Source organism: Aliivibrio sp. S2TY2 (assembly GCF_028765525.1).
In the GTDB taxonomy this organism is placed as follows: domain Bacteria; phylum Pseudomonadota; class Gammaproteobacteria; order Enterobacterales; family Vibrionaceae; genus Aliivibrio; species Aliivibrio finisterrensis_A.
The window spans coordinates 1-115343 of the sequence record NZ_JARACS010000001.1 but is presented as its reverse complement, the minus strand read 5'-3'; the positions used below and the strand labels follow the sequence as shown (position 1 = coordinate 115343).

The window sequence follows — 115343 nt, the reverse complement described above, 5'->3', positions numbered from 1 at the left end:
CGTAAAGTCATCAATCGGTGCAGCAAGTTTGGTATTTAGGCCATCATAGACCTCAAAGCTTGGCATGTATTGAGTGGCATTTTCACACTTACGAAGGTTTTCGCCTACGGTGTTCCAATCACTGCCTAAGGCTGTTACGCCAGACATGCCTGTAACAACTACACGACGACTCATACTAAACCACCATTAATAGAAATAACTTGGCGAGTCACATAACCCGCAACATCTGACATTAGGTAACTAACAAGCCCTGCAACTTCTTCTGGATCACCCATACGGCGCAATGGTACTTGTGGTAATGCATGTTCTTTTACATGTTCATCAACCATGCCGGTATCAATCAAACCGGGTGCGACACAGTTAACGGTAATTTTTCGTTTTGCTAACTCTAACGCAAGAGATTTAGTGGCACCAATCACGCCTGCTTTTGCGGCACTGTAGTTAGTTTGACCACGGTTACCAACAATGCCTGACACTGATGCAAGCGTAACAATGCGACCGCCTTTACGCTTTTGAACCATTGGCATAACACATGGGTGTAATACGTTATAAAAACTATCAAGATTGGTATGGATAACCCCATCCCACTCTTCTTCTGTCATTGCTGGGAATGCCGTATCACGAGTGATTCCTGCGTTACTCACTACGCCATAATAAGCGCCATGAGTTTCAATATCGTTTTCAAGCGTTGCTTTACATTGTGCGCGGTCACTAATATCAAATTGAATTAAGCGCCCTGAGCCACCGTTTTCTTCAATCGTTGCTAGTGTTTGCTCTGCGCCAGCTTTATCACTCATATAATGCACAACAACAAAGAAACCATCTTTGGCTAACTGCTCTGAAATTGCGCGACCAATACCTTTACTGGCTCCGGTCACTAATACTTGTCTTGTCATGATTCCCTCTACTGCTTGTCTTGCTTAGGAGCGAAAAGCTCTTCTAATTTTTCTTCTGTTGGTACAAATACATTAAGCTGGCTCGAAGCCACTTGCTGACCATTTGATTCAATATAACAACTGAATACTGCCATGCCATTATTCTCAAGTACTTGCTCTGCAAAAATGTCGAGTGTGTCGCCTTGTTGAAATTCACTGCACTCCGCCTGATATTTACGGCTACCAAGCAAAAAGCCTATAGGTGACTTATTGCCCTTTTTCCATGCGTGATAGCCTGACCAACCAGCAACACTTTGTGCCATGAACTCAATACCAACCCATGCAGGAAGTGTTTTGGTTTCATGATTAAAGAAAATATTCTTATCACTGATAGTCACTCGACAATGAATAGACAACTCCTGAACATCAATCAACTCATCAACTAAAGCTAATGGCATATCATGAGGCAAAAGGTCGATTAAATCTGGAATACGGCTCATGAATGATACCCAAAAATTAAACTAATATTGTTGCCACCAAAAGCAAAAGAGTTGCTGATGATCGCTTTCTTTTCTAACGTGTCGTTTTGAACCAAGTTAATCTCAGCTAGCTCAGCATCTTTTTCACCGTCATTAATTTGCGTTGGTAACGGTAAATTAAATTTTAATATATGCCAGCAAATTGAGGCCTCAATGATACCTGCCGCACCAAGCGTGTGCCCGGTTAATGGCTTAGTTGAACTGATTGGTGTTTGCGAACCAAAGACGGCATAGGCGGCTTTTGATTCCATTGCATCGTTCAACGGTGTCGCGGTACCGTGGGCATTAATATAACCAATATCAGATGCAGCCAAACCTGCATCTTTTAATGCCTTTTCCATCGCTTCGATTGCACCTTTTCCTTCTGGATGAGGTGCTGATATATGATGTGCATCAGAGCTATCCCCAGCGCCTAATAAAGCAATGGGATCATCGGAGTCTTTTTGCTCTGCACTCAATAACATGTAAGCACTTGCTTCACCGATATTAATTCCTTTGCGATTAGGGCTAAATGGCAAACAGTGCTCATTTGATAGGGCTTCAAGGCTATTAAAGCCGTTCAGTGTTAATTTACACAAAGTATCTGTGCCGCCAACAATAACCACATCAACAAAGCCTGATTTTAATAATCGTTTTGCTGACAAAAACACACGACCGCTAGAAGAACACGCCGTTGAAATTGCATACGTTGGGCCTGTAAGTTCTAAATACTCTGCGATAAATTCCGCAGGATTACCTAACTCTTGCTTGTGGTAATGATAGCCATCAGAAAACTCGCCCGTGTTTAGCTTAGCACTTAGCGCCACTTCACCATCGGAGATCCCAGAAGTACTTGTCCCCACCACCACAGCAATACGATCAGCACCGTACTTTTCTTTTGCTTGCTGAATTTGATCTTCAATTTGCTGTAATGCTGAGAGCACTAATTGATTATTCCGAGTATCAAATGCGGCTAAACGTGATGGAACGGTAGGCAGCTCACCTTCCGCTTTTCCAACAACGGTCGATTTTCCATCATTTAGCCAACCATCTTCAACTCTCATTGATGGCGCTTTAGTTCCTTGAAGAGTCTGATGGATATCAGCTATCTCTTTGCCTAATGCAGAATGCGAACCACAGGCATGAATATAGACAGGAAAGTCACTCATTTTATTTATCCATTATTTTTTTGAGTTTGTGTTTCTTGTGAATGTGAATGTGAAAAAGTTTTAATGGTGATCACATAGCCCAAGTTCGGACTGTTTAAAATAATATCTCCACTAAATTTGTTGCTGATAGAGTCATAAGTCGCATCAAGTACAACGTTACCTACATCATCACGTAATACTCGATGATTGCCATTTTCAGTTAATGTCCAATCAATACTATTAAGTGGTGACTGCCACGCTTCTAATGGCCACAAGGTAATCATCACATTAAACAATACTTGCTCTGGAGGTGGCAGTGTATCCGCAAGCCCTGCCATCACATAGGTATCTAAGGTTAAACCATCATAATCTAAACTCAATAGACGAGAGCCCCATGAAGCAAAACCGGCAAGAGCCAAATCATTCTCCGTTAGCTGCAATTGAACTGGAAGCTGTTGCTTGCTTCCTTGGAACTCAACCGAAATCAACTGACTCAAGGATAAGTCACTGCCATACTCATCAGGTTGAGGTAAGGTAACAAAAGTGCCTTGAGCGACCTCAACTTGATTAGGCTGTTTAATTGGTTTTGATGCACAACCCATTAATGTAAGTGACAGAATAAAGGCACTAAAATAGCGGAGTACAAACGGTGAATTCTTCATTATTTATCTCCTTTATTGTGAGTATAAGGCTGTGTAAGTTGACTTAATGGCGCTAGCAACCACGCGACAATGATACCCGTTAATACAGTAATACCAAAACTGTGAATGGCTTGGGTTTCACTTAATGCCAATAACCCAAAAGAAAGAATCGTAGTTAATGCCGATAATGAAATCGCTAATAAGGTACTTTCTCTATGGGAATTATCTACTTGTTTGTTCTGCTCGGCAAAAAACAGGGTGTAATCAATCCCTATTCCTAAAATCAACATCAAGGCCAGTAGATTAAACAAATTTAATGGCACCCCTGTTAATACAGTTACGGCAAGGCCTGCGCAACCAGCAATAAATGGCGGCAGTACAATTAAGAAGGCTTGTTTGACTTTATAACGAGGTAACAGCAATAAAAATATCGCCGCATACGCCATTAATAACAACTCGGTAATTCGCTGTCGGTATTGAGCAAATAAAGTGGAAATTTCTTCGGCTTTATTGAGATAGGTCGCGTCGTTATTTTTAGCAAACTCACTCAATGTGGCACTGTCTACTTCTTGATTAAAGGTGATCACCGAAGCGAACACATCGTCAATATGACCAAGCCACAAAAAGCCTACGGTTTCTGAGATGGGTGATGCTAAAAACCCTTCAATCGTTAGCGCTTGATACGGCTGTAATGCTGATAGTGCTTGCTTTTGCTGTATCACTTTTTGATAAGCATCTGCTTGCTGTTCATATAGATCACTAACGAGCTGATAATTCTCTTGTTGTGTTTTTTGTGATGGCACATAACGGCTGATGGATTGGAAACCACCAAAGTCACCACTCTGCTCAAGCTTATCTGATACTCGCTCTAATTTTTGTAATAACGCTTCTTCTGTCTTTGCTCTAACCAACAATAATTGTTGAGATCCACCAACACCGGTAATGGCTTTTATCTCTCTTTCTTGCTGCTGTAATGCTTGAGGCAGAGCTTGAAGTTGGCGAATATCATCATCGTATTTCGCCTGTGTTACCCCAAATACTGACGCGATTAAAAGGCTGAATGGCAGTACTAAGCGGAGCAACGGTTGTTGCCATACCAATAGCCATTGGCTTAGCGCTCGTTGAGCTGGAATAACATGGTACTTGCTCGGCTTACTGGCTAATACAGGATACCAACAGACAACGGTAAAATAAGCGGCAGTTAAACCAATCGCAGAAAAGAGCGATAATTGCTGTAAGCCAGGGAACGGCGCAATCAACATTCCAAGGTAGCCAATTAAACTGGTAATTAAACCAAGCGTGATTGCTGGGAAAAGTTGTTTTATACCTTCGACAGAATTCCACTTTGCCCCTGCATTTAAGCGATCAGTTAAAAAATGAAACGCATAATCTATCGAGACACCAATTAAGCTGGCACCAAAGACTAAACTGAATAGATGAATAGATCCAAATAAGCTAATGGTTAGTACATAGGCGCAGAATAAGCCTGTGGTTATGGATAATAATGCTAACGCTAATGGCAACGTACTGCGATAGACCACCAGAACCAGTACAAAAATACCAATTAATGAGCCTAAGCCTATGGTACTGATCTCCCCTTTTGCACTCTCTGTGCCATGAGCGGCATAAAAGATAACGCCAGTATGTTGAATATCAACGTCAAACTGGGTTTCTGTCTTCCGCTCTACTGCCAGTAAATCAGGCAATTGCTGCTGTAAAGAGAGCTGATAGGATGATCCGGCAAGATCGGCGGTGATCACGATGTATTTCTGTTGATCCACCGCGGCTGTTAAGTAGCCATTCTCGATTTGGATATTACCTGAGCTTTGAACCAAGCCTGATAAATAATCTCGAAACAGTAAAAAGGGGTCGCTTTCTAACTCAGCGCCTGTAACACCAGAAAAAGGGTTATATAACGCATGCAACACGTGTTGGACTTGCTGCTCTGGTTTATCCGTTAATTGCTGTTTCTGTTTCTCGCTTAGCAATTGCGCTCGTGCGGGAAAGTAGTATTGACCCCACGCCTGTTGCTGATTTTCGCTCACCGTTGCCGTCACTGAATCAAACATCGGCAATTCAGTTAAGGCTTGGCTAAAATTATCAACCGCTGTAATCAGTGTTTTATCTTGGCCCTGCGTTTGATGTACGACAAACACCACTTTATCACTCATGGTGCTAGCAATATTATCAAAGGCTTGTTGAGCGACCGGATCTTGTTGATTATCTGGCAGTAGCGCTAGAATATTAGTTTCAATCGGTAATGCGCCTTTGGTGCTGGCTTGATAGCCAAACACACCCAAGATTATCAATAATACCAATGACCAAATTAACGCCAGCAAACGCGGTTTCATTATCATTAATTAAATACCGTTAAAAGGTAAATGCAGCTAACTCTTTTTCTGTTAAAGAGCTTGGTTGAGTGGATTGCTGAGTAAACACCATTTCAGTGACATCACCACGAACTTCACTTAATACAACTCGGTTCAGGTATTGCCCACCTTCAATCTTAATTGACTTAAATATACTATCAATTGGCGAAGTTGTTGGTATAAGCAATAGCGTCCAAACGTCTTTCTCTCCTGAAAGCTGTAATGTGAAATTCTCTTCTATCGCGTCAGTATCGCCTTTAAACAGAGACAAAAATAGACGCGTAAAATAGAACGCCATCGGGTTCTCAGAATCATTCATTACTTGTACTTCACCATTGATTGATTGGCGAAGTTTATTTTGAGTTAATGTTAGATTAATTGGGAATGGCTTGGTTTGCTGCCACAGCAGTCCCTTTTCATGGTCCAGCAAAAATGTGCCTGATGTTGATAAAGGCTGACTAAACATCTGCATGGTACGAACCTGCTTAAACTCACCGCGAACCAATGTCGATTGCGCGAGTTGTTGCTGCAGATCATCAATATCAAAAGCAAAGCTATTCAGGCTAAACAATAAAAAGAACGAAGCAATCCATAATGTAAAACGCTGTTTATGATTAACCATGTTGATAAGCCTCTACTTTATCCGTAAATATACGAGGTGAGACAAAACACATCTCTTCGGTTTCAATTGAAACCGCAACTTGCATGGTGTGTGCTTTTGTCATTCTAACGCCTGAATCGGCATCATAAATAACGTAATCTACACGCATACGATTTTCCCATTCGGTTAATGTGGCCACCACGCGAATGGTGTGATCGTAAGGAATGGATTTTACATATTTCACACGAGTGTCAATGATGGGCCAAACATAGCCTGACGCCATCATATCTCGGTAGCTATATCCTATCTTCTCAAGCATTTCATGACGTGCTTTTTCAAAGAAACGAAAATAATTACCGTGATACACCACGCCCATAGGATCTGCATCCTGAAAGGCGGTGGTGATCAACACTTCTGCACTTAATACGTGAGTATTCCCTTCAGCACCTTCAGCATTAACTACAGAGTTTGACATTAGTATAGCGTCCAATGTTGTTGTTGAATTTTATCAATGAAGTTGCGTAAGTCTTGCTCTAACGGACGATCTTCATCTACAAAGGTAAACTCTGACAACACAGCATCACGCATAGTTTTTAGCTCAACACTTAGCTCATCATCACTTAACTCGCCTTGTCTCTCGCGTAATACTAACGCTTGAGTCGCCGCTAATAGAGAAGCTGACGTAACTTGCTCTGTCAATTGAAGTACACGTAAACAATCACGTGAAGCAATAGTACCCATGCTCACTTTATCTTGGTTATGGCACTCTGTTGAACGTGAGAATACGCTTGCTGGCATCGTGCCTTTAAGCGCTTCTGCTGTCCATGCTGAGATACCAATTTGTACCGCTTTAAAGCCATGATTAATTGGTTTACGAGCGCCCGTTGCGCCAGTCAGGTTGAATGGTAAACCGTTATTAAACTTATAATCCATTAACTGTGCCATTTGGCGATCTAACAAATCAGCGATGTTAGCAACCGCTGTTTTTAGCATATCCATCGCCATGGCAATGTGACCACCGTAGAAGTGACCGCCATGAAGAACACGCTCATTATCACCATCAATAATTGGGTTATCGTTAGCGCTGTTCAGTTCGTTCTCAATCATTTGACGTAAGAACGGTAGGCTATCTTGCAGAACACCAATAACGTGTGGCGCACAACGTAGAGAGTAACGGTCTTGTAGGCGATCACTGTTTCTTGGTGGCGTTTCATTGTGTAAATCAGAACGTAACCATGATGCTATTTGTTGCTGGCCTGGATGCGGTTTTACAGCAAATAAGGCTTCATCAAAATGGAAGTCATTGCCCTGCATGCCAACAGATACCATTGCGGTGATCTTCGTTGCCATTTGCGCTAAGTATTCTGCACGTTTATACGCTAAACACGCCAATGCCGTCATTACTGATGTACCGTTCATTAACGCTAAACCTTCTTTTGGTTTTAGCTTAATCGGTGTGATGTTTAGCTCTTTAAACACATCGGCAGTTGCACGAATTTCACCTTTATAGATAACTTCACGCTCACCAATTAATGCTGCAGCAAGGTAAGAAAGTGGGGTTAAATCACCACTTGCGCCCACTGAGCCTTCTTGAGGAATGCGCGGTGAAATTCCGTGGTTAATTAAGGTGACAATTTGGTTTAACAAATCGTGAGTGACGCCTGAAACGCCTTGAGATAAAGAACACAAACGCGTGGCTAATACCGCACGAGATTGTTGCTCATCTAAGTTTTCACCTAAACCACAGCCGTGAAAACGTGTTAAATGTAATGGCAACTCATCCACTAGATCCATAGGGATCGCAACCGTACAAGAATCACCATACCCCGTTGTTACACCATAGATAACGCCTTCTTCTTTTAGAAGTCGCTCAAGGAACTCCACACCACGATCAATTTTAGCAGTGAATTCGTCGGCGTTATTTAATTGTGCGTTTGCACCATTTGCAATCTCAACAACGTCTTCAATCGTCAGACGCCCCTTACCAAATGTAATTGAATTAGTTGTCATCTTTCTTTCCAGTTAACTGCCAAAAATTAAAAAAGTTATACCACTGTGATGGTGCCTTTAATGTGAAATGCTCCAAACGCTGGGCATAATTTTGTACGACTTCTTGCAAAGCCTCTTCTCGCTGTCCACGAGGTAAAATAATTTGTTCTGAGAACGGTTCAAAATACACATCAAAACGTGGTTCTTTTTGTGTATCGTCACGTAGCCCAAACATTAAATAAACCGGTTGTTTTAAAATAGACGCCAGCATAAATGGCCCCTGCGGGAACGGAGCTGGTTTACCTAAGAAATCCGCCCAGATAACGCGATCTTCTTTAGTGACTGAGGTTCTGTCTCCCACAATCACAATCCACTCACCAGCATCAATTTTCTGCTGCAATAAAATGGCAGTATCTGGCCCCATTTTACTAACCTGAATTAAATTGATATCTGATTGAGGATTCACGGTTCTCATCACGGTATTAAAACGCTCAGCATGATCGGTAAATACTAACGCATTAATTTTTAATTCTTTATGACGACGGCTTAATGCTCGGCATAACTCTAGATTACCCAAATGTGAGCCGAGCATAACAATGCCTTTTTCACGTTTAAATAACGCTTCATAATGCTCAATACCATGCACAGTTAAATTTCTTTCAGAAAAATCACCACGCCATGCAGCTAGCTTATCGAGCATAGTTTCACCAAATGACACTAGGTGGCGATAAGGGCTGAGTTTTTCAGGCAGTGTGATGCCTTTAATTCGAGCGTACGCATTTACTTGTTGAATAAAATCATCAGACGCTTGTTTTACTGAACCGCCACGTAAGTAGTAATACGCCATCACAGGTTTTAGCAATACCGAAAATACGCCACGACCAAACGTTGAGTAAATCCAAAGCAAAAATTGAATGCCTAAAATCGTACCGCGCTCGGCGTGTGAAGACCAATGATCGTCTTGAACTGGCTGGCGACGAAGCAACGATGGAATGCGAGGTAACATACCAAAAACAAGTTTTGTATGCATCCAGCTGATTTTTACGTTATCCCATAGTGCATCAAAATGAGAGATGCCATCTTCTGGGTAAATAACACGCGTATTAATAAAACGGATATCCGTCTCATTCCAATACATACGAACCATTATTTCGGTATCGAAATCCATTCGACGGCCAATAACCACTCGCTCTAACACACCGATAGTTGGGCCTATTGGGTAAGAGCGAAAGCCACACATGCTGTCTTTAATGGCAAATGATAGTGTCTCTATCCAAACCCAAACATGCGTAACATAGCGGCCGTATAAACGTGATTTAGGCACACTCTCGTCATAGATTGGCTGACCTGAAATCAAAGCGGTTGGGTGAGTTTGTGACTCTTTAATCAGTTTAGGTAAAGCCTCTAAATCATGCTGACCGTCAGCATCAATTTGAATCGCATGGCTAAAGCTTCGCTGATATGCGGCTTCAATCCCTGCAATGACGGCGCCACCTTTGCCTTGGTTTTCAGCTAACGTAATTAACGTTATTTGATCATTATTGGCAGTGACATCCGCTAATATCTGTTTTGTTTCTCTATTACTGCCATCATCAACAATCAGCATTGGATAACCAAAGCTCATTAGTGATTCCACCACTGCAGGGACTGTTTTGCCATGGTTATAGCAAGGAATAAGGAAACAAGGACGGAATGTTGTCATATTATTGTCCTAATAAAATTAGGCCAGAAGAGTGTTTACTCATACTCTCACCTTGTTTAGAACTAAAAGCAAAATAGAGCTTCTCTTTGTCTTTTACCCAACGAAGTTCTAATTCAACTTCGGTATTTGGCAAAATCGGTTCTTGAAATTTTAAAACTTCCATGCCTTGAAAAACAGAAGTTGCTTGTAGGTACATCTGACCATAATAAATTGCCCAATCGACCTGAGTAACTCCAGGTAATAATGGATGACCAGGAAAGTGCCCTGTAAAATCCAAAATATCGTCATCGACATGCATTGTAATAACAACGCTTGGTTGATTTTGATCTTCTGTGTCTATTTTCGTAGATATAATGGTCGGTTTACGTTTTGTCATGAGTACTTCTTTTAATCATTAACATCATTAAATAGTTGCTGTAAGTCGTGCATTTGACGCTTACCTTGACTATTTAATGGGATCTCTTCTACCGCTCTAAAGCGACGTGGAATGCCTACTGGCTCTAGCCACTCTCTTAATTCAGAGCGTAATTTTAACCAAAACTTACCTTTAGAGCCTTGTTGTATTAATTTATTCCCAGTGTCTGAAAGAACAATAACAGCCCCTAATACGGTGCGTTTGGCTTCTTCCATTGGGATCACGGCCGCTTCATCAATCCATTCTAATTGCATTAAACGCTTTTCAACTTCAGTAAGTGATAATCGTTTTTCTTCAATTTTGATGACTCTATCCACTCGCCCTTTTAGCATGAATTGCCCATTATCCAACAAATCACAGTAATCACTGGTCGGATACCACTGTGACTCATCAATGAAAGGTGATAATAGTTCTAGGCAATGCTCAATATTCAAACGAGCTTTATGAGAAGGAAAGAATGTCCAGAGGGATGTTGGTTCTATTTGTTGACGATAACCGACCCCACCCGTTTCTGTGCTGCCGTACACTTCAAATGGACGCAAAGAGAGTTTCGCTTCGCTCTGATCTGCTCCCTCAATAGCTAAAGGACCACCTGAAGAAAAAACCATTTGGTAGTGATTGTAACCTTCATGATCAGCAAGACGTTTTAATAGCGCAGGACTGCAAATGAGTGTTTTTTTATGCTCAGGTTGATGAGATAAAATTTGCTCTGGATAAATGAAATTTGTTCGACTGAACGCACGACCTGCGCACAATGGCCATAATACCCGAAATAACAAACCATAAATATGTTGATGAGAAACGGTGCTGTAAATCTCAGTCGCGTCTAGTTTATCACCCCATAATTGTTCCAATTGCTCAATTTCATTACTCAGTAACTGCAATGTTTTTTCGATTGGTTTTGGAGTATCTGTCGAGCCAGAAGTAAACAAAGTTAGACGAATATTGCCGAGTTCTAACGGAGATAATACACTCATGACATTATCGGAAATAGTTTGATAATGACGATGATGTTCGCATGGCATGACTTGAATAATGTCATCATGCAACAGCGCATCAAAATGTTCAGATAATTCAGTTAATGCCGCTGGTTGGTGATTACCGGGTAAAATAATGTGTTTGCCTGCATGAGCCAAAGCAAGAAAAGAGACAGCAAACTGATAACTGTCGTCAAAGCACAATGCCCATTTTACTTCTGACTGATGAGATAAATAGCCACACACTCGTTGCACATCATGTTGAAACTGCTGATAACTCACGTATGTGTGCTGCTCATCGAAACACACATGATGGGTTAGATTTTCTTGGTTGGTAAGATCGGAAAGTGCTGTGTAGCTCATGCTTCTTTTCTCTTTATCCATTGACGCACTAGCCATTCAGTGACAAATAAAGTCCCTATCAATAAATAGCTAACAAAACCGTTATACAACATCCATACTTTCATCTCTAAAAAACAAGTAGAGAGTGAAATCGAACCGTTAATTACAAAAAAAACACACCACACTTTAGTTACGGTTCTCGTGTAGGCCACGCCACTTGGTGGAAGATCAGGTTCTTGAAGGCGAGCAAAACGTTCAATCATACTTTGAGGCTGAAATAACGTCCAAAAAAAGACGGTAAACATAACGACATTAACGATCACAGGGTAAAACGTAAACCATCCTTCCGATCGAAATAACCAGCCTAATCCAGCAAGAATGATTCCAGCTCCACCACTTATCATGGCAATGTATTTTAGCTCTTTTATTGGAACTTGTTTTCCACCAACCATTCGCACCAGAAACAACACCGCTAGCACGCCTGCTACTGTCGTAATTCCACCAAAGTGAAGACCGTAGTAAACCGCTAGCGGATAAGCAAGCAGTGCAATGGCTGACAGTACCGTCAGCCAACGCATTATTTTAGAAGCGCTGCTACAGAGTTAACCACGTCATCAACGGTGCGAACTTCTTTAAACTCTTCTGGCTTGATTTTTTTGCCTGTTACTTTTTGTAAATGGACAACTAAATCAACGGCATCAATACTGTCTAAATCTAGATCTGTGTATAGCTGAGCTTCAGGCGTGATATCCGCTTCATCGATTTCAAATAATTCAACCAATGCCGCAGTCACTTGCTCTAATACTTGCTCTCTATTTACCTCTGTCATGACTTACTCTCTTACGCTTTATTTGCAGTAATGTATGCAGCTAAGTTTGCTACTGACGCAAAATGTTCACGAGTTTGAGTATCGTCAGCATCCAATACTAAGCTGTATTTTTTCTTAATCGCTAAACCTAATTCTAGAGCATCAATTGAATCTAATCCTAAACCATCACCGAACAATGGTGCATCAGTTTCAATATCATCCACTGAGATATCTTCTAAATTCAGTGCTTCAATAATTAATAATTTAATTTCGTTGTGTAATGCTTCCATCAATGACCTACTTATTTTCTTTTGATGTATTAAATTTATTTTTGAGGATACAAAGCTGTATCTAAAAATCGATTTACGTTTCGAGCCGCTGAAGAAGGTGAATCAGCGCCATCGATAAAAGGGGCTATAGCAACCTTTTCTTTCACTTCAACATGAAAAAAAGGACGAACATCAGGTACTTGATACCACTTTGCTTCTTTGGTTAAAAAACTTGGCGTCACTGTCACATGAACAATGCGTAAATCACTTTCACTACGCACAGCTATTTGGGCAGCCCCACGCTGAAGCTTAGAGGTGATACCTGGTGTTGTTCGAGTGCCTTCTGGAAAAACCAATAATACATTTCCAGAATTTAATTTCTCTGAGCACTCTTCTAAAAAAGCCTCAGGTTCTCTGTTTGGAATATAACCAGCGGCTCTGACAATCCCGCGGATAAAGGGATTATGCCATAATGCTGCTTTAACAATACAATCACACTGCTTCAATTGTGAAGCAATTAAAACATAATCGATCAAACTGGGATGATTTGCGACAATCAGACAATTTTTATCACCCTGTAAGAGTTCAGCACCATCGAATTGATATTTAATCGCACGGCTATAATGCATTGTTTTACAAAAGAGAAGAAAACTTCTTTGTATGATAGCTTGCACTCTGATTTCACGTTGTTTGATATTTTTCGCCGTAAACGTTAATAACGGAAAAACAATAAACGTTAAGCAAAGTGCACCAATTCCGAATAAGGAAAAACAGAATCCAGTGGCTACGATTCGCCAACATTTATCAATACGTAAAATCAAAGTCATTTGTTATTTATGCGTCCATGTCCATTGTGTTGAAGAACTCTCTATCATCCATTGAGAGTGTGATCCTACTAACTTAGAAATACATTGCAAGCCATGAGGCATTACATCTGGCTTAATTGAAGGTTTCTTGTTCCATTGAAGAGTAAAATCATCGCCACCGCTCAATATAAGACCAAAAGCGTAACCCTGATATTCCTGTTGTTCGAATTCTTGATAATGTGAAGGAAGTGGCTCATCAAAGTCAATCACTAAAACACGGTGATTCGAGTTATCACTCAAATACGCAGCGGCTTCTATTAATGCTGAATTAAATGTATTTTCGCCTGCTGCAATCGAAGTTACTGGGATGGCCTTTTTGGCTGTAATAGTGAACAAACCAGCAGCCGTATTATGAACTGATTGAGAAAACGCCATTGGAGAGGCATCTTCACCTTTTAAAATGTCTTCTAGTAAAGCGCAGGTTCTTGTTAATTCTCCGTGACGGCTAGCAAAGATTAAATAATCAACCTCTTGTTCTTGAACTAAAGTAAGTGCAGTTTGAACCGCCAACTTACTTAATGAGCTCATTCTTCTTCGAGCCATCGCGGGGATTTTATCGACAGGGGCTTTCTCTCCCTCAGGCCAGATGAAATTAGTTTCCTGCCATTCCTGCCACGCTGTTTTTGTGTCTATTCCAGCAGAAATTGCGTGCCAATCAATAATATTAAAATTTGCGTATGCCATGATGTCCATCTAGTCGTAAAAATATTACAATTTATTACCCTACTCGTATAGGATATATGAATTCAGTGACTTGGCGCAAATACAAAAATGACGAGTCATACGGTAAATTAATATAAAAATATACAAAAGGGATTGACGATGCCATTTTACAAACCATTTATACTCTCCGCTGGGGCTCTTATTTTATCAGGCTGTGCAAGTGTTATGCCTCTTACTGATAAGGTAACAGGTGAAGACTTATTTCAAACCAATAAACCCGTTTATACCTTGGTAAATTTACATCCTGATGAAAAAAGAATGAAACTATATTCTGTTAACTATCAGCAAGATGGTTTGATCCCTGTTTGTACAAAAGTTAATATCGTTAACGTTCAAAATAAACGATTAACGTTTGCAATTGATGGTACAGATAAACAGTATGCTTTTGATAAACACCGCTCTTCACCCGACTTTGCTAAATATCTCAGCAACTATTTTGGTACTGAATGTAATAGCTCAAAAATTAAAAAACTCAGCACAGTAGATCAACAAGGCATTAAAAAAGGAATTGTCACAAAAGGCATGACCAAGGAGGGGGTTAAATATGCGATTGGCTTCCCACCTGAGCATAAAACTCCTGACTTAAATGGCAATGAATGGCTATATTGGAAAAATAGGTTCAACACTTTTAAAGTTGAATTTAAGAACAATAAAGTCTCCAATATTATCGACTAATCTATTGAACTTTAATAAATATCAGTGGTTTCTTGCTTTTGAACAAAGTTTCACTCAGTACCACTGATATGATCATTTTCATCTTCTAATACTATGGCTAATTTCGTGACTCAATATAAAAATGACCCTTTTAATGCACTAGAAGCAAAAACAGAAGCACAGAAACTCTCTTTTGCCCCTATCGTTTTTCATACCGCTCGTACCCTCAGAGATCTTGGTATTCTTGCCGCGCTAGATAAAGCAAACGATCAAGGCTTAAACGCTGTGCAATTATCTCAAGAGACTGGCGTTTCAGAATATGGCGTTAAAGTTCTTCTAGATATGGCGCTGAGTGCACATATCGTTACATGGAATGAGCCTAATTATGTCCTTGCCAACTTAGGTCACTTTTTATTACACGACGGTATGACCAATGCGAACTTAGATTTTACTGCTGATGTATGTTACGCCGCAATGATGCACCTTACTGAAGCCATTCAAGAAGGTACTCCTGCAGGCCTAAAAGAGCTTGGTGACTGGCCAACAATTTATGAAGGCTTATCTCGATTACCAGAGAAAGCAAAAGAGAGCTGGTTCAAATTTGATCATTTCTATTCAGACCGTTCATTCCCTATTTTATTAGAAAAAGTATTAAGTCAAAAACCAAAACGTCTTTTTGATATTGGTGGTAACACGGGTAAGTGGGCACTGCAGTGCTGTAATTACGACAATGATGTTGAAGTCACGATTATCGACCTTCCGCAACAAATCGAAATGGCATTAAAAAATGCAGAACAACGAGGCTTTGCTGATCGCATAAATGGTCACCCAACGAATATGCTCGATAAGAGCCTACCATTACCCCAAGGTGCTGATGTGTGGTGGATGAGCCAATTCTTAGACTGCTTCTCTCCTATGGAGATTTTAAGCATTTTAAAACGCGTTCGTGCTGCAATGTCTACAGACGCCAAAGTGTATATTCTTGAGCTATTTTGGGATGCTCAAAAATACGATGCGGCATCATATAGCTTAAATGCAACCTCACTATACTTTACGTGTTTAGCAAATGGTAACAGTCGTTTTTATCGTTGCAGTGATTTCTTAGAAATTATTGAAGAGGCTGGATTCGCTGTTGCTGAGCAAACAGATAACATTGGTTTAGGCCATACGTTACTCGAACTTCGTGCTAAATAATTACATTTCTTAACCTGATATATCTATAATTATTAGAAATGTTTTGTCGTCGCTTTAGCTTATCTTATTAACTAAAGTGACGATTTTGTATCTTCATTAGGAGCGCTTGTGCTATCACCACAATCAACCCAAGTTGCCATCATTGGTGCTGGGCCATCAGGGTCTATTGCTGCTGCGTTATTAAAACAACACAATATTGATTGCATTGTTTTAGAAAAATCAACATTCCCTCGTTTTTCTATTGGTGAAAGTCTTTTACCTGCTTGCATGGAATCAATCAAAAAAGCAGGTATGCTTGAAGCCGTGGAAAAAGCAAATTTCCAGTATAAAGATGGGGCCGCTTTCCATTTTGATGGTACGTTTACTTCATTTGATTTTACCGAAAAATTCTCTCCTGGCGCAGGAACAACTTATCAAGTTCAACGTGGAAACTTTGATAAAGTATTGGCAGACAGCGCCCAAGAGCAAGGTGTCGAGATCCGTTACCAACACGAAATTACTGATGTTAACGTATCTCAAGCTAAAGCCCTGCTTTCTGTTTTAGATGCCGATGGTAATCCTTATCAAGTTGAAGCTGATTTTGTCTTAGATGCGAGTGGGTTTGGTCGTGTGCTTCCAAAAATTTTAGAATTAGAAGAGCCTTCTTGCCTTCCACCACGAAAAGCGATTTTTACTCATATCACTGACAATATTACTGACATTAACTATGACCGAAATAAGATCCTTATCTCGGTTCATCCAACCAACACTCAAGTGTGGTATTGGTTAATTCCATTCAGCAATGGTACTTGCTCTTTTGGTGTTGTCGGCGAACCTGAGTTTTTTGAACACTATTCTCAAGACAATATAGAAGCATTAAAGCAGCTTGCAACAGAAGACCGCAATCTGCAACAGTTGCTTGCTCATGCCAAATACTCAAATCCAAGTGGCGAGATCATGGGCTATTCTGCCAATGTGACGACACTTTGTGAGCGCAACTTTGCTCTTTTAGGTAATGCTGGTGAGTTTCTTGACCCTGTGTTTTCTTCTGGCGTCACTATTGCGATGAAATCGGCTGAGTTAGCTGCCGAGTTATTGATTAAACAATTCAATCAAGAAGAGGTTAATTGGCACATTGATTACTCAGATAAGCTAATGAAGGGCGTAAACACCTTCCGTTGTTATGTGGAAGGTTGGTACGAAGGGACATTCCAAGACGTTATCTTCCATGAAGATTCAAACCCTAAAATCAAACAAATGATCAGTGCTATTTTGGCTGGTTATGCGTGGGATGAAGAGAATCCTTTTGTTGCTGAACCTGAACGCCGTTTAAAAGTGATCGCTGAGTTATGTAAGCCATGAATTAAATAATTCAATACTCACTCCACCATCAAAAAAGGCATCCAAATTCTAGATTGGGTGCCTTTTATGTTTTTTAGGTATCAAGCCTATTTATGCCTGTTCACTCTCGATAACCGCTTTGAGGCTATGTGGATGAAGCTTTATACACACTCCTTGATATTTAAAAGCAACGGTATAATTTGCAATTCGCTCAGCATCCCCTGATGGGCAGCTCTGTTTTACTTTTACGCCTAAAGACGCCAAGTTATCCCATTTCTCTTCTAGCTGTGGAAATGTCTTAAATACATATTCCAAAAACGCCTCTTGAGAATTAACATTGCATGGAATAACCCATTCCACATGCTCCCAACCTTGTTGCGGGTAACTTTTTTCGCCCGGATATGGCAACTCTAAACATTCAATAGACCAACCACTAACCTCTAAAGGTTGATTAAAGCCTAGAGCAATAATTGGGCGACCATTGATCTCGTTATTTGACCATTCTTCAGCTTGATGTAACCACGCTTGATGAGCTGCTTCTGCAACCTCGCGATCATTAATTCGTAACGCAATATGATCCGCTTGATATTGAGTTAAATCGATCTCTAATACATCCAATAATTCTTGAATCCTCTCCATGAAAGAAGGCAAGGAATTAATCAATTGCTGAGGCTCTAATTGTTGTTGTTTTAATAATAGTGATGACATGAAGGCAACCTAACGGTAAAAAAGAGAAACTGAATTGTATCAACCTCTTTACTTGATGTTTAGAACCTTTCGAAAAATAGCCCCTAAGTTGCAATAAAAAATAACAGAAACTATTAAATATCCCGTGTTTTATTGCTATTATTACCCACTATTTTGCTTTCCATGCAACAGCATTCCTGTTTAACAGCGATATGAAGGATAACCTCTTTGAATATTCAATCACTTATTAACGACAAAGTTTCTCAAGCCTTAGAAGCAGCCGGCGCGCCAGCAGGCAGCCCTGCAGCAGTTCGTCAATCTGCAAAAGCACAATTTGGTGACTACCAAGCTAACGGCGTAATGGGCGTAGCTAAGCGACTAGGTACAAACCCACGAGAATTTGCTCAGAAAGTACTGGATGTTTTGGATCTTGATGGCATCGCTAGCAAAACTGAAATTGCAGGCCCTGGCTTTATCAATATTTTCTTATCAGAAGAATTTCTAGCACAACAAGCAGAAGCGGCATTGGCTGATGAACGCCTAGGTGTTGCTAAAGAAGAACAACAAAACATCGTTGCAGATTACTCTGCACCAAACGTTGCAAAAGAAATGCACGTGGGTCACTTACGTTCAACTATCATCGGTGATGCTGTTGTTCGTACTCTTGAGTTTTTAGGTCACAATGTTACTCGTGCTAACCACATCGGTGACTGGGGTACTCAATTTGGTATGCTTATCGCAAACCTTGAGCGCATCCAAAAAGAGAAAGGCGAAGTTTCTATGGAACTGTCTGATCTTGAAGGTTTCTACCGTGAATCTAAAAAACTATACGACGAAGATGAAGAGTTTGCAGTAACTGCACGTGGTTACGTTGTTAAACTTCAAGGTGGTGACGAGTTCTGTGCAGAAATGTGGAAGAAGCTTGTTGACGTAACTATGGTTCAAAACCAACGCAACTATGATCGCCTAAACGTGTCACTGACTCGTGATAACGTAATGGGTGAAAGTATGTATAACAGCATGCTTGCTCCAATCGTTGCTGATCTTCAAAAGCAAGGTTTAGCTGTTGAGAGTGATGGTGCTCAAGTCGTTTACCTTGATGAATACAAGAACAAAGATGGCGAGCCTATGGGCGTTATCGTTCAAAAACGTGACGGCGGCTTCCTGTACACAACTACTGACATCGCTTGTGCTAAATACCGTTTCGAAGAGCTGAATGCAGATCGTGTTCTTTACTTCATCGATTCACGTCAACACCAACACCTGATGCAAGCGTGGACTATCGTTCGTAAAGCGGGTTATGTTCCTGAGAGCGTGTCTCTAGAGCACCACGCGTTTGGTATGATGCTAGGTAAAGATGGTCGTCCATTTAAAACTCGTGCAGGCGGTACGGTTCGTCTGGCTGATCTTCTTGATGAAGCAGAAGAGCGTGCAACAAAACTAATCGAAGAGAAAAACAAAGATCTATCAGCTGAAGAAAAAGCTAAAATTGCTACAACCGTTGCAATGGCTGCAGTTAAGTACTCTGATCTTTCTAAGCACCGTACTACGGACTACATCTTCGATTGGGACAACATGCTTGCATTTGAGGGCAACACAGCGCCTTACATGCAATATGCATACACTCGTGTTGCTTCTATCTTCAGCAAAGCTGGCTTGTCTATGGATGAGTTAACGGGTGAAGTTAAGATCACTGACGAGAAAGAAAAAGCATTAGTTGCTAAGTTAATGCAATTTGAAGAAGCGGTTCAAGCAGTAGCAAGTGAAGGCCAACCTCACTTAATGTGTGCTTACCTATTTGAACTTGCTGGTCAATTCTCTAGTTTCTACGAAGCGTGCCCTATTCTTAACAACGAAGATGAAGCTGTTAAACAAAGCCGCCTGAAACTAGCTGCATTAACAGCTAAAACGATCAAACAAGGCCTAGACTTATTGGGTATTGAAACGCTAGAGCGTATGTAATATCAATAATATAGCCGAATAAAAAATGCCGCTAACGTGAGTTAGCGGCATTTTTTTATTAATATAAACAGCAAGAGTACGTAAACTCTTGCTGGGTCTTATCGTTAAATCTTAAATTGAGATACTTGCTCATTCAATGAATCAGCATGCATTTTTAGCTCTTGAGCTTGGCCTAGGCTGCTCTGAGCCGATAACATGATATCTTCACTGGTCTCTTTTATCGTCATCGTATTATCATTCATTTCAAGAATCACTTGGCTTTGCTCTTCTGCAGCTGTCGCAATTTGAGTAGCCATATCTGAAATTAATGCAATAGCTTGGTTACTTTCATTCAAACTGTCAGCGAGATGATCAATATCACTCACTGTTCCTTCCACCGTTTGTTTATTTGACTCCATTGCCTCAACTACTTTACTTGTCGATTTTTGCAATGTTTCAATCATTGAATAAATCTCTTGCGTTGAATCTTGTGTTCGTTTCGATAATACACGAACCTCATCAGCAACAACGGCAAAACCTCGACCTTGCTCACCAGCACGAGCCGCTTCAATCGCCGCATTCAATGCCAATAGATTCGTTTGTTCTGCAATAGCTTGAATCGTTACCAAAATCCCAGAAATAGAATTTACATGGCTATTTAGCTCACTAATAACGTCTGTCGTATTTGATACTTCAAGCGCCAATTGTTGAACAGAGTGACGGGTCGAACTAGCTAACGTTAATCCATCTTCAGAATTTTTCGTTGATTGCTGAGCGGCAGTTGCCGTTTGAGCAGCATTCATCGCGATATCACTCGCTGCTCCGGACATTTGATTCATCGCTGTTGCTACAGAAATCAGATTTTCTTGCTGACTTTCTAAACTCTTCATTGTTAATTGGCTGTTTTCCACACCATGTGATGCGTCTTTTTCTAAATCCACACTTTGTTGATTGATATGACGGATCAGAGCGTGTTGACTATCTGTAAATACATTAAAGCTGTTTGCCAATTCACCAATTTCATCATGAGATTCGATTTTTAAGCGCTGTGTTAAATCACCATTACCATTAGCAATAGCACCTAATGCATGCGTAATTCGTAATAATGGAGCAAACATCAAATTCATCACATAAACCATGATAAGAATACTAAGTAATAAAACAATACCTGCACTCAATAACTGACTGGTTAATTGTGCTTTTAATGGCGCGTCTAATGTTTCTTTATCAATCGCAAGTAATAACGTCCAATTAAGATCTGGGATCGTCATTGCCCAGACCAGTTTTTCTTTGTTTTGTGAATCGAAGATCACTTGAGTAAGTTGTTTATTTTTAGATGCTTGCTCTACCTGCTGGATATTTAGTTGAGCACTCACTTGTGATATTGACTGTTGAACTAACTCTTTATCTTTGTAAGCAATGATCTTACCGTCTTTATCAATAAGTAATGCTTCCCCCTTATCAGGCAAAGCCATTTCTGATACTTGCTTAATGAGAGTAGCAATTGATAAATCCGAAGCCACTACTGCATCATCAGTAGCTTTTGCTATTGTCACTACTGTATCTTTTAAGATTGGCTCTAGATAAGGCGAAGTGACTAAAGTTGAGCTTTGCTTTTGAGCATCCATATACCAATCGGCATCACGTAGATCTAAACCTGTTACGTCAAGAGTTGGATCTGACGTAAGTAAGCGGCCATCATAATAAGTATAATAACTGATTAAAAATCCACCTGAACTTTGTGCCAAATACAGCAAATCTTCGCTATCATTTTTGTGATTAGCTAAACCATTTACAATGCTTATTCTAAAGTTCATCCACTCGTCAATTTTTGTTGAGTGTAAATCAGAAAGGCGATTTAGTTGCTGTAATGCTGTTTCATACACATGTTTTTTTTGCTCAGAGTAACTCTGCCAAGAAAGAAGGAAAACAACAGAAACTAGCGACAAAAGGGTAATAAAAAGAATTTTTTTCTTTAATGAATAATTTTTCATATATACAACTATAAATATGTTTTGTTAAAAAAAACAAAATACACTTTATGCTTATTGTGAAAACACCATCGATGAAATCAAACTTATCCTTAATAAACTTCATTATTGAGTATCATTTAAGCGTTAAAAATGACTGACAACTTGTCAATCATCACGGACAAGAAAGCCGAACGTCTAAGGCTACTCTTAAACGTTCGGCTCTCATTTTTATCTTTTAAAGGGATTGCGGCGAGCAATTTATACTAATATTACATTAAAACCAACGTTCAAATTCACTTCGATCTAACTGTTTAAACGCTTTATTTAAAATATTAGCTAATTCTTTATAACGTGGCTGGCTCTTCATTGGCTCTAATGCAGCCCCTGATTCTATAATCTTTTGATATAACTCTCGGTACCAACTCGCGAGCGCTGGTGGTAATTTTGTATTCGCTCGATTACCTAACCACCAAAAGCCTTGTAATGGCATACTCAATGCAAATAACGCAATGATAATCGCTTGTGCCAACCCAGCTGTATTATTGAAAGCCATCTGGGTTAGTACGCTAATTACAGCAACTGCTGGCATTACCTTTACGGCAAACTTAGTTGCTTTAATTACACGATGTTCTGGGAACATTGGAGCTAACTCTTTTCGCTCAGGCCAAGTGTCCATGTAGGTTTGGCCGTCTCGAAATCGGAATAGAAAACCGTTTTCACTCATATTGCCCCCTTATATTCTAAACAAAAGTTTAATTATTCAAAAATATACAGAATAAACTTGATTAGAATTAATATTATCTTAAAATATTTTTGTTATCTTAGCGCACAATCGTTATCCTATGCGCTGATTTATTTTTTTGCTGTAGTTCTACTATAAGCTAAAATAGGATAAATCGGCAAGGACTGCTGTAATGCTCTTTCTAAGGATAGCCAACTTTTTTATGCAAATGCGGTAATAATCTTCTGAATTAACTGTATTTGTCATTGTTATGTCATTCACGACATAACTTTAATTACTGATGAATAAATAGGTATTTATACATGTCTAAGCTGGTTTTAGTTTTAAACTGCGGTAGTTCTTCTCTTAAATTTGCGGTTGTTGACGCAGAATCTGGTGCAGAGCACTTAACTGGTCTTGCTGAGTGTCTTGGTCTTCCTGAAGCTCGTATGAAGTGGAAACTTGATGGCAAGCACGAAGCTCAACTAGGTGCAGGCGCTGCACACGTAGAAGCTCTATCATTTATGGTAGAAACTATCCTTGCATCTAAGCCAGAGCTTAAAGCTAACCTTGGCGCTATCGGTCACCGTATCGTACACGGTGGTGAGCAATTCACTAAGTCAGCACTAATCACTGACGAAGTACTTAAAGGTATTCAAGACGCTGCAACTTTTGCACCTCTTCATAACCCTGCTCACATCATCGGTATCGAAGCAGCTAAAGCTAACTTCCCAGGCCTTCAAAACGTTGCTGTATTTGATACTGCTTTCCACCAAACTATGCCTGAAGAGTCTTTCCTATACGCTCTTCCATACAACCTATACACAGACCACGGCATCCGTCGTTACGGCATGCACGGTACTTCTCACCTGTTCATCACTCGTGAAGTTGCTGGTCTATTAAACAAGCCAGTTGAAGAAGTTAACATCATCAACTGTCACCTAGGTAACGGCGCATCTGTATGTGCAATCAAGAACGGTCAATCTGTAGATACTTCTATGGGTCTTACTCCTCTTGAAGGTCTAGTAATGGGTACTCGTTGTGGTGATATCGATCCTGCGATCGTTTTCCACCTACATGACGCACTAGGTTACTCTGTTGAGCAAATCAACAACATGCTAACTAAAGAGTCTGGCCTACAAGGTCTAACTCAAGTGACTTCTGACTGTCGTTTCGTTGAAGACAACTACGGCGAGAAAGAAGAAGCAACTCGTGCGATGGATGTATTCTGTCACCGTCTAGCTAAATATGTTGCGGGTTACACAGCAACTCTAGAAGGTCGTCTAGACGCAATCACTTTCACAGGCGGCATCGGTGAAAACTCTGCTCCAATCCGTGAAATGGTTCTTAACCGTCTAGGCATCTTCGGTATCGAAGTTGATGGCGAAGCTAACCTTAAAGCGCGTTTCGGTGGTGAAGGTACTATCACTACAGCAAACAGCCGCATCCCTGCAATGGTTATCTCTACTAACGAAGAGCTAGTAATCGCAGAAGACACAGCTAAATTAACTGGTCTATAATATATCTCCTAAAAGGCTAGCCATTAGGTTAGCCTTTTTTCTTTCTATGGCTTTATTTTTTCAATAAGGTCTCTTGCCCCAATAGTGTAGAGGAATCTTCCATGTCTCGTACTATTATGCTTGTTCCAATCAGTGCTGGTGTTGGTCTAACTAGCGCAAGTTTGGGTGTTTTACGTTCTATGGAACGTAAAGGCGTAAGCGTTTCTTTTTACAAACCTATCTCTCAGCCTCGTCACGGTGGTGATCAACCTGATCTAACTACTTCAATCGTGACTAGCAGCAGCGATATTAAAGCAGCAGAACCAACTACCGTTTCTCGCGCAGAAGAACTACTACGTAACGAACAATCAGATGTTCTTCTAGAAGAGATCGTTGCTCGTTATAAGTCTATCAGTGAAGATACTGATGTGACACTTATCGAAGGTCTTGTTCCTACTCGTAAGCACCCATTTGCTAACCAATTGAATGGTGAAATCGCAAAAACTCTGGGCGCTGAGATTGTGTTTGTAGCTACTCCTGGTACAGATAATCCTTCTCAACTTAAAGAGCGTATCGAAGTAGCATGTTCTAACTTCGGCGGCACTAAGAACAAACAAATCGCTGGCGTTATCATCAACAAGCTAAATGCACCTGTTGATGAAGCGGGCCGTACTCGCCCTGACCTATCTGAAATCTTTGATGATGCAGATGCTACGACTAAAACTAACCTTGAAGTAATGCAAATCTTCAATTCTAGTCCTATTCGTGTTCTTGGTTGTGTGCCTTGGAAAATCGATCTAATCGCTACGCGTGCTATCGATATGGCTAAACACCTTAATGCTGAAATCATCAACGAAGGTGACATCGCGACTCGTCGTATTAAGAGCATCACTTTCTGTGCACGTTCTCTACCGCACATGATTGAGCACTTCAAACCAGGTTCTCTACTAGTAACTTCTGCTGACCGTCCTGACGTTATCGTTGCTGCATGTCTTGCTGCAATGAACGGCGTAGAAATCGGTGCGATCTTACTGACTGGCGGTTACGAGATCCCTCAATCAATTGCTGAACTTTGTAAGCCTGCTCTAGAGTCTGGTCTTCCAATCTTCACAGCGCAAGGTAACACTTGGCAGACTTCTCTAAATCTACAAAGCTTCAGTCTTGAAGTTCCTGCAGATGATAAAGAGCGTATTGAGTTTGTTAACGAGCATGTTGCTAGCCACATTGATGGCCCTTGGATTGACTCTCTATCTGAAGGTACTGAAGGCATTCGTCGTCTAAGCCCACCAGCATTCCGTTACCAGTTAACTGAATTTGCTCGTAAAGCAGCTAAACGTATCGTTCTTCCTGAAGGTGATGAGCCTCGTACAGTTAAAGCTGCGGCTATCTGTGCTGAACGTGGTATCGCGACTTGTGTTCTTTTAGGTAATCCTGAAGAAATCCGTCGTGTTGCTGCGCAACAAGGTGTTGAACTTGGTGCTGGCGTTGAGATCATCGATTCTGAAGCTGTACGTGAAAACTACGTTGCTCGTTTAGTTGAGTTACGTGGCGCGAAAGGCATGACTGAAGTTGTGGCTCGTGAGAAACTGCAAGATTCAGTATTCCTTGGTACTATGATGCTTGAAGCGGGTGAAGTTGACGGTCTTGTGTCTGGTGCGGTTCATACCACAGCAAACACTATCGTTCCTCCGTTCCAAATCATCAAAACAGCACCAGATGCTTCTATCGTATCTTCAATCTTCTTCATGCTTCTGCCTGATCAAGTTCTTGTATACGGTGACTGTGCGATCAACCCTGATCCAACAGCTGAGCAACTTGCTGAAATCGCTATCCAATCTGCTGACTCTGCAGCGGCATTTGGTATCGACCCTCGCGTTGCAATGATCTCTTACTCTACTGGTGAATCTGGTAAAGGCGCAGACGTTGATAAAGTACGTGAAGCAACAAAACTTGCTCAAGCAAAACGTCCTGATCTAATGATCGATGGTCCTCTACAGTACGATGCTGCAATCATGGAAAACGTAGCTGCTTCTAAAGCACCTAACTCTCCTGTTGCGGGTAAAGCGACTGTATTTGTATTCCCAGACCTAAACACTGGTAACACAACATACAAAGCCGTTCAACGTTCTGCTGACCTAGTATCTATCGGTCCAATGCTTCAAGGTATGCGCAAGCCAGTAAATGACTTGTCTCGTGGCGCTCTAGTAGACGATATCGTTTACACTGTAGCTCTAACGGCTATCCAAGCTTCTCAAGCAGAGCAAGCTGAAGAAAAAGTAATTAACTAATTTTATGCTCTAGCAATAGAGTTTAGTTAACGAAAATAGAAAGACACGCGATGCAAATTGCGTGTCTTTTTTTGTGCTTAAAACAGGGACTAGGTTTTAAAAACAAAAAAACGAGAGCCAATTGGCTCTCGTTTTTATTTGTTACGCTAATAAAGCTAGGCGACTATCGTATGTAAGTAGTCATTAACTCGTTTTGATACACTGGGCGATACCAGACACGCTCTGCCTCTTGGCAACACTGAGTCTTGTCACACCCAATAAGCTCACGAGTTAACTTCCCTTTCTTCACCCAGAGCTCAAGCATTGCATCGACACCATCTTCACTCATACTGAACTTCTTAGCTAAAGTAATGCGTTCAACTCGACCTTGTTCATCAATGTACTGTTTAAGCTCTGTTAAAATCATACTAAGGCTGCCTCTTGTTGCTCTACTTCTTTACTCTTGTGTTTCAAGGCAAGATAAGTCACTGCCATTGCGATTAGCGAAATTGCAATCCACATGCTGCTTGTCATTGGTGCATTAGAGAAATTCGCAATTTGGTAATACAGCGTTGATGATACGTACGCTAATAACATCGTCCAGCCAGCAATGAAGTAAGAGTACTGACGACCAAACTCTCGCATATATGCACCCATTGCAGCCACACATGGAGTGTAAAGCAGAATAAAGATTAAGTAAGCCATCGCACTTGCGCTTGTCACAAAGTGAGATTGTAGATTACCAAAGATTGAATCAGCAACACCTTGGTCTTCTGCAACAGCACTAGAGTCTGTTAAGTCACCCACTTCAACACCTAATGGATCTGAATAGCTTAAACCTGATAGGTTGTCAGGAATAGACATCACCGCCTCTTCAAGACTTGCCATTAAATCAAACTCAGCACCTTCATCAGCTGGATCTGAATATAAGCTGTTTAATGTACCGACTACGGCTTCTTTTGCAAAAATACCGGTAATAATACCCACGGTTGCTGGCCAGTTATCTTCTTGAATACCAATTGGCGCTAATACTGGAGTTACGATTTGAGCGGCTTTTGATAATACAGAATTTTCACTGTCTTCGTTACCAAATGAACCGTCCATACCCAATGAGTTAAAGAAGCTTAAAATAGTTACAACAACAACAATCGTTTTACCTGCACCAAGAACAAAGCGCTTCAGTTTCTGCCATGTTTTAATCATGATGTTACGTATTGTTGGAAATTCATAATCTGGAATTTCCATGATGAACGTATCACTACGGCCTGGATAGATTGTGTGCTTCAATAGTAAGCCTGTGAAAACAGCCGCTAAAATACCTAAGAAATACAAACCAAATACTACGTTCTGACCATTTTCTGGGAAGAAAGCTGCAGCAAACAAAGCATAAACAGGAAGACGTGCGCCACATGACATAAATGGAGCCATTGATGCCGCCAGTTTACGTTCACGCTCTTGCTCTAACGTACGAGTCGCCATAATAGCAGGAACGTTACAACCAAAACCTAGAACCAAAGGAACAAACGCTTTACCTGGTAAACCAATCTTCTGCATTACTTTATCAAGTACAAAAGCAGCGCGAGCCATATAACCCGAGCTTTCAAGTAGAGATAGGAATAAGTATAAACAACCGATCACAGGAATAAATGTCGCGACGGTTTGAATACCACCACCAACACCATCAGCGATAAGTGTAACTAACCAAACAGGCAAATGGCCATCTAATAAATAATGGCTACCATCAACGAGTAATGCACCAACACCAATATCAAAGAAATCAATAAATGCACTACCAATGTTAATAGAGAACATAAACATCAGGTACATGACCAAGAAAAAGAAAGGAATACCGATCCATTTATTTAAAATCACACGGTCAATTTTCTCACTAACACTGTGGCTTAAACCGCCTTCTTGACGACGTAATTGCTGACATAATTGATGTAAAAATGTGTATCGACAATCCGCAATATGAAAATCAGCTTCGACTTTCGTCGTTAATACATTAACGATATTAGCCACTGCATTTCTTTTTTCTGCTTCTAATGCATTCAATACTAACGCGTCATTTTCTAGTGCACGAATAGCCAGTGAACGACTTGATGCGTAATCGCTTGTAAATAATGATGAAGCTTCTTCTATTGCCGCCTCAACTTGCTCGCCGTATGTCAACTCAAGCGGAGCCATTTTGATGCCTTGGGCAATAGATTTATGAAGTTTTTCTTTAAACTTATGAACTTGGCCATTATTGTTTGCAGAAAGTGCAAGTACTGGGCAGCCTAGTTTTTTCTCTAAACCTTTAATATCAAGAACTTGTCGTTGACGCTTTAATACATCCATTTTATTCAGTACAACGATCATTGGGCGACCCAATTCACGCAACTGTAATGTCATGTATAAACTACGTTCTAAACAAGAGGCATCCACCACATTAATAATCACGTCAGCATCATGTGTTAAAACCGCTCTTGAGGCGATGGTTTCATCAAGGCTATTTACATCATTACCACTGTCTAGTGCGTAGATACCAGGTAAATCCGTTAATAAAAACTCATCACCAGAACACGTATATTTACCGGTTTTCTTTTCGACAGTTACACCAGCCCAGTTACCAACTTGTTGCTTAGCACCAGTTAGGCCATTAAATAAGGTTGTTTTACCACTGTTTGGGTTACCTACAGTTAGTATTTGATACTGCATCTTATAATTCCTTAACTGTGATCTGTTCTGCTAAATTTTTACGAATAGCGAGAGAAGTACCTCTTACGCTAATTTGTAATGGGTCACCCATTGGAGCTTTACGCAAAATAGAGATTTCCGTATGCGGTAGCATTCCCATTACCATTAACTTCTTTCTTGTATCTGTTGGTAATAAAGACATATCTGTTACTACGGCTTTTTTTCCGCTATCTAATTGCGTTAGTTTCATCTCAAGCTCCACGATAGTGAGAATCATTATTATTTCGTTTCATTCTATAACTTACGCTTACATTTTTCTTGCGCTAAATCAATTTTTGTCAGTAAATTGACAAAAATCCTATAAATTTAAACTTTTATGCGGAAAATATCTTTTGTGATACCGCTTCCAAGGCAACGTCAATTACGTCAAAAACCTCAAGTAAAAAACAACGTCAAAATAATGCAAGGATAGCAACAAAAACGCCACCAAATAAAAATCATTAAAATTCAATAACTTACAATTAATTTAAATTGATGGCGGATTTGTACCTGTAGATTGTCGTTATTTTGATATGTAAAAAAAGAAAGCCAACGTATAGTTTCTACATCGAGAGGGAAACTTCTCAAACTTTTATTCTAATAGAGGTAATGAGATTTATCTTATTACCTCGGCAGCAAGCGAAGGCACCATTGGTGCCCGCGACGTAGTCCCCCCGGCTACGTCGCGATCTTTTTTTTCTCTTCTTTAAATTCATAACCTATAAATTATCAGCACCTTACTTTCAATTCATATTTTTAAGCTATAAGTCGAAAAATCTAATCTATAGCATTAATAGGCTATCTAATATGAGTTTACATCACTCCTCATTCTCACTAACGAATTGTGTAGGGGATAAACCATAATGTCGCTTAAATCGCTTACTAAAATACGAAGGGTCATTAAAACCAGAATCAAATGCTGCATCCGCAACTTTATTCCCTGCAATTAATAACTCACAGGCTTTTTCTAACTTAATTTCAATCAGATATTCCATAAACGAGCGCTGAGTGAGCTGCTTAAATTTACGTTGAAAGTTTCGCTCTGAGATAAATAATGCTTTTGCAACTAACCTGGTTCCAAATGCAGGGTTAGAGTAATTCTCTTCCACAACTGTATAGACACTAATTAACCATTCTTGGTTAACACTCTTTAACTCATTACTCTTTGTATCGACACTTTCATTAAGTTTTTTATCAGCTAATATATCTAGCGCTATTGGCCACGATAATAATATTTCATTATCTTTGTCGGTGTTTTTTACAATTTCAAAATGACCGCCATTCTGTACAGTAAGTTGTTTAACCGATACTAAACCTACTGCTTGATTAAACATTTCAATTGCTTGAGTTAAATCAACCCTCTTTAATTCATCAAGTTCATGTTCTGGGATACATTGTCCGACACTAATAAAGTAAATCGTTACTCGTACATCATCAGATTCAATACGAATATTAACCTTCTCCCCACATTCGCTTCTCTTTAATAAGCTTAAAAGTACATTATTAAAAATGGCATCGATCAATAGCGGCTGAACGTATATTGAACAAGATTTTGAATTATCCTCTAGCTCAAGATCGACATCTTTAGTTTGGAACTCCTCTTTCCATCCTTTAGATACTGCTCTTAGTAATAAAGACAGCACTTGATTAGTTCGCATATTTTTCTGCCGTAAATCTAGCGGTTCTATATGAGAAAGCTGCTTTAATAGGGTTAAGCTGTATTCACACTGATTAGCTAAAGCAAGATTTATTAATGAGCCCTTTTTCTGGAGATCTGCTTGAATGTCTTTAATTGGTAGCTGAGCTTGCTCTGAAATTTCAGAAATAACATGCTGCCTTACAGTAAGTAACTTCTGTAGTTGGCGGTTACTAGAAACCAGAACTTTGCCTTGATTACTCAACTGCTGAGTTTTAATTTCTACGCTTTTCTTCAATCTCTCATTACTCTTCTTTATCTCTTTAGAACGCCAAGAATAAATACCAATAACAGTGAATACTAATAAAGAAAACACTAATACGATAAACCAAGGAGCAAAAAACCAAGGGACTTCAACATAGAATTGAAACTCAGTAACATTACTGCTTCTCTGCCCATTATTACGAGGCTTGATACGTAATGTATATTTACCTGAGTTTAATGAATCAAAAATAAGTGAATTACCATCGAAATCTTGCCACTCCTCATCAGTCCCTCCGACTAATTGATAAGAAAGCGACGTATTTTGAAATTCAGGAAGTATCCCAAAAAGAAATGAAATATTAGAGCCATAAGGAAGAGGTGATGTTAGCTCTTTATCAGCCCCGTAGCTGACCGTTCTATGATCAACGTTAATCTTCCCAAGTACTACCTTTGGTTTCGCAATCTGATACTCAAGTAAAGCTAGTTCGTTCGTAAATATTACGCCATCTTTACTAGCAAACATCATGCTTCCATCTGTAGATATAGAGCATAAATCGGGAAGCAATTCATTATCAATTAACCCTATCTGACTCCCGAAATGTTTAATTATTCGCCCTTGATGCGTGTATAAAGTCAGCCCTTTACTTGAGGACAACCAAACCCCATTACTTGTTGGCATTACGCAATGTGGCGTCGTATATTCGGCCGAAAGTGTCACATCTTCTCGTAGTCCTTTTTTATCTCTTATTTGCAAGCCATAGTTACTGACAATCCAAGTGTTATCATACTCAGTATCCGACATATCAATAATACTACCGGCTCTTATATAGGCGTAATCAAAGATAAGTGCCCCATTATCATAATGATAAAGCCCTACATTTGTACCCACAGATATTACACCGCTTTTATTCTCATAAAGGTGAGTTATATGAGTTAAGTATTTTTGTTCAACAACCCAAGAAAAACCCAAGTTAATTAACTGCTTGGTTTTTGTATTAAACTTATATAAACCGTTTTCACTAGAAAACCATAGCATGCCTGTGGAATCTTTAAGTATGTGACTAATGTTCCGATGGTTAACACTTTTAAGTGAGGAAGGCCTTGTTATCGCTTTGGTTTTACGATCTACCTGATAAACACCAGATTTTGTCGCAACCCAAATATTCATGTCATCTGAAGAAATGGCATTGATAGGCTTAGACATAATTTGAGCAATAGGTAATTGAGGACTTTGATTATTTAATAAATATAGACCCGAGAATGAGCCAATCCAAGCCTCATTATTGTCACTCTGCAATATAGATGTGATCTCATTAATATCTAATTGGCCATTTGCTTCTTTATATCGAACTCGCGGGAACAACTGTGTACTCTCAGAGTAATAGCTCACACCATTATCTGTGGCTATCCAAAGCCCATTATTTTTATCTGCAACAAGCGCATATATTTTATTTCCCTCTAATGAATAATCATCACGGACTACCGCTTTAAAGTACTTTAAATGCTCATTGTTAATATTCCACTTATACAAGCCTTGCTCAGTTCCAAACCACCAATTATTAGTTGTTTCAGCAAAAGACAATAGTGATAACTCTGTAGGTACTTTTTTAATGACCTCTAATGACTCGCCTTTTAATTCTGTTATCCAAACGCTGTTATGAGCACCTAAAATTATCTGTTTTTTCTCTTGAGAATAAAATATAGCATCAATATATTGCCCTAAAAGCAACGGAGTAAAGCTCTCTGTAAGCAGGCTAAACTCAAATATTCCTGCAGAAGTAGAAACTAACCATCTTTTATCAATTTGAATGGCTCCTGTAATTTCTATTGCATCAAAAATTACACTGCTGTTTGAATTGTTAATCTCTGATGTATAAACTTTCTGAGTCTCTGGTTCATAGATAAAGAAACGATCTGCGTCGCTCCCCCAAAAGGCTCCATCTTCTTGGTTTAAGGTTCGAAAATTAAAGTCTTGAGATAAAACAGCTTCGCTTGTAAAACCACTATTTTCAGACCATGACTGTATTTTATTCTCTTTAATGAACCAAAATTTTTGCTCAAAAAATGAAATGCGCCGAGGTAATGTCTTGTCTGATTTTTCCCCTAACGTAAACATATTTTGTCCATCAAATAGATGAAGCTGACCATATACATCGTACATCCATAATGCTCCATCATCACGAAGGAACAGTTGCTGAGCTGTAATATACTGACCATCACTATGAATTGGCATTGGGTAAAAAATAGTATTATCTGAACGAGATAAAGAGTAAGTAGAGAAAGAAAGGAAAATACTTAAAATAAGTATTCTGAATAAAAGCATCTACTCGCCTTGAGGTATAAAGAAAAAGTATCAACATGATAGGAAAACTCTTTCTATATAGCAATGAATACTAAGATGATTCATTAATTCGTAGAGTCTATTCTACAGAGTAAGCTCCCAACAAAAAAAAGCCCTTTCTATTCTTTTAAATAGAAAGGGCTATACAGATTAATATGGTTACTTAAACTTGATCTCGCAAAGCATCAATCGTCAATCTAGCCTGTTGCTTAAATTTCGCTCTCTCAGACTCTTTTACTGGTGATGCTTGAGGCAGCGGGACTTTCATGGAGTTCACTGCACGACCATTTTTAATCAGTTCATAATGCAAATGTGGTCCAGTCGAGCGACCAGTATTACCACTCAATGCAATTTTGTCACCCATGGATACTTTTTGCCCTTTCTTCACTAATATTTTACTTAGGTGAAGATAACGCGTCATGTATTCGCGCCCATGTTTAATAACAACATAATTACCAGCCAATGGATGATGTAGCGCTCTTACCACAACACCGTCTCCGCTGGCATACACTGATGTACCTACAGGAGCGGCAAAGTCAGTACCATTATGTGGAGAAATTCGCCCTGTCACTGGGTGTTTACGATACGGATTAAATGATGAACTAATTCTAAAACGCTGATGTGTGGGATAGCGTTCTAAAGCACGGTTTAAGCTGCGTCCTTGCACATCATAATAATTCCCATCGGTGTGTTTAATCAGTGTAATTTCTCGAGAACCATTTTGATACAAGACAGCTTCTACATCACCAGAGGACACGGCTTTACCATCAATAAACTCTTTATTAATTTCAACCGCAAATTTATCCCCTTTTCGAGCTTCTTTACCAAAATCAAACTTCCATTGTAGCTGTTTTGCTAATGTTTGAATTTGCCCTGGAGTAAGCCCTGCTGAACGCGCAGAGTTATAAAAGTTACTGGTTACTCGACCAGAAAGAAAAACAGGTTTGATCTCTCCTTTCTCTTCCTTTTGAGTAAAGCTGTATTTACCATCGGTCCAAGAGTACACATCGGTGTCTTTAATATTTCGATGGATCTGTAACTCTATAAGTTTACCATTTTCATCTTGCTGCCACTCTAAATCAACACCAACACGCATGTTTGCTGCCGATTTATTTACAGCAAGTAATGCATACATATCAGATATAGGCAATGCATATTGATTAAAGATCTCTCCTAGAGTTTCCCCAGACGCAACAGTGTGTGAATGAACAATATCTTGAGCATCTATTTGCTGATCTAATTCATCTTTTGGAGCATTGAAATCAGGATCATCAGGCTCAAAAATAGTCCCTACGGGCTCACTGTTTTGATCGGCTAATGTCTGTAAATTTTCACTAGATAACTTAACCTGACCTCTAATGGGTTCTGAAGAGGTGCTGTGTCGATTATGTGTAGGCTCCCAGATCAAAATGGCACACGTAAACAATGATAACGACAATAACGCGAATTTATGCCTTTTGGATAGCGTGCCTAATCTTGCTGTAACTGCTTCTTTATATTTTATTGACTTAAACAACGTGATAACTCATTACTGATAGTTGATAGAAATATAAAATATGCTCCTACTTCATCTGATTGCTGTATGGCTAGAGGATCAAGTTCTCCCTTATTAACTTCTGTTCCTCTGGTAATAGTTGTCACTATTGCTGGCTCAAACTGAGGTTCAGAAAACACACATACTGCTTGTTGATTTAAAAGCGATTTTTTAATTTTAATCAAAGATTTTGCACCCGGTTTTCTATCCGGACTCACCGTAAAGTGCCCCAAGTTATTCATTCCAAAATAACGTTCAAAATAACCATATGCATCATGAAAAACAAAGTAACCTTTGTCTTGCACTGGTTTTAATTGATTTGAAATAGTCTTCACAGCCTGTGTTAACTTATTTTCAAAGGCTGTAAGGTTAGACTCATATTGCTCTTTATTCAATGGATCAATTTTGATCAGTTGTTGAGTTATCTCTTTTGCTACACCTAACGATTCCTTTGGACCTAACCAAAAATGTGGATCGGTACTATGATGATGTCCATCTTCATGAGAGTGTCCCTCTTCCCCATGCTCATCAAAATGATAAAAATCAACTGAAGGAAATTCACTGATCGTGATGACATTTTTTTTATCTGCAATGATTTTGCTTAAAAAAGGTTCTAAGTCATTTCCATACCAAATAACAACATCAGCTTGCTTTACCTTTCTAATATCCGATGGACGCAAAGCATAATCGTGTGGAGATGCCCCACTTGGTACAAGATAAGAAGTGTCAGAAATGCCGTTTGTTAATTCCTGAACAATGAGATTAATTGGCTTTACTGACGATAATACTGTCATGGCTTGTGCTGTTCCGCTCAAAAAGGTAAACATACACAGCAAGGTTAATTGAATATTTCTTCTCATTTGCTTCTCTTAAAAAATGTGATAGCGATTGGATTTCTAAAATGTTACATTATAACACTTACTAATTGCAAACGACTCTTATTTAAAAATGACTTCTTTACTCAATTTACAAGATGTTTGTGTGGTCTTCGATGGGCGCCATGTGATCGATAACGTTTCTTTAACTATCGAGCCAAACAAGATCATCACTCTTATAGGCCCTAATGGTGCAGGAAAGTCTACGTTAGTAAAAACCATTCTTGGCTTGCAGAAACCAACCAGTGGAACAATAAATCGAAATAAAAAACTTCGTATTGGTTACGTTCCTCAAAAACTGCATTTAAATGATTCCTTACCTTTAACGGTTAATGGTTTCTTAAAATTAGCAGGAAAATACAGCCAACAAGAGCATCTTGATGCCTTAAAATTAGTCGAGGCTGAACATCTACTCAATTCAAACATGCATAAGCTGTCAGGTGGTGAATCTCAACGGGTATTATTAGCAAGAGCATTATTACAACGCCCTGATCTTCTTGTTCTTGATGAACCAGCTCAAGGTGTTGATGTTCAAGGGCAAATTAGCCTGTACGCTTTAATTGAATCTATTCGTCACCGCTTTAATTGTGCTGTATTTATGGTGTCACACGATTTGCATCTGGTTATGGCAAAAACAGATGAAGTTATTTGTCTTCAGCATCACATCTGCTGCTCTGGTGCTCCAGAATCCATCTCTAAGCACCCCAAATACATTGCATTATTTGGTCAACAACGAGATCAACAATTGGCGTTTTATCATCATAACCACCACCATGATCATAATCTATCCGGTGAACCTGCTGATGGCTCGTGCTGCAGTAAGAATAAAAAGGCCTCTTCATGATTGAATTTTTACTTCCTGCACTGTTAGCAGGCTTAGGTATTGCATTACTTGCTGGCCCTTTAGGCTCTTTCGTTGTATGGCGAAAAATGGCTTATTTTGGTGATACGTTAGCTCACGCCTCTCTACTTGGTTTATCTCTTGGTTTTTTATTTGATATTAATTTAAACCTAGCTTTAGTCGTTTGTTGTGTTGCTATTGCTTTGTTATTGGTTACCTTACAAAAACAACGTTTAGTGGCAACCGATACATTACTTGGAATATTGGCTCATAGCTCGCTTTCATTAGGACTAGTCGCTGTTAGTTTTTTAGATAATGTTCGAGTCGACTTAATGTCTTATTTGTTCGGGGATCTGCTAGCGGTCACTTACGATGATTTAATCTATATTTATACTGGTGTGTTTATAGTTCTTGGCTTAATACTTTTAGTATGGCGTCCATTACTTTCATCAACAATCAGCGAAGAATTAGCTCAGGTCGAAGGCGTTAATGTGGAATTAATGCGTTTAGTTTTAATGTTAATGGTTGGTTTAGTGATTGCGATTTCGATGAAGTTTGTCGGCGCGTTAATTATTACGTCTTTACTTATCATTCCAGCTGCAACTGCTCGCCGATTTTCACGCTCTCCAGAGCAAATGGTAGTACTTGCTTCTATTTTTGGTTGTATCGCAGTAATGGCAGGTTTAGCATTATCTTGGCATTATGATACCCCTGCAGGTCCTTCTATTGTCGTTTCTGGGGCCGCTATATTTATGCTAAGTCAATTAAAGAAAGCGCATAGCTAACATCATAAAAAAAGCAATACGATATGGTTCGTATTGCTTTTTTTTAATTTTCTTAGAGTTTAAATCTACTCACTATTGTCGTTAAATTATCAGCCATTTCACCTAAGCGCTCCGACTCTTTTTCTGTCGCATCAACATCTGATGCGTTTCCTTTTGCAACAATATTAATGTCTGAAATTAATTGGTTTACACTCGATGTTGCCGTTAGTTGCTCTTCTGCCGATGCTGAAATTTGGCTGTTCATTGTTTGAATAATCGCAACAGACTCAAAAATAGAACTGACTGTGTGTTGGGTATCCACCGTTTTCTCTGCAATTTGATGTGCATCATCTGAGTTACTTTGCATCAAGGTTACTGATTTTACCGCTTCATCTTGCAATTCTGCAATCATCGTCGATATTTGCGAAGTACTGTCTTGAGTTCGGCTCGCAAGCAATCTCACTTCATCTGCAACAACGGCAAAACCTCTTCCACTTTCCCCAGCTCTTGCTGCTTCAATCGCCGCGTTTAAGGCTAGCAAATTAGTTTGATCTGCAATACTACGGATCACATCTAATATACTACCTATGTTCTCGGTTTTAACTTGTAGATTCGCAATTACTAGTGAAACATCTTGAATATTAACCGCTAATGTTTGCATATCACTATTCATATCCCCAATAGTATTAATGCAATGGCTTGAAGTCTGATTAACTTCTAATGCTGAATCAGAAGCCTGAATCGCACTTTTAGTTACTTCATCAACACTAACTACAATTTGGTCTGTCGCTACAGCCGCTTGCCCTAATTGATCCATTTGAGCTTTCATACTGATGTTCATTGTATGAGCAGACGAAGATAAATGATGAGATGATTCACTTAACTCAAGGGTTAGCTTATTTATATCTGTCACAAGTTCTTTGATGTTTTGCGCCATTTCAAGAATGCGCCCATAAATCCCAATATGACGATCACTTGTTGCATTGATGTGTGTTAAATCACCACGAGAAATACGATCAATAACATTTAAAATAACCTCAGGATCATTACCCAATGTTTTATTATATTTTCGTACTGCAAAAAACATAACAAAACCAATAAATAAATTAACAATGAAGCCTATGACTAAGCCCTCAAGAAGAAAAGCCTTGAAAGTATCATTTACTTTTTTCTCTTGAACACCACTGCCTAAATACCAATTCCAATGCTTGGTTTTAACTGCTATAGATTTTACTTCTGTAGTTATACTCTCTCGCGTTGTAAACCAAGAGTAGGTAATAACCTGCCCTGCGACAGTAAGGTTGCTAAGAATATGACTTTTTGCCTCATGACTGACAATGCTTTCAAACGACTGACCGATAATTTGAGGATCTAAAGGCGCAGCTAAAAAGACTAGGTTTTCATCCGTCATCCAAATATATTCATTATCTGAGTACGCATAACTTTGCATTAATTCACTGGCTAGTCTCTTTGCTTTACTTTCATCCAACTCACCTGATATCACTTTTTGCTCTAAAGTTGCTATTGTATTTTTAGCGTTTGTGAGTAAGTTTTCTAACCTTGTTACGTTATTTGTTTCTAACGTATACCTAACGTTGTATGCGCCCATAATAATAGACCCAAACATTGCAGCAGAAAAAATAAGATAAATAATGACATACTTAGTTGTAGTATTAAGGTGCATATGTGTTCTCAAATTTAAATAACTAATAATAATTTATATCAATAGTGAACTTGATATTAAATGCTATTCATTCTTTGAGTTTTGTTATACGACTCTGAATAGGTAACTTGATTATTTAACAAATCATATACTTATTTAGATAGGTACGGGGTGTATCCTGAGAAAGAAAAGCGCCGAATCTTATCAGAGGATTGATTATTGTTTATACTTGTTTTACTTACTATATTTGTAAGCAAATGTTTCAGCAAGTAACAGACACAAAAAAACCATTCATATTTCTATAAATGGCTTTTGAGTTATTCATGTATTGGTTTAACTTATTACCAACCAGTCACTTCGCGCAGTGCTTTACCGATATCAGCAAGACTTTTTACTGTTTTAACACCCGCTTCTTCTAGCGCTGCAAACTTATCTTCAGCTGTACCTTTACCTCCAGAAATAATTGCACCGGCATGACCCATACGCTTACCAGGAGGAGCAGTGACACCCGCAATGTAAGATACAACTGGTTTTGTAACATTGTGCTTAATAAACTCAGCTGCTTCTTCTTCCGCTGTTCCACCGATCTCACCAATCATTACAATTGCTTCAGTTTCTGGATCTTCTTGGAACAGTTTTAAGATATCAATGAAGTTTGAACCAGGGATTGGGTCACCACCGATACCAACACACGTTGATTGGCCAAAGCCTTCATCTGTTGTTTGCTTAACTGCTTCATAAGTCAGCGTGCCTGAACGAGATACAATACCAACTTTACCTTTCTTATGAATGTGTCCAGGCATTATACCAATCTTACATTCGTCAGGAGTGATAACACCCGGACAGTTAGGACCAATCATTACTACACCTTCAGCATCTAGACGAACTTTAACGTCAAGAAGATCAAGGGTTGGAATGCCTTCTGTAATCGTTACGATAAGCTTAATGCCCGCATCGATTGCTTCAAGAATTGCGTCTTTACAGAAAGGAGCCGGTACATAAATAACAGAAGCCGTTGCGCCAGTTGCTTCTACAGCATCACGAACGGTGTTAAATACAGGAAGACCAAGGTGAACTTGACCGCCTTTACCTGGTGATACACCACCAACCATTTTTGTTCCGTACTCAAGTGCTTGCTCTGAATGGAACGTACCTTGACCACCAGTGAATCCTTGGCAGATAACTTTTGTATCTTTATTAATTAGTACAGACATTATTTGCCCTCCGCAGCAGCAACAACTTTTTCAGCGGCTTCAGTTAATGACGTCGCTGCAATGATATTAAGGCCACTTTCAGCCAGTTTTTGTGAACCTAGTGGTGCATTGTTACCTTCAAGGCGAACAACAACAGGAACTTCTACACCCACTTCTTCAACAGCACCAATGATGCCATCTGCAATTAGGTCACAACGTACAATACCACCAAAGATATTTACTAGAACCGCTTTAACATTGCTGTCTGATAGAATAATTTTGAACGCTTCTGTTACACGTTCTTTTGTTGCACCGCCGCCAACATCAAGGAAGTTAGCAGGTTGACCACCGTGTAGGTTCACGATGTCCATTGTGCCCATAGCAAGACCAGCACCGTTAACCATACAGCCAATGCTGCCATCTAGAGCAACGTAGTTTAGCTCCCACTGTGCAGCATGTGCTTCGCGTTCATCTTCTTGAGATGGATCGTGCATTTCACGCAGCTTTGGTTGACGGTACATAGCATTTGAATCAATGTTAATTTTACCATCTAGGCACAAAAGGTTGCCTTCTGCTGTCACAACAAGAGGGTTAATTTCCAGTAGCGCTAAGTCGTACTCAGCGAACATATTGCCTAGACCTAAAAAGATCTTAACAAATTGCTTAATTTGATCGCCTTCAAGACCAAGCTTAAATGCTAATTCACGACCTTGGAAAGCTTGAGGTCCTACTAATGGGTCAATCGCTGCTTGGTGAATTAACTCTGGCGTTTCTTCAGCAATCTTCTCGATATCCACACCACCTTCAGTAGATGCCATGAAAACGATACGACGCGTAGCACGGTCAACAACCGCACCTAAATATAATTCGTTTGCAATGTTTGATGCTTCTTCAACCAAAACTTTCGTTACTGGTTGTCCGTTAGCATCCGTTTGGAAAGTTACTAGATTTTTACCTAGCCACTTTTGAGCAAACTCTTTTACGCCCTCTTTGGTATCGTGCAGTTCAACACCGCCCGCTTTACCACGGCCACCAGCGTGTACTTGACACTTAACTACTTTTTTAGCAGTACTAATACGGCCTGCGGCTTCAAAAGCCTCTTGAGGTGTATCGCAAGCATAACCCTCAGGTACAGGAAGGCCATATTCTGCAAAGAGTTGCTTTGCTTGATATTCATGTAAGTTCATTATGTTCTATCCATTTTATGTTATTCCCTTTGCTGGGAATTTTTAATGTCCTAAGACGCTCTAAGGCATCTTTCTATTTTTTATCCAATAATGAAGTTGAATAAGAGGCTGCCGTGAGCATGGCAGCCTTTGTTTATAACTAAATGTTATGACTAAACATCCAGTAATAAACGAGCAGGGTCTTCCAGTAATTCTTTAATTGTTACCAAGAAACCTACTGATTCACGACCATCAATTAAACGGTGATCGTAAGACAATGCTAAGTACATCATTGGTAGAATTTCTACCTTTCCATCAACAGCCATTGGGCGGTCTTGGATTTTATGCATACCTAAAATTGCAGCTTGTGGTGGGTTAATAATTGGAGTAGACATTAATGAACCGAACACACCACCATTAGTGATAGTAAAGTTACCACCCATTAAATCTTCAACCGCTAATTTTCCATCACGGCCTTTGATTGCAAGCTCTTTAATGCCTTTTTCAATATCAGCAAAACCAAGTGCATCACAGTCTTTTAGTACTGGAGTTACTAGGCCACGTGGTGTCGAAACCGCCATGCTAATATCAAAGTAGTTATGATAAACAATATCATCACCATCAATTGACGCATTTACTTCTGGGTAACGCTTAAGCGCTTCAGTTACGGCTTTCACATAGAAAGACATGAAGCCTAAACGTGTACCATGACGCTTTTCAAATTGCTCTTGATATTGCTTACGAAGTTCCATGATTGGTTTCATGTTTACTTCATTAAATGTTGTTAGCATTGCTGTGTTGTTCTTCGCTTCAAGTAGACGTTTTGCTACTGTCTTACGAAGACGTGTCATAGGTACGCGTTTTTGGCTACGGTGTGCTAATGCTTCTGCAGGCGCTTCCGCTGCTTTTTCGGTTTTTGGTATTGCTTTCAATGCAGCAATATGAGCATCAACGTCTTCACGTGTAATGCGACCACCAACACCCGTACCCTTCACATCAGATGGCGCAATATCATGCTCACCAAGTAGACGGCGAACCGCTGGACTTAGCGCATCATTACTTTCTTCTGATAAAGAAGCCGTATGGCGCTTGTCTGGTGATGATTCAGTATCCGTTGCTACGTCCTTTGTTGGCTCCCCAACCACAGCGCCTGGCTTAAGGCGTGCAATTAATTGCTTAGAAAGAACCGTAGCACCATCATCTTCTAAAATCGCTTCTAACACACCAGCTTCAGGTGCTGGTACTTCAAGAACCACTTTATCTGTTTCAATGTCTACAAGTATTTCGTCACGCTCAACTGCATCACCAGGTTGTTTATGCCATGTTGCTACAGTAGCGTCTGCTACAGATTCAGGTAAATCTGGAACCAGAATTTCGATTGTCATATCCGTTTTCCTATACTTTCTAGTTCTTATCTAGGGTCAGAGCGTCTTCAACTAACGCTTTTTGTTGTTTCACGTGCACCGACATATAGCCTACTGCCGGAGAGGCAGACGCTGGACGTCCTGCATAATGTAAAATGGCACTATCAGGTAACGCCGAGCGGAAGTTATGTTGACTTGAGTACCAAGCGCCTTGGTTTTGCGGCTCTTCTTGACACCAAACATAATCTTCTACATTGGTATATTGTGCAATTGCAGCTTCTACGTCTTCTTTAGGGAATGGGTAAAGCTGTTCAATACGTACAATAGCGACATCCGTTTGTTCATTTAGGCGACGTTGCTCTAACAAGTCAAAATACACCTTACCTGAACAGAATACGACGCGTTTCACTTGCGCAGGGTCCAAAGCATCAACCTCTGGAATTGCTGACTGGAAGTTACCCTCTGCAAGCTCTTCAAGTGATGATGTACATAAAGGATGGCGCAATAGTGATTTTGGCGACATTACAATCAGTGGACGACGCATTGGACGAACAACTTGACGTCGTAACATGTGGTATACCTGAGCTGGTGTTGATGGAACCACCACTTGCATATTTTGCTCAGCACACATTTGTAAGAAACGCTCAAGTCGAGCTGATGAGTGCTCAGGCCCTTGACCTTCGTAACCATGAGGTAACAACATAGTAAGGCCACACATTCTGCCCCACTTTTGCTCTCCTGATGAGATAAATTGGTCAATAACCACTTGTGCACAGTTAGCAAAGTCACCAAACTGGGCTTCCCAAATAGTTAAGCCACCGGGTTCAGCGGTTGCATAACCATATTCAAAAGCAAGTACTGCGGCTTCTGAAAGTACTGAATCATGTACTTCAAATGGGCCTTGCTTATCATGAATATTAGCTAACGGTACGTAAGTACTCGCATCTGATTGATTATGAAGAACAGCATGACGATGGAAGAATGTACCACGACCAGAATCTTGACCAGTAATACGAATGCGTTTACCTTCATCGACCAGAGTTGCATAAGCTAATGTTTCAGCCATGCCCCAATCTATAGATTTCTCACCAGAAACCATCGAAATACGGTCATTACACATTTTATTGACACGGCTGTGTAATTTGTGACTTTCTGGGTATTGGCAAACACGTTGACCAAGCTCAACTAGACGCGTTTTATCGAATTCACTCGCCCATTCCATATTCCAGTCATGACCGATGAAAGGTGTCCAATCCACATTATGTAGCTGCATTGGTCGCCACTCTTTCACTACCACTTCACCATGATCAAGCGCATCGCGATACTCATTGATCAATTGTGTGGTCGTTTCTAACTCAAGTTCTTGGCGTGCAACCAACATATCTGCGTAAATCTTACGAGGTGTTGGATGCTTTTTGATTTTTTGGTACATCAAAGGCTGTGTAGCATTTGGCTCATCAGCTTCATTGTGACCGTGACGGCGATAACACACTAAATCAATTACCACATCACGTTTAAACTCATTACGATAATCAAGAGCGATACGAGTTACGAAAGCAACCGCTTCTGGATCATCAGCATTCACGTGAAATATTGGTGCCTGAACCATTTTTGCAATGTCAGTACAATATTGAGTCGAGCGTGTATCTTTTGGATTTGATGTTGTGAAACCCACTTGGTTATTGATAACAATTCGAACCGTACCACCCACTTGGAATGCACGAGCCTGAGACATGTTAAATGTTTCAGCTACCACACCTTGACCTGCAATCGCAGAATCACCGTGAATAGTAATTGGGATCACTTTATCACCCGCCGTATCATTTAGGCGGTCTTGACGAGCACGGACAGAACCAATAACAACAGGGTTAACAATCTCTAGGTGAGATGGGTTAAATGCTAATGCTAAATGAACATTACCACCTGCTGTTGCAAAGTCTGAAGAGAAACCTTGGTGATACTTAACATCACCCGTACCCCATGAGTCGCCATGCTTACCAGCAAATTCATCGAAAAGATCTTGAGGCTTCTTCCCAAGAACGTTGATAAGCATATTTAATCGACCACGGTGAGCCATACCGATAACGACTTCACGTCCACCATTTTCACCAGCGCGACGAATAATTTCTTTCACCATAGGAACCATGGCATCGCCACCTTCCAATGAGAATCGCTTCGCTCCTGGGAATTTAGCGCCTAGGTATCGTTCTAGCCCTTCGGCAGCGGTTAACTCTTCAAGAAAAGTCAGCTTTTCTTGAGCAGTAAAAGTTGGTTTGCCTGCAACAGACTCTAAGCGTTGCTGAATCCAACGTTTCTCTTCCGTATTCGTGATATGCATATATTCAGCACCGACAGAGCCACAATAAGTGCCACGTAGTGCTTCATATAAATCAGAAAGTTTCATGGTCTCTTGCCCTGAAGCAAAAGAACCTACATTAAATGTTTCTGAAAAATCATCAGTAGTTAAATTATGAAAAGAAGGCTCTAATTCTGCAACATATTCATGCTGCTGTAATGCTAATGGGTCTAAATTGGCATTTTGATGACCACGGAAACGGTACGCATTAATTAATTGCAATACTCTTACTTGCTTAGCATCTACATCTGGATCATTAACTTGAGCACTAACTTGCTTTGTTTCTTTCGCAAGACGACGGAAATATTCTCGTACAGGGGAATGGGCTTGTTCTGATGCGCCAGTACTTTCAACTGGAAGCGTATCAAAAACGTCTCTCCATTCATCGCTAACGATTTCCGGGTCACTGAGATAGAGTTCGTAGAGATCTTCTACGTACGTTGCATTAGCGCCAGCTAAATGTGAAGACTCAAACCATGCCTTCATCACGCTATTCTGCATTATTTTCCCTTAATCCAGTAGTTTCACGTCTATCCCGGTCTTTTGTGCCGGGCTTATAAGCCTCAACTTACGCTTGAATAAACCAATGCGTAATGTTGAGGAGATAATAGTTATACCGCTTTTTTCAATAGCATGGTCTTAATATGACCAATTGCTTTTGTTGGGTTTAACCCTTTAGGACATACACTTACACAATTCATTATGCCATGGCAACGAAAAACACTGAAAGCATCGTCTAAATTAGACAAACGTTCATTTGTCGCAGTATCACGGCTATCAATTAACCAACGATAAGCCGCAAGAAGCCCTGCTGGTCCGATGAACTTGTCAGGATTCCACCAAAATGATGGACATGATGTAGTACAACATGCGCACATGATACATTCATATAAACCATCTAAATGTTCACGTTCTTCTGGAGATTGTAGGTTTTCTCTTGAAGGTGGCGTTGCACCATCACTGATTAAGAATGGTTTTACTTTTTCGTAATTCTCGTAGAACTGCGCCATATCGACGATCAAATCACGAACTACAGGTAAACCAGGTAATGGACGAATAACAATATCACCCTTACCTGTTAATTCAGATAATGGAGTAATACACGCTAATCCATTCTTACCATTCATATTCAAACCATCAGAACCACATACGCCTTCGCGGCATGAACGACGGAATGATAACGTAGGATCTTGTTCTTTTAATAAGATAAGTGCATCAAGCACCATCATATCAGAGCCTTCATCCACTTCTAATGTGTACGCCTTCATATGAGGCGCATTATCTACATCAGGGTTGTAACGGTAGATTGAAAAACTTAATTTCATCTTTCTGCCCTCTTTTAGTACGTACGTGCTTTAGGTGGGAATGCTTCACGATGGATTGGCTCCATGTTTACACCACGTTTGCTCATTGATTCTGTCTCAGGGTTATACACTGAGTGACATAGCCAATTCGCATCATCACGTTCAGGGAAGTCAAATCGAGCATGCGCACCGCGGCTCTCTGTACGATAGTTTGCTGCTACCGCTGTCGCGAATGCCGTTTCCATTAAGTTTTCAAGTTCTAAACACTCAATACGCTGCGTATTAAACTCTGTTGATTTATCGGCAAGGTAAGCATTTTTTAGACGCTCACGAATCACTTTAAGCTCTTCAAGGCCTTTTGCCATTGCATCACCTTCACGGAATACTGAGAAGTTATTTTGCATACATTGCTGTAAGTCTTTACGGATTTGAACAGGATCTTCACCGCCAGTGCTATTTTCCCAACGATTATAACGCTCAAGTGATGCTTCAATATCTGCTTCAGTTGCTGGTTTAGCTTCTGCTTGTTTCTTCAGAGTTTCACCTAAATGTAGCCCTGTTGCACGACCAAACACCACTAAATCTAGCAGCGAGTTACCACCTAAACGGTTTGCACCATGCACAGATACAGATGCGATTTCGCCGCAAGCAAACAGGCCTTGAACTTCGACATCAGCACCGCTTTCATCTTGCTTAATCGCTTGACCAGAAACTTGTGTTGGTACACCACCCATCATGTAATGACAGGTTGGGATTACTGGGATAGGCTCTTTAACTGGGTCGACATGAGCAAAGGTACGAGACAATTCACATACACCCGGTAGGCGTGATTCAAGCGTCTCTTTACCTAGGTGATCCAATTTCAATTTAATGTGTGGACCCCAAGGACCATCACAACCACGACCTTCGCGAATTTCAACCATCATTGAACGAGCAACAACATCACGACCCGCTAAGTCTTTCGCATTTGGAGCATAACGCTCCATGAAGCGCTCACCATCTTTATTTAATAGATAGCCACCTTCACCACGACAACCTTCCGTTACAAGTACACCTGCACCTGCAATACCGGTTGGGTGGAACTGCCACATTTCAATATCTTGCATTGGAACACCAGCACGAATCGCCATGCCTACACCATCACCAGTATTGATGTGTGCGTTCGTTGTTGATGCGTAAATACGACCTGCACCACCAGTAGCAAGGATGGTTGCTTTAGATTTAAAGTAACAAACTTCACCCGTTTCCATACAAAGCGCAGTACAACCTAAAATTGCACCGTCTTCATTTTTTACCAAATCAAGCGCATACCACTCAGAAAAGATCGTCGTCTTATGCTTAATATTTTGCTGATAAAGCGTATGAAGAAGCGCGTGACCAGTACGGTCCGCGGCAGCAGCTGTTCGTGCAGCTTGTTCACCACCAAAATTCTTAGACTGACCACCAAATGGGCGCTGATAAATTGTACCGTTTTCAAAACGAGAAAAAGGCAATCCCATTTTTTCTAATTCAATAACCGACTCTGGGCCGTTTTTACACATGTATTCGATAGCGTCTTGGTCACCGATATAATCAGAACCTTTTACTGTGTCATACATGTGTTGTTCCCAATGGTCTTCATGCGCGTTACCAAGAGCAACAGTAATGCCACCTTGCGCAGAAACCGTATGAGAACGAGTAGGGAAAACTTTAGAAAGCAATGCACAAGATAGGCCTTGCTCAGAAATTTGCAATGCAGCTCGCATACCTGCACCACCAGCGCCAATTACAACGGCATCAAATTCTCTAACAGGAATACTCACTACACACCCCACACTATTATTAAACCAGAGAAGAAATATCCTAATAACACTGACACTAAACCAAGCTGAAGCAGAGCACGCAACATGACAGGTTTAATATAATCAGTCAGTACTTGCCATAAACCAATCCATGCATGAATCAAGATTGAAAAAAGAGCAAGCATCGTAAATACTTTCGTGAATAAACTGCCAAAGAAGTTTGTCCATGATAGGTAAGTTAGATCTGGGCCAAAAGCACAGAAGCCAACAATATATAGGGTGTAGAGGGTTAGGATAATCGCACTAGCACGAATTAATATAAAATCGTGTACGCCATTACGACCAAATGAAGATACGTTAGCTACCATACCAATACTCCTGCTAAAAGAGATAATACAGCCGTAATTGCAAACGCAACCTTGGCACTTTGAGTACCAGACTCAAGCTCTTCAAAATATCCCATGTCCATCAATAAGTGACGAACACCTACCACAATATGGTAAGCAAGGGCTGTTAGAATTCCCCACATAATGAATGTCACAAAAAAGCCATCGATATAATCAGCAGCTTGTGCGAATCCAATAGGAGAAGAAAGCGATAGGTTGAGCAACCAAAGCAATATTCCAACAGAAACAAAAGTAATCACACCACTTACACGGTGCACAATTGAGGCGATAGCCGTTATAGGAAAACGGATCGTTTGTAGATCTAGGTTGACAGGTCTTGACTTTTTAACTTTCACAAGGGGCTCACTCAGCTCCATTGAGCATTTTATTGTTATAGATACCTCCGATCTATCAAAAATCATGAAAATTTAACATTTTCGCAACTTTCGTTGTGAGCGACATCTCTTTATGCTGCTTAATTACTAAACCGCACTCTATTTATAAGTAGATGTAAATCACGCTAACCCTATATAAAATAAGGGACAGACCAGAAACTCTGCCGCAGTATACGATGTGAAACATCTGATTACAAACCTATAAATAATACTTACATCACACCACAGAAAATTAACTTTTTTTTCATTAAAAATATAAACAAGTGCACACATAAGCGCACAATAATTGACATTAGCCCGTGTAATGGGTACAAAGTTGTCACTCTCATATCCGGGATAGAATAAAAATATAACAAAAGGAGAATGTTATGGCAGATAAAAAGGCAACACTTCATATTGAAGGTCAAGCGCCTATCGACATGCCGATCATGGATGGAACAATTGGTCCTGAAGTGATTGATGTGCGTACATTAGGAGCCAATGGTTACTTTACCTTTGACCCTGGTTTCCTTGCCACTGCATCTTGTGAGTCTCAAATAACTTATATCGACGGTGATAAAGGTGTTTTATTACACCGCGGTTTCCCTATCGATCAATTAGCCAATAATGCTGATTATTTAGAAGTGTGTTACATCCTTTTAAATGGTCAGGCTCCAAACCGTGAAGAGTACGAAACATTTAAAGATATTGTGACTCGCCATACTATGGTGCATGAGCAAATTTCAAGTTTCTTCCATGGTTTCCGTCGTGATGCTCACCCAATGGCAGTAATGTGTGGTGTGGTTGGTGCACTCGCTGCCTTCTATCACGACTCACTAGATATTAATAATGATGAGCACCGTGAAATTGCGGCATTTAGACTTCTGTCAAAAATGCCAACACTTTCAGCAATGTGTTACAAATACTCAATCGGTCAGCCGTTTATTTATCCACGTAACGACCTGACTTACGCGGAAAATTTCTTACACATGATGTTTGCAAACCCATGTGAAGAATACGAAGTAAACCCTGTTGTTGCTCGTGCTATGGATAAAATCTTTACTCTGCATGCTGATCACGAACAAAATGCTTCAACGTCAACAGTGCGATTAGCGGGCTCATCTGGTGCTAACCCGTTCGCATGTATTGCTGCTGGTATCGCTTCTCTATGGGGGCCTGCTCACGGTGGTGCAAATGAAGCATGTTTACGTATGCTTGAAGAGATTGGATCTCTTGATAACATTGATGAATACGTTGCAAAAGCAAAAGATAAAGAAGACCCATTCCGTCTAATGGGCTTTGGTCATCGTGTTTACAAAAACTACGATCCACGCGCAACGGTAATGCGTGAAGCGTGCCACGAAGTATTGAAAGAGCTAAACATCAAAGATCCTCTGTTAGATGTCGCGATGGAACTAGAGCGAATTGCACTTTCGGATGAGTATTTTGTATCGAAGAAACTGTATCCAAACGTAGATTTCTACTCTGGTATCATCCTAAAAGCGATTGGTATTCCTGTGTCTATGTTTACCGTTATCTTTGCTATGTCTCGTACTGTTGGCTGGATTGCTCACTGGAGTGAAATGCACAGTGACCCAAGCAACCGTATCGGTCGCCCTCGCCAGCTTTACACCGGTGAAGAACTTCGTGAGTTTAAACCTCTTCATGAACGTGAATAATTAATTCTTAAACACTGAAATTAATTAGTCTTATAAACAAAAAAAGGTTGGTGCTAATGCATCAACCTTTTTTATTACGACGCTAAAAAAACGTATTTATATTCATATCATTCTACACTGGATTATCGATATCAATAAATTCAACATCAAAACCGTACTCTTTCGCTAACCATTCACCCAAGGCTTTTACACCGTAGCGCTCAGTCGCGTGATGACCCGCGGCAAAATAATGAATTCCTAATTCTCGAGCTATATAGGTTGTTCTTTCTGAAATTTCACCTGAAATAAATGCATCAATGCCTTGCTGCGCTGCGAGTTCAATATAGTCCTGCCCACCACCTGAACACCAAGCGACTGTTTTTATTTCTTTATCAACATCAGGGGTGATATGTAAAGGGGTTCTATTCAATACTTGTTCTATTCGTAAACTTAATTCTTTACCAGATAATGCAACCTCAAACTCTCCTTTCATTGAAATAGATTGAGGCGTTGGCTCTAGGCCTTCTACATTTACAATCGAAAATAAACGTGCTAATTCAGCATTATTACCAAGTGTTGGGTGAATATCTAAAGGAAGATGATAAGCCAATAAGTTAATATCATTTTTAATTAACGAACGAATACGATTACCTTTCATTCCTTTAATTGACTCACTTTCACCCTTCCAAAAATAACCATGATGAACTAACAATGCATCGGCATTTTTTTCGATTGCAGCATCAATTAATGCTTGTGAAGCGGTTACACCTGTAATTATTTTTTTTACTTCAGGCTTGCCTTCGACTTGTAATCCATTTGGGCAATAATCTTTAATTAACTGAGGGTTAAGTTCTTTATTTAATAGCTGCTCTAACTGAAAATTATTCACTACTACCTACCTGTTTATCTTAAATTCTGACAATAATAAAAAAGCAGCGACATGCGCTGCTTTAAGTACCATTAACCTAATAATGTTAAAAAATTACAAGCCTGCGTCTTTAAATACGTTGCTTACAATTTCTTGAGCTTCTTGCTCAATCAATGCTAAATGCTCTGCACCTTTAAAGCTTTCACAGTAAATCTTATAGATCTCTTCTGTGCCTGATGGACGAGCAGCAAACCAGCCATGTTCAGTTGTCACTTTTAACCCGCCAATCGCAGCACCATTACCTGAAGCATGCGTTAATCGAGCCGTAATTTCATCACCAGCAAGCGTTGTAGCAGAAACCATCTCTGGAGATAATTTGCTTAATACTGCTTTTTGCGCTTTATTTGCTACTGCTTGAATACGGTTGTAACTTGATTCACCGTGTTGAGCTGCAAGTTTATTGTAATATTCTTGTGGGTTCATGCCTGTTACCGCGGTAATTTCAGCAGCAAGTAAACATAAAAGAATACCATCTTTATCTGTTGACCAAGGTGTACCATCAAATCGTAAGAAAGATGCTCCTGCACTCTCTTCTCCACCAAAGCCTAAACTGCCATTGTACAGTCCATCAACAAACCACTTAAAGCCAACTGGAACTTCGCATAAATTACGTCCAAGATCAGCAACGACTTTATCAATAATCGCTGAAGATACTAATGTTTTACCAACAGCAACTTCTGGCTTCCACTCTGGTCGATTACGGTATAAATAATCAATGCATACCGCTAAATAATGATTTGGATTCATTAAGCCTGATGGCGTTACAATACCATGACGATCATAATCAGGATCATTACCAAACGCTAAATCGTAATCATCTTTTAATGATAACAAACCCGCCATTGCATAAGGCGAAGAACAATCCATGCGCACTACACCGTCTTTATCTAACGACATAAACTGGAATGATGGATCAATGGCTTCACTTACGAGTGTTAAGTTCAACTCAAATGCTTGACCAATTTGACGCCAGTATTCAATGCCTGAGCCCCCTAATGGATCTACACCTAATTTTAGATTCGCTTTTTGAATAGCATCAATATTGATAACATTTTTAAGATCATCAATATATGGCTTCACCAAATCCACCTGCTTAACCAGATCAGATTTCATTGCTTCATTGATCGCAATGCGTTTCACACCATTCAACTCATTCGCGATATAAGCATTTGCTTGGTCTTCAATAGCCGTAGTTAACTCGCCTTCAGCTGGGCCACCATGTGTCGGATTATATTTGATCCCACCATCTTGAGGAGGATTATGCGAAGGGGTGATTACAATACCGTCTGCTTTTTTATCAGATTGAATATTATGAGTTAAAATTGCATGAGAGATACCTGGCGTTGGAGTGTAACCATTATCTTCTTGAATAATAACTTCAACACCATTAGCCACAAGCACTTCAATGGTAGAGGTAAATGCTGGCTCAGATAGAGCGTGCGTATCTTTACCTAAAAAAAGCGGCCCTGTTACGCCATTTTCTTTACGTACATCAGCAACAGCCTGAGCAATAGCCCAAATATGATGCTGATTAAAACTTGCTTTATCAGATGTACCGCGGTGACCAGAAGTACCAAATTGCACTTTTTGATCTGGATTAGATGCATTAGGCTCTAGTAAAAAATAATTAGAAACTAATGCTGGGATATTGTGTAAATCTTCTTGCTGAGCTTTTTGCCCAGCGCGAGGATGTATAGCCATTTGACGATTCCTTGTGACAAATTATGACTCAAAAAATTAAATCGCCGCACACACTTTTTCTGTCAAATCATGATGGAAACCCATACGCTCCATCAACAATTCAACCATGTGGCGCTTGCGATTAGTATTGGTGTTTGTGATAACCCAAAATGGAGTGCCGTTAATTTCACGAGGCTTAGTTGTTTTACCACTTGCAATCAATGTGTCTTGATTGTCTGCAAAATAAACTCGAGTTCTTCCCTTAACTTCTGTCGCTTCAGAGAAAGCTTTTGAGTCAATTTTATATAATTCTGAAAGCACCGTTAAGAAACGATCAATTGCTTTATCTAATGCTGAAAATTCATCAGAGATTAATAAGGTACGTACCGCTTTAACGCGATCTACTGATGTCTCTTTACCTGCATCTTTACTGACTACAATGCCTTTTTTCTGAACTTCAACAGGTGTTGATACAGAAATAACAGAGTCTAAAGGAGATGATTGCATTAAGAGGCGACGTAAAATATCAGAGGCACTTTCACCGATGTGTTGAGTTTGGCTCGCAATAAAGCGGTATAGTTCTTCGTCTACTTCAATTGTCTTCATTATATGGTTCGTATTCTATAATCTATTTATGAAGGCACGATTATACATTGTATAATCGTGATACTCTACGACAAACCTATCACAAAAAAGAAAAATGAAGCAGCTTAACTATAAAGAACAAGGAAATGGGGATCCTTTGATCCTAATACATGGCTTATTTGGTAACTTAGATAACCTTGGTTTACTTGCTCGACAGCTCGAAAATCAATATCGAGTGATCAGCATTGATCTTCGTAATCATGGACTTTCTTTCCACTCAGAAGATCACTCTTACCCTTTGCTTGCATCTGATGTTATCCAATTACTCGCTCATTTATCAATCTCATCAGCTCATATTATTGGTCATTCTATGGGCGGAAAAGTAGCAATGGCTATAGCAGATCAAAAACCAGATCTAATTAAGTCGCTAATTGTATTAGATATGGCTCCTATCTCTTACCCTGAACGAAAACACGATGCTGTATTTGCTGGGTTACACCAAGTTATTCAATCGCCACCTAAAACGAGAAAAGAAGCCGATGCACTACTTGCTACTTCCATTATAGAGCCAGGTGTTCGTCAATTTTTAAGTAAATCGTTATATAAAAGAGACGAGTTTCTATCTCTTCGTTTTAATGTTGCTGCTTTATTGGAAAACTATCATCATATAATTGGTTGGAATAACATCACTCCATTCACAGGCAATGTCCTATTTGTAAAAGGAGAGAATTCTGACTACATTCTCCCCGAGCACCAAAATAACATAATGGCACAATTTCCAAATGCTAAGGCCCATATAGTAAGCGGTACCGGTCATTGGTTACATGCAGAAAAACCAGAAACCATTTACCGAATCATAAATCGATTTATTGAAAAAGTTGGTAAAAGATAATCCATACCAACCAAAGCAAAGCTATGGTATAGTTTTGCCAAATTATTCGATCAGATTTCGATCGCTAACCTAGAATAAAGGTGATTCATGCTATATGAACATTTTGATCTCATTGAGTCTATTGGTTTAGATTTACTGTTTGCCTCAATATTTTTTTTTATTGGTATGGCTATCAAAGATGTTCTTAAACAAGCAAATGTCCCTCCTTTTGGCCGAAAAATTGTTTGGCTTGTTCTCTTTTTAGGGTGCGCAGGTTTTGTTGCGAAAGGAATTATTCAGCTAAGCTGGGAAGGCACAGGCCTTAGTTAAGTACTGATTTAATAACATCTCTTTTTAATTAATACAGACAAATACAGGTATTTATTATATGGCAAGTGTAGGACTCTTCTTTGGTAGCGATACAGGCAACACTGAAGCTATTGGCAAGATGATTCAAAAACAGCTTGGTAAAAAGCTAGTTCATGTTCAAGATATTGCAAAAAGTAGTAAAGAAGATATTGATAATTTCGATCTTCTTCTTTTAGGTATCCCTACATGGTACTACGGTGAAGCTCAGTGTGATTGGGATGATTTCTTCCCTGAACTAGAAGGTATTGATTTTTCGACTAAGCTGGTAGCCATCTTTGGCTGTGGTGATCAAGAAGATTACGCTGAATACTTCTGTGATGCGATGGGTAATATCCGTGATATCGTAGAAGCAAAAGGCGGTACTATCATCGGTTACTGGCCAACAGAAGGTTATGAATTTGAAGCATCAAAAGCACTTGTTGATGAAAATAACTTCGTAGGCTTATGCATTGATGAAGATCGCCAACCAGAGTTGACTGAAGCACGTGTAACTGCATGGGTAAATCAAATCCATGAAGAAATGTGTCTTGCTGAACTAGAAGACTAATATCCTAGTTCTTATAATGCTCTCTACTTATCTCTTAAAATAGATAGAGAGCATTATCTAAATTGTGGTTTTTTTCTCACATATAACGTTCTATTCACTCTTGCTACCACCTTTCCTTTTTTATCATATATATACACCTCAAATTGTGGAAAATGCTTCTCCCCCTCTTTTGTTGCTTGTTTTATTTCTGCTAACTGCCCATCAGATATCACAAAATGTGCGTATAAGTCGGTGGTTCCTGGTGAAATAAAATCAATCTCTGACTGTTTATCCCATACAAAATACTCTTCTCTTAGAATCCCCATTAACATGAATGAAAACACAGGATCGGTCATCGAAAAAATGCTACCTCCATATTGAGTTCTATTCGCATTTCTATTCCAAAATCGGTCTTTCAAAATAACACTAACCTCTTGAAAGTTTGATGAAATATTTGCGATTGAGATCCCAGCGCCCCAAAATGGTGGCCAAATATTAAGTGCCCTTCTAACAATTTTTGGGGTAAAGTACTTATACATATTGATCAATCCTTAATTCTGGTCGGACCTCATCATAATTTATTCATTAACAAAAGATCAACATCTATTTTTTTGTAAGAGATCGTACAGATAAGGTATCAACTGGATTGAATGTTCCCTATAATTAAGTTATTAAAACTGCACAAAAAATCGATGCAGAATGTCAATACAGGAAAAGTCGATGTCAGATAACAACCAAGCACTAAAAAAAGCCGGTTTAAAAGTCACTCTACCGCGCCTTAAAATTTTAGAAGTGCTACAACAACCAGATTGCCAACACATTAGTGCAGAAGATTTATATAAAAAATTAATCGATATTGGTGAAGAGATTGGTCTTGCTACCGTATACCGCGTATTAAACCAATTCGATGACGCAGGTATTGTTACTCGTCACCACTTCGAAGGCGGTAAATCCGTTTTTGAACTAGCAACTCAGCACCATCATGACCACCTAGTTTGCCTAGATTGCGGTAAAGTAATCGAATTCTCTGATGAAATGATTGAAGAACGTCAAAAAGAGATCGCAAAAAAATACAATGTTCGATTAACTAATCACAGTTTATATCTATACGGCCACTGCATTACTGGTGATTGTATTGATAATGATGACGCTCATAACGGTTAATACCGTAAATTTTAGTCATAAAAAAACCAGCATTTCTGCTGGTTTTTTATTATCAATTAATCACTTAGTCAGGATTAACCTTCCCAAGTATCACGTAAACCTACTGTACGGTTGAATACAAGAGCTTCTGGCTTAGAATCTTTGTTATCAATACAGAAATAGCCTGTACGCTCAAACTGATAACCAGCCTCTGCTTCTGCCGTTGCTAAGCTCGGTTCAACAAAACCGTTCATTACAACTAATGATTCAGGATTAATACTCTCTGAAAAATCTTCTAGCGCTGCAGGGTTTGGTACATTAAACAGACGATCATACAAACGAATTTCTGCTGGTAACGCTTTATCTGCTGATACCCAGTGAATCACCCCTTTAACCTTACGGCCGTCAGCTGGATTCTTACCTAGCGTTTCATCATCGTAGCTACAGAAGATCGTCGTCACATTACCCGCTTCATCTTTTTCAATACGATTCGCTTGAATAACATAAGCACCACGTAGACGAACTTCTTTACCAAGAACTAAACGCTTGTACTTTTTATTCGCTTCTTCACGGAAGTCATCTTGTTCAATGTATACTTCACGTGTAAATGGAACATCACGCTTGCCCATTTCAGGTTTGTTAGGATGATTAGCAATACTAAGCGTCTCAACTTTACCTTCTTCGTAGTTTTCAATTACGATTTTAACAGGCTCAAGTACCGCCATTGCACGAGGTGCGTTCTCATTTAAATCATCACGAATACACGATTCTAATGAACCAAACTCGATCATATTCTCTTGCTTAGTTACACCAATTCGCTTACAGAACTCACGAATAGAAGCAGCAGTAAAGCCACGACGGCGTAAACCAGAAACCGTAGGCATACGAGGGTCATCCCAACCATTAACCAATTTCTCAGTTACCAGCTCGTTTAGCTTACGCTTAGACATGATCGTATATTCTAGGTTTAGGCGACTAAACTCATACTGACGAGGCTGACAGTCAATCGTAATATTTTCCAATACCCAATCGTATAAACGACGGTTATCTTGGAATTCTAACGTACAGATTGAATGGGTAATGCCTTCAAGCGCATCCGAAATACAATGTGTAAAATCGTACATTGGGTAGATACACCACTTATCACCCGTTTGATGATGAGAAGCGAAACGAATACGATAAATAACAGGATCACGCATTACGATAAATGAAGAAGCCATATCGATTTTTGCACGAAGACAAATCGTACCTTCTTTAAATTTACCATCACGCATTTGTTCAAATAACGCAAGGTTATCTTCTACACTACGGTCACGGTATGGACTGTTTTTACCTGGCTCTTTTAACGTACCGCGGTATTCACGAATTTGATCTGATGTTAGCTCATCAACATAAGCCAAACCTTTTTCAATAAGTTCTACAGCGTAATCGTATAATTTATCAAAATAATTTGAAGAATAGTGAATATCACCACTCCAATCAAAGCCTAACCATTTTACGTCGTTCTTAATAGACTCAACGTACTCAATATCTTCTTTTTCAGGGTTAGTGTCATCAAATCGTAGATTACACTGTCCCTGGTAATCTTGTGCAATACCAAAATTCAAACAGATAGATTTTGCGTGTCCGATATGCAGATAGCCATTTGGCTCTGGCGGGAAACGAGTATGGACACTGGAATGTTTACCTGACTTTAAGTCTTCATCAATGATTTGACGGATAAAGTTGGTAGGACGAGTTTCAGTTTCACTCATCTAAAGCACCTCATTGGTATTAGTATTGTTAGAAAGAACAGATTGTTCATATCTCCCTATGATCCACAATTATGCGCCAATACTCAATATATAGAATCAAATAGTTTCTTTATTTCCATAAAAAAAGCCGCTCTAAGGAGAGCGGCTTGTCTATTTTGAGCTAATTACTCAATAATTATGGTAATGCAACTGCTGTTAGGTCTTCAGAAGCTGGGATTTTTTTCATTTCGCCAGCTACGATTTCAGCAAGAGGACCAAGGATAACTTGAACGTTGTTTGAACCAAGTTTAACCACACCCATTGCACCTAGAGCTTTAAGTTGCTTCTCGCTAATTACGCTAGTGTCTTTAAGAGTTAGACGTAAACGAGTGATACAAGCATCGATGTTTTCTAGGTTTTCGTGACCACCTAGAGCTTTAAGGTATTGTTTCGCTAGTTCACCAGTTTCTTTTGAACCACGAACTGAGCTTTCTTCTTCATCGTCATCTTCACGGCCTGGAGTCTTAAGATTAAACTTAACGATTACAGCGCGGAATACGAAGTAGTAAACTGCAAAGAATACGATACCTTGGATAATTAGCATGTACCAATTAACAGCTAGAGGGTTACGAGTAGAAAGAACCATATCTACTAGACCTGCAGAGAAACCGAAACCTGCAATCCACTGCATAGATGCCGCGATGAATACTGAGATACCTGTTAATGCTGCGTGAAGTACGTAAAGCCCTGGAGCTAGGAACATGAATGAGAACTCTAGTGGCTCTGTAACACCCGTAAAGAATGATGCGAAACCAGCAGCAATCATAATACCTGCTACTTTTTCTTTGTTCTCAATTTTAGCTGTATGGTAAATAGCTAATGCTGCACCTGGTAGACCAAACATCATGATTGGGAAGAAACCAGCTTGGTACATACCTGTAACACCTACAGTTGCTGTACCTTCAGCGATAGACTTAGCGCCACCTAGGAAGTTAGGGATATCGTTAATACCAGCAACATCGAACCAGAACACTGAGTTAAGTGCATGGTGAAGACCAACTGGAATTAGTAGACGGTTGAAGAATGCATAGATACCAGCACCAACAGAACCCATACCTTGAATTGATTCACCGAAATGTACTAGGCCACCGTAAATTGAAGGCCAAATGTACATAAGAATAAATGCAATTAAGATACCTGCAAAAGAAGTAAGGATAGGTACAAGACGTTTACCAGAGAAGAATGCAAGTGCTTTATGCAGTTCTACCGTAGAGAAACGGTTGTAGATCTCAGCAGATACGATACCAACTAGGATACCTACAAACTGGTTATTGATTTTGCTAAATGCAGCAGGAACTGCAGAAGGATCAATACCCTGAATTTGAGCTACTGCTCCTGGTGAAAGAAGAGTAGTAACAACTAGGAAACCAACAAAGCCAGAAAGTGCTGCTGCACCGTCTTTATCTTTAGACATACCATAAGCAACACCGACTGCGAACAGTACAGACATGTTGTCGATGATAGCCGCACCAGCTTTAATTAAAAACGCTGCTAGTGCACTGTTGCCACCCCAAGCTACCGGGTCAATCCAGTAACCAATACCCATTAAAATTGCTGCTGCAGGTAATGTAGCAACTGGTACCATCAGTGCTTTACCTACTTTTTGAAAATATCCTAAAATATTCACCTTTAGTTTCCCCCTATAAGGATTTTAGATTTTTTTTGAACAGCGCTGTTTGTTTACTATAAACTTATTTCGCTACTCGTTATAAACAGGGTCAGTGTAAGGGATTAATTTCGCTCCGCAAATTAAAAGCAAGCTAATTGTGATCACTATCACCTGTGGAGGGAATATTTAGGGGTTTTTGCTAGCGAGATCATAAAACTTATTTTATCATTCAAAAGAATAAAACATTAGGAATAAAATTTGGCAAATTAAACGCCAAACTTTGTCATTACTGAACGTAACATTTAGGTAACTTGAGTGTGCCGCTCAGTAAGCAGTTCTATTTTCACTTGCTTAAAAATTTCAACGAAAAAAGTTATTATTTTTTTCGTACTATAAATTATAACCAAAGGATTCAGCTATGTATGCGCTAACAAACTGTAAAGTTTATACTGGTAACGACGTTCTTGTTGACCACTCTGTTATTATCAATGGAACAGAGATCGAAGCCGTTTGTCCAACCACAGAATTGCCTGAAGGTATCGAATTAAAAGATCTTGATGGTGCAATTTTAAGCCCTGGATTTATTGACCTTCAGCTTAATGGCTGCGGCGGTGTAATGCTGAATGATCAAATCACAGCCGAAACCATGCAAATCATGCACGAAGCAAACTTAAAATCAGGTTGTACAAGCTTCCTGCCAACATTAATCACATCCTCTGATGAAGATATGCGCGCATCAATAGAAGCCGCTCGCGAATACCACAACAAATACCAAAACCAATCACTAGGTCTACACCTTGAAGGTCCATACCTAAACGTGATGAAAAAAGGCATTCATAGCGTTGATCATATTCGTCATTCAGACACAGACATGATTCAATTAATGTGTGATAACGCTGATTTAATCGCTAAAGTAACACTGGCACCAGAGCAAAACGACCCTGAGCATATTGAGCGTCTTCATAAAGCAGGTATCGTTGTTTCAATAGGCCACACTAATGCAACTTATGCAGAAGCTCGCCAAGGGTTTGAATCAGGCATCACATTTGCTACACACTTATTTAATGCGATGACACCAATGGTTGGTCGTGAACCTGGTGTTGTCGGCGCTATCTATGATACGCCAGAAGTTTATGCTGGGATCATCGCTGATGGCTTCCATGTTGACTATGCAAACATCCGTATTGCACACAAAATAAAGAAAGAAAAGCTAGTATTAGTGACCGATGCCACAGCTCCTGCAGGTGCTGACATGGAATACTTTATTTTTGTTGGTAAGAAAGTATATTACAAGGATGGTAAATGTGTTGATGAAAATGGCACATTAGGCGGCTCAGCTCTGACTATGATTGAAGCAGTTCAGAATACAGTTGAGCACGTTGGAATCGCTTTAGATGAAGCTTTACGTATGGCAACGTTATACCCAGCTCAAGCAATTGGTGTGGATAATAAACTTGGCCGAATCAAAAAGAACATGGTTGCTAACCTTGCTATCTTTGATCGTGACTTCAATGTAAAAGCGACTGTTGTTAACGGACAATACGAGCAAAGTTAATATGACTGACGGACAAATTGGTAATGTAGATCTTGTAAAACAATTAAACAGTGCGGCTGTTTATCGTTTAATCGACCAAAAAGGCCCGATTTCTCGAATTCAAATCGCTGATGTTAGCCAGCTTGCTCCGGCAAGTGTTACCAAAATAACCCGTCAATTATTAGAGCGCGGCTTAATTAAAGAAGTCGCGCAACAAGCATCAACCGGTGGTCGAAGAGCTATCTCTTTGACTACCGAAACAGACCCTTTCCATTCAATTGCTGTACGTTTAGGGCGAGACTATATTCAGTTGAGCCTTTTTGACCTTTCAACAAAAGAATTGGCCTCTGAATATCACGAGTTTCATTACTCTCATCAACAAGAATTACTTGATGGTTTAAATCAATTACTCCAACACTTTATTACACGTAATCAAGACACGATTAAACAATTAATCGCTATTGGTATTACGCTACCAGGTTTAGTTAATCCAGAAACCGGTGTTGTAGAATACATGCCTAATACCGACATTGATAAATTGGCATTAGCTGATTTCATTAAAGAAACATTTAAAACTCAATGTTTCGTTGGTAATGATGTTCGTGGACTTGCTCTTGCTGAGCATTATTTTGGCGCATCACGCGATTGCTATGATTCTATTTTAGTCAGTGTTCACAGAGGTACTGGTGCTGGGATCATTGTAAATGGTAAAGTTTTTCTTGGTCATAACCGTAATGTCGGTGAAATTGGCCACATTCAAATAGATCCAATTGGTGATAAATGCCAGTGTGGCAATTTCGGCTGCTTAGAGACTGTTGCTGCAAACCCAGCTATTATTTCTCGAGTTAATAGCTTATTAAAGCAAGGTTATCCTTCTAGCCTTTCGCAAATTGAAAAAATCACCATGTCTGATATTTGTCATGCCGCAAATCATGGCGATGAGCTAGCAACACAAACGTTACTACGTGTTGGTAATCAACTTGGTAAAGCCATCGCGATGACCATCAACTTGTTTAATCCACAGAAAATCATTATTTCAGGTGCGATCACTCAGGCTGACAAAATCGTATTTGCTGCAATTCATAACTGTATTAAGAATCAATCACTAACTGCATTCCACAAAGATTTGCCAATTGTGGCTTCAGAGCTTCATAACCAACCAACAATTGGTGCTTTTTCTATGGTGAAACGAGCAATGCTAAATGGTGTATTGTTACAAAAATTACTTGATGAATAATCACGACTGACTTTTCACGTGTTATCATTCTAAGGGTTGCGAATAGCGACCCTTTTTTTTGAATACCACTAGGAAAATAAGTATATGGAGTTACTTTTTATCATTGCAGCTTTTGTAATGGGTTTTATTGCACTAAAAATTAATTTACCCCCTCTTGTTGGTTTTTTATTAGCTGGCTTTGGTTTGCATGCTCTTGGCTTCCAATCTAATGATGCACTTTCAACTTTTGCAGATCTCGGCGTTACGCTTTTACTTTTTTCTATTGGATTAAAATTAGATATAAAAACCTTACTTGCTAAAGAAATCTGGTTAGGTGCAACGCTTCATAATGTTTTTTCTACCCTCTTTTTCACTTTTGCATTATTAGGCCTTAAACTTCTTGGCATCACAATGCTTGCTGATATAGGCACTGCACAGTTGGTTCTTTTTGGTTTTGCTCTCTCTTTCTCAAGCACTGTTTTTGCGGTCAAAGCGCTTCAAGAAAAAGGGGAGATGAATGCCACATATGGCACACTGGCCATTGGTATTCTGGTCATGCAAGATATCTTTGCGGTTGTATTTTTAACTGCATCAACAGGAAAAATCCCAGAGATAACTGCATTAGCTCTATTTGCCCTGCCACTACTTCGCCCTCTATTTTTCAAATTATTAGATTGGGCAGGTCACGGCGAAATGTTGGTTCTTTATGGTATTTTCTTAGCGCTTGTTGCTGGTGCAGGAACCTTTGAACTTGTTGGCATGAAGCCTGATCTAGGAGCACTTATTTTAGGCATGTTACTGGCGGGACACTCGAAAGCCTCTGAGTTATCTAAATCTCTCTTTAATTTAAAAGAAATTTTACTTATCTGTTTCTTCCTAAATATCGGCTTATCTGCTGCCCCTACTATTTCAGGTTTAGGATTAGCGCTGATTTTGATCTTGCTACTTCCAGTTAAAGGACTTCTGTATTTTATTATCATCAATAAGTTCAAATTTAGGGTACGGACCTCACTTCTCGCTTCTCTTACATTATTTAATTACAGTGAGTTTGGACTTATCGTGGGTGGCCTTGCCTTTAAAATGGGATGGTTACCTGGAGATACATTAGTGGCCATTGCCATTGCTGTATCCATTTCATTCATTATCTCAGCACCGTTAAATAACTTTGGTCATTCTATTTATCAACGATCTCGTCATTGGCTAAAAGAACATACCGCTGAACGATTAAATCCGATGGATAAATTAATTAACCCAGGACGAGCTCAAATTTTGATTTTAGGGATGGGCCGTATCGGTAGTGGAGCTTATGATGAGCTCAAAGAGAAGTATGGCGACATTATTTTAGGTATTGAACTTCGTGAAGAATCAGCAAGACATCACCAGAGCTTAGGTCGAAATGTTATTTCTGGCGATGCAACCGACCCAGATTTTTGGGAACGCATCCTTTCAACATCTCACGTAAAGTTAGTGCTGTTAGCAATGCCAAATCATCAAGGTAATCAATTTGCTTTAGAGCAATTACAATCACGTAATTACCAAGGTCAAACGGCAGCTATTGCAGCTTATAATGACCAAATAGATGGTTTAATTGAACAAGGTGTTGATGCTGCATTTAACATTTACCATGAAGCTGGTAGTGGTTTTGCTCGACATGTAAGTGAACAATTAAACCCACAATTTAATCAACAAAAAGAATATATGAAATCCTAATTTCTTGATAGTAACTTACTCATTGCTCAGGATCAGATTAGAGTTACGTTAAACTTTAATCTGATTTTTTTATAAACATCCCCCTCTCCTTCATTATTTTGTTTAAAAAGCCAACTTCAATTAACGATCCAACACCAAAATAGTAAAAATATTAAATATTATTTAATTAGGTTATCTATTTGTGATTTTATTTGTATTTCTGGGTTGCTTTTTTTAGTGATAATGGCAAATTGTAGACAAGACAATAATTTACTATAAAAATTAAGAAGAGATAGAGGGAACTTATGTGCTCGATTTTTGGAATTCTAGATATTAAAAGTGATCCAACCCCGTTGCGAACTGCAGCACTTGAAATGTCAAAAAAACTACGTCATCGCGGCCCTGACTGGTCAGGTATTTATTCATCAGATAAAGCAATTTTAGCACATGAGCGTCTTGCTATTGTTGGCTTAAATAGCGGAGCTCAACCACTTTACAGCGAAGATAAAAAACACATTTTAGCTGTTAATGGTGAGATCTATAACCATAAAGAATTACGCGAAAAGTATGCCGACGATTACGCCTTCCAAACAGACTCTGATTGTGAAGTTATCCTAGCACTATACCGTGAAAAAGGTGCCGATCTTTTAGAAGACTTAAACGGTATTTTTGCCTTTATTCTTTATGATGAAGAAAAAGATGAATATTTAATTGGCCGTGACCATATAGGTATCATTCCTATGTATCATGGGCATGATGAACATGGGAACTATTATGTGGCATCAGAAATGAAAGCCTTAGTTCCTGTCTGTAAATCAATTAGTGAATTCCCTCCTGGTCACTTCTACTCTTCAAAAGATGCTGAACCTACACGTTATTATGTACGTGATTGGATGGATTATGATGCGGTTAAAGATAACCCAACAAGCAAAGAAGACCTTAAACAAGCTCTAGAGGATGCCGTTAAGCGCCAATTAATGACTGACGTTCCTTATGGTGTTCTTTTATCTGGTGGTTTGGATTCATCTATTACTTCAGCTGTTGCGAAAAAATTTGCAGCGATGCGTATTGAAGATAACGAGAAATCTGAAGCTTGGTGGCCACAATTGCATTCCTTTGCCGTTGGTCTAGAAGGCGCTCCTGATTTAAAAGCAGCTCGTGAGGTTGCTGATAAATTAGGGACAGTACACCATGAAATGACATATACAATCCAAGAAGGTTTAGATGCGATTCGTGATGTTATTTATCATATCGAAACTTACGATGTAACCACTATCCGAGCTTCAACACCTATGTTCCTTATGGGTCGAAAAATTAAAGCCATGGGTATTAAAATGGTACTTTCTGGTGAAGGGGCTGATGAAATCTTTGGTGGTTACTTATATTTCCATAAGGCACCCAACAAAAAAGAATTTCACGAAGAAACGGTTCGTAAACTGCTTGCTTTAAATATGTTTGATTGTGCTCGTGCAAACAAATCTCTTGCAGCTTGGGGCGTAGAAGGTCGTGTGCCTTTCTTAGATAAAGAATTTATTGATATCGCTATGCGCTTAAACCCACAAGATAAAATGTGTGGTAATGGTAAAATGGAAAAACACATTCTTCGTGAATGTTTTGAAGATTATCTTCCTGAGTCGATTGCTTGGAGACAAAAAGAGCAGTTCTCTGATGGCGTGGGTTACAGCTGGATTGATACATTACGTGAAACTGCTGAAGCCAAGGTCACCGATCAGCAAATGGAATCAGCTAAATTCCGCTTCCCTTATAATACGCCAACTACAAAAGAAGGTTATGCGTATCGCGAGATATTTGAAGAGCTATTTCCTCTGGAAGATGCCGCAAAATGTGTCCCTGGAGGCCCATCAGTAGCTTGCTCATCAGCAAAAGCAATTGAATGGGATGAGTCATTCCAAAATTGTGTTGACCCATCAGGTCGTGCAGTGCAAGCCGTTCATAATGAAGCTTATAGCTAATCCTTACATCTGAACTAAAAAAAGCGCCTTTATAAATGGGCGCTTTTTAAATTAAAAATCCATATTTGTATTATCTACTTTAATCTCAACTTTCTTATTAATTAACGTAATCAATAAGATAGAACGTTTCTCTCCATCAGGTTCTTTATATATAGCGTCAGCCCCCATAAAAGGACCATCACAAATACCTACCGATTGCCCAACTTTGGGTAATTCATCAACCGTTATATTCTTTGGTTTTTCAGCACTTTTAAGTGAATAGATAAGATCGCCTTGTAGAACTTTAGGCTTAGCACCAAACCGAATAAAATCACTCACACCTCGTGTCGAACGAACGGTTGTAAATGAGGGTCCTTGCTCAAAATCAAATCGAACAAACATATAACAAGGAAATAGAGGCTCTATAATAAGCTTTTTCTTTCCTCTTACTATTTTTTCTACTTCTATTTCAGGGTAATAGCACTCCACCTGTTGATTTTCAAGATGTTGCTTTGCTCTCTGTTGCTCTCCACGCTTGCAGTAGAGTAAATACCATTCTTTCATTGTCTTTATACCTAGCCAACCTGCTGTAAAGCATATCACGCAACTCAGTTCAAAAAAATATATAGCGAGTACATCGCAGCTAAAACCTTCGTTTGAAATGTTAAATACAAAAAAAACCGCCAAAGAAGTTTAAAAAACCAAAATAAACAAAAATATAAACACATTAAACCAAATTAAACCACCAGATTAGAATTAGATCTCTAAATGAACTTAAAACCCAGCACCCAAAGATGTAACAGAATATTTTTGTTTCTAAATATTTCAATGAGTTAATATGTTAAGTAAATCACATAAATTTGTACAATGTTGCAGTCGTAACCATCGAAGCGTATAAATTTAACTATATAAGAAGAATAAAATTTCATTATAAAAAGAGAGCACTATGCCAAACAACAAATTAATCATGGGACACCCTAAAGGATTGTTCTTACTTTTTGGAACCGAGTTATGGGAGCGATTCTCTTATTATGCAATGAGAGCCATTCTAGTTCTGTATTTAACAGATAGAACAATTAACGGTGGTTTAGGCTGGACAGTTAAAGACGCATTAAGCCTTTATGGTACCTATACTGCATTAATGTATATCACACCCCTTATTGGTGGCTGGTTAGCTGATAACCACCTAGGTCAACGTAAATCATTGCTGATTGGTGGATTTTTAATGGTCATTGGCCAATTCACCCTTGCATTACCACACGATATTCTTCCATTTTCAGTTGAATCTTTATTCTATACAGGCTTAGCTTTCTTAATTGCGGGTAATGGCTTATTTAAACCGAATGTATCAACTATGGTTGGTGATTTATATGAAAATGGAGATAACCGTCGTGATGGCGCGTTTACCATTTTTTATATGGGCATTAACTTAGGCTCATTACTTGCTGGTGTTGTATCAGGTTCGGTTACAGGCTTATGGGGTTGGAAAGCTGGCTTTGCTGCTGCTGGTATCGGTATGATTATAAGCTTAATCATCCAATCTCTATTTGCTCAACGTTTTTTAGGTGATATTGGTGTTCGTCCTGCTGCTCACATTGCAAAAGAAAAAGCCGAAGCAAAAGGAGCGTCTCCAACCGCATTAAGTAAAATCGAAATCGATCGCTTAAAAGTAATCATGGTAATGGGGTTATTTGTTATTGTGTTTTGGGCAGGCTTTGAACAAGCTGGTGGCCTAATGAATATATATTCTCAACAATATACAGATAGAATGATTGGTTCTTTTGAAGTGCCTGCGGCATGGTTTCAATCACTTAATCCATTTTTCATCATCACATTTGCTCCCCTTATTGCTATCTTATGGGTTAAATTAGGCCCTAAAGAACCAAGCTCACCAATTAAGTTTGCTTTAGCGTTATTTTTTCTAGCTATTGGTTTTCTTTGTATGGTCGGAGCGGTTATGGAGCAAGGTGGCGATCTGACAATTAAAACATCTATGTATTGGTTAGTCGGTGCTTACTTCTTCCATACTCTAGGTGAACTATGCTTATCTCCAATTGGTTTATCATTGGTCACTAAACTTGCACCATTACGTTTAGCGTCACTAATGATGGGAACATGGTTTGGTTTTAATGCTATTTCTAACTATATTGCTGGTGTTGTCGGCTCGCATGTTGAAAGCCTTGGAGCATTAGATATCTTCGCTGGTATCGCTATTGCTTCTGCTATTTCAGGTGTATTACTGCTAATAATCTCAGGAACACTTATTCGCTGGATGCATGGTGCTGAAAAAGCACACTGATACCAATTTTGCTATAAACAAGAACGATCAAGTATTTGTATAGATTGGTATAATTACTTATTACATTAAAAATAAAGGCGACCTTAAATTAATAAGGTCGCCTTTTTACTTTATTCTTACAGTATGATTCGATTTCGATTCTTCTCTACTAATTTATCGCCTATCCCTTTTACCTTCGATAAATCATCTACCGTAACAAACTTTCCATTTGATTTTCTATAATCAACAATAGCTTGAGCTTTTGAATCTCCAATGCCTATTAATAGCGTTTTAAGCTCCTCTGCTTCAGCCTCGTTGATATTAATGACGACATCTATCCCTTCATGCTTACCTGAGTCTTTGACTTCAGCAAGGGCAGCTCCGCTTGAAAATAAAATAATAGCGAGAAAGAAAGAATTGATTAAAGAGATTATACGTTTCATTTGCATTCCTTTTTATTGATTAAATGATCGATATCAGATACTTCAGAAATTCGACTTCCATCTGTCATCACAAAAAGAATAAATAATATGAATAGTAAATCCCATTAAAGGGTTGCAAAAACACGACGGGCCCCATTAAGGGACCCGTCTGTTTTATTTATCAATTACAAATAAATTGATTACTGCTCTAATAATGGATAGCTGATATCAGAGTTAGCTTTTAAGGTATCTAATGTTGCCGTTAAATCTTGCTGAGTTTGAGTTCTTAGTAAACGTGTCGCTACTTGCTCAATCATCGCATCATTACCCAACTCTAATACACCATCCAAAGCAACAATGACATGATTACCTTGACGATCCATGACTTGCGCATAGGTTGATGTGCCTTGCTCAGGTTTCTGCAAACGATATACATCATTTGCTAATTCATCCGCTCGAGTGATCATTCTTGCTTCAGTGAAATTTAATTCATTATCAGCTAAGTAATTTGTTTCACCTTTATTAAGAGCAGCAATCACACCTTGAGCAAGCTCTAATGCTTTTTGTTCACCTTTTGATTGTGATAAACGAGCTACAACGTTTTGTTTCACATCTTCTAAAGGCAAGACGGCTTCATCACGAACGTCCTCAACTCGAACAACAATAATATGTTCAGGTGCAATTTCAATCACATCAGAATTCAGACCATCTTCTTTCACTTCAGCACTGTAAATTGCTTGCAAAACCGCTTGGCTTGCTAACGCTTCTGGTGCATCTACCTGAGAAAAGAAATCAGTTGTTATAATTTTCGCATTTACCGCTTCAGCAGCATCATCTAAAGAATCCGGTGATTCAAATGCCTTCTCTGCTAGCTCTGTTTGTAAGCTATAGAATGCATCTGCGGCATGCTCATCAACAAGGAAAGCTTTGATTTCAGCACTTACTTCTGCCAGAGGTTTTGTTGTTGGTTTTTCAACACCATTCAATTGAATAATGTGATAACCAAATGCAGATTTAACCACGCCAGAGTGATCACCAACATTAACTAATTGGAAAGCGGCATCTTCAAATTCAGGATCGATAACACCACGCTCAATCCAACCTAAAGAACCACCTTCTTTTGCTGTCGGGATATCTTGAGATGCATCTTTAGCAACAGCCGCAAAATCTTCACCCGCATCTAAACGAGCAAGAACCGCTTTAGCATCTGCTTCATCACCGTTAATTAGAATGTGGCTAACTTCACGTTTCTCTTGCGTAGAATACTTATCTTGATTTGCTTGATAATACTCTTTGACTTCATCATCAGAAATTGGAGCTTGGTCTTTTAGTGACGCCCCAGATAATTCAATGTAAGCAATTTTAACTTGCTCTGGTCGAACAAATTGTTGTTTATTAGCATTATAAAATTCTTTAACTTCTTCTTCTGATACCGCTGCTTTTTCAGCAAATTCAGTCGTATTCAAAGTAATCGTTCTGATTTCACGTTGTTGAGTTTCTAATGCATTTTGCGCATTAACTTCACTTGGCAACGTAAACTCTGTTGACTCTAAAGCTAAAATTAGTTGATTACGAACTAAGTCTTGGCGCAAATATTCTGCAAAACTATCAGAGCTAAAACCTGCACGACGAAGTGCTATGTTGTAAATCTCTTCATCAAACTTGCCGTCTTTTTGAAATTGAGGCATTGATAGGATCGCTTGACGAATTTGTTCATCACTAACACGTAAACCTAGATCTTGAGCTTGGTTATCGAGTAATGCATCATTAACCATACGGTCTAATACTGATTTACGGAATTGTTCAACATAAGCAGGATCACCTAGCAGAGTTGAGAAGTAGTCACCCAACTGTGATTGCATACGGTTACGCTCATTTTGATAAACTTGTTCAAACTCGTTTCGAGTAATTTCTCGTTCACCAACCTTCGCTGCTATTGGTTGACTGCCACCGACTAAATAACTACCTACACCTGCAAATACAAATGAGAAAATAATTAGACCGAGAATGATCTTAACTGCAAGGCCTGTTGAACCTTCGCGAATTCGATCCATCATAATATGTCTTAACTCCTAATCACTGAGCGGAATACTCTATTCCTAAGAAAGTGTTTCAATTTCTATTGATAGTGAAAATAAAAAATAGTTCAACAAAAGAAAAATTTAACAATAAAAAAGCGCATCATTGGATGCGCCTATGACTCAATCTCTAGTCTACTAGCGTTACGCTAGCTTGTGTAGAGTTTTATCTTTATTTCGATTAGTTACACGCATCTTTCAGTGCTTTACCCGCTTTAAATGCAGGTACTTTTGCAGCAGAAATCTCAATTGCTTCGCCAGTTTTAGGGTTACGGCCTGTACGCGCTGCACGCTCACGAACAAGAAACGAACCAAAGCCAACAAGCGTTACTTGCTCGCCACTTTTTAGTGTCTCTGTTACTGTTTCAACTAAAGCGTCTAAAGCGCGACCAGCCGCAGCTTTTGAGATGTCAGCATTATCAGCAATTTGATCTACTAATTGAGATTTATTCACGGTATTCCCCTTTAAATTATTCATTCAATGATTAATGAACGAGTCCATATTTAGATATTTGATGAGTGAATTAATCTTCACACAATTAGGCTTAACTTAGCGATATCAATATAAGCTGACAAGTCATTTCGGCTCGTCAGCCCTGTTATATCAACGTTTTTTGCTGCACATCACTATTTAGATGCTTCAACACTAAAACCTTGAGGATCATTTTTAAGCGCCAAGGTTAATACTTCATCAATCCACTTAACTGGATGCACAGAAAGATCAGCAATTACATTTGCTGGAATTTCTTCTAAATCACGTGCATTATCCTTTGGAATAATGACAGTTTTAATACCACCACGATGTGCTGCAAGCAATTTCTCTTTCAAGCCACCAATAGGCAGTACTTCACCACGTAGGGTAATTTCACCTGTCATTGCAACATCAGAACGAACCGGGTTACCTGTTAAGCTTGAAACGAGAGCAGTACACATGCCAATACCAGCACTTGGACCATCTTTTGGTGTAGCACCTTCAGGCACATGAACATGGATATCACGTTTCTCGTAGAAATCAGGATTAATACCTAGTTTTTCAGCACGAGTACGAACTACTGTCATTGCTGCTTGAATAGACTCTTTCATTACATCGCCAAGTGAACCTGTGTAAGTTAACTTGCCTTTGCCAATCATAGATTCTGCTTCAATTGTCAGTAAATCACCGCCAACTTCAGTCCATGCTAAACCAACGACTTGACCAATACGATCTTCATCATCGGCTTTACCATAATCACAACGTTGAACACCTAAGAAATCTTTTAAATTTTCCTGATTAATCGTTACTTTCTTAATCGTTTTATCTAATAAGATTTGTTTTACCGCTTTACGGCACAATTTAGAGATTTCACGTTCTAAACTACGCACACCAGCTTCACGTGTGTAATAACGGATAATGCCCATTATTGCTGAATCGTCAATTTCAATTTCATTTGCTTTTAAGCCATTACGCTTAATTTGCTTATTCAATAGATGACTTTTCGCAATATTCAATTTCTCGTCTTCTGTATAACCAGACAGGCGAATTACTTCCATACGATCCAATAATGGGCCTGGAATATTCATTGAGTTAGAGGTTGCAACAAACATGACATCAGATAAATCGTAATCCACTTCTAAGTAGTGGTCACTGAATGCGCTGTTTTGCTCCGGATCAAGCACTTCTAATAAAGCAGAAGCAGGATCACCACGCATATCAGATGACATCTTATCGATTTCATCCAATAGGAAAAGTGGGTTCTTGACTTCAACTTTAGATAATTTTTGGATTAGTTTACCTGGTAATGAACCAATGTAAGTACGACGGTGACCACGAATTTCGGCTTCATCACGAACACCACCTAAAGCCATACGTGTATATTTACGACCCGTCGCTTTAGCAATAGATTGACCAAGTGACGTTTTACCAACACCAGGAGGACCAACTAAACATAAGATTGGACCTTTAAGTTTCGTTACTCGGCTTTGTACTGCTAAATATTCAAGAATCCGTTCTTTAACACGCTCTAAACCATAATGGTCTGCGTTTAAGATTTCTTCTGCTTTCGCTAAATCTTTTTTCACTTTTGAACGTTTAAACCAAGGCACGCCAACCATACAATCGATGTAGCTACGAACCACGGTTGCTTCAGCAGACATTGGAGACATCATCTTCAACTTTTGAAGCTCTTGTTCTGCTTTTTCTTGAGCTTCTTTTGGCATTTTGGCATCTACAATTTTTTGTTGTAGAGCTTCAAATTCATCAGGAGCATCATCCAAATCACCAAGTTCTTTTTGAATTGCTTTCATTTGCTCATTCAAATAGTACTCGCGTTGGCTTTTTTCCATCTGCTTTTTAACACGACCACGGATACGTTTTTCGATTTGTAATAAATCGATTTCCGATTCCATCATGCTCATTAAAAACTCTAAACGCGCGATAACATCAGTAAGCTCTAACACTTCCTGCTTATCAACCAATTTTAGAGGCATATGAGCGGCAATCGTATCTGCAAGACGCGCTGCATCTTCAATCCCATTAAGTGAAGTTAATACTTCAGGTGGGATTTTTTTGTTTAATTTGATAAAACCTTCAAATTGATTAATTGCAGAGCGCATAATCACTTCTTGCTCGGCATCATCAATAATTGGAGTCAGCAAAAACTCAGCATCTGCTGTAAAGAAATCAGCCTCTAAAAACTGATGAATTTTTGCACGTTGTTGACCTTCAACTAATACTTTAACTGTGCCATCAGGCAATTTTAATAATTGTAAAATTGTCGCAATTGTACCAACACCGTGTAAATCATCTAATTGTGGCTCTTCTTTAGCTGCTTCTTTTTGTGCCACAAGTAGGACTTGTTTATTCTGCTCCATTGCCGCTTCTAGACAACGAATCGATTTTTCACGGCCCACAAACAGTGGAATTACCATATGCGGATACACCACTACATCACGTAATGGTAGAACTGGTATCTCAATGCGCTCGGAACGCTCCAGGTTCATATTCTTCTCTCTTTCCGTCAGTATCTATAGAAATAATATGGGGGCAAGTCGCTAAGAATCAACATTATTTTCAATTAAAAATAAAAAAGGAGGCCAATGCCTCCTTTTTGTCTATTTATTAGCTAAATACACTATTCTGCAGATATTGCTTTTGATTCTGTATTTTCAAACATTAATAGCGGTTCTGATTCGCCATTAATTACAGATTCGTCGATAACTACTTTAGAAACGCCTTCTTTTGATGGCAATTCATACATAGTATCCAATAATACTGCTTCTAAGATTGAACGAAGACCACGAGCACCTGTTTTACGATCCATTGCTTTTTTCGCAATCGCTTTTAATGCGTCTTCACGGAATTCAAGTTCTGCGCCTTCTAAATCAAATAATGCACCATATTGCTTAGTTAATGCATTTTTAGGTTGGCTTAGTATTTGAACTAAAGCTTCTTCATCTAGCTCAGTCAGAGTTGTAGTTACTGGTAAACGACCAATAAATTCAGGGATCAGACCAAACTTAACAAGATCTTCTGGTTCAATTTGCTTAAATAAATCACCAATGGTTGCTTTATCATCTTTTGAACGAACTTCAGCAGCAAAGCCAATGCCCGTACCTGTAGCAACACGTTGCTCAATCACTTTATCTAAGCCAGCAAATGCACCACCACAGATAAACAAGATCTTAGAAGTATCTACTTGTAAAAACTCTTGCTGTGGATGCTTTCGGCCACCTTGAGGTGGTACTGATGCAATAGTACCTTCAATCAATTTCAATAGTGCTTGCTGAACACCTTCACCAGATACATCTCGTGTAATTGATGGGTTTTCAGACTTACGAGAAATTTTGTCAATTTCATCGATATATACAATGCCACGCTCTGCTTTTGCAGGGTCGTAATCGCATTTTTGTAGTAGCTTTTGAATGATGTTTTCAACATCTTCACCTACATAACCCGCTTCTGTTAATGTGGTTGCATCCGCCATTGTAAACGGTACATCCAAGAAACGCGCTAGAGTCTCAGCAAGCAGTGTTTTACCACTACCTGTTGGTCCGATAAGAAGGATATTACTTTTACCAAGCTCTACGCCATCTTTTGTAGTGTCGCCATTACGTAAACGCTTGTAGTGATTATATACGGCAACCGCTAGTACTTTTTTCGCATGCTCTTGACCAATAACATAGTCATCTAAATGCGCACGAATATTTTGCGGTGTCGGTAATGCTTCACTACTCTCTTTTGGAGACAGAGTATTATCTTTTAGCTCTTCGCGAATAATGTCGTTACATAAATCAACGCACTCATCACAAACATAAACAGAAGGACCTGCAATTAGTTTACGAACTTCATGCTGGCTTTTTCCGCAAAAAGAGCAATATAGTAACTTTCCACTATTTTCGTCTTTACGCTTGTCTGTCATTTGCTAACCTCTTAAACGTTGCCTTTATGCTGTAAGTTTATACTAACTTACCTTCTTTGCTGTAAACGTTACTGCTTTTTTATTAATTAGTCACGCTTATTTAACACAGCATCTACAAGACCGTATTTCACTGCATCATCTGCTGCCATGAAATTATCACGATCTGTATCTTTTTCGATCACTTCTAAAGGCTGACCTGTATGCTCTGCAAGCAATGTATTCAACTTCTTCTTAATCGTTAAGATTTCTTGAGCATGAATTTGAATATCTGATGCTTGACCTTGGAAGCCGCCAAGTGGTTGGTGAATCATCACACGAGAGTTAGGCAGAACATAACGTTTGCCTGGTGCGCCACCTGCAAGTAAGAAAGCGCCCATAGAACATGCTTGACCCATACATACTGTGCTCACATTTGGCTTAATAAACTGCATTGTGTCGTAAATTGACATACCAGCAGTCACAGAGCCACCTGGAGAGTTAATGTATAGGAAGATATCCTTATCTGGGTTTTCAGACTCAAGGAAAAGCAACTGAGCCACAACTAAGTTGGCCATGTGATCTTCAACTTGACCTGTTAAAAAGATAACACGCTCTTTTAACAGACGGGAATAAATATCATACGAACGCTCACCACGTGAAGTTTGCTCAACAACCATAGGAACAAGTGCATCCATAATAGAAGGCATTGCATTGTTTTCTTGATAGCTCATAACCGTATCCCTTATAAAATAAATGGTCCGAATGACGCTTCATTCGGACCATTATTAGCAGATCTTGTGAAACTAAGTCAACTAACTACTTAATTAAATTAGAAATTAAGCAGGTTGTTGATTCATTAGTTCGTTAAAGCCAACTTCTTTTTCAGAAACTTGTGCTTTAGCAAGGATTGCATCGATAGCTTGTTCTTCTAGAGCAACATTACGCATGTTGTTCATCATTTGCTCATTACCTTCGTAGTAAGCAACAACTTCTGTTGGATCTTCGTATGCAGAAGCCATTTCGTTGATAAGCGCTTTTACTTTCTCATCATCAGCTTTTAGTTCTTCAGACTTGATAACTTCACCAAGAAGAAGACCAACAACTACGCGACGTTTAGCTTGTTCTTCGAACAATTCACGTGGAAGCTCAGGAGCTGTGTCAGCGTTGCCGCCAAAACGTTGAACTGCTTGTTGACGTAGTACTTCAACTTCTTGATCAATAAGAGCAGAAGGAACGTCGATGTTGTTTTGCTCAACTAAACCGTTGATAGCTTGTTCTTTGATCTTGTTTTTAACAGCTTGAGCTAATTCACGCTCCATGTTCTTACGAACTTCAGCTTTAAGACCTTCAACGCCACCTTCAGCGCCAAACTTAGCAACGAATTCGTCATTCAGTTCAGGAAGCTCACGAGCTTCAACTTTAACTACAGTGATAGCGAATTGTGCCGCTTTACCTTTTAGGTTTTCTGCGTGGTAGTCTTCTGGGAAGTTAACGTCAATAGTTACTTCTTCGCCAGCTTTCTTACCTTTGATACCATCTTCAAAACCAGGGATCATACGACCTTGGCCCATTTCTAGAGGGAAGTTATCTGCTTTACCGCCTTCAAATTCTTCACCATCGATAGAACCAACGAAGTTGATTGTAGCGCGAGTACCGTCTTCAGCAGCAACGTCAGCATCAGCCCAAGTAGACTGTTGCTTACGTAGTGTTTCTAGCATTTCTGCTACGTCTTCGTCTTTAACTTCAACTTGTGGTTTTTCAACAACAACTTTGTCTAGGCCTTGAAGTGTTACTTCTGGGTAGATTTCAAATGTTGCAGTGAATACTAAATCTTGACCTTCAGCAAATTCTACTGGTGCGAATGTTGGAGCGCCAGCTGGGTTGATTTTGTCTTTAATGATCGCTTCAATGAAGTGACGTTGCATAACTTCACCCATTTTGTCGTTACGAACTGCACTACCGTACATTTTAGCAACCATCTTCATTGGCACTTTACCTTTACGGAAGCCATCAAAGCGACGATTTTTAGCGATATTAAGAAGCTCAGCATTTACAGCGTCTTCAATGTTTGCCGCTGGTACAGTAATAGTTAGAACGCGCTCTAGGCCTTCTTTAGTTTCAACAGTAACTTGCATGTTTATATAAACCTCAAAATCGACTCAGGTTCTCTGAGTTTGCGACAAAAAATACGTGTCGCATCCTTGCGTTACAGGTCTAATAAAATAGAAACCGTAACCCCTATGATTCGTGATACCAATTGGGTATCTTCTTTTATCTGCTTAATATGAATAATAAGTAGATCGCGTACTTTAATTAAATAAAATACGGCATTTAGCCAAGTGGCAAAATAAGACGCGATATTGTAGCGATCTGACCCATCTATGTCGAGACTCACTACACACGTTGATAATCTTTAATAAGAAATTGGGCAATTGGTTAGTCTTTTCAACCCTTTTAACTGCTTTTTTTATTAAAAAAATTCATTTTTATGCTGAAATCTTACTTTTTACAATATCTGCCATCATTTCAATATGTAATTCATCATCATTTAAACATGGAATAAAGGTGTATTTTTGACCACCAGCCTCCATAAATATCTCTTTACACTCTTCTGAAAGCTCTTCTAAGGTTTCTAAGCAATCAGACGAAAATGCAGGACTAATGATATCTAATGATTTAATTCCTTTTGGAGTAAGTTCAGTTAACATCTCTGAAGTATAAGGTTGCAACCACGCTTCTCGCCCAAAACGGGATTGATAGCTCATGCCTATTTGTTCAGATGTTAATCCTAATTCTTGAGCAAGCAATTCTGTTGTTCGTTCACAATGTTTGGCATAAATATCGCCATTATCAACAAAACGCTGTGGGATCCCATGATACGAACATAATACATAATCACCTTTGCCCTTCTTCTCCCATGAAAGACGGATAGATTCAGCAAGGGCTTTAATATAGAGAGGGTGATCATGATAATTATGAACAAGTGAGAAGTCGGGTAACACCGATGTGGTTTTATATTGCTTAGCAATTTGATCAAACACGGCTGCTGAGGTAGTACGGGAATATTGAGGATACAGGGGTAAAATGACTATTTCATCACATCCTTGAGCCTCTAAACGCTCAATCCCTGATTTAATGCTTGGTTCTCCATAAGTCATACCTAGCTCAACTGGCACATTTAAAAATGAATGCAATGCTGCCGCTTGACGTTTTGAATAGACCATTAACGGTGAACCTTCGTCCATCCAAACACTTTCATATAACTTCGCCACTTTAGGCGCTCTTATAGGTAGGATGACACCATGGAGTAATGGACACCAAAGAAAGCGATTCATATCAACAACACGTTTATCATGTAAAAAATCAGATAAAAAGGTTTTTACTGCTGATGTGGTTGGTGCGGTTGGCGTACCTAAATTAACTAATAGCACCCCTGCTTTTTTATTATTCACAGTTATTATCCATTATTGTCTATAAAAAAAGGCGACCGATAAGGTCGCCTTCAATATAACAATAAATTACTGACTACGTAAGATTACGCTAGTGCTTTTTCGATCTCAGCGCTAACTTCAGCAACTAACTTAGTACCATCAAATTTAAGGTACTGAGTTTTACCTGCTTCAGCTTCTTTATTGTAGTAAGCGATAAGTGGCGCAGTTTGCTCATGGTAGATACCTAGGCGAGCAAGTACTGTTTCAGGTTTATCATCTTCACGAATAACAAGAGGTTCACCAGTTACATCATCTTGGCCTTCAACTTGAGGCGGGTTAAATGTAACGTGATAAGTACGACCAGAAGGTAAGTGAGCACGACGGCCAGACATACGCTCAACGATTACTTCGTCAGCAACATCAAACTCAAGAACGTAATCGATAGATACACCGTTCTCTTTTAAACCATCCGCTTGAGGAATTGTACGAGGGAAACCATCTAGTAGGAAACCTTTAGCGCAATCTTCTTGAGCAATACGCTCTTTAACAAGACCAAGGATGATCTCATCAGATACAAGTTGACCAGCATCAATTACAGATTTAGCTTGTTTGCCTAGCTCTGTACCCGCTTTAATAGCAGCACGTAGCATGTCACCTGTAGAGATTTGTGGAATACCATATTTATCCATGATGAACTGAGCTTGAGTACCTTTACCCGCACCAGGTGCACCTAAAAGGATGATACGCATTGTTTTCCCCTTAAAAAATAATCTTGGAATTTATACCAAACCTTACAAGTAAAAATGACAACTACTTATAAACTTAGGTATAAGTTTTATTTATAAAAATAAGTCGTGAAAGATACACGGAACTGATAAAGCTATCAAGTTTGCGATGAAAAAAGCAAAAATAACCGCTAAATAGAGTCTATTTCGTAACAATAAAAAAACAATGAGACCTTAGTGTAAAATGCATAGGTCTCATTGCGTTTATCTAGATTACGGTATTATCTATTATTTAGATAATAATTGATTCATTGCACTTAAAAATTGCGATGGATCATCTAAAGAGCCACGTTCAGCTAACATAGCTTGGCCAAGCAGCATTTCAACCCAACGACCAAATGCTTCTTCATCCGCTTCATCTGCCATTTGCTTGATAAGAGCATGTTCTGGGTTTATTTCAAAAATGTACTTCACTTCAGGAGCGGCTTGACCAGCGGCTTCTAGAAGTTTTGCCATTTGTGTTCCCATTTCAAAATCATCGGTTACAACAACAGCGGGTGTCGTTGCTAGTTTGAAGGTTGTACGAACCTCTTTCACTCGGTCACCCAAGTATGATTTAGTGCGCTCAACAACCGATTTGAACTCTTCTTCTGTTTCTTTTTGCTTTTCTTTTTCCGCTTCATCTTCAAACTTGCTTAAATCTAAGCCTGCTTTTGTGATTGATTGGAATTGCTTACCATCGAATTCAGTTAAGTAGCTCATCAGCCACTCATCGATACGGTCATACATTAGAACAACTTCAATGCCTTTTGCTTTAAATTGCTCTAGGTGCGGACTGTTCTTCGCCGCAGCATAGCTGTCTGCCGTTAGATAGAAGATCTTATCTTGTTCTTCTTTCATACGTTCAATATACCCAGCTAAGCTCATCGATTGCTCTGAACTGTCTTTATCCGTGGTAGCAAAACGCAATAAACCGGCAATTTTATCTTTATTCGCAAAATCTTCAGCCAAGCCTTCTTTTAGTACTTGTCCAAATTCTTTCCAGAAAGTTTGATATTTTTCATCATCTTTCTTCGCTGTTTTCTCAAGCATACCTAGTACACGTTTAGTACACGCGCTACGTAATGACTGAGTCACTTTATTATCTTGAAGAATTTCACGAGATACGTTTAGCGGAAGATCATTTGAGTCAATCAAACCTTTAACAAAACGTAGGTAACTCGGCATAAATTGTTCAGCGTCATCCATAATAAATACACGTTGAACATACAGCTTCAAGCCACTTTTGTGATCACGGTTCATCATATCAAACGGTGCTTTGGCTGGAATATATAGAAGGCTCGTGTAATCGTTTTTACCTTCTACTTTATTATGGCTCCACGTCAGTGGGTCAGCAAAATCATGAGATACGTGCTTATAAAACTCTTGATACTCAGCATCTTCAATCTCTGATTTACTGCGAGTCCAAAGCGCTTGAGCCTTGTTTACTTGTTCCCACTTTCCTTCTTTATCTTTGCCTTCTTCGTCTTTTTCTACAGACCAAAGGGAAACAGGAATACCGATGTGATCAGAGTATTTACCAATCACTTCTTTTAGGCGCCACTCACTTAAGAACTCTTTACCTTCTTCACGCATATGAAGAATAATATCCGTACCGCGAGTTTCTTTAGTAATGTCTTCAATTGTATAGTCACCCTCACCTTCAGAATGCCACTGAACCGCTTGGTCTTTCGCTACACCCGCTTCACGAGTACGGACTGTTACTGCATCTGCAACAATGAACGCAGAATAGAAACCAACACCAAACTGACCAATCAATTGAGAGTCTTTACTTTGATCATCTGATAGTTTTGAAAAGAAATCAGCAGTGCCTGATTTAGCAATTGTACCTAAATGCTCAATCACATCTTCACGGCTCATACCAATACCATTATCAGAAATGGTTAAAGTGTTTGCAGCCTCGTTAAAAGATAATTTAACACCAAGGTCTGCATTACCTTCATAAAGATCACCATTTGATAGTGCTTTGAAACGCAATTTGTCAGATGCGTCTGATGCGTTTGAGATTAATTCACGTAAAAAGATCTCTTTATTAGAATATAAAGAGTGGATCATAAGATGAAGTAGTTGCTTAACTTCTGACTGAAAGCCGCGTGTTTCTTTGTTATTAATTGTTTGTTCGCTCATCTAAAACTCCGAAAATAACAGAATATATTTAACTTATTAATTGAAATAAGGACATCAATACCTCAATTCAAGGTAAAGCAATGTAAAAAACACTGTTTTTTTGCTTTTTTTATACTATAAAATGCGTAATGATAAGTTTTGACATAAAATAGACATTCTAAAAATGATACTTGGATATCATTCATAAGAATCACCATTACTGAGTTAACAACCAATGAATATAGAAAATAACAAAATTATTATTGGCAACCGGTTTCTGTTCGATCCTAACGATAATAGCCTTATTGATACATTAAATGACGATGAGATTATTCGAATTGGGGGGAATGAAAGTCGTGTTTTAAGCCTACTTATTCAAGAACCAGGGAAGGTTGTTAGTCGTCATGAGTTACATGAGTATGTATGGCGAGATCAAGGATTTGAAGTCGATGATTCTAGTTTAACACAAGCTATTTCGACGCTACGAAAAATGCTACAAGACCCAACTAAACTACCTGTTTATGTAAAAACAGTGCCTAAACGTGGTTATCAATTTATTTCAACTGCCGTACATCAAGTCACGGATGATGTGCTAGAAAGCGCAGATGAAAATAATGATTTTTTAACGGATATCGATAACCCAACAATCGATCATCAAGAAGAATCACCTCAAGAGCTCACGGTGAATAGCTCCGCTAAAGAGCAAACTATAAATTCCGTAGCAAAAGAAAATATCACAACGAATCAGCCACAAGCTCACTTATCGTTACTTGGTACGCTAACTCTGATTATCGCTTTTATCTTGCCTATCATTGCTTATGTGAATCACACTCCAAAATCAGACGCATTTATACAAGTAGCAAAATATGACGACGTGCCTATTTTCGTTCCTGTTAACCACCCTAATATCGATAAATGGCAACCTCTGATTGAGCAATGTACTGTCTTTTATAATTCAAACCATGTTGATACGCTAAAACCAATAGAAGTTATTGCGACGAGTGGCCAACCAAATCAAATCACACTGAATTATATTCATAATGAAGAACACAGCGATCAAAGTATTAGTGTCCGATTATTGATTGATCAAAAAGAGGTAGATAAAGTATGTGGTTAAATAGCGAGCAACTTCCAATAGCAAAACGCTTTTTTCCCGTCGCTCTTCTTCTAATATCAATGTTAGGCAGTGGGTGGTTTTATTGGGAAAGCGACAGTAAAGTCGAACAACTATTAACATCTAAAGAATGGCAAAGTATGAGTACCGTTCGTATTGATACTGATTATGATGACATGGGCCCTTTAAAACGCGCTGATATTAAATCAAATGTTGTCTATCTGCCAAATAAGACTTATTCAAAATCATCTACACTGACACTTTTTAGTGGCCAATCTGAGAATGTCCTCCCATTAACGATTAATGTTATGGAAACGGGGAACTGGGATTACAGCGGAGATTACTTATTAATTGACCCTACTGAATTTAAGGATGTTACCGCCAATGATAATAAAGATTTTTCTGGTTCACAGAAAAAATTGATCATGCGCGTATTCAGAATGGATGCTCAACAAAGTAAACGTGTTGATGTGGTTAATGATAAAACATTATTACTGACCAGCTTAAATTATGGTTCAGGTATTCTATTTTCTCATTAAAATAGCTTTCGTTAACTGAACATCACAATAAAAATCCGAGATGGCAATCACCTCGGATTTTTATTGTCTAATCAATAGTCTTCTTACCCAATAATTGATGCTATTTTAGCTCAATGGAATTCAATACATTCCCATCAAAATCAAGAACAGACAAACAACTATCATCAAGTAAACCATAGCTCGGTTTTCCGTCTTCATTACGAGGAAAAGTCGTTGAACCCGGGTTAAAAATAATCTGCTCTCCTTGCCATTCAGCTACCGTAATATGCGTATGTCCATGAACGATAATATCTCCCTTCTTTAATAAAGGACGTTTGTCAGCATTATAAATATGACCATGTGTTAAAAATAATTTCTGCCCCGTAGGCAACAACACAATATTGTAATCAGACATAATAGGAAAAGATAACAGCATTTGATCGACTTCACTGTCACAATTCCCTCTCACTGCGATGATAGACTCTGCGTATTGATTTAATAATTCAGCTACGGCGATAGGGTTATGCCCTTCAGGGATCGGATTTCTTGGCCCAAAATTAATCAGATCACCAAGAAGAATTAAATGATCCGCTTTAGAAGCAGTAAACGCATCAATCATACGTTGAGTCGCAGTCAATGAGCCGTGTAAATCAGAGGCAAAAAATAATTTCACAAGAGTCCTTACAGTATTTAAGAGCCATTTCAAAGCTCAAGTATAAAGGAAAATTCAATGAAAGTTGCCAATCAGTGAACTCTATTTATACTTAACTTAGACGACAGTTATAAATATCTTGCAGGAGACGGGATGAAGATACTCATTACGGGAAGTACAGGGTTGATCGGAAAACAGTTACTGGATCACCTTAAAGGTCATGAGCTAGTGCTTCTGACGCGCAATATAGAAAAAGCTCAATTTTCATTAGCTCATTTAGCTTTGCCTCATGTTGATTTCATTTCGGATCTTTCTACACTTTCCGATCTTAATGATATTGATACTGTCATTAATTTAGCAGGGGAGCCGATTGCTGATAAAAAATGGACCCGTAAACAAAAAAAAATCATCTCTGATAGCCGGTGCAAGTTAACTGAGCAATTGGCACAACTCTGTCTTGCATCCACAACACCACCACGATGCTTTATATCGGGATCAGCCATTGGGTATTACGGGGATAATGGCCAAAAAGATATTGATGAGGAGACTAAGATAGTCTCTGCAGATTTTGCTCATCAAGTCTGCCAGCAGTGGGAAAATAAAGCACTACAAGCTCAAAGTAAAAATACTCGCGTTTGTATCTTACGAACGGGGGTCGTATTATCTCCTTTAGGTGGCGCCCTAAAAAAAATGTTATTGCCTTATAAATTTGGTTTAGGTGGCCCAGTTGGAAATGGAAAACAGTACCTATCTTGGATTCATATTGATGATATGGTTTATGGTATTTTGCATTTAATGACACAAGAAGAAAGCCAAGGTATTTATAACTTAACGGCCCCTCACCCTGTCTCTAATCGCTTATTTAGTCAAACTTTAGCAAAGACATTAAAACGGCCACACTTTCTATTTACTCCAAACATTATCATTAAAGGTATATTAGGAGAAGCTTCTGTTCTGCTAACAGACAGTCAACGAGTTCGACCAAAGCGACTCGTCCATGAAGGATTTAAATTTCGCTATTCTCGAATAGAGTCTGCACTCAAACAGTTATTAAGCTAAAAATTATAATGATTGGAAAAAACAATATTACAAATATGTTAACTCCAATCATTTTCACCAAAATCGAACATAAACAATTAAAAGAGATCACTCATCAATTTTAATTTGTACTCGAATTAATTAAGCCACTCCCCCTAATTCTACCAAAACCCTTCAGCTATAAGCATTCTCATTTAAAATAATTAACTGATGGATTACTCTATCCCAACAAATAAAAAATACAGAATAAACAATGGCATAAGCTTAAGTTTTGTGTATTTGCTTATTTGAGAATTAGATAGCATCATTAATGTTGTGATTTTTACAGTATGGTGATCATTGAGATTTGGATGATTTTTAATTATAGTACTAACGAATTATCAATACGCATATCTTGCGAAGGACTTAAAAATGAATCCCATACTGGAAGTTAAGGGACTGTACAAAGTGTTTGGTGAAGACACTGACCGCGCCTTTACAATGATTGATGAAGGTGCAAATAAGGAAGAAGTTTTTGAGAAAACAGGGTTAACCATTGGTGTTAATGACGTATCTCTAAGTATTCAAGAAGGTGAAATTTTCGTCATTATGGGCCTCTCTGGTTCTGGTAAATCGACCTTGGTACGACTTCTTAATCGCCTAATCGAACCTACCCAAGGCAATGTACTCCTAAAAGGTAAAGACATTGCACATATCTCTGAAGAAGAACTCCGCGAAGTTCGCCGCAATAATATCTCAATGGTTTTTCAAAACTTTGCCCTAATGCCGCACATGACTGTTATAGAAAATGCAGCTTTTGGTTTAGAGCTGGCTGGCGTAGAGATTGAAAAACGTAAACAATGTGCATTAAGTGCATTAGAAAGAGTTGGTCTTGATGTATACGCAGAATCTTATCCCGATGAATTATCAGGTGGTATGAAACAACGCGTTGGCCTAGCAAGGGCGCTTGCTTGCGATCCTGACATTCTATTAATGGATGAAGCCTTCTCTGCTCTTGACCCATTGATTAGAACAGAAATGCAAGATGAGCTTATCCGCCTACAAAATGATGATAAACGTACTATTGTCTTTATTTCTCACGATTTAGATGAAGCCATGCGCATTGGTGACCGAATTGCCATTATGCAAAATGGTGAGGTAGTTCAAGTCGGAACTCCTGACGATATCCTCAACAACCCCGCAAATGATTATGTTGAAGCCTTCTTTCGTGGTGTTAATGTCGCGAACGTCTTAACTGCCAAAGACATTGCTCGTAAAAAACCTGCCGCCATGTTTAAGAAATCAGAACATGATGGTCCAGCATCTGCTCTTCAATATCTAATGGATAATGACAGGGAATATGGCATCGTTGTAGATAAGAGTAGCCTCTATTCTGGCATCGTCTCTGTTGATTCTCTTCGCGAAGCACATAACGACAACAACTCTCTTGTCAGTGCTCAACTTACAGATGGTGTAACACTCAAACCAAACCAAGCTATCAATGATATTTTAGGCGTAGTGGCTAATGTTCCTTACTCTGTACCTGTGGTTGACGAGAGTGGTAAGTATTTCGGTGTTGTGACTAAATCACGACTGCTTCAGACGTTAGATAAGGGGTAGAACGATGTCATCAGAACAAACAAACAATGACCCATGGTCACAAACAGCACCAACAAGCGATGACCCATGGGGCCAAGTTGGCGATACATCAGCCTCGGCTGATTGGTTAAATCATGAAACTATCGAAGTAAATACTTTTGACCCCTTAAATCCCTTTGAGGAAGCCGTACTTCCTGTCGATGTTTGGGTGGAGTCTGGCTTAAACTGGTTAGTTGAACATGGTCGTCCATTATTTCAAGCCATTCGAGTACCGATTGATTTTATCTTAAGCTCTTTTGAAACGGCATTAGTATCAACACCAGCACCATTCATGCTTCTTATTTTATTTTTATTAGCATGGCAATTTTCGAACCTTAAGCTAGGGATCTCAACAGCAGCTTCATTACTCATTATTGGCCTTATCGGTGCTTGGTCTGAAGCCATGACCACTCTGTCATTAGTAATGACCTCTGTCTTTTTCTGCCTACTTATTGGGTTACCTATGGGGATTTGGCTGGCAAGAAGCAAAACCGCCGCAAAATTCGTTCGCCCAATCTTAGATGCAATGCAAACAACCCCAGCCTTTGTTTACCTAGTTCCAATTGTAATGTTATTTGGTATCGGTAATGTACCCGGCGTTGTTGTAACTATTATTTTTGCACTGCCTCCTGTCGTACGTTTAACCATTCTAGGTATTCAACAAGTACCAGAAGAACTAATCGAAGCTGGCCATTCATTTGGAGCCAGCAAAAAGCAAATGCTGTATCGAATTCAACTTCCACTAGCACTACCAACGATTATGGCCGGTGTTAACCAAACCTTAATGCTATCTCTATCTATGGTGGTTATTGCCTCAATGATCGCGGTAGGTGGATTAGGTCAAATGGTATTAAGAGGTATTGGACGACTAGATATGGGACTAGCAGCCGTCGGTGGTTTAGGTATTGTAATACTCGCTATTTTACTAGACCGAATCACTCAAGTATTAGGGGCAAACGCAGGTAATACTAAATTACGTTGGTATAACATGGGCCCTGTTTCTATCTTGCTAAATATATTTACTCAAAAAAAAGAACCAAAAACAGAACTACAACTTAAGGAGAAATAAGAATGATTAATTCATGGAAGAAAGCACTGACAGCGAGTATCGTTTCCACTCTCGCTCTATCATCAAATGTATGGGCAGAAAAACTCCCAGGTGAAGGCGTTACAGTGCAAGCTCTTCAATCTACAGTTGCAGAAGAAACGTTTCAAACATCGATTGTAAACCGAGCGCTTGAAGAGCTAGGTTATGATGTAAAACCAACAAAAGAAGTTGATTACAACGTAGCTTATACGTCGATTGCAAAAGGTGATGCAACTTTCCTTGCTGTTGGCTGGTTCCCTCTTCATGCGGATAAATACAAAATGTCTGGTGGTGATGATAAGTTCTATCGTCAAGGTCAATACGTGAGCGGTGCTGCTCAAGGTTACCTAATTGATAAAAAAACCGCTGAAAAGTATGGCATTACAAACATTGGGCAATTAAAAGATCCTAAATTAGCGAAATTGTTTGATGCTGACGGTGATGGCAAAGCAGATCTTACTGGCTGTAACCCGGGTTGGGGTTGTGAAATGGTGATCGAGCATCAAATTGGAACTTACCAACTTGAGGACACTGTCACTCATAACCAAGGTAATTATGCCGCAATTATTGCTGATACGATTTCACGTTACAAAAATGGTGAACCTATTCTCTACTATACTTGGACTCCTTACTGGGTAAGTGGCGTATTGGTTCCTAATAAAGATGTAGTCTGGTTAGAAGTACCTTTCTCATCACTTCCGGGGGATCGTAAAAATGTCGATACCACATTATCTAATGGAAAAAACTACGGCTTTGAGATGAACTCAATGCGTATTATCGCAAACAAAGAATTTGCGGCTCAAAACCCTGCTGCTGCTAAGTTATTTGAGATCATCAAACTGAACATTAATGACGTCAGTGCACAAAATATGATGATGAGTAGAGGAAAAAACAGCTCTGCTGACATTCAATCCCATGTGGATGGTTGGATAAAAGCAAACCGAGCACTGTTTGATTCTTGGTTAGCTGAAGCGAAAAAAGCCGCTATCTAAATCTAATAACGACATCCACTTAAATATAAACAAAGGCCGATGGGATCTACCATTGGTCTTTTTTATATCAAAAATCCAGCAATAGAAATACAGCGTTATTGTATAATATGGTCATCATTTATTAGGGATAAGAGTTAATGACACGAACTATATTCATTACAGGCTGCTCAACAGGCATTGGTTATACTGCAGCCCATCAATTACAAAAGCATGGCTTTAACGTTATCGCTTCTTGTCGTAAAAAAGAAGATATAGAACGATTACAAAGTGAAGGATTAACTTGCCTCTATTTGGACTATAGTGACCCACAAAGTATTACTGATGCTGTCACTGAAGTAATAAGACTTACTGATGGAAAATTATACGCATTGTTCAATAATGGTGCATATGGTCAAGCCGGAGCGCTCGAAGACCTACCCCGAGAAGCATTAAAAGAGCAGTTCGAGTCAAATTTCTTTGGTTGGCACCAATTAGTCACAGAACTGCTTCCTGTAATGAGAAAACAAAAGCAAGGTCGTATCATTCAAAATAGTTCAGTGCTAGGTATTGTAGCAATGAAATATCGCGGAGCTTACAACGCATCAAAATTTGCTATTGAAGGATGGACTGACACATTACGTTTAGAGTTATCAGAAACAAACATAAAAGTCAGCCTAATTGAACCAGGTCCAATTGAAACCAAATTCCGTTCTAATGCATTGAAAGCATTTAAAAAATGGGTAAACATAGATACCAGTTACCATAAAGAAAAATACCTTATTCAACAACAACGACTTGAAAAAGAACAATCTGGTAGTGCTTTTGTCCTCCCTACAGATTCTATTATCCCTCCCCTACTTCACGCACTTAACTCATCAAGGCCAAAAACTCGTTATCGAGTCACCTTTCCAACTCATTTATTTTCGGTTCTGAAACGATTATTACCAACAAAGTGCTTAGATATGATCTTAAATAAGAGTGATTAACCTAACTTTATAGTGTCATCGCTGTGTAATAATTAATAAATGTGAGAAAAGAGTAAAAATGTAATATTAGTGTCATATTAGAATCGTATATTCATTCTATCCGGTAGATGGTGTTTTTTCGGGGGGGAATATGACACTAGGTAAAATCAACTGGATCTGTGTGAGTGTTGCGGTTGCGGTATTCATACTGATCTAATAGCCACTTACACTTAGAAGAGCCACTATAAGTCAATTATAGTGGCTTTCTTCTTTCTATTTCCTTGAAAATCAATATAACTCCCCATATATCTATATGAAGAATACATACTGTTTTTAGGGAAAGATCATGCAACCAGAACATAGCGTTGAACTAAACGAACAAAACTTCCAACAAATTTTAGAAAGCTCAATGCAAACCCCTGTGCTAATCCACTTCTGGGCGCCAATGAGCCAAGAAAGTATTGCTGTTATTCCTGCCTTACAACAACTTTCCCAGCAATATGGTGATGCCGTAACTCTTGCTCTACTTAACTGTGAAGAACAGCAAGGTCTTGCACAACAATTTGGTGTTCAAACGCTACCAACGATTGCTTTATTTAAAAACGGCCAAGCGATTGATGGTATGGGAGGGCCTCAAACGATTGAAGCCATTCAAGATATGCTAGGTAAACATCTACCGAGCCAAGAAGAACTTCAATTAGGTCAAGCATTTAAACTGGTTGAAGAAGGTGAATATCAAGCAGCACTTCCTACATTACTCGCTCTTCTTGAACACTTTGGCGGTAATGGTCAAATAAAACTGCATATCGCACAGTGCTATATTGAAACCCAAGCATTTGATCAAGCAGAGGCTGTTCTTTCTGAAATATTAATGCAAGATCAAGACAGCAAATACAAAGAGTTAATTGCTAAGCTTGAACTACATAAACAAGCAGGAAGCAGCCCAGAAATCCAAGCATTAGAAGAAAAATATAACGCAGATCCTAGCAATAATGCGTTAGCTTTAGAGCTTGCGATTCAATACAGTCAAGTCAGCCGACAAGAAGAAGCACTAGATATTTTGATGGCAGCGTTGCTAAAAGATCTTAACGCGCAAGATGGTCAAATTAAGAAAACCATGATGGATATATTATCTGCTCTTGGTCAAGGAAATCCTGTCGCAGGTAAGTACCGTCGTCAACTTTATTCTCTTCTTTACTAACCTATTGAGTAGTAAACCTGTTGCTGTTATTTCTAATGGCAGCAGGTTAATCCTTTAATAATAGGACAATCATGGCCTTCATCACCTGGACAAGCATCGGCTAAATCTAATAATGTCTGCTTCATTCCTTTTAGTTCCTGAATTTTTTCTTCGATCTCTGCAACTTTTCCCAACGTTTTTGCTTTTACGTCTGCACTTCGACGATTAGGATTATTTGATAAACTTAATAGTTCTTGGCACTCTTCTAAGCTAAATCCAACTAATCTTGAACGTCTAATTAATTGTAATTCCTCTACCTGAATTTTAGTATATTGACGATATCCATTAGCACTCCTACTTGCTTCTTTTATCACTCCTTTACTTTCATAAAACCGAATGGTTTTCGCTGTTAGTCCTGTTAACTTCGCTACTTCACTAATATTCATAGTTTTATCTCATTTAATATCTTGACCTTCCATTTACTGTAAGGTTTATTATTCGCAATATCAAGAATAGTTAACGAGGTTATTATGAGTCAGGAATTTACTCTTCCATTGTCAGGATTAAACTGTGGTCGTTGCATAGCAAAGGTTGAACAAGAGCTTGCTAATAACCCAAACATATCTCAATACTCAGTAACCAAAACAGAATTAACTCTGATAACAACACTTCCTTATCAAAGCATCGTAGATATTATTGAGAAGCTTGGCTATTTTGTTCCTGAAGCAAACACGACACCACTGAATTCTGATAATAAACAAGACTCAAATAAACAGACTAAGCCGATTATCAAAACGACCAAGCCAACTCCCACGATAAATGATAAAACAACTCAATTAATACTATCAGGAATGACTTGTGCCAGTTGTGTCGCTTCTGTAGAAAGCATCATTTCAACAGTGGGTCATGTAGAATCAGTAACCGTTAATTTGGCTGAGCGAACCGCTCTTATTCACGGCAATATCAACGTAACAGAACTAATTCAAGCAATTGAAGCTGGTGGCTATGGTGCAGAATTAAGTTTAAATGAAGACCAACGTCGTGCTAGACAAAAAGAGTTATTCTTAAAAACCATTGCCACACATAAAAAAAACACCATCATCTCTCTTATCATAGGTGCACCATTAATGCTTTGGGGTGTCTTTGGTGGAAATATGCAAATCACCACAGTAAATGACCAATTGGCTTGGGGGCTTATAGGTTTAATTTGCTTAGGTTTACTGCTCACTGCCGGTAAGCATTTCTATGTGAACGCATGGAAAGCCTTTACCCACCATAGAGCAACTATGGACACCTTAGTCGCATTGGGAACCGGCTCTGCTTGGCTTTATTCTATGGCTCTGGTTATCTATCCTGAGTTTTTTCCACTGCAAGCTCGTCATGTTTATTTTGAAGCAACGGCAATGATCTTAGGTTTAATTACGTTTGGAAATTTAATAGAAACTAAAGCTCGTAATCGCACCTCTAATGCAATAGAAAAACTGCTAGATCTTCAACCACAAACCGCAACCGTATTACAAAATGGCCAAGAAATAACCCTGCCAATTGCTCAAGTGATTCAAGGAATGATCATTAAAATCAAACCGGGTGAGAAAATACCTGTTGATGGCTCAATCATCAGTGGAGAAAGCTACTTAGATGAATCTATGCTAACAGGTGAGCCTTTACCTTGTTTAAAATCCAAAGATGATACCGTTCATGCTGGCACCATTAACCAACAAGGAAGTTTTACTTTCATAGCAACAAACGTGGGTGAACACACCATGTTAGCTCGTATTATTTCAATGGTTCGCAATGCTCAAAGCAGTAAACCTAAATTGGCAAAATTAGCTGACCAAATATCATCGGTATTTGTCCCAAGCGTTATGATCATTGCGATTATATCTGCTTTAATTTGGTATAACTTTGGGCCAGAACCTACCTCTAGTTACATGCTGGTTGTTGCAACAACGGTACTGATTATTGCCTGCCCTTGTGCTCTTGGTCTTGCCACACCAATGTCGGTAACGGTAGGTATAGGTAAGGCCGCCGAGTTCGGCGCTTTAATAAAGGATGCTGATGTGCTTCAAACAGCAAGCACAATCGATACTGTTGTTGTTGATAAAACCGGAACATTAACCGAAGGTAAACCAACCGTAACCAAAGTGACTGCTTTTAATCATCATTCAGAAATGCATGTTATTTCATTAGCTGCAGCGGTTGAAAGCCACTCTGAACACCCTTTAGCTCAAGCAGTTATAAGCCATTTAGAGAACAATACTTGGCCTATTATCGACAGTAGTGAATTTATCGCTCAACTAGGATTAGGGGCTTCTGCTCTGGTTAATGGTGATACGGTTTATATTGGTAATCATACTTATCTAATGGAAAACAGTATTGATATACCAACCATAGCTATTTCACCATCAGCAACACCACTGTATGTCGCCAGTAAAGGTGAGTGTATTGGAGTTATCGAAGTCAGTGATTCCATTCGCACAGACTCAGCGTTAGCCATTGAACAATTAACTCAACTTGGTATTGATGTGGTTATGCTTACTGGCGATCGTAAAGAAACCGCTCAGTACGTTGCAAAAGAACTGGGAATTACCCAAGTGATTGCAGGAGTTCTTCCTGATGGAAAAGCTCAGGCGATTCAAACCTTACAAAACCAAGGCAAAAAAGTTGCCATGATTGGTGATGGTATTAATGATGCCCCTGCTCTCGCACAAGCGGAGGTTGGCATCGCCATGGGTAATGGTAGCGATGTGGCGATTGAAAGCGCCCATCTTACGTTGATGAACCACTCACTACTAACTGCTGTAAGCGCTATAGAGTTATCTAAAGCCACAATAAAAAACATGAAGCAGAATCTATTTGGTGCTTTTATCTATAACACTGTCGGCATTCCTATTGCTGCTGGTATTTTATTTCCATTTACTGGCATGTTATTAAGCCCAGTGGTTGCAGGGGCTGCAATGGCATTATCTTCAATTACTGTCGTGACTAATGCTAACCGACTACGACTATTTACTCCTCGTTCTCAACGAGTTACTCATAAATAATAAAGGAGCATCGCATGATTAATCTAATTGGTATTGCTCTAATTATTGCCATTATCTACTGGTTTTGGCTATCACCTAATTCAAAATAACCTTTGGAATCTTCACAATGAAAAAAGTAAAAACACTCACTTTAACTTCTCTAATGTTAATGAGCTCAACAGTATTTGCAGCAACTGAAGTCACCTCTTATAAATCCCCTTACTGTGGTTGCTGTACTGAGTGGGAAGAACATATGAAAGATAATGGCTATGACGTAAACACAGAGAAGCATGAAGATATGGCCGCAATAAAAGAAAAGCTAGGTGTCGATCCTCGCCTTGCCTCTTGTCATACAGCTGTAATTGATGGTTATGTATTTGAAGGACATATCCCGGCATCAGATATTAAAAACTTTTTAGCCGATCCTAGAGATTTTAAAGGTCTCGCTGTTCCTGGTATGCCAATGGGCTCTCCTGGCATGGAATATGGTGACCAAAAAGATAAATACCAAGTGGTTGCATTTAAAAAGAATGGAAAATTAGCGTTATTTAATACCCATAATTAGGGTCATATCAATAGATTGTCATGAATCATAAATGGTGTTGAATGATACCAATACCATTTATACCAATCGTGCTAAACAACTGATCATCCTAGCTAGTAGCTGGCTAAAATGCAAAAAAGCCGCATCATTTCTGATGCGGCTTTCTTAAAAGTGGTCGGTGAAGAGGGATTCGAACCCCCGACCCTCTGGTCCCAAACCAGATGCGCTACCAAGCTGCGCTATTCACCGAGCTGTTAACTAAAGACATTGTCCGTGTCAACGAGGGCTATAATACTGCTCAGGATTTTTTTGACAAGCATTATTTTCATTTTTTAATTTGTTCGCTTATTAATTCATCAAATACATGGATTTATTCAATATTTGTTTAATAATAGTACGTATAATAATTATAATCCTTCCAATATTATATGATCGTTTTAAGGATTCTTTATGTCACATTCTGATGAATTATCACTATTTCAAGAAATGATGGGCGATATAAAACCAATTACACAAGATACAGTGCTTCCTACTTCATCTCCGCATAAGGCAAATGAATCTCAACAAGCAAGAAAAGAAGCTGCACAAGCTTTAGCTGAAACAGACTCAGATTATTTATCTTTAGATACCGCGATTTTATTGCAACCTGATGATGTGATTGAATACAAACGTGACGGCATGCAAGATGGAGTCTATCGAAAAGTTCGTTTAGGTAAGTATGATATTCAAGCACGCTTAGATCTGCATAAACGAACGCTAAAACAGGCCAGAGATGAGATCTTACATTTTTTAAAGCAATGTCAAAAAATGGATATCCGTTTTGCCGTTATTGTTCATGGCAAAGGAGCTAAATCCAATCCTCCTGCTTTAATTAAAAGCCATGTTGCTCAATGGCTACCACAAATAAAAGAAGTCATGTGTGTTCACTCAGCAAAAACACAACATGGCGGAACTGGTGCTGTTTATGTGCTACTTAGAAAAAGTGAAGCTAAAAAATTAGATAATAGAGAAAAGCATCAAAAACGCAGCTCATAAAAAAAGCCTCCAAAGTTTTGGAGGCTTTTTCATATAAACATTAGCGCTTATTTATAAACAATCTCACCACGAGGTGCAAATTCATTCACATCAATTGGGCTATTTGTTTCTAAGAACTCTTTAAGTACTTCGGCATCAACAAAACCTGTATTTACATAACCTGGGTGATCTGAAATTTTAGGGTAACCATCACCACCTGCGGCATTGTAGCTTGGTACAGTAAAGCGATATGTGTTATCTAAACGCAATTGCTTACCACCAATAAACACATTTGATACTTTGCCATTCTCCACTGTCATCTTAATGCCTGCAAATTGAGCATAAGCACCAGAATCAACAGGTTTCGTTGCGACAACATTTAAGTAATCTAGTACTTCTTGGCCTGTCATATCAGCATAAGTAACGATATTTCCAAACGGTTGCACGGTTAACACGTCTTTATAGGTTACATCACCCATCTCAATTGAATCACGCACACCACCTGAGTTCATCACTGCAAAGTCCGCTTTAGCACGTTCCATATGAGATTGAGCAATTAAACGACCTAAATTTGTTTGTTGGAAACGAACCACATTACGGTCCCCTTCTAACTTTCCATTAGTTGATGCGATTTTCACATTCAACTGTCCTTGGCCTTTTTCTTGGTATGGTTTTAAGAATGCAAGTAATTCAGGATCTTGTTCAATCTCATTTTGGATAAATACACGCTGTTTTTTACCGTCGATTTTCACTTTTTTCTTTAAATTCACAGGAATAAGATCGTAACTTACCATCTCTAATTCGCCATTACGGAATTCAAAATCAGCTTTACCTACGTATTTACCCCATTCGTGCGCTTGAACAATCCAAGTACCGTTTTGCTGGTCTGGTTTACACTCATCACCTGGTGTAAAGTTTTTCTTAGCGACATTTGGGCCTTCCATACATACAGGCTCTTGTGAGTGACCACCCACAATCATGTCTAGCTCACCAAGCTCAAGTGAACGAGCTAAAGCAACATCACCTGGAGCGTTAATACCACGTTGACCATTTTCATAATGGCCCATATGCGTTACTGCAAAAATAAGATCCGGCTTTTCATTCGCTTCTAGCTCTGCAATGATTTTTTTCGCTTCTGCTTTAGGATCACGAAACTCTAAATCACCGATGTATTCTGGGTTACCAATTTTAGCCGTGTCTTCAGTTGTGAAACCAACAACAGCAATTTTAATACCTTGCTTTTCAAAGATTTCGTACGCTTGATATTTACGCTCACCCGTTGTTTTATCATAGATATTTGCTGATAGCATTGGGAATTCAGCCCAATCAATCTGCTTTTGTAGTACATCTAATGGATTATCAAATTCATGGTTACCAAGGGCAATTGCATCATAACCAATTTTGTTCATGCCTTTAAAATCTGGTTCAGCATCCTGAAGATCTGATTCAGGAACACCGGTATTAATATCACCACCAGAAAGAAGAAGAACGCTACCGCCTTGTGCTTGGACATCTGCTCGTAACTCATCAATCAGCGTTTTACGAGCCGCCATGCCATACTCGCCGTATTTATTCTGCCAAAAACGACCGTGGTTATCGTTTGTATGTAATACCGTTAGCTTATACGTAGTATCTTCTTGCCATGCATGCTCGGTTGTTGTTGCACAACCTGCTAGCGTTGTAACTAATGCAGCAGCAATCGCTGTTTTTAGAGAAAGACGTTCCATCATGTTTCACCATTCATTCAAGGGTAATAAACTAGACCAAATCAATCAATTACGAGTGGTTCAATCCAATAACCTGACCAAGTTTAAAAGAATTACGCTTTACTCTCACATTGATTTCATAAATATGTCTGTTAGATCACTAAAAATAACTCATAAATTACTAATAAATAATGAAACTAAAAACAATCGAATACAAAACACACAAAGCAAACGATTACCCAGCCAATGAGTTACAAATCAAAAAACATTTATGAATATAATAATAAATTTTTATATATTTTAGCCCAATCCAGTTAAGTTTTGTATGCACTTCCCGATAACAAATTAAGCCTTATAAAAATAATGAATAGTAGGCTCTATTTTTAGCAAAATTAACCCATGGATTTAGGTAGTATAATGAAACTAAAACATAAGCTAATAGGTGCAAGTGTACTCGCTGTCGTAATTACTGCATCTGCTTTAACTTGGCTTGCTTCAAGCCAGTTATTCGAACAAACTCGCAACGGAGTATACTCCCGAGCTGAAAGTGTTACTTCTGCAGCAACTACGGGGATCTCAAATTGGATTTCAATTAAAGCTGAAATCGCACATGCCACTAATGACTACACTCAAACAGAAAATATTATTTCATTTTTGCAGCTAAGTCGTAACGCTGGTGGATTTGATGATATTTTCTTTGGTACCCCTGCTGGGGAGATGTACCGCTCTCACCCTGAACGTAACCGTGCTGATTATGATCCTCGTCAACGCCCTTGGTATCAAGAAGCCCAGCGCGAAAATAAACAAATCATCACTTCTTCTTACCAAGATGCCATCACTCAATCACTATTAGTCACTATTGCTGAGCCAGTTTACAAAAACGGAACCTTCCTTGGGGTAATTGGTGCAGACGTACTGATCGACCAGTTAATCGACGATGTTATTAGCTTAGATGCAGGTAAAGATACTATCACTATGCTGATAGACAGTGACGGCACTTTCTTAGCCCATCCAAACAAATCATTAATCAAAAAAGAAGTAAATCGCTACTTTTCTGATATGACGCCGCAAAGTATTAAAGAGTCAATCAACAAAAATACTATCGAATTTGCTGAAATTAATGGAGACAGTAAGTTAGTGTATTTTGCACAAGTACCAAATACCCATTGGACATTTGCAATTGAAATGACACAAGAAACTGAAGAATCAGCCCACACAGCCCTTCTTCGTGAAATCATTTTATTAAGTATCGTGTTAACCGTTATTGTTGCTATCGGCGTAACAATGCTAGTTAATCTTTTATTTAGAGATCTAATCCGTGTTTCAGATGCATTAGCAGAAATATCATCAGGTGAAGGGGATTTAACACAACGTTTAGAACCACACAGTGATGATGAAGTAGGTCAACTGGCCGTTAACTTCAATACGTTTGTTGGTAATATGCATTCAATGGTTTGCCGTTTACGTGATATTTCAGTAACGCTAGCAAATCAAGCGAATTCTACTGCCGAAAGTGCTGAGGAACGCAATGTACGAATCCAGCACCAAATGGATGAAATCAATATGGTTGCTACTGCAATTAATGAAATGGCGGCAGCAACTCAAGAAATTGCAGGAAATGCAGATAACACAGCACAAACCGCAGAAGAAACAGTTACGGCATCAAATCATGGTGCTAAGCAAGTGAGTCAAAGCCAGCACTCTATTGATAACCTTGCAAAAGAAGTTGAAACAGCAACAGGGGTTATTGAAGAACTCCACCACAACGCTCAAAACATCAACACTATTCTTTCTACCATTCAAAACATTGCCGAACAAACAAACTTACTCGCGCTAAATGCCGCAATTGAAGCAGCACGTGCAGGTGAACAAGGTCGTGGTTTTGCTGTGGTTGCAGATGAAGTTCGAATTTTAAGTCAACGCACTCACGCCTCGACTCAAGAAATTCAGCAGATGATTGAAACACTGCAAGGAACAACACAAAAAGCCGTAGGGATTATGGAAGATAGCCAAAATCTCGCCAATACTAGTGTCGAAGATGCACAGTCGGCATCAGCAAGTTTGCTGCAAATTACGAATTCAGTAACTCAAATAAGTGATATGGCCGCTCAAATTGCGGCGGCGGCAGAAGAACAATCCTCAGTAACAGAAGAAATCACACGTAATACTGAAGCTGTTCGTGATGTATCAAATGAATTAACAGAAGAAACAAAACAATCAGTGATCCAAGCTTCAGGACTATCTGAACTTTCAAATGAGTTAAAACAAGAAATAGATCGATTCAAATTGTAAACTCATAAGAAACCTTCCCTCCAATAAAGACAGAATGTAACTTCACATTCTGTCTTTTTTTTTCAGAAAACAAAGATAAAACCGACCAAAAAGAAATTAATTCTGTTAGATATTGTAAAAAAACAACACACAATAGTTACGTGCTACACACAAGCAATTGATTAAATAACAAAAAATGACAACCCACCACTTTAACTACCCCTTTAGTGTAGTTTTATTTCGTAATTGATCCACGTCATATCGACATATTCATTCATAATTCATCATATCTATATATCAGAGATAATAGGAATCCTTATGAGCAAGATGAAGTTAGTCATCATCGGTAATGGCATGGTTGGTCATCGCTATATCGAAGATTTAGTAGATAAAACCGACGTTCAAAACATGGACATCACAGTGTTTTGTGAAGAGCCTCGTGTCGCGTACGACCGTGTTCACCTTTCTTCTTATTTTTCTCATCATACTGCAGATGAACTTTCTCTTGTAAAAGAAGGATTCTACGAAAAGCACAACATCAATGTTTTACTTGGTGAGCGTGCTATTAATATCAATCGTGAAAAACAAACCGTTTACTCAAGCACTGGCCGTGAGATTCAATACGACAAACTGGTTCTTGCAACAGGTTCTTACCCATTCGTTCCACCAATTAAAGGGAACGATGGTAAAGATTGTTTTGTTTATCGCACGATTGAAGATCTTAAATCTATCGAAGCGACGGCAAAAAACAGTAAAAGTGGTGTCGTTGTTGGTGGTGGTCTATTAGGCCTTGAAGCAGCTGGTGCATTAAAAGCACTTGGTGTAACGACTCACGTTGTTGAATTTGCACCGAAATTAATGGCAGAACAACTTGATCTTGCTGGTGGCAACCAACTTCGTCAAAAAATCGAACGCATGGGTGTTAATGTTCACACGAGCAAAAATACACTTGAAATTGTACCTGAAGGAAAAGATGCACGTAATGTCATGCGTTTTGCTGATGGTACTGAATTAGAAGCAGATTTTATCGTATTCTCTGCAGGTATTCGTCCTCAAGATAAACTGGCTCGTCAAATGGGTCTTGGTATTGCTCCTCGTGGCGGTATCGAAATCAATGATAACTGCCAAACTACCGATAAGAACATTTACGCAATTGGGGAATGTGCTTCTTGGAATCAAACCTTCTATGGCTTGGTTGCTCCTGGTTATAAAATGGCAACAGTTGCCGTTGACCACATTTTAGGTAATGACAGTAAGTTTCAAGGCGCAGACATGTCTGCAAAACTAAAACTGCTTGGCGTTAAAGTTGGCTCTATCGGTGATGCTAATGGTCGCACTCCTGGTTGTAAGAGCTACGTTTACCAAAATGAAGAACAAGAAGTTTACAAGCGTCTTATCGTTTCTGAAGACAACAAGAAGCTACTTGGTGCGGTAATGGTGGGAGACACATCTGACTATGGAGATCTTCTGCAACTTATGCTGAATGAAATCGACCTACCAGAACACCCTGACGCTCTTATTCTACCAGCACACGCTGGCGCAGAAAAACCAACACTAGGTGCTGACTCGCTTCCTGAATCTGCGGTTATCTGTTCATGCTTTGATGTAACCAAAGGCAAAATCGCTCAAGCGGTTGCAGATGGTCATCATACAATGGCTGATATTAAAGCGGTAACAGGCGCTGGTACCGGCTGTGGTGGCTGTATCCCTCTAGTTACCTCTGTACTTAATGCAGAATTAGCAAAGTCTGGTATCGAAGTTAAGAGTGACGTGTGTGAACACTTTGCTTATTCTCGCCAAGAGCTATTCCACCTTATTCGTATCGAAGAAATCAAAACGTTTGATGAACTTCTAGAAAAATACGGCAAAGGTTACGGTTGTGAAGTATGTAAACCTCTTGCTGGTTCTATCCTTGCTTCTTGCTGGGGTGAGCACATCCTTAAACCTGAACTAGTAAAACTGCACGATACCAACGATAACTTCCTAGGTAACATGCAAAAAGACGGTTCTTACTCTGTTATCCCTCGCATGGCGGGTGGCGAAGTAACACCTCAAGCACTAAGCGTTCTTGCTGATGTTGCAGCAGAATACAACCTGTACACCAAAATTACAGGCGCACAGCGTATCGGTCTATTTGGCGCTCAAAAAGATGACTTACCAGCAATCTGGAAGAAGTTAATCGCGGCTGGTTACGAGACTGGTCAAGCTTACGCAAAAGCACTTCGCATGGCTAAAACATGTGTTGGTTCAACGTGGTGTCGTTACGGTGTTCAAGACTCTGTAGGCCTAGGCGTAATGATCGAGAACCGTTATAAAGGCATCCGTACTCCTCATAAGATGAAGTTCGGCGTGTCTGGATGTACTCGTGAGTGTGCCGAAGCCCAAGGTAAAGACTTAGGTATTATCGCAACTGACGCAGGTTGGAACATGTATGTATGTGGTAACGGTGGTATGAAACCTCGTCACGCGGACTTACTGGCAAGCGATTTAGACCAAGAAACACTTATCAAATATATCGATCGTTTCATGATGTTCTACATTCGTACGGCTGCACCACTACAACGTACATCGGTATGGATGGATAACCTAGAAGGCGGCGTGGATTACCTACGTGAAGTCATCGTAGATAACAAACTGGGTATCAACGAGCAACTGGAACTGGATGTAGCAAAATTAGTGAACAACTTTGCATGTGAGTGGACAGATACAATTAACGACGAAACTCAACTTAAGCGTTTTGCTCACTTTATCAATGCTGATGAGCGTGATGAGAATGTTGTGTTTGTTTCTGATGGCCGTGAACAACACCGCCCAGCAACTTTTACTGAAAAACACCCAGAAGCAAAGGGTGACATCCTACACGTAGCAGCAACTGAATAAGAGCGAGAGAGTTAATTATGACTTCTAAATTCGTAAAAATCTGTCAACTAGAAGATATCATTCCAGGTACAGGGGTTTGTGCTCTTGTTAATGGTGAGCAAGTTGCCGTGTTTCGTCCATCAAAAGGCGAAGACGTACTGGCAATCAGTAATACTGACCCTTACTTCCAATCAAATGTTTTATCACGTGGTTTAATTGTTGAACACCAAGGTGAGCTTTGGGTGGCTAGTCCTCTAAAGAAACAGCGCTTTAACCTTACTACAGGTGTGTGCATGGAAGATGAGCAATTTAACGTTAAAGCATATAAAACTCGTGTTACTAAAGGTGCAGTAGAAATCTCAGCTTAGTTACTTACGTTAGATTTAATAGCTTAAAGGCTTGCTGTTTATCAACAGTTGATAACCAGCAAGCCTTTCACTATTCAATTTAAACTTTAATTTTTTATAAGGACACATTCATGTCTACTATTGACTTTAAACCAGCAGAATTTGTACAAACCATGATTAATGTTGGTGAAGCAAAAGTAAAAACAAGCACTCGAGATCTTCTAATACGAAGCACAATGGCTGGTATTATTTTATCTCTGGCGGTGGTAGTTGCTATTACGACCATTGTACAAACTGGTGTTGGTATCGTTGGTGCACTTGTCTTCCCTGTTGGTTTTGTTATTTTGAGTGTAATGGGCTATGACCTAGTAACGGGGGTGTTTGGTCTTGCTCCATTGGCAAAATTTGATAACCGTCCTGGCATTACTTGGGGTCGTATTTTCCGCTGCTGGGGTCTTGTTGGTCTAGGTAACCTTATTGGTTCATTAATTGTTGCTTATCTTGTTGCGGTTTCTCTAACAGGTAACTTCTCTTTAGAGTTAAACGCGGTCGCGAAGAAGTTTATCGCTGTATCGACAGGCCGTAGCTTAGGTTTTGAAAATATGGGCATGGATGGTTGGATCACGTGTTTTGTCCGCGCTATTTTCTGTAACCTAATGGTATGTTTAGGTGTGATTGGTAATATGACAGCTCGCACAGTGTCTGGCCGTGTAGCAATGATGTGGTTCCCAATTTTTATCTTCTTCGCACTAGTATTTGAGCACACAGTAGTAAACATGTTCCTATTCCCACTGGGTATGATTCTTGGTGCTGATTTCGGTATCGCTACATGGTTGAACTTCAACCTTATCCCTACTATTTTAGGTAATATTGTTGGCGGCCTACTATTTACTTGTATTCCTCTTTATCTTACTCACGCAAAAACAGCACCATCATTGGATGCTAAGTAATTAGTAACGAATAAAGTTAGTTATAACTCATTCAAATTAAATCACTCTTAATCAAGTATTAAGGGTGATTTTTTTTATCGACTCTTACATACTAGAGTAAAATAAAAACATAATGCAGGAATCTATTATGCCAAGTATTCAAGCTCAATCTGAGCAACACAAACAAACCGGACTTGTTTCTCTTGTTGGCGCAGGTCCCGGTGATCCTGAATTATTAACCATGAAAGGTTATCGCTTAATTAAAGACGCTGATGTTCTTGTTTATGACCGCCTTGTATCCAAAGAAATTTTAGCGCTTGCGAACGATAAAGCAGAAATGATTTATGTTGGTAAGAAACTTGACTTTCATTTCGTCCCACAAGATAAAATAAACCAAATACTGGTAGATAAAGCACAAGAAGGTAAACGTGTTGTGCGTCTTAAAGGTGGCGATTCATTTATCTTTGGTCGAGGCGGTGAAGAGTTAGAAACCCTGGCTGAAAACGGTGTTCAATTTGAAGTAATTCCTGGTATTACCGCCGCTGCTGGGGCTACCTCTTATGCTGGTATTCCCCTTACCCATCGAGACCATGCACAAAGTGTCCAGTTTATTACCGCTCATGTTCAAAAAGACGGAGCAGAAATTGAATGGGACGCTTTAGTTCGTTCAAACAATACCTTGGTTTTCTACATGGGGTTAAAGCAATCTCCACACATTTCAACCCAGTTAATTGAGCATGGATTAGCAGCAGATACGCCTTGTGCTATTATTGAACGTGGTACAACACAAAAACAAAAAGTATTTACAGGTACCATTTCAGAATTAGCTCAAATGGCAAAAAAAGCCATTAGCCCGTCATTAATTGTTGTGGGTAGTGTAACGACATTACATAAAAAACTAGATTGGTTTTCACCAAACTCAGCAAATACTGAATAAGCATTTAAACCAAACACAAAAAAGCCCAAGAAAGTTATCTCTCTTGGGCTTTAATTTATCTAGCTACTCTCAATATTATTTAATATCGATGTGCTCAAAACCTTTAATTAAATCATCTAGCGCTTTCATTTGTTTCAAGAAAGGTTCTAGTTGATCTAGCGGTAATGCTGAAGGACCATCACACAGTGCTTTATCTGGATTCGGATGCGCTTCAATAAATAGGCCTGCAATACCTGTCGCTAAACCCGCTTTTGCAAGTTCTACTGTTTGTGCACGACGGCCGCCAGACGCTTTACCACTTGGATCACGGTTCTGTAGAGAATGCGTTACATCAAAGATGATTGGGCTACCATTTGACGCTTTTTTCATTACACCAAAACCAAGCATATCAACCACTAGGTTGTCGTAACCCATGCACGAACCACGCTCACAAAGAATGATATTTTCATTCCCACACTCTGCAAACTTATCAACAATATTGCCGACTTGATCTGGACTCATAAACTGTGGTTTCTTAACGTTAATCACAGCACCAGTTCTTGCCATCGTCTCAACTAAGTCTGTTTGACGAGCAAGAAAAGCTGGTAGTTGGATAACATCCACCACATCCGCAACAGGCTGAGCTTGTGCTTCTGTATGAATATCCGTAATAATTTTAACGCCAAAAGTATCTTTCAACTCTTGGAATATTTTTAAACCTTCTTCCATACCAGGACCGCGGTATGAATGAATTGAAGAACGGTTTGCTTTATCAAAAGACGCTTTAAATACGTAAGGAATGCCTAATTTATCAGTAATTTCTACGTACTTCTCACAGATTTGCATTGCAAGATCACGAGATTCTAATACGTTCATACCTGCAAATAAGGTAAACGGCTTATCATTTGCGACATCGATATTGCCAATTTTTACTGTTTTTTGATTTTGCATTATCTTCACTCTTAATGGAGAACGGTAGGATGTTGTTGTAATAACAGTTGAACTTGCTCTTTCACCAATAGCACTGATGGATCATTTGGGCACTGCTCAATAAAATATTCTAAATCGCTTTTTGCAACTTCATTACAGTGTAGTTGTTGATAGATTAATCCTCTATCACGAATTTCAAATGGATCATCCGGCACCATAGTCAGTGCCAAATCACTGCATGTTAATGCAAACGCAAATTTTTTCTCTCGAATACAAGCCGTTTTAATCACCGCAAGTAAACGCCCAATTAAGGTCACATTATCAATCGACTCAAGGTGTACCGGCAAAATTTTTGCTAACGGACCACCGTAACCGATTAACCAAGCCGTCATTAAATGCTCACCGATATACTGACCATCAAATGGGTTTATATAGCGAGTTTCCTGATTTGGCCAATCCACTCTTAAAACGAGTTGAGTTGGGAAATTGATAGCGCTGACAGGAAGGTTTACATAGTCACAAAGATATAAAAATAGAGCACCCAAAGTAACTGGAATGCCTTTTTTAGTATCAATCACATGATCAATAAACGCGTTTTCAGAGTTAAAGTAGGTATAAATATCACCTTGATACCCCCATTCAACATAAAAAAGTTGAAGTAACCGCTCTAAACGTTGTTCGTCATTGAGTTCATGAGCTAATACTTGCTCTGCTTCTACGCACATTTCTTGCAGTTTGGTGTCAACCCATTGCTTTTGTATGCTTGGATTAATAGCAACATTAAGTGCTAAAGCGCCTTCAACAAGACTCAAGCTTTCTAAATTTTCACCAAATAACTGCAACATGATTACCCCAGAAATGTTGGCACTTTAGTCACGGCTATCTTAGCTGCAACCATTAGCCAGCCTAACGCGCCAAGAAAAGCAAAGGTCTTAAATACTTTATTTTTACCATTGTTTAGCGTGACAAAAGCTAAAGCGATATAAACCATTACACACGTTAGTTTTTCTGTTAACCAAGGCGCTGAACCTGTAAATGGAATAAACCCAGTAATAAAGATAAGCGCAATACCACTCAATAGCATTGCAGAGTCAACAACGTGAGGCACTCGCTTTAAAAACGCTTTATTGCGAAGGTCTGAATCAACCATCATCAATACGTAACGAACGACAAATAATAATACGCTACAAGCGATCATAAATAGATGAATGTGTTTAACAGCGGTATACATGAATTATCCTTTATTCTCTGTGTTTACTGTCCATTGACCCAAGGTTACTCGGTCATTGCCAGCATAATCTTTCTCTGTTTTAACATTAATGAAGCCATACTCGATAAAGTAATCACGTAATTGATTACCTTGCTCAAAGCCATGCTCCATCAATAACCAGCCGTTATCAATAAGATGTTGACGACTGTGATCAATAATATGAAGTAAATCAGCAAAGCCTTCTTGCTCTGCTACCAAGGCCGTTTGAGGCTCAAATCGTACATCACCTTGAGATAGATGAGGATCATTACCGTCAATATAAGGAGGATTACTGACTATAATATCAAATTGGTCTTCCTGAGAAATTGGAGTAAACCAACTGCCCTGCCGAAATTCGGTATTAGTAATGTGATTATCTTTTGCGTTTCCTCTTGCTAATTCAACCGCATCATCTTGATAATCGACACCCATTACCTTCAGTTTTGGTAGCTCAGAGGCAATCGCAAGAGCAATAGCTCCAGTACCTGTCCCTAAATCCAAGACACGACTAGACGACTCAGTAAGAAGATCTAAAGCAACTTCAACTAAACGCTCTGTATCCGGTCTTGGGATCAGTGTTGTTGGTGATACTTTAAGTGGTAATGACCAGAATTCACGATATCCCACAATATAAGCAATAGGTTCACCAGCAAGACGTCGTTCTAGTAAAGCATCAAAATTACTCAGCTCTTCGTCTGATACCACTTTTTCTGGCCAAGTAAGTAAATAACTTCTTGGTTTACCAAGAACATGACACAACAGCACAGCAGCATCAACTTGAGGGGAATCACTCCCCTCAAGTACTAATGATTGAATTGAGCGTTTCAGCAACGCTTCAATAGATAAGCTCATTAGTTATTTTCAGCTAATGCAGCAAGTTGGTCTGCTTGATACTCCAGAACAACAGGTTCAATCAGCGAAGCTAAGTCACCTTCTAGCACTTCGTTTAAGCGGTAGATAGTTAAGTTGATACGGTGATCAGAAACACGACCTTGTGGGTAGTTGTAAGTACGAATACGATCAGAACGGTCACCAGAACCTAATAAGTTACGACGCGTATCAGATACTGCTTCAGCACGACGAGCTTGTTCAGCTTGAATAATACGAGCTGCCAGAACCGACATCGCTTTTGCTTTGTTTTTATGTTGTGAACGCTCATCCTGACACTCAACAACCGTACCTGTTGGTAAGTGAGTAATACGGATTGCTGAATCAGTGGTGTTAACGTGCTGACCACCCGCGCCTGATGCACGGAAGGTATCAATTTTTAAATCTGCTGCTTTGATTTCAGGAAGATCCGCTTCTGGAATTTCAGCCATTACAGCAACAGTACATGCTGAGGTATGTACACGACCTTGAGATTCAGTTTCTGGTACACGTTGCACACGGTGACCACCTGATTCAAATTTCAGTACGCCATAAGCGCCATCACCGCTTACTTTTGCAATCATTTCTTTAAAGCCACCTTGCTCAGAAACATTCGAGCTCATGACTTCGATGCGCCAGCCCTTTTTCTCTGCAAAACGTGAATACATGCGGAAAAGGTTACCAGCAAATATACCGGCTTCATCACCACCCGCACCCGCACGAATTTCTAAGAAACAGTTACGTTCATCGTTTGGATCTTTTGGTAATAAAAGCACTTGCAACTCATCAGTAAGGCGCTCAATAGCTTCCTTAGCTTCTTTAATCTCTTCTTGCGCCATTTCGCGCATTTCAGCATCATCTTCTTGCGCCATTTCTTCAGCAGCAACTAAATCTTCTTGAGCTTGTTCGTACGCTTGGAAGCACTGTGTTACTTCTTCTAGTTGAGAATATTCACGCGATAAAGCTCGGAATTTATTTTGATCACCAATAACGCCTGGATCACCTAATAAATGCTGAACTTCTTCATAACGCTCAACCAGCGTTTCTAGTTTTACTCGAATTGATGCTTTCATAATAGTATTTATTCTTTTCTTTATGTTGGTAGCGAATGCTACACTTAGTTGTCTAGACCAATACTTTGACGTATCACAGTAAGTTTTTCTGACTCACCATTTTTGGCGGCCTTCTGCATAGCAAGTGTTGGTGCATGAATGAGTTTATTGGTTAATTTATTACTTAATTCTGCCAAAACTTTTTCTGCATTTTGACCAGAAGCGAGCGCTTGAATACTTTTTTGCAATAGCTCAGTTCGAATCGCTTCTGAATTATCACGGTATTCACGAATACTTTTAACAGCTTGACGCGAGCGGATCCAAGTCATGAAGCTTGCACTTTCTTCACTGACAATAGCTTCGGCTTGAATCGCTTCAATTTTTCGTTGCTCAATGTTGTGATCGATGATCGACTTAAGATCATCAACAGAATACAGATAGGCATCATTTAACTCAGCCACTTCTCCCTCAATATCACGAGGGACCGCAATATCGACAAACAACATTGGCTGATGTTTGCGTTGCTTTAAAGCGCTTTCAACCATCCCTTTACCAATAATTGGCAATGGGCTAGCGGTAGAGCTGATAATAATATCGGCTTTTGATAAATGTTCTGGGATTTCTGGAAGACTAATAACATCCGCATTAAATTGCTCTGCAAGCCCCATAGCTCTTTCGCGAGTTCGGTTAGCAACAATCAATTTTTTACAACCGGCAGCATCTAAATGCTTAGCAACTAACTCAATGGTTTCGCCTGCCCCAACCAAAAGGACCGTTGACTCAGCAAGGGATTCGAAAATTTGACGAGCTAAAATACAAGCGGCATAAGCAACAGATACCGCATTACCGCCAATATTAGTTTCTGTTCTGACCCGTTTGGCTACAGAAAAATCACTTTGAAATAGTTTTTCAATAGTCCCCTCTACTGCATTACGCTCACGCGCATCAGCGAAGGCTTTTTTTACTTGACCTAAAATCTGTGGCTCACCTAATACTAATGAATCTAAGCCACAAGAAACACGCATTAAATGTTTTACCGCCGCTTGTTCTTCATAAACATAGATGCTTGGCATCAACAGCTCTAAAGAAACATCGTGAAATTCAGCTAACCAGTTAATAACATAGCCACTACTGATCCCCATTTTCACTTCGCAATAGATTTCAGTTCGATTGCAAGTCGATAGAATCACGCCGCTTTGAATCGCATCACTGTTTTTTAGTTCATCTAATGCTCTAGTTAATTTATCTGGAGAGAAAGCAACTCTCTCACGTAAATCAACTGAGGCTGATGTATGATTGATTCCAATAACAAGCAATGACATTCGGCAAACAGACCAATAAAAAAATAACAAGGGCGGATTTTACTTGATGCCGCCCAATTTTAAAAGGCATAGGGGCTATCAGGAGAGAAATTAGTGAGCAATAAGCACTATTTGTATCCAAATATTCAAACAATTTGCTACAATCTGATACCTACTTTAGATTAAACATGAGATTTTTAATGACGCTTCCTCATTTTACTCGCTTTCCATTAGTTGTTCTTATCTTTACTCTTTTTCTGAGTGCTTGTTCTAGTGTTCCTTTAACGCCACAACAATCGACTAATTGGAATAAACATCAAACTAAACTACAAGAAATAAATGAGTATAAAGTCACTGGAAAAATTGGCTATAAATCCCCAGAACAACGTCATAGCTTAAATTTCCAATGGACTCAAAACCAAGACAATAGTGAGCTGTTATTAACCACATTTTTAGGCCAAACGGTTCTCAAAGTTTCAATGAATCAAGGCAATACCATTGTAGAAACGGGAGATGACCAAACTTTTGAAGGTACAGACCCTGGGCGACTTATCTACGGTCTCACAGGTCTTAATATGCCGATTGCTTATCTTGGTGATTGGATAAAAGGATTACCTACCGCAGCTGATGACTTTCAATTAAATGAATTAAATACCATAGAGCACTTATCAAAGCAGGTTGGACAAACTAACTGGCATCTACGCTATAACAGCTATAGCGATAATGAACAGCTCCTATTGCCAAATTCAATGACGCTTACTCAACAAAACACCACAATTAAAATCATTGCTTCAAATTGGATTGTTTCTCAATGATAAAAAATTACTCAATGATAAATACCTCTACTCGCTGGCCTTCTCCTGCGAAACTCAACTTATTTCTTTATATTAATGGCCAACAAGAAAATGGCTATCATGAACTTCAAACTCTATTTCAGTTCATCGATTTATGTGACTACCTAACTATTACGCCTAATAAGACCGGTAAAATCACCTTATCTCCAGATATCCCGGGAGTTAAAACAGAAGATAATTTGATCTGGAAAGCAGCAACTCTTCTCCAGCAGCATACTTCATCCGTGCTCGGTGCTCATATCGAAATAGAAAAAGTACTTCCTATGGGAGGAGGTATTGGTGGTGGTTCTTCTAATGCTGCAACGGTTTTAGTTGCTTTGAATTTCCTTTGGCAGTTGAATTTGCCCAACAATGCGCTTAGTGAGTTGGGCGTAAGATTGGGGGCAGACGTCCCTATCTTTGTTCACGGTTTTTCTGCATTTGCAGAAGGTGTTGGCGAGAAATTACAACCAGCCAACCCTAAAGAGTTATGGTACGTATTAATTAAGCCAAACGTAAGCATTGCAACCGTTGATGTCTTCACCCACCCTGATTTGATTAGAAATACACCAAAACAGTCACTTAATGCACTTTTAGACGCTCCATACGAAAACGATTGCGAAAAAATTGTCAGAAGTGTGTATCCAGAGGTTGATTACCAACTTTCATGGCTGTTAGAATATGCGCCATCAAGATTAACCGGAACAGGCGCTTGTGTTTTTGCTGAATTTAACAGCGAAAAAGAAGCACAAGAGGTTTATTCCTTAATCCCTGATAATGCAACCGGATTTATCACTCGAGGTATGAATACTTCGCCACTCAACCACAAACTGGAAGAGTATAAATCATTATGCAAAATATAAAATTCTCACAATTTGGACGCAACCCTGAGGTTTCCACCGTGCCTGACATGAAGCTATTTGCTGGTAATGCAACTCCTGAACTAGCGCAACGTATCGCTGATCGACTATACATTTCACTTGGTGACGCTACTGTCGATCGTTTTTCTGACGGCGAAGTAGCTGTTCAAATTAACGAGAATGTACGTGGTAGTGATGTTTTCATCATTCAATCTACATGTGCCCCTACTAATGACAACATCATGGAATTAGTAGTAATGATCGACGCACTTCGTCGTGCTTCTGCTGGCCGTATCACTGCGGTAATCCCATACTTTGGTTATGCTCGTCAAGATCGTCGCGTACGTTCTGCTCGTGTACCAATCACTGCAAAAGTTATTGCTGATATGCTTTCAAACGTTGGTGTTGACCGCGTTTTAACTATCGACCTTCACGCTGAACAAATTCAAGGTTTCTTCGACGTACCAGTAGACAACATCTTCGGTACTCCTGTACTGCTTGATGACATGCGCACTCGTGGTCTAGAAAATCCAGTTGTTGTTTCTCCTGATCTAGGTGGTGTTGTTCGTGCTCGCGCAACAGCAAAAGCATTAGGTGATGTTGATATCGCTATCGTTGATAAACGTCGTCCACGTGCAAACGTATCAGAAGTAATGAACCTTATTGGTGATGTTGACGGTCGTGACTGTGTTATCGTTGATGACATGATCGATACTGGCGGTACATTATGTAAAGCAGCTGAAGCACTTAAAGAACGCGGTGCTAAACGTGTATTTGCTTATGCAACTCACGCTGTATTCTCTGGTTCAGCAGCAGAAAACATTGCAAACTCGGTATTAGACCAAGTTGTGGTTACTGACTCGATTACTCTATCTAAAGAAATGGCAGCAACAGGCAAAGTAACTGAACTAAGCCTTTCTCGCATGCTAGCTGAAGCGATTCGTCGTATCAGCAATGAAGAGTCAATCTCTGCAATGTTTGATCACTAATCAAACAAAAATCTATTCAAACGCCCTGCTATATGCGGGGCGTTTTTGTATTTGGATTTCTTGTGTTAATATGGCGCGCCTTTTTAATGGGACATACTAATACCATTAATTTTCTTTCGTTTCTTTTATACGAATAAGTTTATTAATGATATTGGTATCCAAATAGAGAGATAAGCCTTTGAGTAATCAAATCAAACTTCTTGTTGGACTAGCAAACCCTGGTCTTGAGTATAAAAGAACTCGCCATAATGCAGGGGCATGGGTCGTCGAAGAGCTAGCTCGTATGCACAACGTTTCACTGCGAGAAGAAGCTAAGTTTTTCGGGTTAACAGGTAGGATCCAAAGCAATGGCCAAGATCTTCGCTTATTAATCCCAACAACATTTATGAATTTATCAGGTAAAGCGATTGCTTCATTAGCTAAGTTTTACCAAATAAAACCAGAAGAGATTTTAGTTGCTCATGATGAGCTAGATCTCCCTCCTGGGGTAGCAAAATTCAAAAAAGGTGGTGGTCACGGAGGTCATAATGGCTTACGAGATACCATTACTAAATTAGCCAATACGAAAGAGTTCTATCGACTCCGTATTGGTATTGGCCACCCTGGCCACAAAGATAAAGTTGCCGGTTTTGTTTTAGGAAAAGCGCCTACCAAAGAGCAAGAGTTAATCGATGCTGCTGTAGATGAATCTACACGCTGTTTAGATATCTTGCTTAAAGATGGATTAAGTAAAGCACAAAATCGTTTACACACATTCAAAGCTGAATAACACAGATAAGGTTTACATCATGGGTTTTAAATGCGGAATCGTTGGTCTTCCAAACGTTGGTAAGTCAACACTGTTTAACGCACTAACTAAAGCGGGAATTGAAGCGGCAAACTTCCCTTTCTGTACAATTGAACCAAACACAGGTGTGGTTCCTGTTCCAGATCTACGTTTAGACGCATTAGCTAAAATCGTAAATCCAGAGCGTATTCTTCCAACGACAATGGAATTCGTTGATATCGCAGGTCTTGTAGCTGGTGCATCTAAAGGTGAAGGTCTAGGTAATAAATTCCTAGCAAACATCCGTGAAACAGACGCTATTGGCCATGTTGTTCGTTGTTTTGAAAATGAAAACATCATTCACGTAGCTGGTAAAATCTCACCGATTGAAGATATCGAGATCATCAACCTTGAGCTTGCTCTAGCTGATTTAGATTCATGTGAACGTGCAATCTTCCGTCAAACGAAGAAAGCAAAAGGTGGCGATAAAGACGCTAAGTTTGAAATCTCAGTACTTGAAAAACTGCTGCCTGTATTCACAGAAGGTGGAATGGCTCGCACTGTTGAACTAGCAAAAGAAGAAATCGCAGCTGTTTCTTACCTGAATTTCTTAACACTAAAACCAACAATGTATATTGCTAACGTTAGTGAAGATGGTTTTGAAAACAACCCATTCCTAGATATGGTTCGTGAATACGCAGAAAAAGAAAACAACGTAGTTGTTCCAGTATGTGCAGCTATTGAATCTGAGCTTTCTGAACTAGATGATGAAGATCGCGAAGAATTCCTTGCTGATATGGGCATCGAAGAACCAGGCCTAAACCGAGTGATCCGCTCTGGTTACGAACTACTAACTCTACAAACGTATTTCACTGCGGGTGTAAAAGAAGTTCGCGCTTGGACTATCCCAGTAGGAGCAACTGCACCACAAGCTGCAGGTAAGATCCACACAGACTTTGAAAAAGGCTTTATCCGTGCAGAAGTTGTTGGCTATGATAACTTTATTGAATTTAGTGGCGAGAGCGGCGCTAAAGAAGCCGGCAAATGGCGCCTAGAAGGAAAAGATTACATCGTTAAAGATGGTGATGTAGTGCATTTCCGCTTCAACGTATAATAAAAAAGGCCAGCAAATTTGCTGGCCTTTTTATTACTTGTCTATATTTCAAACAGTTAAAAGCTATTATTCTTCTCACTGCTCATCAGTACCACTTCTTGTTTTCAACTCTTATCCCTATTCTTTTGCTCTTATTCACTCTTATTTGCATATAAAAAGTACGCTTTGATTAAATTCCGTTCGAACAATCAAAGATTTCATATTTTTTTCAAAAAAGTGTTGACGCATAAGCCTCTGATACGCATAATGCGCTCCGTCCTCACCGATAAGACGGAAGAGAGACGAGTTAGAAATAAATAAACAATTTGGCTACTTAGCTCAGCTGGTTAGAGCACATCACTCATAATGATGGGGTCACAGGTTCAAATCCCGTAGTAGCCACCATACAACTTTTAATTGATTTACCAATCGTCAATTAAAATATAGAATAACTACTCTTTGTAGATTAAGTGACTATCAGTCCTTAATAATCAAACAGTAGAACGCGGACGTGGCGGAATTGGTAGACGCACCAGATTTAGGTTCTGGCGCCGCAAGGTGTGA

At 39.3% G+C, this 115343-nt stretch carries 101 protein-coding genes and 2 tRNA genes (1 of these 103 running past the window's edge); 40 read left to right on the top strand and 63 right to left on the bottom strand.

Annotation, left to right across the window (positions count from 1 at the left end; genetic code table 11):
• The 17 genes in view from PVK63_RS00515 to PVK63_RS00435 are tightly spaced (at most 35 nt apart) and all read right to left on the bottom strand, a layout consistent with a single transcriptional unit that may run on beyond the window.
• On the bottom strand, positions 1 to 174 hold the beginning of the coding sequence (locus tag PVK63_RS00515; RefSeq protein WP_130086626.1) for a beta-ketoacyl-ACP synthase. 1062 nt of this gene lie to the left of the window's left edge; 174 of the gene's 1236 nt are visible here — the first part of the coding sequence; the start codon lies at positions 172 to 174; its stop codon lies off the left edge, out of view.
• Positions 171 to 896, bottom strand: coding sequence for a 3-oxoacyl-ACP reductase FabG (gene fabG, locus PVK63_RS00510; protein ID WP_130086625.1), 726 nt, complete (start codon positions 894 to 896; stop codon positions 171 to 173). The genes PVK63_RS00515 and fabG overlap by 4 nt, the downstream gene beginning before the upstream one ends.
• An 8-nt stretch (positions 897 to 904) precedes the next feature.
• Positions 905 to 1375, bottom strand: a complete 471-nt coding sequence (locus tag PVK63_RS00505; RefSeq protein WP_130086624.1) for a hotdog family protein — start codon at positions 1373 to 1375, stop codon at positions 905 to 907.
• Positions 1372 to 2562, bottom strand: a complete 1191-nt coding sequence (locus PVK63_RS00500) for a beta-ketoacyl-[acyl-carrier-protein] synthase family protein (protein WP_130086623.1) — start codon at positions 2560 to 2562, stop codon at positions 1372 to 1374. Before PVK63_RS00500 ends, PVK63_RS00505 begins: the two co-directional genes overlap by 4 nt.
• A gap of 5 nt (positions 2563 to 2567) precedes the next feature.
• Positions 2568 to 3203 carry a DUF3261 domain-containing protein gene (locus PVK63_RS00495; RefSeq protein ID WP_242511052.1) on the bottom strand — a complete coding sequence of 212 codons (636 nt, stop codon included), beginning with the start codon at positions 3201 to 3203 and terminating at the stop codon, positions 2568 to 2570.
• Entirely contained in the window at positions 3203 to 5539 is a 2337-nt protein-coding gene (locus PVK63_RS00490) for an MMPL family transporter (RefSeq protein WP_274439749.1), read from the bottom strand. Before PVK63_RS00490 ends, PVK63_RS00495 begins: the two co-directional genes overlap by 1 nt.
• Positions 5540 to 5552: 13 nt before the next feature.
• A complete protein-coding gene (locus tag PVK63_RS00485; RefSeq protein WP_130086621.1) occupies positions 5553 to 6173 on the bottom strand; it encodes a LolA family protein in 621 nt (206 codons plus the stop codon).
• Positions 6166 to 6627 carry an acyl-CoA thioesterase gene (locus PVK63_RS00480; protein ID WP_122035598.1) on the bottom strand — a complete coding sequence of 154 codons (462 nt, stop codon included), beginning with the start codon at positions 6625 to 6627 and terminating at the stop codon, positions 6166 to 6168. The genes PVK63_RS00485 and PVK63_RS00480 overlap by 8 nt, the downstream gene beginning before the upstream one ends.
• A complete protein-coding gene (locus PVK63_RS00475) occupies positions 6627 to 8162 on the bottom strand; it encodes an HAL/PAL/TAL family ammonia-lyase (protein WP_130086620.1) in 1536 nt (511 codons plus the stop codon). Before PVK63_RS00475 ends, PVK63_RS00480 begins: the two co-directional genes overlap by 1 nt.
• Complete coding sequence (locus PVK63_RS00470; protein WP_130086619.1) at positions 8152 to 9843, bottom strand: glycosyltransferase family 2 protein; 1692 nt, start codon at positions 9841 to 9843, stop codon at positions 8152 to 8154. Before PVK63_RS00470 ends, PVK63_RS00475 begins: the two co-directional genes overlap by 11 nt.
• Position 9844: 1 nt before the next feature.
• Positions 9845 to 10219, bottom strand: a complete 375-nt coding sequence (locus PVK63_RS00465; RefSeq protein ID WP_274439748.1) for a 3-hydroxyacyl-ACP dehydratase FabZ family protein — start codon at positions 10217 to 10219, stop codon at positions 9845 to 9847.
• Positions 10220 to 10230: 11 nt separating this feature from the next.
• On the bottom strand, positions 10231 to 11619 hold the full coding sequence (locus tag PVK63_RS00460; RefSeq protein ID WP_165371171.1) for an AMP-binding protein: 1389 nt from the start codon (positions 11617 to 11619) through the stop codon (positions 10231 to 10233).
• Positions 11595 to 12155, bottom strand: a complete 561-nt coding sequence (locus PVK63_RS00455) for a hypothetical protein (RefSeq protein ID WP_130043149.1) — start codon at positions 12153 to 12155, stop codon at positions 11595 to 11597. Before PVK63_RS00455 ends, PVK63_RS00460 begins: the two co-directional genes overlap by 25 nt.
• Positions 12155 to 12406, bottom strand: coding sequence for an acyl carrier protein (locus tag PVK63_RS00450; RefSeq protein WP_130043148.1), 252 nt, complete (start codon positions 12404 to 12406; stop codon positions 12155 to 12157). The genes PVK63_RS00455 and PVK63_RS00450 overlap by 1 nt, the downstream gene beginning before the upstream one ends.
• Before the next feature lie 11 nt (positions 12407 to 12417).
• Positions 12418 to 12675, bottom strand: coding sequence for a phosphopantetheine-binding protein (locus PVK63_RS00445; protein WP_242504782.1), 258 nt, complete (start codon positions 12673 to 12675; stop codon positions 12418 to 12420).
• A gap of 35 nt (positions 12676 to 12710) precedes the next feature.
• Positions 12711 to 13481: a lysophospholipid acyltransferase family protein gene (locus PVK63_RS00440; RefSeq protein ID WP_274439747.1), complete on the bottom strand. Its 771-nt coding sequence runs from the start codon at positions 13479 to 13481 to the stop codon at positions 12711 to 12713.
• Between the two features lie 3 nt (positions 13482 to 13484).
• Complete coding sequence (locus tag PVK63_RS00435) at positions 13485 to 14204, bottom strand: beta-ketoacyl synthase chain length factor (RefSeq protein ID WP_165371170.1); 720 nt, start codon at positions 14202 to 14204, stop codon at positions 13485 to 13487.
• 138 nt (positions 14205 to 14342) lie between these two features.
• Between PVK63_RS00435 and PVK63_RS00430 the strand changes: the two genes are divergently transcribed.
• The 3 genes from PVK63_RS00430 (at position 14343) to PVK63_RS00420 (ending at position 17432) form a co-directional block, all read left to right on the top strand.
• Positions 14343 to 14918: a hypothetical protein gene (locus PVK63_RS00430; protein ID WP_130043144.1), complete on the top strand. Its 576-nt coding sequence runs from the start codon at positions 14343 to 14345 to the stop codon at positions 14916 to 14918.
• Between the two features lie 105 nt (positions 14919 to 15023).
• A complete protein-coding gene (locus PVK63_RS00425) occupies positions 15024 to 16091 on the top strand; it encodes a methyltransferase (RefSeq protein WP_130043143.1) in 1068 nt (355 codons plus the stop codon).
• Between the two features lie 108 nt (positions 16092 to 16199).
• Positions 16200 to 17432, top strand: coding sequence for an NAD(P)/FAD-dependent oxidoreductase (locus PVK63_RS00420; protein WP_130086615.1), 1233 nt, complete (start codon positions 16200 to 16202; stop codon positions 17430 to 17432).
• Positions 17433 to 17522: 90 nt separating this feature from the next.
• On the opposite strand, the gene PVK63_RS00415 is transcribed toward PVK63_RS00420, so the two are convergent.
• Entirely contained in the window at positions 17523 to 18119 is a 597-nt protein-coding gene (locus tag PVK63_RS00415; protein WP_130086614.1) for a VOC family protein, read from the bottom strand.
• Positions 18120 to 18326: 207 nt separating this feature from the next.
• On the opposite strand from PVK63_RS00415, the gene argS reads away from it, so the two are divergent.
• The gene (gene argS / locus PVK63_RS00410; protein ID WP_130043140.1) at positions 18327 to 20060 is read left to right on the top strand and encodes an arginine--tRNA ligase; all 1734 of its coding nucleotides are present in this window, start codon (positions 18327 to 18329) and stop codon (positions 20058 to 20060) included.
• Between the two features lie 104 nt (positions 20061 to 20164).
• Here argS and PVK63_RS00405 read toward each other — a convergent pair whose 3' ends face one another.
• Together PVK63_RS00405 and yfbV are read right to left on the bottom strand one after the other, a co-directional pair.
• Entirely contained in the window at positions 20165 to 22033 is a 1869-nt protein-coding gene (locus PVK63_RS00405) for a methyl-accepting chemotaxis protein (RefSeq protein WP_130086613.1), read from the bottom strand.
• A gap of 253 nt (positions 22034 to 22286) precedes the next feature.
• Positions 22287 to 22736 (bottom strand): terminus macrodomain insulation protein YfbV, encoded by a 450-nt coding sequence (yfbV, locus tag PVK63_RS00400; protein WP_130043138.1) that lies wholly within the window; start codon positions 22734 to 22736, stop codon positions 22287 to 22289.
• A gap of 320 nt (positions 22737 to 23056) precedes the next feature.
• On the opposite strand from yfbV, the gene PVK63_RS00395 reads away from it, so the two are divergent.
• Positions 23057 to 24253, top strand: a complete 1197-nt coding sequence (locus PVK63_RS00395; protein ID WP_130048056.1) for an acetate kinase — start codon at positions 23057 to 23059, stop codon at positions 24251 to 24253.
• 101 nt (positions 24254 to 24354) lie between these two features.
• On the top strand, positions 24355 to 26520 hold the full coding sequence (gene pta / locus PVK63_RS00390) for a phosphate acetyltransferase (RefSeq protein WP_130048057.1): 2166 nt from the start codon (positions 24355 to 24357) through the stop codon (positions 26518 to 26520).
• A gap of 163 nt (positions 26521 to 26683) precedes the next feature.
• Here pta and PVK63_RS00385 read toward each other — a convergent pair whose 3' ends face one another.
• The 6 genes from PVK63_RS00385 to znuA all read right to left on the bottom strand — a co-directional run bounded on the left by PVK63_RS00385 (position 26684) and on the right by znuA (position 35852).
• Positions 26684 to 26926 (bottom strand): FeoC-like transcriptional regulator, encoded by a 243-nt coding sequence (locus PVK63_RS00385; protein ID WP_130048058.1) that lies wholly within the window; start codon positions 26924 to 26926, stop codon positions 26684 to 26686.
• Complete coding sequence (gene feoB / locus PVK63_RS00380) at positions 26923 to 29199, bottom strand: Fe(2+) transporter permease subunit FeoB (RefSeq protein WP_274439746.1); 2277 nt, start codon at positions 29197 to 29199, stop codon at positions 26923 to 26925. The genes PVK63_RS00385 and feoB overlap by 4 nt, the downstream gene beginning before the upstream one ends.
• A 1-nt stretch (position 29200) precedes the next feature.
• Positions 29201 to 29428: a FeoA family protein gene (locus tag PVK63_RS00375; protein ID WP_045101569.1), complete on the bottom strand. Its 228-nt coding sequence runs from the start codon at positions 29426 to 29428 to the stop codon at positions 29201 to 29203.
• Between the two features lie 607 nt (positions 29429 to 30035).
• On the bottom strand, positions 30036 to 33440 hold the full coding sequence (locus PVK63_RS00370) for an AraC family transcriptional regulator (RefSeq protein WP_130086611.1): 3405 nt from the start codon (positions 33438 to 33440) through the stop codon (positions 30036 to 30038).
• Between the two features lie 181 nt (positions 33441 to 33621).
• The gene (gene mepM, locus PVK63_RS00365; protein WP_130086741.1) at positions 33622 to 34962 is read right to left on the bottom strand and encodes a murein DD-endopeptidase MepM; all 1341 of its coding nucleotides are present in this window, start codon (positions 34960 to 34962) and stop codon (positions 33622 to 33624) included.
• Entirely contained in the window at positions 34959 to 35852 is an 894-nt protein-coding gene (gene znuA / locus PVK63_RS00360) for a zinc ABC transporter substrate-binding protein ZnuA (protein ID WP_130043132.1), read from the bottom strand. The genes mepM and znuA overlap by 4 nt, the downstream gene beginning before the upstream one ends.
• An 88-nt stretch (positions 35853 to 35940) precedes the next feature.
• Between znuA and znuC the strand changes: the two genes are divergently transcribed.
• Together znuC and znuB are read left to right on the top strand one after the other, a co-directional pair.
• Positions 35941 to 36711, top strand: coding sequence for a zinc ABC transporter ATP-binding protein ZnuC (gene znuC / locus PVK63_RS00355; RefSeq protein WP_130048062.1), 771 nt, complete (start codon positions 35941 to 35943; stop codon positions 36709 to 36711).
• Positions 36708 to 37493 carry a zinc ABC transporter permease subunit ZnuB gene (gene znuB, locus PVK63_RS00350; RefSeq protein ID WP_130086610.1) on the top strand — a complete coding sequence of 262 codons (786 nt, stop codon included), beginning with the start codon at positions 36708 to 36710 and terminating at the stop codon, positions 37491 to 37493. The genes znuC and znuB overlap by 4 nt, the downstream gene beginning before the upstream one ends.
• 52 nt (positions 37494 to 37545) lie before the next feature.
• On the opposite strand, the gene PVK63_RS00345 is transcribed toward znuB, so the two are convergent.
• The 9 genes from PVK63_RS00345 to sdhC form a co-directional block, all read right to left on the bottom strand.
• Positions 37546 to 39156: a methyl-accepting chemotaxis protein gene (locus PVK63_RS00345; RefSeq protein ID WP_130086609.1), complete on the bottom strand. Its 1611-nt coding sequence runs from the start codon at positions 39154 to 39156 to the stop codon at positions 37546 to 37548.
• 320 nt (positions 39157 to 39476) lie between these two features.
• Positions 39477 to 40349 (bottom strand): succinate--CoA ligase subunit alpha, encoded by an 873-nt coding sequence (gene sucD, locus PVK63_RS00340; RefSeq protein WP_130043128.1) that lies wholly within the window; start codon positions 40347 to 40349, stop codon positions 39477 to 39479.
• A complete protein-coding gene (sucC, locus tag PVK63_RS00335) occupies positions 40349 to 41515 on the bottom strand; it encodes an ADP-forming succinate--CoA ligase subunit beta (protein WP_130043127.1) in 1167 nt (388 codons plus the stop codon). Before sucC ends, sucD begins: the two co-directional genes overlap by 1 nt.
• A 152-nt stretch (positions 41516 to 41667) precedes the next feature.
• Positions 41668 to 42879 (bottom strand): 2-oxoglutarate dehydrogenase complex dihydrolipoyllysine-residue succinyltransferase, encoded by a 1212-nt coding sequence (gene odhB / locus PVK63_RS00330; protein WP_130086608.1) that lies wholly within the window; start codon positions 42877 to 42879, stop codon positions 41668 to 41670.
• Positions 42880 to 42898: 19 nt separating this feature from the next.
• Complete coding sequence (sucA, locus tag PVK63_RS00325; RefSeq protein ID WP_130048067.1) at positions 42899 to 45715, bottom strand: 2-oxoglutarate dehydrogenase E1 component; 2817 nt, start codon at positions 45713 to 45715, stop codon at positions 42899 to 42901.
• A gap of 110 nt (positions 45716 to 45825) precedes the next feature.
• On the bottom strand, positions 45826 to 46539 hold the full coding sequence (locus tag PVK63_RS00320; protein ID WP_130048068.1) for a succinate dehydrogenase iron-sulfur subunit: 714 nt from the start codon (positions 46537 to 46539) through the stop codon (positions 45826 to 45828).
• A 14-nt stretch (positions 46540 to 46553) separates the two neighbouring features.
• A complete protein-coding gene (gene sdhA / locus PVK63_RS00315) occupies positions 46554 to 48320 on the bottom strand; it encodes a succinate dehydrogenase flavoprotein subunit (RefSeq protein WP_130043123.1) in 1767 nt (588 codons plus the stop codon).
• On the bottom strand, positions 48320 to 48667 hold the full coding sequence (gene sdhD, locus PVK63_RS00310) for a succinate dehydrogenase, hydrophobic membrane anchor protein (RefSeq protein ID WP_130043122.1): 348 nt from the start codon (positions 48665 to 48667) through the stop codon (positions 48320 to 48322). The genes sdhA and sdhD overlap by 1 nt, the downstream gene beginning before the upstream one ends.
• A complete protein-coding gene (gene sdhC / locus PVK63_RS00305; RefSeq protein WP_207215661.1) occupies positions 48661 to 49056 on the bottom strand; it encodes a succinate dehydrogenase cytochrome b556 subunit in 396 nt (131 codons plus the stop codon). The genes sdhD and sdhC overlap by 7 nt, the downstream gene beginning before the upstream one ends.
• Before the next feature lie 392 nt (positions 49057 to 49448).
• On the opposite strand from sdhC, the gene PVK63_RS00300 reads away from it, so the two are divergent.
• Positions 49449 to 50738 (top strand): citrate synthase, encoded by a 1290-nt coding sequence (locus PVK63_RS00300; RefSeq protein ID WP_130043121.1) that lies wholly within the window; start codon positions 49449 to 49451, stop codon positions 50736 to 50738.
• A 112-nt stretch (positions 50739 to 50850) separates the two neighbouring features.
• On the opposite strand, the gene PVK63_RS00295 is transcribed toward PVK63_RS00300, so the two are convergent.
• The 3 genes from PVK63_RS00295 to seqA form a co-directional block, all read right to left on the bottom strand.
• Complete coding sequence (locus tag PVK63_RS00295) at positions 50851 to 51606, bottom strand: Nif3-like dinuclear metal center hexameric protein (protein ID WP_130043120.1); 756 nt, start codon at positions 51604 to 51606, stop codon at positions 50851 to 50853.
• A 93-nt stretch (positions 51607 to 51699) separates the two neighbouring features.
• On the bottom strand, positions 51700 to 53346 hold the full coding sequence (pgm, locus tag PVK63_RS00290; RefSeq protein WP_130043119.1) for a phosphoglucomutase (alpha-D-glucose-1,6-bisphosphate-dependent): 1647 nt from the start codon (positions 53344 to 53346) through the stop codon (positions 51700 to 51702).
• A gap of 36 nt (positions 53347 to 53382) precedes the next feature.
• Positions 53383 to 53931 (bottom strand): replication initiation negative regulator SeqA, encoded by a 549-nt coding sequence (seqA, locus tag PVK63_RS00285; protein WP_130043118.1) that lies wholly within the window; start codon positions 53929 to 53931, stop codon positions 53383 to 53385.
• Between the two features lie 94 nt (positions 53932 to 54025).
• On the opposite strand from seqA, the gene PVK63_RS00280 reads away from it, so the two are divergent.
• The 3 genes from PVK63_RS00280 to fldA all read left to right on the top strand — a co-directional run bounded on the left by PVK63_RS00280 (position 54026) and on the right by fldA (position 55697).
• Positions 54026 to 54802 (top strand): alpha/beta fold hydrolase, encoded by a 777-nt coding sequence (locus tag PVK63_RS00280; protein WP_130048071.1) that lies wholly within the window; start codon positions 54026 to 54028, stop codon positions 54800 to 54802.
• An 87-nt stretch (positions 54803 to 54889) separates the two neighbouring features.
• Positions 54890 to 55111 carry a DUF2788 domain-containing protein gene (locus PVK63_RS00275; protein WP_130048072.1) on the top strand — a complete coding sequence of 74 codons (222 nt, stop codon included), beginning with the start codon at positions 54890 to 54892 and terminating at the stop codon, positions 55109 to 55111.
• Positions 55112 to 55169: 58 nt separating this feature from the next.
• Positions 55170 to 55697: a flavodoxin FldA gene (gene fldA / locus PVK63_RS00270; protein WP_130043115.1), complete on the top strand. Its 528-nt coding sequence runs from the start codon at positions 55170 to 55172 to the stop codon at positions 55695 to 55697.
• 53 nt (positions 55698 to 55750) lie between these two features.
• Here the strand turns inward: fldA and PVK63_RS00265 are convergent, their stop codons facing one another.
• Positions 55751 to 56215, bottom strand: a complete 465-nt coding sequence (locus PVK63_RS00265; protein ID WP_130048073.1) for a hotdog fold domain-containing protein — start codon at positions 56213 to 56215, stop codon at positions 55751 to 55753.
• Between the two features lie 181 nt (positions 56216 to 56396).
• Between PVK63_RS00265 and fcrX the strand changes: the two genes are divergently transcribed.
• On the top strand, positions 56397 to 56840 hold the full coding sequence (gene fcrX / locus PVK63_RS00260) for a ferric iron uptake transcriptional regulator FcrX (RefSeq protein WP_060990432.1): 444 nt from the start codon (positions 56397 to 56399) through the stop codon (positions 56838 to 56840).
• 74 nt (positions 56841 to 56914) lie between these two features.
• On the opposite strand, the gene glnS is transcribed toward fcrX, so the two are convergent.
• On the bottom strand, positions 56915 to 58573 hold the full coding sequence (gene glnS, locus PVK63_RS00255) for a glutamine--tRNA ligase (protein WP_130048074.1): 1659 nt from the start codon (positions 58571 to 58573) through the stop codon (positions 56915 to 56917).
• A 175-nt stretch (positions 58574 to 58748) separates the two neighbouring features.
• Entirely contained in the window at positions 58749 to 60239 is a 1491-nt protein-coding gene (gene nagE, locus PVK63_RS00250; protein WP_130043112.1) for an N-acetylglucosamine-specific PTS transporter subunit IIBC, read from the bottom strand.
• A gap of 400 nt (positions 60240 to 60639) precedes the next feature.
• Between nagE and nagA the strand changes: the two genes are divergently transcribed.
• The 4 genes from nagA to asnB all read left to right on the top strand — a co-directional run bounded on the left by nagA (position 60640) and on the right by asnB (position 66633).
• Positions 60640 to 61776, top strand: coding sequence for an N-acetylglucosamine-6-phosphate deacetylase (gene nagA, locus PVK63_RS00245; protein ID WP_130048075.1), 1137 nt, complete (start codon positions 60640 to 60642; stop codon positions 61774 to 61776).
• A gap of 1 nt (position 61777) precedes the next feature.
• The gene (nagC, locus tag PVK63_RS00240) at positions 61778 to 62992 is read left to right on the top strand and encodes a DNA-binding transcriptional regulator NagC (RefSeq protein ID WP_130048076.1); all 1215 of its coding nucleotides are present in this window, start codon (positions 61778 to 61780) and stop codon (positions 62990 to 62992) included.
• A gap of 84 nt (positions 62993 to 63076) precedes the next feature.
• Positions 63077 to 64681: a cation:proton antiporter family protein gene (locus tag PVK63_RS00235; RefSeq protein ID WP_130043109.1), complete on the top strand. Its 1605-nt coding sequence runs from the start codon at positions 63077 to 63079 to the stop codon at positions 64679 to 64681.
• A gap of 284 nt (positions 64682 to 64965) precedes the next feature.
• Positions 64966 to 66633 (top strand): asparagine synthase B, encoded by a 1668-nt coding sequence (asnB, locus tag PVK63_RS00230; RefSeq protein ID WP_130043108.1) that lies wholly within the window; start codon positions 64966 to 64968, stop codon positions 66631 to 66633.
• A gap of 51 nt (positions 66634 to 66684) precedes the next feature.
• Here the strand turns inward: asnB and rfaH are convergent, their stop codons facing one another.
• Complete coding sequence (gene rfaH / locus PVK63_RS00225) at positions 66685 to 67176, bottom strand: transcription/translation regulatory transformer protein RfaH (RefSeq protein ID WP_130048078.1); 492 nt, start codon at positions 67174 to 67176, stop codon at positions 66685 to 66687.
• A 382-nt stretch (positions 67177 to 67558) separates the two neighbouring features.
• Here rfaH and PVK63_RS00220 point away from each other — a divergent pair, with 382 nt between their 5' ends.
• The gene (locus PVK63_RS00220; RefSeq protein ID WP_130048079.1) at positions 67559 to 68911 is read left to right on the top strand and encodes a peptide MFS transporter; all 1353 of its coding nucleotides are present in this window, start codon (positions 67559 to 67561) and stop codon (positions 68909 to 68911) included.
• A 116-nt stretch (positions 68912 to 69027) separates the two neighbouring features.
• Here the strand turns inward: PVK63_RS00220 and PVK63_RS00215 are convergent, their stop codons facing one another.
• The 11 genes from PVK63_RS00215 to htpG form a co-directional block, all read right to left on the bottom strand.
• Positions 69028 to 69333 carry a ComEA family DNA-binding protein gene (locus PVK63_RS00215; protein WP_130043105.1) on the bottom strand — a complete coding sequence of 102 codons (306 nt, stop codon included), beginning with the start codon at positions 69331 to 69333 and terminating at the stop codon, positions 69028 to 69030.
• A gap of 179 nt (positions 69334 to 69512) precedes the next feature.
• Positions 69513 to 71369: a peptidylprolyl isomerase gene (gene ppiD, locus PVK63_RS00210; RefSeq protein ID WP_130086607.1), complete on the bottom strand. Its 1857-nt coding sequence runs from the start codon at positions 71367 to 71369 to the stop codon at positions 69513 to 69515.
• A 202-nt stretch (positions 71370 to 71571) separates the two neighbouring features.
• On the bottom strand, positions 71572 to 71844 hold the full coding sequence (locus PVK63_RS00205) for an HU family DNA-binding protein (protein WP_165366788.1): 273 nt from the start codon (positions 71842 to 71844) through the stop codon (positions 71572 to 71574).
• A 173-nt stretch (positions 71845 to 72017) separates the two neighbouring features.
• Entirely contained in the window at positions 72018 to 74369 is a 2352-nt protein-coding gene (gene lon / locus PVK63_RS00200; protein ID WP_130048081.1) for an endopeptidase La, read from the bottom strand.
• 131 nt (positions 74370 to 74500) lie between these two features.
• On the bottom strand, positions 74501 to 75787 hold the full coding sequence (gene clpX / locus PVK63_RS00195; protein WP_130043101.1) for an ATP-dependent protease ATP-binding subunit ClpX: 1287 nt from the start codon (positions 75785 to 75787) through the stop codon (positions 74501 to 74503).
• A gap of 86 nt (positions 75788 to 75873) precedes the next feature.
• Positions 75874 to 76497, bottom strand: coding sequence for an ATP-dependent Clp endopeptidase proteolytic subunit ClpP (gene clpP, locus PVK63_RS00190; protein WP_012549607.1), 624 nt, complete (start codon positions 76495 to 76497; stop codon positions 75874 to 75876).
• Positions 76498 to 76602: 105 nt separating this feature from the next.
• Positions 76603 to 77901, bottom strand: coding sequence for a trigger factor (tig, locus tag PVK63_RS00185; RefSeq protein WP_130048082.1), 1299 nt, complete (start codon positions 77899 to 77901; stop codon positions 76603 to 76605).
• 71 nt (positions 77902 to 77972) lie between these two features.
• Positions 77973 to 78161: a hypothetical protein gene (locus PVK63_RS00180; protein WP_130048083.1), complete on the bottom strand. Its 189-nt coding sequence runs from the start codon at positions 78159 to 78161 to the stop codon at positions 77973 to 77975.
• A 91-nt stretch (positions 78162 to 78252) separates the two neighbouring features.
• Positions 78253 to 79218, bottom strand: a complete 966-nt coding sequence (gene hemH / locus PVK63_RS00175; RefSeq protein WP_130043099.1) for a ferrochelatase — start codon at positions 79216 to 79218, stop codon at positions 78253 to 78255.
• An 83-nt stretch (positions 79219 to 79301) separates the two neighbouring features.
• A complete protein-coding gene (adk, locus tag PVK63_RS00170; RefSeq protein ID WP_130043098.1) occupies positions 79302 to 79946 on the bottom strand; it encodes an adenylate kinase in 645 nt (214 codons plus the stop codon).
• 264 nt (positions 79947 to 80210) lie between these two features.
• On the bottom strand, positions 80211 to 82109 hold the full coding sequence (gene htpG / locus PVK63_RS00165; protein WP_130048085.1) for a molecular chaperone HtpG: 1899 nt from the start codon (positions 82107 to 82109) through the stop codon (positions 80211 to 80213).
• Positions 82110 to 82323: 214 nt separating this feature from the next.
• On the opposite strand from htpG, the gene PVK63_RS00160 reads away from it, so the two are divergent.
• Both PVK63_RS00160 and PVK63_RS00155 read left to right on the top strand, forming a co-directional pair.
• Complete coding sequence (locus tag PVK63_RS00160) at positions 82324 to 83205, top strand: winged helix-turn-helix domain-containing protein (protein ID WP_130086606.1); 882 nt, start codon at positions 82324 to 82326, stop codon at positions 83203 to 83205.
• On the top strand, positions 83196 to 83741 hold the full coding sequence (locus PVK63_RS00155; RefSeq protein ID WP_130043095.1) for a regulatory protein ToxS: 546 nt from the start codon (positions 83196 to 83198) through the stop codon (positions 83739 to 83741). Before PVK63_RS00160 ends, PVK63_RS00155 begins: the two co-directional genes overlap by 10 nt.
• A 100-nt stretch (positions 83742 to 83841) precedes the next feature.
• On the opposite strand, the gene yfcE is transcribed toward PVK63_RS00155, so the two are convergent.
• Complete coding sequence (gene yfcE / locus PVK63_RS00150) at positions 83842 to 84393, bottom strand: phosphodiesterase (RefSeq protein WP_130048087.1); 552 nt, start codon at positions 84391 to 84393, stop codon at positions 83842 to 83844.
• Between the two features lie 132 nt (positions 84394 to 84525).
• Here yfcE and PVK63_RS00145 point away from each other — a divergent pair, with 132 nt between their 5' ends.
• The 6 genes from PVK63_RS00145 to PVK63_RS00120 all read left to right on the top strand — a co-directional run bounded on the left by PVK63_RS00145 (position 84526) and on the right by PVK63_RS00120 (position 91251).
• Complete coding sequence (locus tag PVK63_RS00145) at positions 84526 to 85431, top strand: TIGR01777 family oxidoreductase (RefSeq protein ID WP_130048088.1); 906 nt, start codon at positions 84526 to 84528, stop codon at positions 85429 to 85431.
• Between the two features lie 390 nt (positions 85432 to 85821).
• Positions 85822 to 87009 carry a glycine betaine/L-proline ABC transporter ATP-binding protein ProV gene (gene proV, locus PVK63_RS00140; RefSeq protein WP_130043092.1) on the top strand — a complete coding sequence of 396 codons (1188 nt, stop codon included), beginning with the start codon at positions 85822 to 85824 and terminating at the stop codon, positions 87007 to 87009.
• 4 nt (positions 87010 to 87013) lie between these two features.
• Complete coding sequence (gene proW, locus PVK63_RS00135; RefSeq protein ID WP_130086605.1) at positions 87014 to 88096, top strand: glycine betaine/L-proline ABC transporter permease ProW; 1083 nt, start codon at positions 87014 to 87016, stop codon at positions 88094 to 88096.
• 2 nt (positions 88097 to 88098) lie between these two features.
• Positions 88099 to 89106: a glycine betaine/L-proline ABC transporter substrate-binding protein ProX gene (gene proX, locus PVK63_RS00130; protein ID WP_130086604.1), complete on the top strand. Its 1008-nt coding sequence runs from the start codon at positions 88099 to 88101 to the stop codon at positions 89104 to 89106.
• 137 nt (positions 89107 to 89243) lie between these two features.
• Positions 89244 to 90071: an SDR family oxidoreductase gene (locus PVK63_RS00125; RefSeq protein ID WP_130086603.1), complete on the top strand. Its 828-nt coding sequence runs from the start codon at positions 89244 to 89246 to the stop codon at positions 90069 to 90071.
• Between the two features lie 325 nt (positions 90072 to 90396).
• Complete coding sequence (locus tag PVK63_RS00120; RefSeq protein ID WP_130048092.1) at positions 90397 to 91251, top strand: co-chaperone YbbN; 855 nt, start codon at positions 90397 to 90399, stop codon at positions 91249 to 91251.
• A gap of 32 nt (positions 91252 to 91283) precedes the next feature.
• On the opposite strand, the gene cueR is transcribed toward PVK63_RS00120, so the two are convergent.
• Complete coding sequence (gene cueR, locus PVK63_RS00115) at positions 91284 to 91676, bottom strand: Cu(I)-responsive transcriptional regulator (protein WP_130086602.1); 393 nt, start codon at positions 91674 to 91676, stop codon at positions 91284 to 91286.
• Between the two features lie 84 nt (positions 91677 to 91760).
• Between cueR and PVK63_RS00110 the strand changes: the two genes are divergently transcribed.
• Positions 91761 to 94274 carry a copper-translocating P-type ATPase gene (locus tag PVK63_RS00110; protein ID WP_130086601.1) on the top strand — a complete coding sequence of 838 codons (2514 nt, stop codon included), beginning with the start codon at positions 91761 to 91763 and terminating at the stop codon, positions 94272 to 94274.
• Positions 94275 to 94380: 106 nt separating this feature from the next.
• Complete coding sequence (locus tag PVK63_RS00105; RefSeq protein WP_130086600.1) at positions 94381 to 94818, top strand: DUF411 domain-containing protein; 438 nt, start codon at positions 94381 to 94383, stop codon at positions 94816 to 94818.
• Between the two features lie 151 nt (positions 94819 to 94969).
• On the opposite strand, the gene PVK63_RS00100 is transcribed toward PVK63_RS00105, so the two are convergent.
• Positions 94970 to 95046 (bottom strand) — tRNA-Pro (locus PVK63_RS00100).
• A 201-nt stretch (positions 95047 to 95247) separates the two neighbouring features.
• On the opposite strand from PVK63_RS00100, the gene smrA reads away from it, so the two are divergent.
• Positions 95248 to 95832, top strand: coding sequence for a DNA endonuclease SmrA (gene smrA / locus PVK63_RS00095; protein WP_130049271.1), 585 nt, complete (start codon positions 95248 to 95250; stop codon positions 95830 to 95832).
• 47 nt (positions 95833 to 95879) lie between these two features.
• Here the strand turns inward: smrA and ushA are convergent, their stop codons facing one another.
• A complete protein-coding gene (gene ushA / locus PVK63_RS00090) occupies positions 95880 to 97541 on the bottom strand; it encodes a bifunctional UDP-sugar hydrolase/5'-nucleotidase UshA (protein ID WP_165371169.1) in 1662 nt (553 codons plus the stop codon).
• Positions 97542 to 97934: 393 nt separating this feature from the next.
• On the opposite strand from ushA, the gene PVK63_RS00085 reads away from it, so the two are divergent.
• The 5 genes from PVK63_RS00085 to cobA all read left to right on the top strand — a co-directional run bounded on the left by PVK63_RS00085 (position 97935) and on the right by cobA (position 104860).
• Positions 97935 to 99809 carry a methyl-accepting chemotaxis protein gene (locus PVK63_RS00085; protein WP_130086599.1) on the top strand — a complete coding sequence of 625 codons (1875 nt, stop codon included), beginning with the start codon at positions 97935 to 97937 and terminating at the stop codon, positions 99807 to 99809.
• A gap of 297 nt (positions 99810 to 100106) precedes the next feature.
• The gene (gene nirB, locus PVK63_RS00080; RefSeq protein ID WP_130086598.1) at positions 100107 to 102668 is read left to right on the top strand and encodes a nitrite reductase large subunit NirB; all 2562 of its coding nucleotides are present in this window, start codon (positions 100107 to 100109) and stop codon (positions 102666 to 102668) included.
• Between the two features lie 17 nt (positions 102669 to 102685).
• Positions 102686 to 103015 (top strand): nitrite reductase small subunit NirD, encoded by a 330-nt coding sequence (gene nirD, locus PVK63_RS00075; RefSeq protein ID WP_130049273.1) that lies wholly within the window; start codon positions 102686 to 102688, stop codon positions 103013 to 103015.
• 110 nt (positions 103016 to 103125) lie between these two features.
• Positions 103126 to 103944 carry a formate/nitrite transporter family protein gene (locus PVK63_RS00070; RefSeq protein ID WP_130086597.1) on the top strand — a complete coding sequence of 273 codons (819 nt, stop codon included), beginning with the start codon at positions 103126 to 103128 and terminating at the stop codon, positions 103942 to 103944.
• Positions 103945 to 104071: 127 nt separating this feature from the next.
• Complete coding sequence (cobA, locus tag PVK63_RS00065; protein ID WP_130049275.1) at positions 104072 to 104860, top strand: uroporphyrinogen-III C-methyltransferase; 789 nt, start codon at positions 104072 to 104074, stop codon at positions 104858 to 104860.
• Between the two features lie 75 nt (positions 104861 to 104935).
• Here the strand turns inward: cobA and kdsA are convergent, their stop codons facing one another.
• From kdsA to hemA, 6 genes are read right to left on the bottom strand one after another with little or no spacing between them, the layout of a single operon-like run.
• The gene (kdsA, locus tag PVK63_RS00060; protein ID WP_130086596.1) at positions 104936 to 105790 is read right to left on the bottom strand and encodes a 3-deoxy-8-phosphooctulonate synthase; all 855 of its coding nucleotides are present in this window, start codon (positions 105788 to 105790) and stop codon (positions 104936 to 104938) included.
• Positions 105791 to 105801: 11 nt separating this feature from the next.
• A complete protein-coding gene (locus PVK63_RS00055) occupies positions 105802 to 106614 on the bottom strand; it encodes a SirB1 family protein (protein ID WP_130086595.1) in 813 nt (270 codons plus the stop codon).
• Between the two features lie 2 nt (positions 106615 to 106616).
• Entirely contained in the window at positions 106617 to 107000 is a 384-nt protein-coding gene (locus PVK63_RS00050; RefSeq protein ID WP_130043078.1) for a SirB2 family protein, read from the bottom strand.
• A gap of 3 nt (positions 107001 to 107003) precedes the next feature.
• Positions 107004 to 107870, bottom strand: coding sequence for a peptide chain release factor N(5)-glutamine methyltransferase (gene prmC / locus PVK63_RS00045; RefSeq protein WP_130086594.1), 867 nt, complete (start codon positions 107868 to 107870; stop codon positions 107004 to 107006).
• Positions 107870 to 108958, bottom strand: coding sequence for a peptide chain release factor 1 (gene prfA / locus PVK63_RS00040; protein WP_130043076.1), 1089 nt, complete (start codon positions 108956 to 108958; stop codon positions 107870 to 107872). The genes prmC and prfA overlap by 1 nt, the downstream gene beginning before the upstream one ends.
• Before the next feature lie 44 nt (positions 108959 to 109002).
• Positions 109003 to 110259, bottom strand: a complete 1257-nt coding sequence (gene hemA / locus PVK63_RS00035) for a glutamyl-tRNA reductase (RefSeq protein WP_130086593.1) — start codon at positions 110257 to 110259, stop codon at positions 109003 to 109005.
• Positions 110260 to 110426: 167 nt separating this feature from the next.
• On the opposite strand from hemA, the gene lolB reads away from it, so the two are divergent.
• The 6 genes from lolB to PVK63_RS00005 all read left to right on the top strand — a co-directional run bounded on the left by lolB (position 110427) and on the right by PVK63_RS00005 (position 115184).
• The gene (gene lolB, locus PVK63_RS00030; RefSeq protein WP_242511051.1) at positions 110427 to 111053 is read left to right on the top strand and encodes a lipoprotein insertase outer membrane protein LolB; all 627 of its coding nucleotides are present in this window, start codon (positions 110427 to 110429) and stop codon (positions 111051 to 111053) included.
• 14 nt (positions 111054 to 111067) lie between these two features.
• Complete coding sequence (ispE, locus tag PVK63_RS00025) at positions 111068 to 111934, top strand: 4-(cytidine 5'-diphospho)-2-C-methyl-D-erythritol kinase (protein WP_130049282.1); 867 nt, start codon at positions 111068 to 111070, stop codon at positions 111932 to 111934.
• Positions 111935 to 111972: 38 nt separating this feature from the next.
• The gene (locus PVK63_RS00020) at positions 111973 to 112920 is read left to right on the top strand and encodes a ribose-phosphate pyrophosphokinase (protein ID WP_105055548.1); all 948 of its coding nucleotides are present in this window, start codon (positions 111973 to 111975) and stop codon (positions 112918 to 112920) included.
• Positions 112921 to 113098: 178 nt separating this feature from the next.
• Positions 113099 to 113689: an aminoacyl-tRNA hydrolase gene (gene pth / locus PVK63_RS00015; protein ID WP_130043074.1), complete on the top strand. Its 591-nt coding sequence runs from the start codon at positions 113099 to 113101 to the stop codon at positions 113687 to 113689.
• A 19-nt stretch (positions 113690 to 113708) separates the two neighbouring features.
• Positions 113709 to 114800: a redox-regulated ATPase YchF gene (ychF, locus tag PVK63_RS00010; protein ID WP_130043073.1), complete on the top strand. Its 1092-nt coding sequence runs from the start codon at positions 113709 to 113711 to the stop codon at positions 114798 to 114800.
• A 307-nt stretch (positions 114801 to 115107) separates the two neighbouring features.
• Positions 115108 to 115184: transfer RNA gene (locus tag PVK63_RS00005), tRNA-Met, on the top strand.
• Positions 115185 to 115343 lie beyond the last annotated feature (159 nt).

What these genes read in the sequence shown, in the direction of transcription:
- fabG (WP_130086625.1), bottom strand. Translation starts at nt 896, where the DNA reads ATGACAAGACAAGTATTAGTGACCGGAGCCAGTAAAGGTATTGGTCGC.
- PVK63_RS00505 (WP_130086624.1), bottom strand. Translation starts at nt 1,375, where the DNA reads ATGAGCCGTATTCCAGATTTAATCGACCTTTTGCCTCATGATATGCCA.
- PVK63_RS00500 (WP_130086623.1), bottom strand. Translation starts at nt 2,562, where the DNA reads ATGAGTGACTTTCCTGTCTATATTCATGCCTGTGGTTCGCATTCTGCA.
- PVK63_RS00495 (WP_242511052.1), bottom strand. Translation starts at nt 3,203, where the DNA reads ATGAAGAATTCACCGTTTGTACTCCGCTATTTTAGTGCCTTTATTCTG.
- PVK63_RS00490 (WP_274439749.1), bottom strand. Translation starts at nt 5,539, where the DNA reads ATGATAATGAAACCGCGTTTGCTGGCGTTAATTTGGTCATTGGTATTA.
- PVK63_RS00485 (WP_130086621.1), bottom strand. Translation starts at nt 6,173, where the DNA reads ATGGTTAATCATAAACAGCGTTTTACATTATGGATTGCTTCGTTCTTT.
- PVK63_RS00480 (WP_122035598.1), bottom strand. Translation starts at nt 6,627, where the DNA reads ATGTCAAACTCTGTAGTTAATGCTGAAGGTGCTGAAGGGAATACTCAC.
- PVK63_RS00475 (WP_130086620.1), bottom strand. Translation starts at nt 8,162, where the DNA reads ATGACAACTAATTCAATTACATTTGGTAAGGGGCGTCTGACGATTGAA.
- PVK63_RS00470 (WP_130086619.1), bottom strand. Translation starts at nt 9,843, where the DNA reads ATGACAACATTCCGTCCTTGTTTCCTTATTCCTTGCTATAACCATGGC.
- PVK63_RS00465 (WP_274439748.1), bottom strand. Translation starts at nt 10,219, where the DNA reads ATGACAAAACGTAAACCGACCATTATATCTACGAAAATAGACACAGAA.
- PVK63_RS00460 (WP_165371171.1), bottom strand. Translation starts at nt 11,619, where the DNA reads ATGGATAAAGAGAAAAGAAGCATGAGCTACACAGCACTTTCCGATCTT.
- PVK63_RS00455 (WP_130043149.1), bottom strand. Translation starts at nt 12,155, where the DNA reads ATGCGTTGGCTGACGGTACTGTCAGCCATTGCACTGCTTGCTTATCCG.
- PVK63_RS00450 (WP_130043148.1), bottom strand. Translation starts at nt 12,406, where the DNA reads ATGACAGAGGTAAATAGAGAGCAAGTATTAGAGCAAGTGACTGCGGCA.
- PVK63_RS00445 (WP_242504782.1), bottom strand. Translation starts at nt 12,675, where the DNA reads ATGGAAGCATTACACAACGAAATTAAATTATTAATTATTGAAGCACTG.
- PVK63_RS00440 (WP_274439747.1), bottom strand. Translation starts at nt 13,481, where the DNA reads ATGACTTTGATTTTACGTATTGATAAATGTTGGCGAATCGTAGCCACT.
- PVK63_RS00435 (WP_165371170.1), bottom strand. Translation starts at nt 14,204, where the DNA reads ATGGCATACGCAAATTTTAATATTATTGATTGGCACGCAATTTCTGCT.
- PVK63_RS00430 (WP_130043144.1), top strand. Translation starts at nt 14,343, where the DNA reads ATGCCATTTTACAAACCATTTATACTCTCCGCTGGGGCTCTTATTTTA.
- PVK63_RS00415 (WP_130086614.1), bottom strand. Translation starts at nt 18,119, where the DNA reads ATGTCATCACTATTATTAAAACAACAACAATTAGAGCCTCAGCAATTG.
- PVK63_RS00405 (WP_130086613.1), bottom strand. Translation starts at nt 22,033, where the DNA reads ATGAAAAATTATTCATTAAAGAAAAAAATTCTTTTTATTACCCTTTTG.
- yfbV (WP_130043138.1), bottom strand. Translation starts at nt 22,736, where the DNA reads ATGAGTGAAAACGGTTTTCTATTCCGATTTCGAGACGGCCAAACCTAC.
- PVK63_RS00395 (WP_130048056.1), top strand. Translation starts at nt 23,057, where the DNA reads ATGTCTAAGCTGGTTTTAGTTTTAAACTGCGGTAGTTCTTCTCTTAAA.
- pta (WP_130048057.1), top strand. Translation starts at nt 24,355, where the DNA reads ATGTCTCGTACTATTATGCTTGTTCCAATCAGTGCTGGTGTTGGTCTA.
- PVK63_RS00385 (WP_130048058.1), bottom strand. Translation starts at nt 26,926, where the DNA reads ATGATTTTAACAGAGCTTAAACAGTACATTGATGAACAAGGTCGAGTT.
- feoB (WP_274439746.1), bottom strand. Translation starts at nt 29,199, where the DNA reads ATGCAGTATCAAATACTAACTGTAGGTAACCCAAACAGTGGTAAAACA.
- PVK63_RS00375 (WP_045101569.1), bottom strand. Translation starts at nt 29,428, where the DNA reads ATGAAACTAACGCAATTAGATAGCGGAAAAAAAGCCGTAGTAACAGAT.
- PVK63_RS00370 (WP_130086611.1), bottom strand. Translation starts at nt 33,440, where the DNA reads ATGCTTTTATTCAGAATACTTATTTTAAGTATTTTCCTTTCTTTCTCT.
- znuA (WP_130043132.1), bottom strand. Translation starts at nt 35,852, where the DNA reads ATGAGAAGAAATATTCAATTAACCTTGCTGTGTATGTTTACCTTTTTG.
- znuC (WP_130048062.1), top strand. Translation starts at nt 35,941, where the DNA reads ATGACTTCTTTACTCAATTTACAAGATGTTTGTGTGGTCTTCGATGGG.
- znuB (WP_130086610.1), top strand. Translation starts at nt 36,708, where the DNA reads ATGATTGAATTTTTACTTCCTGCACTGTTAGCAGGCTTAGGTATTGCA.
- PVK63_RS00345 (WP_130086609.1), bottom strand. Translation starts at nt 39,156, where the DNA reads ATGCACCTTAATACTACAACTAAGTATGTCATTATTTATCTTATTTTT.
- sucD (WP_130043128.1), bottom strand. Translation starts at nt 40,349, where the DNA reads ATGTCTGTACTAATTAATAAAGATACAAAAGTTATCTGCCAAGGATTC.
- sucC (WP_130043127.1), bottom strand. Translation starts at nt 41,515, where the DNA reads ATGAACTTACATGAATATCAAGCAAAGCAACTCTTTGCAGAATATGGC.
- odhB (WP_130086608.1), bottom strand. Translation starts at nt 42,879, where the DNA reads ATGACAATCGAAATTCTGGTTCCAGATTTACCTGAATCTGTAGCAGAC.
- sucA (WP_130048067.1), bottom strand. Translation starts at nt 45,715, where the DNA reads ATGCAGAATAGCGTGATGAAGGCATGGTTTGAGTCTTCACATTTAGCT.
- PVK63_RS00320 (WP_130048068.1), bottom strand. Translation starts at nt 46,539, where the DNA reads ATGAAATTAAGTTTTTCAATCTACCGTTACAACCCTGATGTAGATAAT.
- sdhD (WP_130043122.1), bottom strand. Translation starts at nt 48,667, where the DNA reads ATGGTAGCTAACGTATCTTCATTTGGTCGTAATGGCGTACACGATTTT.
- PVK63_RS00300 (WP_130043121.1), top strand. Translation starts at nt 49,449, where the DNA reads ATGGCAGATAAAAAGGCAACACTTCATATTGAAGGTCAAGCGCCTATC.
- pgm (WP_130043119.1), bottom strand. Translation starts at nt 53,346, where the DNA reads ATGGCTATACATCCTCGCGCTGGGCAAAAAGCTCAGCAAGAAGATTTA.
- seqA (WP_130043118.1), bottom strand. Translation starts at nt 53,931, where the DNA reads ATGAAGACAATTGAAGTAGACGAAGAACTATACCGCTTTATTGCGAGC.
- PVK63_RS00280 (WP_130048071.1), top strand. Translation starts at nt 54,026, where the DNA reads ATGAAGCAGCTTAACTATAAAGAACAAGGAAATGGGGATCCTTTGATC.
- PVK63_RS00275 (WP_130048072.1), top strand. Translation starts at nt 54,890, where the DNA reads ATGCTATATGAACATTTTGATCTCATTGAGTCTATTGGTTTAGATTTA.
- fldA (WP_130043115.1), top strand. Translation starts at nt 55,170, where the DNA reads ATGGCAAGTGTAGGACTCTTCTTTGGTAGCGATACAGGCAACACTGAA.
- PVK63_RS00265 (WP_130048073.1), bottom strand. Translation starts at nt 56,215, where the DNA reads ATGTATAAGTACTTTACCCCAAAAATTGTTAGAAGGGCACTTAATATT.
- fcrX (WP_060990432.1), top strand. Translation starts at nt 56,397, where the DNA reads ATGTCAGATAACAACCAAGCACTAAAAAAAGCCGGTTTAAAAGTCACT.
- glnS (WP_130048074.1), bottom strand. Translation starts at nt 58,573, where the DNA reads ATGAGTGAAACTGAAACTCGTCCTACCAACTTTATCCGTCAAATCATT.
- nagA (WP_130048075.1), top strand. Translation starts at nt 60,640, where the DNA reads ATGTATGCGCTAACAAACTGTAAAGTTTATACTGGTAACGACGTTCTT.
- nagC (WP_130048076.1), top strand. Translation starts at nt 61,778, where the DNA reads ATGACTGACGGACAAATTGGTAATGTAGATCTTGTAAAACAATTAAAC.
- PVK63_RS00235 (WP_130043109.1), top strand. Translation starts at nt 63,077, where the DNA reads ATGGAGTTACTTTTTATCATTGCAGCTTTTGTAATGGGTTTTATTGCA.
- asnB (WP_130043108.1), top strand. Translation starts at nt 64,966, where the DNA reads ATGTGCTCGATTTTTGGAATTCTAGATATTAAAAGTGATCCAACCCCG.
- rfaH (WP_130048078.1), bottom strand. Translation starts at nt 67,176, where the DNA reads ATGAAAGAATGGTATTTACTCTACTGCAAGCGTGGAGAGCAACAGAGA.
- PVK63_RS00220 (WP_130048079.1), top strand. Translation starts at nt 67,559, where the DNA reads ATGCCAAACAACAAATTAATCATGGGACACCCTAAAGGATTGTTCTTA.
- PVK63_RS00215 (WP_130043105.1), bottom strand. Translation starts at nt 69,333, where the DNA reads ATGAAACGTATAATCTCTTTAATCAATTCTTTCTTTCTCGCTATTATT.
- ppiD (WP_130086607.1), bottom strand. Translation starts at nt 71,369, where the DNA reads ATGATGGATCGAATTCGCGAAGGTTCAACAGGCCTTGCAGTTAAGATC.
- lon (WP_130048081.1), bottom strand. Translation starts at nt 74,369, where the DNA reads ATGAACCTGGAGCGTTCCGAGCGCATTGAGATACCAGTTCTACCATTA.
- clpX (WP_130043101.1), bottom strand. Translation starts at nt 75,787, where the DNA reads ATGACAGACAAGCGTAAAGACGAAAATAGTGGAAAGTTACTATATTGC.
- clpP (WP_012549607.1), bottom strand. Translation starts at nt 76,497, where the DNA reads ATGAGCTATCAAGAAAACAATGCAATGCCTTCTATTATGGATGCACTT.
- tig (WP_130048082.1), bottom strand. Translation starts at nt 77,901, where the DNA reads ATGCAAGTTACTGTTGAAACTAAAGAAGGCCTAGAGCGCGTTCTAACT.
- adk (WP_130043098.1), bottom strand. Translation starts at nt 79,946, where the DNA reads ATGCGTATCATCCTTTTAGGTGCACCTGGTGCGGGTAAAGGTACTCAA.
- htpG (WP_130048085.1), bottom strand. Translation starts at nt 82,109, where the DNA reads ATGAGCGAACAAACAATTAATAACAAAGAAACACGCGGCTTTCAGTCA.
- PVK63_RS00160 (WP_130086606.1), top strand. Translation starts at nt 82,324, where the DNA reads ATGAATATAGAAAATAACAAAATTATTATTGGCAACCGGTTTCTGTTC.
- PVK63_RS00155 (WP_130043095.1), top strand. Translation starts at nt 83,196, where the DNA reads ATGTGGTTAAATAGCGAGCAACTTCCAATAGCAAAACGCTTTTTTCCC.
- PVK63_RS00145 (WP_130048088.1), top strand. Translation starts at nt 84,526, where the DNA reads ATGAAGATACTCATTACGGGAAGTACAGGGTTGATCGGAAAACAGTTA.
- proV (WP_130043092.1), top strand. Translation starts at nt 85,822, where the DNA reads ATGAATCCCATACTGGAAGTTAAGGGACTGTACAAAGTGTTTGGTGAA.
- proW (WP_130086605.1), top strand. Translation starts at nt 87,014, where the DNA reads ATGTCATCAGAACAAACAAACAATGACCCATGGTCACAAACAGCACCA.
- proX (WP_130086604.1), top strand. Translation starts at nt 88,099, where the DNA reads ATGATTAATTCATGGAAGAAAGCACTGACAGCGAGTATCGTTTCCACT.
- PVK63_RS00125 (WP_130086603.1), top strand. Translation starts at nt 89,244, where the DNA reads ATGACACGAACTATATTCATTACAGGCTGCTCAACAGGCATTGGTTAT.
- PVK63_RS00120 (WP_130048092.1), top strand. Translation starts at nt 90,397, where the DNA reads ATGCAACCAGAACATAGCGTTGAACTAAACGAACAAAACTTCCAACAA.
- cueR (WP_130086602.1), bottom strand. Translation starts at nt 91,676, where the DNA reads ATGAATATTAGTGAAGTAGCGAAGTTAACAGGACTAACAGCGAAAACC.
- PVK63_RS00110 (WP_130086601.1), top strand. Translation starts at nt 91,761, where the DNA reads ATGAGTCAGGAATTTACTCTTCCATTGTCAGGATTAAACTGTGGTCGT.
- PVK63_RS00105 (WP_130086600.1), top strand. Translation starts at nt 94,381, where the DNA reads ATGAAAAAAGTAAAAACACTCACTTTAACTTCTCTAATGTTAATGAGC.
- smrA (WP_130049271.1), top strand. Translation starts at nt 95,248, where the DNA reads ATGTCACATTCTGATGAATTATCACTATTTCAAGAAATGATGGGCGAT.
- ushA (WP_165371169.1), bottom strand. Translation starts at nt 97,541, where the DNA reads ATGATGGAACGTCTTTCTCTAAAAACAGCGATTGCTGCTGCATTAGTT.
- PVK63_RS00085 (WP_130086599.1), top strand. Translation starts at nt 97,935, where the DNA reads ATGAAACTAAAACATAAGCTAATAGGTGCAAGTGTACTCGCTGTCGTA.
- nirB (WP_130086598.1), top strand. Translation starts at nt 100,107, where the DNA reads ATGAGCAAGATGAAGTTAGTCATCATCGGTAATGGCATGGTTGGTCAT.
- nirD (WP_130049273.1), top strand. Translation starts at nt 102,686, where the DNA reads ATGACTTCTAAATTCGTAAAAATCTGTCAACTAGAAGATATCATTCCA.
- PVK63_RS00070 (WP_130086597.1), top strand. Translation starts at nt 103,126, where the DNA reads ATGTCTACTATTGACTTTAAACCAGCAGAATTTGTACAAACCATGATT.
- cobA (WP_130049275.1), top strand. Translation starts at nt 104,072, where the DNA reads ATGCCAAGTATTCAAGCTCAATCTGAGCAACACAAACAAACCGGACTT.
- kdsA (WP_130086596.1), bottom strand. Translation starts at nt 105,790, where the DNA reads ATGCAAAATCAAAAAACAGTAAAAATTGGCAATATCGATGTCGCAAAT.
- PVK63_RS00055 (WP_130086595.1), bottom strand. Translation starts at nt 106,614, where the DNA reads ATGTTGCAGTTATTTGGTGAAAATTTAGAAAGCTTGAGTCTTGTTGAA.
- PVK63_RS00050 (WP_130043078.1), bottom strand. Translation starts at nt 107,000, where the DNA reads ATGTATACCGCTGTTAAACACATTCATCTATTTATGATCGCTTGTAGC.
- prmC (WP_130086594.1), bottom strand. Translation starts at nt 107,870, where the DNA reads ATGAGCTTATCTATTGAAGCGTTGCTGAAACGCTCAATTCAATCATTA.
- prfA (WP_130043076.1), bottom strand. Translation starts at nt 108,958, where the DNA reads ATGAAAGCATCAATTCGAGTAAAACTAGAAACGCTGGTTGAGCGTTAT.
- hemA (WP_130086593.1), bottom strand. Translation starts at nt 110,259, where the DNA reads ATGTCATTGCTTGTTATTGGAATCAATCATACATCAGCCTCAGTTGAT.
- lolB (WP_242511051.1), top strand. Translation starts at nt 110,427, where the DNA reads ATGAGATTTTTAATGACGCTTCCTCATTTTACTCGCTTTCCATTAGTT.
- ispE (WP_130049282.1), top strand. Translation starts at nt 111,068, where the DNA reads ATGATAAATACCTCTACTCGCTGGCCTTCTCCTGCGAAACTCAACTTA.
- ychF (WP_130043073.1), top strand. Translation starts at nt 113,709, where the DNA reads ATGGGTTTTAAATGCGGAATCGTTGGTCTTCCAAACGTTGGTAAGTCA.